The 93526-nt window shown below is 32.1% G+C and carries 83 protein-coding genes, 1 other RNA gene, 1 riboswitch and 3 other annotated features; of the genes, 75 read left to right on the top strand and 9 right to left on the bottom strand.

All coding sequences use genetic code 11. From position 1 onward, the window contains the following. Positions 1-194: 194 nt before the first annotated feature. Both rpsD and ACZ267_RS09670 read right to left on the bottom strand, forming a co-directional pair. Positions 195-797 (bottom strand): 30S ribosomal protein S4, encoded by a 603-nt coding sequence (gene rpsD, locus ACZ267_RS09675; RefSeq protein ID WP_002467124.1) that lies wholly within the window; start codon positions 795-797, stop codon positions 195-197. 228 nt (positions 798-1025) lie between these two features. Further along, positions 1026-1490, bottom strand: a complete 465-nt coding sequence (locus tag ACZ267_RS09670; protein ID WP_002467125.1) for a GAF domain-containing protein — start codon at positions 1488-1490, stop codon at positions 1026-1028. Between the two features lie 135 nt (positions 1491-1625). Between ACZ267_RS09670 and ezrA the strand changes: the two genes are divergently transcribed. The 7 genes from ezrA to ACZ267_RS09635 all read left to right on the top strand — a co-directional run bounded on the left by ezrA (position 1626) and on the right by ACZ267_RS09635 (position 9890). Then, positions 1626-3320: a septation ring formation regulator EzrA gene (ezrA, locus tag ACZ267_RS09665; protein ID WP_002467127.1), complete on the top strand. Its 1695-nt coding sequence runs from the start codon at positions 1626-1628 to the stop codon at positions 3318-3320. A 258-nt stretch (positions 3321-3578) separates the two neighbouring features. After that, a complete protein-coding gene (locus tag ACZ267_RS09660; protein WP_019235951.1) occupies positions 3579-4718 on the top strand; it encodes a cysteine desulfurase family protein in 1140 nt (379 codons plus the stop codon). Then, positions 4718-5941 (top strand): tRNA uracil 4-sulfurtransferase ThiI, encoded by a 1224-nt coding sequence (gene thiI, locus ACZ267_RS09655; RefSeq protein ID WP_079449147.1) that lies wholly within the window; start codon positions 4718-4720, stop codon positions 5939-5941. Before ACZ267_RS09660 ends, thiI begins: the two co-directional genes overlap by 1 nt. 25 nt (positions 5942-5966) lie before the next feature. Next, on the top strand, positions 5967-6743 hold the full coding sequence (locus ACZ267_RS09650; RefSeq protein ID WP_002466568.1) for a sulfite exporter TauE/SafE family protein: 777 nt from the start codon (positions 5967-5969) through the stop codon (positions 6741-6743). Between the two features lie 231 nt (positions 6744-6974). Further along, positions 6975-7469: a thiol peroxidase gene (gene tpx / locus ACZ267_RS09645; RefSeq protein WP_002466570.1), complete on the top strand. Its 495-nt coding sequence runs from the start codon at positions 6975-6977 to the stop codon at positions 7467-7469. A 147-nt stretch (positions 7470-7616) separates the two neighbouring features. Continuing rightward, positions 7617-8564: a class I SAM-dependent methyltransferase gene (locus ACZ267_RS09640; RefSeq protein WP_015364910.1), complete on the top strand. Its 948-nt coding sequence runs from the start codon at positions 7617-7619 to the stop codon at positions 8562-8564. 87 nt (positions 8565-8651) lie between these two features. Then, positions 8652-9890: an acetate kinase gene (locus ACZ267_RS09635; protein ID WP_002466572.1), complete on the top strand. Its 1239-nt coding sequence runs from the start codon at positions 8652-8654 to the stop codon at positions 9888-9890. A 202-nt stretch (positions 9891-10092) separates the two neighbouring features. On the opposite strand, the gene ACZ267_RS09630 is transcribed toward ACZ267_RS09635, so the two are convergent. Further along, positions 10093-10593 (bottom strand): universal stress protein, encoded by a 501-nt coding sequence (locus ACZ267_RS09630; protein WP_002452204.1) that lies wholly within the window; start codon positions 10591-10593, stop codon positions 10093-10095. A 153-nt stretch (positions 10594-10746) separates the two neighbouring features. Here ACZ267_RS09630 and ald point away from each other — a divergent pair, with 153 nt between their 5' ends. Next, a complete protein-coding gene (ald, locus tag ACZ267_RS09625) occupies positions 10747-11862 on the top strand; it encodes an alanine dehydrogenase (protein WP_002466569.1) in 1116 nt (371 codons plus the stop codon). 79 nt (positions 11863-11941) lie between these two features. On the opposite strand, the gene ACZ267_RS09620 is transcribed toward ald, so the two are convergent. Next, positions 11942-12997: a M24 family metallopeptidase gene (locus tag ACZ267_RS09620; protein ID WP_015364911.1), complete on the bottom strand. Its 1056-nt coding sequence runs from the start codon at positions 12995-12997 to the stop codon at positions 11942-11944. Positions 12998-13143: 146 nt separating this feature from the next. On the opposite strand from ACZ267_RS09620, the gene ACZ267_RS09615 reads away from it, so the two are divergent. After that, positions 13144-13833 (top strand): metal-dependent hydrolase, encoded by a 690-nt coding sequence (locus ACZ267_RS09615; RefSeq protein ID WP_002465955.1) that lies wholly within the window; start codon positions 13144-13146, stop codon positions 13831-13833. A gap of 149 nt (positions 13834-13982) precedes the next feature. Here ACZ267_RS09615 and ACZ267_RS09610 read toward each other — a convergent pair whose 3' ends face one another. Then, complete coding sequence (locus ACZ267_RS09610) at positions 13983-14396, bottom strand: universal stress protein (protein ID WP_002452208.1); 414 nt, start codon at positions 14394-14396, stop codon at positions 13983-13985. Positions 14397-14599: 203 nt separating this feature from the next. On the opposite strand from ACZ267_RS09610, the gene ACZ267_RS09605 reads away from it, so the two are divergent. The 8 genes from ACZ267_RS09605 to pyk all read left to right on the top strand — a co-directional run bounded on the left by ACZ267_RS09605 (position 14600) and on the right by pyk (position 26548). After that, positions 14600-15898 (top strand): DRTGG domain-containing protein, encoded by a 1299-nt coding sequence (locus tag ACZ267_RS09605; RefSeq protein WP_002465953.1) that lies wholly within the window; start codon positions 14600-14602, stop codon positions 15896-15898. A gap of 28 nt (positions 15899-15926) precedes the next feature. Beyond that, positions 15927-16868 carry a DHH family phosphoesterase gene (locus tag ACZ267_RS09600; RefSeq protein ID WP_015364912.1) on the top strand — a complete coding sequence of 314 codons (942 nt, stop codon included), beginning with the start codon at positions 15927-15929 and terminating at the stop codon, positions 16866-16868. Between the two features lie 27 nt (positions 16869-16895). Further along, positions 16896-20090 carry a DNA polymerase III subunit alpha gene (locus tag ACZ267_RS09595; RefSeq protein ID WP_015364913.1) on the top strand — a complete coding sequence of 1065 codons (3195 nt, stop codon included), beginning with the start codon at positions 16896-16898 and terminating at the stop codon, positions 20088-20090. Positions 20091-20416: 326 nt separating this feature from the next. Further along, complete coding sequence (gene ystJ / locus ACZ267_RS09590; RefSeq protein ID WP_079449033.1) at positions 20417-21646, top strand: NADP-dependent malic enzyme; 1230 nt, start codon at positions 20417-20419, stop codon at positions 21644-21646. 177 nt (positions 21647-21823) lie between these two features. Beyond that, entirely contained in the window at positions 21824-22681 is an 858-nt protein-coding gene (accD, locus tag ACZ267_RS09585; RefSeq protein WP_002465452.1) for an acetyl-CoA carboxylase, carboxyltransferase subunit beta, read from the top strand. After that, complete coding sequence (locus ACZ267_RS09580; RefSeq protein WP_002465450.1) at positions 22681-23625, top strand: acetyl-CoA carboxylase carboxyltransferase subunit alpha; 945 nt, start codon at positions 22681-22683, stop codon at positions 23623-23625. The genes accD and ACZ267_RS09580 overlap by 1 nt, the downstream gene beginning before the upstream one ends. A gap of 177 nt (positions 23626-23802) precedes the next feature. Then, positions 23803-24771, top strand: a complete 969-nt coding sequence (gene pfkA, locus ACZ267_RS09575; protein ID WP_002465451.1) for a 6-phosphofructokinase — start codon at positions 23803-23805, stop codon at positions 24769-24771. Positions 24772-24790: 19 nt separating this feature from the next. Further along, positions 24791-26548, top strand: coding sequence for a pyruvate kinase (gene pyk, locus ACZ267_RS09570; RefSeq protein WP_079449032.1), 1758 nt, complete (start codon positions 24791-24793; stop codon positions 26546-26548). A 272-nt stretch (positions 26549-26820) separates the two neighbouring features. On the opposite strand, the gene ACZ267_RS09565 is transcribed toward pyk, so the two are convergent. After that, positions 26821-28179 (bottom strand): amino acid permease, encoded by a 1359-nt coding sequence (locus ACZ267_RS09565; protein ID WP_015364915.1) that lies wholly within the window; start codon positions 28177-28179, stop codon positions 26821-26823. A gap of 348 nt (positions 28180-28527) precedes the next feature. Between ACZ267_RS09565 and ACZ267_RS09560 the strand changes: the two genes are divergently transcribed. The 28 genes from ACZ267_RS09560 to ACZ267_RS09425 all read left to right on the top strand — a co-directional run bounded on the left by ACZ267_RS09560 (position 28528) and on the right by ACZ267_RS09425 (position 60863). Next, on the top strand, positions 28528-29646 hold the full coding sequence (locus ACZ267_RS09560; RefSeq protein ID WP_002467394.1) for a citrate synthase: 1119 nt from the start codon (positions 28528-28530) through the stop codon (positions 29644-29646). 56 nt (positions 29647-29702) lie between these two features. Further along, positions 29703-30971, top strand: a complete 1269-nt coding sequence (gene icd, locus ACZ267_RS09555; protein WP_002452219.1) for an NADP-dependent isocitrate dehydrogenase — start codon at positions 29703-29705, stop codon at positions 30969-30971. Between the two features lie 261 nt (positions 30972-31232). Next, a complete protein-coding gene (locus ACZ267_RS09550) occupies positions 31233-31943 on the top strand; it encodes a response regulator transcription factor (protein ID WP_002467392.1) in 711 nt (236 codons plus the stop codon). After that, complete coding sequence (gene pnpS, locus ACZ267_RS09545) at positions 31943-33637, top strand: two-component system histidine kinase PnpS (RefSeq protein WP_015364916.1); 1695 nt, start codon at positions 31943-31945, stop codon at positions 33635-33637. Before ACZ267_RS09550 ends, pnpS begins: the two co-directional genes overlap by 1 nt. A gap of 153 nt (positions 33638-33790) precedes the next feature. Continuing rightward, positions 33791-36421, top strand: coding sequence for a DNA polymerase I (gene polA, locus ACZ267_RS09540; protein WP_079449031.1), 2631 nt, complete (start codon positions 33791-33793; stop codon positions 36419-36421). 14 nt (positions 36422-36435) lie between these two features. Then, positions 36436-37308: a bifunctional DNA-formamidopyrimidine glycosylase/DNA-(apurinic or apyrimidinic site) lyase gene (gene mutM / locus ACZ267_RS09535; protein WP_002466023.1), complete on the top strand. Its 873-nt coding sequence runs from the start codon at positions 36436-36438 to the stop codon at positions 37306-37308. A gap of 15 nt (positions 37309-37323) precedes the next feature. Continuing rightward, positions 37324-37926, top strand: coding sequence for a dephospho-CoA kinase (gene coaE, locus ACZ267_RS09530; protein WP_002466017.1), 603 nt, complete (start codon positions 37324-37326; stop codon positions 37924-37926). A 259-nt stretch (positions 37927-38185) separates the two neighbouring features. Then, entirely contained in the window at positions 38186-39211 is a 1026-nt protein-coding gene (gap, locus tag ACZ267_RS09525; protein ID WP_002466024.1) for a type I glyceraldehyde-3-phosphate dehydrogenase, read from the top strand. Positions 39212-39496: 285 nt separating this feature from the next. After that, on the top strand, positions 39497-39967 hold the full coding sequence (gene nrdR / locus ACZ267_RS09520) for a transcriptional regulator NrdR (RefSeq protein ID WP_002451763.1): 471 nt from the start codon (positions 39497-39499) through the stop codon (positions 39965-39967). After that, a complete protein-coding gene (locus ACZ267_RS09515; protein ID WP_002466027.1) occupies positions 39968-41350 on the top strand; it encodes a replication initiation and membrane attachment family protein in 1383 nt (460 codons plus the stop codon). Next, a complete protein-coding gene (gene dnaI / locus ACZ267_RS09510) occupies positions 41351-42271 on the top strand; it encodes a primosomal protein DnaI (protein WP_015364918.1) in 921 nt (306 codons plus the stop codon). Between the two features lie 367 nt (positions 42272-42638). Continuing rightward, on the top strand, positions 42639-44576 hold the full coding sequence (thrS, locus tag ACZ267_RS09505; RefSeq protein WP_019235947.1) for a threonine--tRNA ligase: 1938 nt from the start codon (positions 42639-42641) through the stop codon (positions 44574-44576). A gap of 50 nt (positions 44577-44626) precedes the next feature. Then, positions 44627-44800, top strand: a riboswitch (Lysine riboswitch). A 197-nt stretch (positions 44801-44997) separates the two neighbouring features. Then, the gene (locus tag ACZ267_RS09500; protein ID WP_002466018.1) at positions 44998-46494 is read left to right on the top strand and encodes an amino acid permease; all 1497 of its coding nucleotides are present in this window, start codon (positions 44998-45000) and stop codon (positions 46492-46494) included. 61 nt (positions 46495-46555) lie between these two features. Then, positions 46556-46679, top strand: a sequence feature (ribosomal protein L20 leader region). A gap of 27 nt (positions 46680-46706) precedes the next feature. Further along, positions 46707-47234 (top strand): translation initiation factor IF-3, encoded by a 528-nt coding sequence (gene infC, locus ACZ267_RS09495; RefSeq protein WP_002466019.1) that lies wholly within the window; start codon positions 46707-46709, stop codon positions 47232-47234. Positions 47235-47264: 30 nt separating this feature from the next. Further along, entirely contained in the window at positions 47265-47465 is a 201-nt protein-coding gene (gene rpmI, locus ACZ267_RS09490) for a 50S ribosomal protein L35 (protein ID WP_002451769.1), read from the top strand. A gap of 55 nt (positions 47466-47520) precedes the next feature. Beyond that, the gene (gene rplT / locus ACZ267_RS09485; RefSeq protein WP_002451770.1) at positions 47521-47877 is read left to right on the top strand and encodes a 50S ribosomal protein L20; all 357 of its coding nucleotides are present in this window, start codon (positions 47521-47523) and stop codon (positions 47875-47877) included. Positions 47878-48055: 178 nt separating this feature from the next. Beyond that, entirely contained in the window at positions 48056-48664 is a 609-nt protein-coding gene (locus ACZ267_RS09480) for an NUDIX domain-containing protein (protein ID WP_002467531.1), read from the top strand. Between the two features lie 19 nt (positions 48665-48683). After that, positions 48684-49604, top strand: a complete 921-nt coding sequence (locus ACZ267_RS09475) for a hypothetical protein (RefSeq protein ID WP_079449030.1) — start codon at positions 48684-48686, stop codon at positions 49602-49604. A gap of 172 nt (positions 49605-49776) precedes the next feature. Continuing rightward, the gene (gene tig / locus ACZ267_RS09470; RefSeq protein ID WP_015364922.1) at positions 49777-51081 is read left to right on the top strand and encodes a trigger factor; all 1305 of its coding nucleotides are present in this window, start codon (positions 49777-49779) and stop codon (positions 51079-51081) included. A gap of 231 nt (positions 51082-51312) precedes the next feature. Continuing rightward, positions 51313-52575, top strand: coding sequence for an ATP-dependent Clp protease ATP-binding subunit ClpX (gene clpX / locus ACZ267_RS09465; RefSeq protein WP_002451774.1), 1263 nt, complete (start codon positions 51313-51315; stop codon positions 52573-52575). 152 nt (positions 52576-52727) lie between these two features. After that, complete coding sequence (yihA, locus tag ACZ267_RS09460) at positions 52728-53315, top strand: ribosome biogenesis GTP-binding protein YihA/YsxC (RefSeq protein WP_002467202.1); 588 nt, start codon at positions 52728-52730, stop codon at positions 53313-53315. A gap of 191 nt (positions 53316-53506) precedes the next feature. Beyond that, positions 53507-54853: a glutamyl-tRNA reductase gene (gene hemA, locus ACZ267_RS09455; RefSeq protein ID WP_019235945.1), complete on the top strand. Its 1347-nt coding sequence runs from the start codon at positions 53507-53509 to the stop codon at positions 54851-54853. Positions 54854-54874: 21 nt separating this feature from the next. Further along, positions 54875-55687, top strand: coding sequence for a cytochrome C assembly family protein (locus tag ACZ267_RS09450; protein ID WP_019235944.1), 813 nt, complete (start codon positions 54875-54877; stop codon positions 55685-55687). 66 nt (positions 55688-55753) lie between these two features. Next, complete coding sequence (hemC, locus tag ACZ267_RS09445) at positions 55754-56680, top strand: hydroxymethylbilane synthase (RefSeq protein WP_015364925.1); 927 nt, start codon at positions 55754-55756, stop codon at positions 56678-56680. A gap of 21 nt (positions 56681-56701) precedes the next feature. Beyond that, entirely contained in the window at positions 56702-57370 is a 669-nt protein-coding gene (locus tag ACZ267_RS09440; protein WP_015364926.1) for a uroporphyrinogen-III synthase, read from the top strand. 1 nt (position 57371) lies between these two features. Next, on the top strand, positions 57372-58346 hold the full coding sequence (gene hemB / locus ACZ267_RS09435; protein ID WP_002467140.1) for a porphobilinogen synthase: 975 nt from the start codon (positions 57372-57374) through the stop codon (positions 58344-58346). Between the two features lie 31 nt (positions 58347-58377). After that, positions 58378-59664 (top strand): glutamate-1-semialdehyde 2,1-aminomutase, encoded by a 1287-nt coding sequence (gene hemL / locus ACZ267_RS09430; RefSeq protein WP_002467134.1) that lies wholly within the window; start codon positions 58378-58380, stop codon positions 59662-59664. Positions 59665-59798: 134 nt separating this feature from the next. Beyond that, entirely contained in the window at positions 59799-60863 is a 1065-nt protein-coding gene (locus ACZ267_RS09425) for an AbrB family transcriptional regulator (RefSeq protein WP_002467135.1), read from the top strand. A gap of 76 nt (positions 60864-60939) precedes the next feature. Here the strand turns inward: ACZ267_RS09425 and ACZ267_RS09420 are convergent, their stop codons facing one another. Next, on the bottom strand, positions 60940-61500 hold the full coding sequence (locus ACZ267_RS09420; protein ID WP_002467137.1) for a DNA-3-methyladenine glycosylase I: 561 nt from the start codon (positions 61498-61500) through the stop codon (positions 60940-60942). A 57-nt stretch (positions 61501-61557) separates the two neighbouring features. Continuing rightward, positions 61558-61808 (top strand) — a binding site (T-box leader). A gap of 44 nt (positions 61809-61852) precedes the next feature. Here ACZ267_RS09420 and ACZ267_RS09415 point away from each other — a divergent pair. The 5 genes from ACZ267_RS09415 (at position 61853) to ACZ267_RS09395 (ending at position 67658) form a co-directional block, all read left to right on the top strand. Next, positions 61853-64483: a valine--tRNA ligase gene (locus tag ACZ267_RS09415; protein ID WP_079449029.1), complete on the top strand. Its 2631-nt coding sequence runs from the start codon at positions 61853-61855 to the stop codon at positions 64481-64483. Between the two features lie 11 nt (positions 64484-64494). Continuing rightward, positions 64495-65760 (top strand): bifunctional folylpolyglutamate synthase/dihydrofolate synthase, encoded by a 1266-nt coding sequence (locus ACZ267_RS09410; protein ID WP_015364928.1) that lies wholly within the window; start codon positions 64495-64497, stop codon positions 65758-65760. Positions 65761-65869: 109 nt separating this feature from the next. Next, positions 65870-66628 (top strand): prepilin peptidase, encoded by a 759-nt coding sequence (locus ACZ267_RS09405; protein WP_463680314.1) that lies wholly within the window; start codon positions 65870-65872, stop codon positions 66626-66628. Continuing rightward, a complete protein-coding gene (gene radC / locus ACZ267_RS09400) occupies positions 66625-67308 on the top strand; it encodes a RadC family protein (RefSeq protein ID WP_002467425.1) in 684 nt (227 codons plus the stop codon). Before ACZ267_RS09405 ends, radC begins: the two co-directional genes overlap by 4 nt. A 68-nt stretch (positions 67309-67376) precedes the next feature. Continuing rightward, on the top strand, positions 67377-67658 hold the full coding sequence (locus tag ACZ267_RS09395; RefSeq protein ID WP_002467418.1) for a hypothetical protein: 282 nt from the start codon (positions 67377-67379) through the stop codon (positions 67656-67658). Between the two features lie 64 nt (positions 67659-67722). Here ACZ267_RS09395 and ACZ267_RS09390 read toward each other — a convergent pair whose 3' ends face one another. Further along, positions 67723-67902, bottom strand: coding sequence for a hypothetical protein (locus ACZ267_RS09390; RefSeq protein ID WP_002467420.1), 180 nt, complete (start codon positions 67900-67902; stop codon positions 67723-67725). Between the two features lie 161 nt (positions 67903-68063). Between ACZ267_RS09390 and ACZ267_RS09385 the strand changes: the two genes are divergently transcribed. The 24 genes from ACZ267_RS09385 (at position 68064) to ACZ267_RS09270 (ending at position 91669) form a co-directional block, all read left to right on the top strand. Further along, positions 68064-68543 carry a DUF4930 family protein gene (locus ACZ267_RS09385; RefSeq protein WP_002467424.1) on the top strand — a complete coding sequence of 160 codons (480 nt, stop codon included), beginning with the start codon at positions 68064-68066 and terminating at the stop codon, positions 68541-68543. 77 nt (positions 68544-68620) lie between these two features. Then, positions 68621-68770: a hypothetical protein gene (locus ACZ267_RS09380; protein WP_002467422.1), complete on the top strand. Its 150-nt coding sequence runs from the start codon at positions 68621-68623 to the stop codon at positions 68768-68770. Between the two features lie 235 nt (positions 68771-69005). Further along, positions 69006-69848, top strand: coding sequence for a rod shape-determining protein MreC (mreC, locus tag ACZ267_RS09375; protein WP_015364930.1), 843 nt, complete (start codon positions 69006-69008; stop codon positions 69846-69848). After that, a complete protein-coding gene (mreD, locus tag ACZ267_RS09370) occupies positions 69848-70369 on the top strand; it encodes a rod shape-determining protein MreD (RefSeq protein WP_002466557.1) in 522 nt (173 codons plus the stop codon). Before mreC ends, mreD begins: the two co-directional genes overlap by 1 nt. Before the next feature lie 33 nt (positions 70370-70402). Further along, positions 70403-70515: a sequence feature (ribosomal protein L21 leader region), on the top strand. A 12-nt stretch (positions 70516-70527) separates the two neighbouring features. Next, positions 70528-70836, top strand: a complete 309-nt coding sequence (gene rplU / locus ACZ267_RS09365; RefSeq protein WP_015364931.1) for a 50S ribosomal protein L21 — start codon at positions 70528-70530, stop codon at positions 70834-70836. A 2-nt stretch (positions 70837-70838) separates the two neighbouring features. Next, complete coding sequence (locus tag ACZ267_RS09360; RefSeq protein WP_002466559.1) at positions 70839-71159, top strand: ribosomal-processing cysteine protease Prp; 321 nt, start codon at positions 70839-70841, stop codon at positions 71157-71159. A gap of 11 nt (positions 71160-71170) precedes the next feature. After that, on the top strand, positions 71171-71455 hold the full coding sequence (gene rpmA, locus ACZ267_RS09355; protein WP_002451796.1) for a 50S ribosomal protein L27: 285 nt from the start codon (positions 71171-71173) through the stop codon (positions 71453-71455). Positions 71456-71656: 201 nt separating this feature from the next. Then, the gene (obgE, locus tag ACZ267_RS09350) at positions 71657-72949 is read left to right on the top strand and encodes a GTPase ObgE (protein ID WP_015364933.1); all 1293 of its coding nucleotides are present in this window, start codon (positions 71657-71659) and stop codon (positions 72947-72949) included. An 11-nt stretch (positions 72950-72960) separates the two neighbouring features. Beyond that, positions 72961-73416 carry an ACT domain-containing protein gene (locus ACZ267_RS09345; protein WP_002467506.1) on the top strand — a complete coding sequence of 152 codons (456 nt, stop codon included), beginning with the start codon at positions 72961-72963 and terminating at the stop codon, positions 73414-73416. Positions 73417-73432: 16 nt separating this feature from the next. Further along, positions 73433-74035, top strand: coding sequence for a Holliday junction branch migration protein RuvA (gene ruvA, locus ACZ267_RS09340; RefSeq protein ID WP_002467509.1), 603 nt, complete (start codon positions 73433-73435; stop codon positions 74033-74035). A gap of 33 nt (positions 74036-74068) precedes the next feature. Further along, positions 74069-75073, top strand: a complete 1005-nt coding sequence (gene ruvB / locus ACZ267_RS09335) for a Holliday junction branch migration DNA helicase RuvB (RefSeq protein WP_002467511.1) — start codon at positions 74069-74071, stop codon at positions 75071-75073. A 1-nt stretch (position 75074) separates the two neighbouring features. After that, positions 75075-76100, top strand: a complete 1026-nt coding sequence (queA, locus tag ACZ267_RS09330) for a tRNA preQ1(34) S-adenosylmethionine ribosyltransferase-isomerase QueA (RefSeq protein WP_015364934.1) — start codon at positions 75075-75077, stop codon at positions 76098-76100. 21 nt (positions 76101-76121) lie between these two features. Next, positions 76122-77261 carry a tRNA guanosine(34) transglycosylase Tgt gene (gene tgt / locus ACZ267_RS09325; protein WP_002451802.1) on the top strand — a complete coding sequence of 380 codons (1140 nt, stop codon included), beginning with the start codon at positions 76122-76124 and terminating at the stop codon, positions 77259-77261. Positions 77262-77276: 15 nt separating this feature from the next. Then, entirely contained in the window at positions 77277-77537 is a 261-nt protein-coding gene (gene yajC, locus ACZ267_RS09320; RefSeq protein ID WP_002451803.1) for a preprotein translocase subunit YajC, read from the top strand. 338 nt (positions 77538-77875) lie between these two features. Continuing rightward, positions 77876-80155: a protein translocase subunit SecDF gene (secDF, locus tag ACZ267_RS09315; RefSeq protein WP_019235939.1), complete on the top strand. Its 2280-nt coding sequence runs from the start codon at positions 77876-77878 to the stop codon at positions 80153-80155. A gap of 121 nt (positions 80156-80276) precedes the next feature. Then, the gene (gene recJ / locus ACZ267_RS09310) at positions 80277-82559 is read left to right on the top strand and encodes a single-stranded-DNA-specific exonuclease RecJ (RefSeq protein WP_015364936.1); all 2283 of its coding nucleotides are present in this window, start codon (positions 80277-80279) and stop codon (positions 82557-82559) included. Positions 82560-82573: 14 nt separating this feature from the next. Then, a complete protein-coding gene (locus ACZ267_RS09305; RefSeq protein ID WP_047210855.1) occupies positions 82574-83092 on the top strand; it encodes an adenine phosphoribosyltransferase in 519 nt (172 codons plus the stop codon). Between the two features lie 427 nt (positions 83093-83519). Next, on the top strand, positions 83520-85709 hold the full coding sequence (locus tag ACZ267_RS09300; protein ID WP_002467515.1) for a RelA/SpoT family protein: 2190 nt from the start codon (positions 83520-83522) through the stop codon (positions 85707-85709). Positions 85710-85731: 22 nt separating this feature from the next. Beyond that, the gene (gene dtd, locus ACZ267_RS09295) at positions 85732-86184 is read left to right on the top strand and encodes a D-aminoacyl-tRNA deacylase (RefSeq protein WP_002467513.1); all 453 of its coding nucleotides are present in this window, start codon (positions 85732-85734) and stop codon (positions 86182-86184) included. Next, positions 86181-87056: an N-acetylmuramoyl-L-alanine amidase gene (locus ACZ267_RS09290; protein WP_002467524.1), complete on the top strand. Its 876-nt coding sequence runs from the start codon at positions 86181-86183 to the stop codon at positions 87054-87056. Before dtd ends, ACZ267_RS09290 begins: the two co-directional genes overlap by 4 nt. Positions 87057-87437: 381 nt before the next feature. Then, positions 87438-88700 carry a histidine--tRNA ligase gene (gene hisS / locus ACZ267_RS09285; protein ID WP_002467521.1) on the top strand — a complete coding sequence of 421 codons (1263 nt, stop codon included), beginning with the start codon at positions 87438-87440 and terminating at the stop codon, positions 88698-88700. Between the two features lie 15 nt (positions 88701-88715). After that, complete coding sequence (gene aspS / locus ACZ267_RS09280) at positions 88716-90482, top strand: aspartate--tRNA ligase (protein ID WP_002467516.1); 1767 nt, start codon at positions 88716-88718, stop codon at positions 90480-90482. A 124-nt stretch (positions 90483-90606) separates the two neighbouring features. Then, a non-coding RNA gene (ssrS, locus tag ACZ267_RS09275) (6S RNA) lies at positions 90607-90797 on the top strand. 98 nt (positions 90798-90895) lie between these two features. Further along, a complete protein-coding gene (locus ACZ267_RS09270) occupies positions 90896-91669 on the top strand; it encodes a tRNA threonylcarbamoyladenosine dehydratase (protein WP_079449028.1) in 774 nt (257 codons plus the stop codon). Positions 91670-91737: 68 nt separating this feature from the next. Here the strand turns inward: ACZ267_RS09270 and ACZ267_RS09265 are convergent, their stop codons facing one another. Continuing rightward, on the bottom strand, positions 91738-93009 hold the full coding sequence (locus tag ACZ267_RS09265) for a replication-associated recombination protein A (RefSeq protein ID WP_002467523.1): 1272 nt from the start codon (positions 93007-93009) through the stop codon (positions 91738-91740). Positions 93010-93092: 83 nt separating this feature from the next. Here ACZ267_RS09265 and cymR point away from each other — a divergent pair, with 83 nt between their 5' ends. Continuing rightward, the gene (cymR, locus tag ACZ267_RS09260; protein WP_002467514.1) at positions 93093-93515 is read left to right on the top strand and encodes a cysteine metabolism transcriptional regulator CymR; all 423 of its coding nucleotides are present in this window, start codon (positions 93093-93095) and stop codon (positions 93513-93515) included. Positions 93516-93526: the final 11 nt, after the last annotated feature.

Genomic DNA, 93526 nt, shown 5'->3' with positions numbered 1-93526 from the left:
TTTATGCATGAACTTTAGTTCATGTATACCGCTAAAGCTTAATTTGAACACATGAGTCAATACGCATGTGTAAGTCATCTACGCCTATATATGAATGTAACTTGACGTATATATCTATGTCCCAGCCTGTAATTATTTATGGAAATAAAAAAACACCCAATCTCCAAAGAGAAAGGGTGAAGAATATAAACATATTATCTTGAGTAGTACTCAACGATTAATTGTTCATTGATTTCAGCTGGTAACTCGCTACGTTCAGGGAAACGAACGAAAGTTCCTTTTAAGCTGTCTGCATCAAAGTTTAAATATTCAGGAACAAAGTTGTTGATTTCAACAGACTCAGTAATGATATTTAATTTTTGAGATTTTTCACGAACAGCGATTTCTTGACCAGGTTTTAATGAATATGATGGAATGTCTACACGACGGCCATCAACTTCGATATGACCATGGTTAACTAATTGACGTGCTTGACGACGAGTACGTGCTAAACCTAATGAGTAAACTACTGCGTCTAAACGACTAGCAAGTAAAATCATGAAGTTTTCACCATGTACACCGTATTGTTTAGCAGCGATGTCAAATGTGTTACGGAATTGACGTTCTGTCATTCCATATAAGTAACGTAATTTTTGTTTTTCACGTAATTGTAAACCATATTCTGATAATTTTTTACGTTGGTTTGGACCATGTTGTCCTGGTGCGTAAGGACGTTTTTCTAATTCTTTACCTGTACCGCTTAAAGAAATACCTAAGCGACGAGATTTTTTCCAGTTTGAACCTCTGAATCGAGCCATAATAAGACTCCTCCTTTTTCTTTTTTGTTGTTATGAATAAACAAAAAAGAGTGTTATATGCTTATTAAGATATGTTGTTTTATGTGTCTTCACCTTATAGCGACAGTTACACGGCACGTCCGCATTGGGAACAACATAGAGCTCAATAATATACAACTGCTATTTTCGTTAATTCACACAAACTTCATTGTAACAGTTTATGCGTAAGAGTCAATACTTTTAATTAAACTATTTAATTTGGTTTTCTATGATTGAAACCACTTTTTCTAATTCTTTGCGGTCTTCATCATTAAATCTGCTTTTTATTGGCGCATCAATATCTAAAACACCAATAATTTTATTGTCCTTATGTATTGGAATGACAATTTCAGAATTACTATTTGCATCGCAGGCAATGTGTCCAGGAAATTGGTGGACATCTTTAACAACTTGTGTTTCATTATTAGAGACTGCTGTACCACAAACTCCCTTACCAATTTGGATATGTACACAAGCAGGATGACCTTGGAAAGGACCTAAAATCAGTTCGTTATTTTCAATTAAGTAAAAACCAACCCAATTAACTTGGTCTAAGTGATCATTGAGAAGTGCAGATGTATTACTCAATATCGCTATTAAATTTGATTCATCCTCTATTAAGCTAATGAGTTGTTTTTGTAGTAAGTCATAATTTGTGTTTTTGATGTCTGACATAATGTCTCCCCTTAACCGTTATTTTATATAAGTATAAGGTGTTTAAAATATTCTATCAATAAATACATTTTCTGATTTAATGAGAAGACAAATTACGTTATAATATAGAGTGATAACATAGGAGGAGAAGTATATATGGTGTTATATATCATTTTAGCAATAATAGTTATAATATTGATTGCTGTGGGTATCATGTTCTATTTGCGATCGAATAAACGACAGCTCGTTGAAAAAGCTGAAGAACGTAAATTAGATATTGAAAAATTACCTTTTGATCAAAATATTAAAAAATTATCTAGTTTAAACCTAAAAGGTGAAACTAAAACGAAGTACGATGCAATGAAGAAAGACAACTTAGAAAATACTAATCAATACTTAGCTCCTGTTGAGGAAAAAATTCACAATGCCGAAGAACTTTTAGATAAGTTTAACTTTTCAGGTGCTCAAGCGGAAATTGATGATGCACATGAATTAATGGATCAATATGAAGCAAGTTATAATAATCAAGTTTCACAAGTTGATGAAATAGTTGCATTACATAAAGATAACGAATCATTATATGAAAAATGCAAAGTAGATCACCGCGAAATGAAGCGAGATATTTTAGCTAATCGTCACCAATACGGTGAAGCTGCTGGTCCATTAGAATCAGAAATTGAAAACTTTGAACCAAAGTTATCTCAATATGAAGTTTTAAAAGCAGACGGCAATTATGTTCAGGCGCATAACCATATTTCAGCGTTACATGAAGAAATGCAACAATTAAAAGAATATATGGAAGAAATTCCAGAATTAATTCGTGAAGCTCAAAAAGAACTTCCTGGTCAATTCCAAGATTTAAAATATGGTTGTAGAGATTTAAAAGTTGAAGGCTATGATTTAGATCATGTTAAAGTGGATGGCACTGTTCAAAGCCTTAAAACAGAATTGAGTTTCGTAGAACCAATGATTAGTAGATTGGAATTAAATGAAGCGAACGACAAACTTGAATATATCAATGATAAGTTAGATGAAATGTATGACTTAATCGAGCATGAAGTTAAGGCAAAGAATGAAGTTGAAGAAACTAAAGATGTTATCACCGATGACTTATTCAAAGCCAAAGATATGAATTATACATTAAAAACAGAAATTGAATATGTTCGTGAGAATTACTATATTAATGAATCAGATGTTCAAAGCGTCAGACAATTTGAAAATGAAATTCAAAATCTAATCTCAGTATACGATGAAATTCTTAAAGAAATGTCTAAATCCGCTGTTAGATACAGTGAAGTACAAGATAATTTACAATATTTAGAAGATCATGTAAGTGTGATTAATGAAAAGCAAGATAAATTACAAAACCATTTAATCCAATTACGTGAAGATGAAGCGGAAGCTGAAGATAACTTACTACGCGTACAATCTAAAAAAGAAGAGGTTTATCGACGCTTATTGGCTTCAAACTTAACAAGTGTGCCAGAACGCTTCATTATTATGAAGAATGAAATCGATTATGAGGTGCGTGAAGTTGATGAACAATTTAGTCAAAGACCAATTCACGTCAAACAATTAAAAGATAAAGTTGCTAAAATCGTCATTCAAATGAATACATTTGAAGATGAGGCGAACGATGTATTAATTAATGCAGTTTATGCTGAAAAATTAATTCAATATGGTAACAGATATCGTAAAGATCACCAAAGTGTTGATAAAAGCTTAAATGAAGCAGAACGTTTATTTAAAAACAATCGTTATAAGCGTTCTATTGAAATTTCAGAACAAGCACTTGAAAGTGTAGAACCCGGAATTACGAAACATATTGAAGAGCAAGTAATTAAATCATAACGATTTGAATTGATATCAAGACATGGTTTCCATTTTATTGGAAGTCATGTCTTTTATTTTTACAAAAAAATAGTATAATGCATGAGTATGCTTATTTAGAAAAGCTTTTTATTAGTTAAATAACGATATAATTATAGTTGAACTGAACAAATAATTCCGCATTGCATTCTCAAAATGTAAATAAACGATATTAAGAATATTTGGAAAGTAGTATATAGAATTAGCAAAGTAAAAAATGTAGAAAGTGAAGTGTTATCAGTGATTTATTTAGATAATGCAGCGACAACCAAAGTAGATCCAAGTGTCTTGAATTCATTTGTAAAGGTAAATGAAACACTTTATTATAATCCTAATAGTCCTCATCAAGCAGGCTTACAAGCAGAAAGATTATTGCAACAAGCGAAAGAACAAATTAATCAAGCACTTAGATTAAAAAACGCTTATGATATTATTTTTACAAGTGGTGCTACAGAATCTAATAATATAGCGCTAAAAGGAATAGCTTATCGCAAAAAAGATACAGCCAATGAAATCATTACATCAGTATTAGAACATCCTTCGGTATTAGAAGTAGTAAGATATTTAGCTGAAAAAGAAGGTTTCGTATTAAAATACGTCAATGTTAAATCAAATGGTCAGATAGATATTGAACATTTGAAATCCATCATGAATGAACGGGTAGGACTTGTGACATGTATGTATGTCAATAATATTATGGGGCAAATTCAACCAATACAACAAATTGTCAATGTGCTAAAAGATTACCCTAAAGTGCATTTTCACGTAGATGCAGTTCAAGCTTTAGGTAAAATACCATTAGATTTAGAAGGTATTGATAGTTTAAGTTTAAGTGGTCATAAATTTAACGGTTTAAAAGGACAAGGACTTTTAATCACAAGAACAGCACATAATATCGAACCCATTATACATGGTGGAGGACAAGAATTTGGTGTGCGCAGTGGTACAGTTAATTTACCTATGGCAGTATCTATGGTAAAAGCTATTAATAATGCAGTGAAACAGACGGATGAATTGCATCAGAAGTTGACGTCTTACCAACAACAAATTAGAGAGATGGTTCAATCTTATCCTGGTGTTAAAATAAACTCACCTAAAGATGCTGCTCCACAAATCATCAATATAGGATTTCCTGGCGTCAAAGGTGAAGTGTTAGTCAATGCATTCTCTAAACAAGATATTATGGTATCAACTACGAGCGCGTGCTCTTCAAAAAGAGGTAAGCTCAATGAAGTATTACTTGCAATGGGTATTTCAGAAAAACAAATTGAAGGAAGTATTAGGATATCAATGGGGCAAATGACTACACAAAAAGATATCGATAGCTTTAAAGAAAAATTTGAAATGATATATGAAGAAGTGAAGGAGTTGTTGAAGTAATGAAATATGACCATTTAATAGTTATATATGGTGAGTTAACACTTAAAGGTTCTAACCGTAAAAAATTTGTGAACCAATTAAAAACCAATGTGACACGAGCTTTAAAGCCCTTAGATGGATTCCATATTAAAGGTAAAAGAGATCGTATGTACATTGAGTTATTCGAAGAAGCGGACATTGATGAAATCATTCATCGATTATCCAAAGTCTATGGTATCAAATCAATAAGTCCAGTATTGAAAACAGAAAAGAATGATCAAGCCATGGCTGATGTCGCTGTACAATTAGCACAATCATTTGATAAGGGTTCAACATTTAAGATTGATGTTAAGCGATCAGATAAGTCCTATCCTAAAGATACTTATGAGCTACAACGAGAAATCGGTGGAGCGGTATTAAAAAATGTGGAAGGATTAACTGTAGATGTGAGACAACCACAACATGAAATTCGTGTAGAAGTACGTCTAGATGCAATCTATATATATGTGGAAGTCATTCAAGGATCTGGAGGTCTACCAGTAGGTACAGGCGGTAAGACCTTATTAATGTTATCTGGCGGTATAGATTCACCAGTTGCAGGTATGGAAGTAATGAAACGCGGCGTGACAATTGAAGCGATACATTTCCATAGTCCTCCATTTACGAGTGAAAAAGCTAAAGAGAAGGTAATAGAATTAACACGTATTATGTCTGAACGTGTTGGTCCAATTAAATTGCACATTGTACCTTTTACAGATTTACAAAAACAAATCAATAAGTCAGTTCATCCAAGATATACGATGACATCAACTCGTCGATTAATGATGAGAGTAGCAGATCAATTAGTCCATAAAATTGGCGCTTTAGGTATCGTTAACGGTGAAAACCTTGGGCAAGTAGCAAGTCAAACACTAAATAGTATGTATGCGATTAATCATGTTACATCAACACCAGTGTTACGACCTTTATTAACACTTGATAAGGAAGATATTGTAAAGAAAGCTAAAGAAATTGGTACATTTGAAGTTTCTATTCAACCTTATGAAGATTGTTGTACTATTTTTACACCTAAAAACCCAGTAACTGAACCAGACTTTAATAAAGTGATGGAATACGAAAGTGTGTTTAACTTTGATAGTATGGTAGATGATGCAGTTGAAAATATAGAAACAATTGTAGTAGATAAAAATTATAAATCTGAAAAAGATAAATCAACAGATGCTTTAATGGAAGATTTATTCTAATAAATAATCGCAAAGGGGTCATGACATGGATTGGGATATATATGTCATATTGATTATTGTTTTGTTTGGATTTTTAGCATCATTTATAGATTCAGTCGTTGGTGGTGGAGGATTAATTTCTACTCCAGCACTACTAGCAATAGGTCTCCCACCTGCTGTTGCATTGGGAACAAATAAATTAGCAAGTTCATTTGGGACGCTGACAAGTACTATCAAGTTTATTAGATCAGGTAATGTTGATTTAAAAATAGTGTCAAAATTGTTTCCATTTGTCCTAATAGCATCTTCAGGTGGTGCTTATTTAGCAACAATCCTACCTGCACACCTTTTAAAACCATTAATTATAGTTGCGTTGTCATTAGTATTTATTTATACGTTAGTTAAAAAAGATTGGGGTTCAATAAGAACATTCACCACCTTCACACCAATGAAAGCCGTGATGTTTTTCACAGCATATCTTATTATCGGTTTCTATGATGGGTTTATAGGCGGTGGTACAGGATCATTTATGTTATTTGTATTACTCATGTTTGGTTTTGATTTTTTAAGTGCAGCAGGCAATGCTAAAGTGCTTAATTTTGCATCCAATGTAGGGGCTTTAATACTATTTATGATATTAGGACAAGTTGATTATTTTTATGGACTAATTATGGCAGTCAGCATGATTATTGGTTCATACGTTGGTGCACAATTTGCTATAAGCAAAGGTGTAGGGTATGTTAAATTGCTATTTATAACAGTCACTGCAGTATTGATATTGAAAAATGCATATGACTACTTATTACCTATTTTCATAAATTAATATAATTAAAATAAAAGCAAATCTTTAATGAAGTTGATGTACTTAGACACTAGAACAATCAATTCATACAAAGGTTTGCTTTTTTATTAACAAATTGTAAGTTATTAAGTCAAAAATCATTTATCAATATATATAATGAATTTTTAAGATATAAAAGTTTAAAATTGAATTTGGTCATATTGATGTCGTATGATATTAATGGATGAAAAATATAAATAGGAGGTCATATTTATGACTGAAATTACATTTAAAAATAACCCGGTAACATTATCAGGACAACAAGTGAATGAAGGAGATGTTGCCCCAAATTTCACAGTACTAGATAACGATTTAAATCAAAAATCTTTAGATGACTATGCTAATAAGAAAAAATTGATTAGTGTTGTTCCATCAATCGATACTGGTGTATGTGATCAACAAACACGTAAATTTAATGAAGAAGCATCACAAGAAGATGGTGTTGTATTAACAATTTCAGTTGACCTACCATTTGCACAAAAAAGATGGTGTGCATCTAATGGCTTAGATAATGTAGTGACATTAAGCGACCATAGAGATTTATCATTTGGTGAAAACTTTGGTGTAGTTATGGAAGGAATGCGATTATTAGCGCGCTCCGTTTTCGTACTAGATCAAGACAACAAAGTGGTATATAAAGAAATTGTAAGTGAAGGTACAAACTTCCCAGATTTCGAAAAAGCTTTAGAAGCATATCAAAATTTATAAATTGAGATTTACAACTATTTGTCTAAAGGTGGAAACTTTTAGAATATAGTGTGAGAAATAAGCATCCATTGTTTTAACAAGTGATAATATGACAGCAACTGATTTCACTATGAAAGCGATGGATGCTTTTTATAGAGAGGGATTTAAATGGCAGAAGAAAATACGATTATGGAAAGATTATTCCATCATTTAGATGAAAAAGCGAAGACTTTAAACCAAGAAAATGGGCAAAGTTTTATAGAAAATCTAGGACTAGCGATGGAAGATATCTATACTAATCAACGAGAAATGTTAGAACAAGCTACACTTCAAGATAGAAGAAAGGCATTCCAATTTGCATATTTAAGTTTAATGCAAGAGGAAAATATACAGGCTAATCATCAAATTACACCAGATTCAATCGGTTTGATTTTAGGATTTTTAGTACAACGATTTACACAAGATAAAGAAGAGTTGCATGTTGTTGATATTGCAAGTGGTGCAGGCCATTTAAGTGCTGCTGTTAAGGAAGTATTAACTGAGACGACTATTATGCATCATCTTATTGAAGTAGATCCAGTGCTTTCTAGAGTGAGCGTCCATCTTGCAAATTATTTGGAAATACCTTTTGATGTATATCCACAAGATGCAATTATGCCATTACCATTAGAAGAATCTGATATTGTCATTGGTGATTTACCGATTGGCTATTATCCAGTAGACGAACGTAGTAAAGAAATGAAATTAGGTTTCGAAGAGGGGCATAGTTACTCCCATTACTTACTAATTGAACAAGCTGTTAATGCATTAAAAGGGGCAGGATATGCATTTTTAGTTGTTCCTAGTGAGTTGTTCTCAGGAGAACATGTGAAACAGTTAGAAAAATTCATTACTACAGAAACAGAAATGCAAGCATTTTTAAATCTACCACCTACGTTATTTAAAAATGAAAAAGCACGAAAATCTATACTTATATTACAGAAGAAAAAAGCAGAAGTAACAAAACCAGTTGAAGTGTTCTTAGCGAATATACCTGATTTTAAAAATCCACAACAATTCCAAGGTTTTATTACTGAATTAAATCAATGGATGGACACAAATCATACAAAAAAATAATCTGTAACAGTATAGAATTCAAACTGTATTAATGATAAAATAAAATGTGAAAAATATAACTAAACAAATGATGGAGGACAAAATCTTATGTCAAAATTAATTTTGGCGATTAATGCTGGTAGTTCATCTTTGAAATTCCAGCTTATTAGAATGCCTGAAGAAAAAACAGTAACAAAAGGCGTAGTAGAAAGAATTGGTATGGACGATTCTATTTTTACAATTCTTGTTGAAGGGGAAAAATTAACTGAAGTCAGAGATATTAAAGATCATGAAGAAGCAGTTAACTTGATGTTAGAGAAATTTAAAGAACATCACATTATCGAAGATATCAATGAGATTCAAGGTACAGGTCACCGAGTAGTGCACGGTGGTGAAACATTCCCTAAATCAGTAGTTGTGACTGATGAAGTTGAACAGCAAATTGAGGCATTAAGTGAACTAGCACCATTGCATAACCCTGCCAATTTAATGGGTATTAGAGCATTTAGAAAGTTATTACCTGATATCCCACACGTTGCTGTTTTTGATACATCTTTCCACCAAACTATGCCTGAACAAGCATATTTATATAGCTTGCCATATCGTTATTATGAAGATTATGGTATCCGTAAATATGGTTTCCATGGCACTAGTCATAAATATGTATCACGACGTGCTGCAGAAATATTAGGTAAACCAATTGAAGATTTACGTATTATTTCATGTCATATTGGTAACGGTGCTTCAATCGCTGCTATTGATGGCGGAGAGTCAATTGATACGTCAATGGGATTCACACCATTAGCAGGTGTTACTATGGGTACACGTTCAGGTAACTTAGATCCAGCTTTAATTCCATATATTATGGAAAAAACTGGTAAAAATGCTGATGAAGTACTTAATATCTTAAATAAAGAATCTGGTTTATTAGGTATTACTGGTACTTCAAGTGACTTACGTGATTTAACGGAAGAAGCTAAACATGGTCGTCATAGAGCGCGTGTAGCACTTGATTTATTTGCTTCTAAAATTCATAAATACATCGGTTCATATGCCGCAAGAATGCACGGTGTAGATGTCATTGTATTTACAGCAGGAATAGGTGAAAACTCTCATATTATTCGTGGTAAAGTATTAGAAGGCTTAGAATTTATGGGCGTTTATTGGGATCCTAAGAAAAATGAAAACCTCCATGGTGAAGAAGGAGATATTAACTATCCACATTCACCTGTTAAAGTACTTGTAGTACCTACAGATGAAGAAGTAATGATATCTAGAGATGTTATTAAATATGGTGGTTTAGAAACTGAAGAAACATCTTCAGATGAAAACGTTGAATCAAAATAGAAATTGCATAAAAAGGAGCGACATTGTCGTTCCTTTTTTTAGTTTGAAGAGATAATCAGATTTCGTATAGTGAAAGAACAGATAATTTAAATTAAATATTACGAAAAATAGAAGCAAACTTAAACAACATATTAAAAGGCCAGTAAATGATCTCATTTACTGGCACAAAAATGATTATTTCAATCACTATTTTTATTATTAATTAATTTGAATATCTTTCACGTAATTGTGGTGTAGCAACTTGAGGTTGGAAATCATTTGGCATTTCTTCAGTTCTTACTACTAGTACGTCACATGGTGCGTGTCTAACGATGGCTTCAGAAACAGAGCCTACGATAAAACGCTCAACGGCATTAAGACCTGACGTACCACTCATAATTAAGTCTGCACCAACTTCAGGTGCGATTTTTTTAGGGATAATTGCTTTTGGTGAACCAAATTCTAAACGCGTTTCAACGTTTGTAACACCAGCATTTGTAGCAACTTCTTTATAACCATTTAATAACTCTTCAGAGAAGTGTTTTGATTTTTCAGTAAATTGAGCATCATATACCTCATAAGAAGAATAAGTTCTTGAATCAATGACATTCACAATTGTTAGTTTAGCATCGTTACGTTTTGCTACGCCAACTGCTTTATTAAATGCCCATTCTGCTTCGTGTGAACCGTCGACTGCGATTAAAATATTTTTGTAAGTAATCATCGTCAGTACCCCTTTCGTCTTTTCTTACTTATATATTACCACATTTTTCAGAAAATATTACTCTAAAAATTAACATTTTTGTGTATTTTTGTAGGCGCTTTCATTTGTGTTTTAGTAGGCTTTCGCGTTACTATAATGGAGGAGGTGTGTGGAATGAAAATAGGTATTCCTAAAGAGATAAAAAACAATGAAAACAGAGTAAGTCTATCACCAAGCGGTGTACATGCCTTGGTTGAACAAGGACACACTGTTTTAGTTGAAACTAATGCTGGAATGGGCTCATACTTTGAAGATATAGATTATAAAGAAGCAGGAGCTGACATTGTTTCAGAAGCGTCACAAGTCTGGGATGTTGATATGGTCGTTAAAGTTAAAGAACCATTAGAAGAAGAATATCAATATTTCAAAGAGGGGCTAATTTTATTCACTTATTTACATTTAGCAAATGAAGAAAAACTTACACAAGCACTTGTAGATAATAAAGTGATTGGTATTGCTTATGAAACAGTACAATTGCCAGATCGATCATTACCATTGTTAAGTCCGATGAGCGAGGTTGCAGGTAGAATGGCAACACAAATCGGTGCTGAATTTTTACAAAAATTTAATGGTGGAATGGGTATCTTACTTGGTGGTGTACCAGGTGTACCTAAAGGTAAAGTAACAATTATTGGTGGAGGCCAAGCAGGTACAAATGCAGCTAAAATTGCATTAGGTTTAGGTGCTGATGTAACTGTATTAGACGTCAATCCTAAACGTTTACAAGAGTTAGATGATCTATTTAATGGTAGAGTGCATACCATTATGTCTAACCCATTAAATATTGAAATGTATGTTAAAGATAGTGATTTAGTAATAGGGGCAGTATTAATTCCTGGCGCTAAAGCACCAAATCTTGTAACAGAAGATATGATTAAACAAATGAAAAATGGTTCTGTAATTGTAGATATCGCAATTGACCAAGGTGGTATTTTTGAAACAACAGATAAAATTTCAACACATGATGATCCAACATATATCAAACATGGCGTTGTTCATTATGCAGTTGCTAATATGCCTGGTGCAGTACCACGTACATCTACATTAGCATTGAATAATGCTACATTACCTTTTGCTCAGATATTAGCAAACAAAGGCTATAGAGAGGCATTTAAATCTAACCATGCTTTATCTTTAGGTTTAAATACGTATAAAGGTCATGTAACACATCAAGGTGTTGCAGAAGCATTCAATATGAAATACACAACTGTTGAAGATGCATTAAAATAATCCAAAATCTTCAAAATATAAATAACGCCCTCAAATGTATCCAACTCATTTGAGGGCGTTAATAATATTTAAGACAGAATTATTTTTCGTAATGCGTTAAGATTTCACAACCGCTATCTGTAACTAAGATATCATCTTCAATACGAACACCAGCAACACCAGGAACGTAAATACCAGGTTCAATGGTAATGACCATTCCCGCTTCTAAAACATTATCGTTAGTGCTAGAAACATCTTGGTATTCATGTTCTTCTAAGCCTAAACCATGACCAAGACGATGAGGGAAGTAGTCGCCATAGCCCGATTGATCAATAATATCTCTCGCGATTTTATCTATTTCTTTTAATTTAACACCTGGACGAATAGCATCAATTGCTGATTTTTCAGCATCAAGAACAATATTATATATATCTAATGCTTCTTTGCTAGGTGTACCATATTGTACTGTTCTAGTCATGTCACTACAATAGTGATTATAGATGACACCTAAATCGAAGAGAACTAGCTCATTATTTTGTAATTGACGATTACCTGGAACACCATGTGGTGAAGCAGCGTGATCGCCAAATAATACCATAGTGTCAAAGCTCATTTCATTCACACCATATTTCTTAATTTCATTTTCAATATGATTTACAACTTCACGTTCACTGATTCCTTCTTTTAAATAGTTCACACCGATTTCAATACATTTATCTGCTAAATGAGCAGCATGCTTAATTTTTTCAATTTCATCAATTGACTTGATATTTCTTAAATTTTTAATTGTTTGGTCGATATCACCATATTGTTCAACATGAAATGCTTGTGTTATTTCACGTTGGCGTTTAACTGTTAAATGCTCACTTTCGATAAGCATATGTTGAAATGATTGTTGGTATAAATCGAAAGGATTTTCAGTGTCTAAATAACCTATAATTTGACCGTCAAAAGGAGATGCTTTAACTTCTTCAACTTCCATTTTAGGACAGAATAACACTGTTTCACCACTAGCTTGAATTAATAATGCAAATAATCTTTCGTGTGGTTCGCTACGATAGCCAGTAAAGTAATAGATGTTTAGTGGTGTAGTAATCCAAGCAGCATCAGCATTTTCTTTTTGTAGATAATTAATAATTTCATTGATTTTTGTCATGAAGTTTTTCCTCCTTAAAATGATTAACTTAATTTTATGCTAAAAAACAACATATTTCAAAGTTTGAATCATTCCTTTACTTTCGTGTTATAAAACATAGTTGCTAGGGTATAATAAGCATATAAACGATTAGGAGGGCTAAGATAATGAAACTTTCATTTCATGGTCAATCAACAATTTATTTTGAAGGAAACGGTAAAAAAGTCATTGTAGATCCTTTTATTTCAGGAAATGATAAATGTGATTTAGATGAACAAAGATTAGATGTAGATTATATTATTTTAACTCATGGTCATGAAGACCACTTTGGCGATGTAGTAGAATTAGCTAATAGAAATCACGCTACAGTTATCGGTTGCGCAGAAATTGCTGGATATTTAAGCACTTATCATGGTGTAGAAAATGTAAGAGGTATGAACATTGGTGGTAAAGCTGAATTAGATTTCGGTAGCGTTAAATACGTACAAGCTTTCCATAGTTCAAGTTATACACATGAAAATGGTATTCCTGTATATTTAGGTATGCCAATGGGTGTTGTAATTGAAGCAGAAGGTAAAACTATTTACCATACAGGAGATACAGGTCTATTTAGTGATATGGAATTAATAGCTAAACGACATCCTGTAGATGTATGCTTTATCCCAATTGGTGATAATTTCACAATGGGCATAGATGATGCAGCTTATGCTATAAATGAATTCATTAAGCCTAGCATTTCAGTACCAGTTCATTACAATACTTTCCCATTAATTGAACAAGATCCAGAGCAATTTAAAGATGCAGTTAAAGTAGGGGAAGTTCAAATATTAGAGCCAGGACAAGAGGTTCAATTCTAGTCAATTTTGTCGGAGCAGGACGGAAATAAATTTTATTAAAATGTTATTTCCGTCCCGCTCTTATTTTTCAGTAAATAAAAAACACTAATTATCTAGTAAAGACGAGTAAGTCTTTATAGATAACTAGTGTAAATGAGTTAAGTAAGATATTATTTTACGATAAGCACAGGGATAGTTGCTCGTTTAGCAACTTTGTGACTTACGCTACCAAGAACGAATTTTTTCTTTTCTTCAGCTTTGCGGTTACTTAAAACCACGATTTCATATTTACCGCTATTTGCATGTTTGAGCAGTTCTTCTTTAGCATTACCACGAACAATAATTTGATCGTAATCAATACCATAGCTTTCTAATATGTTACGTGTTTTTTCTAAACGTTTACTACGTTCTTCGGTAATTTTGTCTAAATGAACACCAGCTTTGATAGATGCTTGAGCATCTTGTTCATTAATAGCATTTAAAATAGTGACTACCGCGTCATCTGCAGCAAGTTTAGATACTTCTTCTAAAGCTTTTTCATTTTTTAATTGAGTGTCTACACCTAGTAAAATCTTTTTATACATAAGTCCACCCCTCCTCAATTCCATTCTAATAAAAAAAGATGGATATTTCCATTTAAATTAAAAGGTTTTTTAATAAAATTACCATTTTACAAAAGTTGTAAATTTAATATTAGGGTTTTGAATATTTAGGAGTGTGCGTCAATGACTTTTTTTGATTAAAAAGTTATAATAGGCATAACATTGTTCTAAGAAGAGGTAACGTAATGACTAAACATGAACAAATTTTAAAACATATTGAATCATTAGCAATTGGTTCAAAAATTTCAGTTAGAAAAATCGCCAAAGATTTAGCTGTTTCTGAAGGTACAGCCTATAGAGCAATTAAGGATGCGGGGCAGATAGGATTAGTTACAACTATTGATAGAGTGGGGACCGTTAGGATTGAAAAACGAAATCGAGATGAAATAGATAATTTAACATTTAATGAAATTGCCAATATTGTTGAAGGCCAAATTATTGCCGGTAAGAATGGCGTCAATAAAACAGTCTCAAACTTTGCCATTGGTGCTATGGAATTAAGTGATATCTTAAGATATATTGGACCACAAACTTTATTAATTATAGGAAATAGAAGAAATGTACAACTCGAAGTATTGAAACGTGGTACAGCCATTTTAATTACAGGTGGATTTCAGCCAACAAAAGAAGTCATTCAGTATGCTGATGAGCATGACTTACCAGTATTATCATCTAGCTATGATACGTTCTTAGTTGCAAATATTATTAACCGCGCTATGTTCAATCAAAAAATCCGGAAAGAAATTTTAGTGGTAGAAGATATTGTGAAACCAATAAACGAACTTTCTGTATTATTAAACACGATGACTTTGGATGATTATAAACAAATCGCGAATGAAACAGGTCATACACGTTTTCCTGTTGTGAATAAAGATTACAAGTTAGTAGGTATAGTAACCAGTAGAGAAATTATTAATATGAGCGACAATGATATGATTGAAGATGTTATGACGAAACATCCAATTAGTGTTAAATTGTCAAACACAGTCGCGAGTTGTGCACATTTATTAATCTGGGAAGGTATTGAATTACTACCAGTTACTGATAATAATAAAAAAGCAGTCGGCGTTATCAATAGACAAGATGTATTGAAATCTATGCAATTATTAGGGAGACAACCACAAATTGGTGAAACGATTAATGATCAAATTGCCAAACATATAACTATTAATCATGATGGTATTCAAACTGATGTATCCCCATTATTAACTAATCATTATGGTACTTTAAGTAAAGCAGTATTTGTAGGAATCATTGAAGAAACTTTACGTCATGAGATGAGAAAATATAAAAAGGGTAATGTGATGATAGAAAGCTTAAATATCATTTACTTGAAAACAGTGCCGATTGAAACGGGTATTGATGTTAAATATGAAATGCTTGATGTAGGGAGATACTTTGCTAAATTAGAAGTGACGATGTACTGTCAGAATGAAAAAGTAGCGATTGCATCAGTTATATGTCAAATGTTTGAGGGATACTAATCAAAGATAAACTAGAGGAGTTAATAAAATGGAAACACTAATGAACGATATAATGAAAGAAATTGAATCAAATGAAACAATAATTATTCATCGACATGTAAGACCCGACCCAGATGCATATGGTTCACAATTAGGTTTGAAATATTATTTACAACTTAAATTTCCTGATAAACATATATTTGCAGTGGGTGAGGAAGAAGCGTCACTTAATTTTATAGGGACATTTGATCACGTAGAGGACAACACTTATAAAGAAGCGCTTGTAATCGTATGTGATACTGCGAATGCGCCACGTGTGGATGACCAAAGGTTTAAATTAGGAAAGAAAGTATTGAAGATTGACCATCACCCAGCAGTAGATCAATACGGTGATATTAATTTAGTTAATACAGATGCTTCTTCTACAAGTGAGATCATTTACGATATGATTTCTCATTTCAATGATGAAAGTATCATTAATGAAGATGTCGCACGTGTACTATATCTAGGTATTGTAGGAGATACTGGCCGCTTCTTATTCGGTAATACAACACAACATACAATGGAAGTTGCAGGAAAACTACTTGGTTTCCCATTTGATCATAATGCTGAGCTCAATAAAATGTCTGAAAAGGACCCTCGCTTAATGCCATTTCAAGGTTATGTACTACAAAATTTCGAATTGCATAGTGATGGCTACTGCCAAGTCAAAATTACTAAAGATGTATTAGAGCAATATAAAATTAAAGCAAATGAAGCATCTCAATTTGTAAATACAGTAGCAGATATTCAAGGACTTAAAATCTGGATGTTTGGTGTAGACGAAGGAGATCAAATTCGATGTCGTTTACGCTCTAAAGGGCAATATGTCATTAATGATATAGCAAATGATTTTGGTGGTGGCGGTCATCCTAATGCCTCAGGTGTCTCAGTATATAGTTGGGAAGAATTTGATGCATTAGCACACGCTTTACGTCAAAAGCTTAATTAAATAAAAAAAGAAAGGAGTCATACAAACATGGTTGCATATTTAAATATTCATACGTCATACGATTTATTAAATTCTAGCTTAAGAATATCGGATGTCGTTAAAAAAGCTAAGAACGAAGGCATTGAACACCTTGCAATCACAGATACTAATGTTTTGTATGGCTATCCTAAATTTTATGATGCGTGTTTAGAAGCGGGGATACACCCCGTTTTTGGTATGACCGTCTATTTAACTGATGGGTTGTATCAATTGGAGACTGTACTATTGGCACAAAATAATGATGGCTTAAAAGATTTATATCAATTATCATCAGCGATTAAAATGAAAGAAAAAGAAGATATTCCTATTGAGTGGTTGAAACGTTATGCAAATCATCTCGTCATCATATTTAAAAGTGCCGAAGAACATCATTTACAATTTATTGATGCTTTTAATGATAAAGAACATGTCTATCTTAACCAAGATTGTATTGCGATTAATCATAGATCGTTTGTTTGGTTGAATACCATGCGTTATTTAAATAATGAAGATGCCGATACGATTTCAGCACTTCAAGCCATTAAAGAAAATAGTAAATTAGATTTAGTAGCTGAACAAGAAGATTACCATGAACATGTATTTAATAAAAATGAACTTCGAAATTTGGAATGTAGTGACGAATTAATTGTTAATACTGACAAAATTGCACAAATGTGTACCGCAGAGTTAAATTATCATCAATCTTTATTACCTCAGTTCCAAACGCCTAATGGTGAAACTTCTAAAATATACTTATGGCAGAAACTTGAAGATCAGTTAAATCATTTAAATTTGAAACAACCAGAATATTGGAAAAGATTAAAACATGAGTATGACATTATCACAAATATGGGCTTTGAAGATTATTTCTTAATCGTAAGTGATTTAATTCATTATGCTAAAACACATGATGTGATGGTTGGACCAGGGCGTGGATCTTCAGCAGGCTCATTGGTAAGTTATCTACTTGGTATTACAACAATAGATCCTATAAGATTTAATTTACTTTTTGAACGTTTTTTAAATCCCGAACGAGTAACGATGCCTGATATTGATATTGATTTTGAAGATACACGACGTGAAAAAGTCATTCAATATGTTCAAGAAAAATATGGTCAATTACATGTTTCCGGAATTGTAACATTTGGTCATTTACTTGCAAGAGCTGTTGCACGAGACGTGGGACGTATTATGGGGTTTGATGAAATAACGCTAAATGAAATTTCTAAATTAATCCCACATAAATTAGGAATCACTTTAGAAGAAGCTTATCAAAATGATGAATTCAAACAATTTGTTCATCGTAATTATCGTCATGAACGATGGTTTGAAATATGTAAAAAGTTAGAAGGTCTACCAAGACATACGTCAACTCACGCAGCAGGGATTATTATTAATGATCATGCTTTGTATGAGTATGCACCTTTGACCTTAGGAGATACAGGATTACTAACACAATGGACAATGACTGAAGCTGAACGCATTGGTTTATTAAAAATTGACTTTTTAGGTTTAAGAAATCTATCCATCATTCATCAAATTATCAATCAAGTTAAAAAGGATTTGAATATCAACATTGAAATAGAACGTATACCTTTTGACGATCCAAAAGTTTTTGAATTATTGTCTCAAGGAGATACGACTGGTATTTTCCAATTAGAGTCAGATGGCGTACGCCGAGTATTGAAAAAGTTAAAACCTGAACATTTCGAAGATATCGTTGCTGTTACTTCGTTATATAGACCTGGACCTATGGAAGAAATTCCAACTTATATTACACGAAGACATGACCCATCAAAAGTTGAATATTTACACAAAGACTTAGCACCTATTTTGAAAAATACCTATGGCGTTATTATTTATCAAGAGCAAATTATGCAAATCGCTAGTCAATTTGCCAACTTTAGTTATGGTGAAGCAGATATTTTAAGACGTGCAATGAGTAAAAAGAATAGAGCCGTACTTGAAAGTGAAAGACAGCACTTTGTTGATGGTGCTAAACAAAATGGCTACGACGAATATATGAGTAAACAAATTTTTGATTTAATATTAAAATTTGCTGATTATGGTTTTCCTAGAGCACATGCAGTTAGTTATTCGAAAATCGCTTATATAATGAGTTATTTAAAAGTGCATTATCCTAATTATTTCTATGCCAATATATTAAGTAATGTAATTGGCAGTGAGAAAAAAACAGCTGCTATGATTGATGAGGCTAAACATCAGAGTATTACGATACTACCACCCAATATAAACGAAAGTCATTGGTTCTATAAAGCAACAAGCGATGGTATCTATTTATCACTAGGTGCTATTAAAGGTGCGGGATATCAAAGTGTGAAACTGATCGTAGACGAAAGATATCAAAATGGTGACTTTAAAGATTTCTTTGATTTTGCAAGACGATTACCTAAAAGAGTAAAAACCCGAAAATTATTAGAATCTTTAATTTTAGTGGGTGCCTTTGATATATTCGGTAAAAATCGAGCTACTTTATTACATTCAATTGACCAAGTCATTGATCAAGTAACCGATATAGAACAAGATGATATGTTATTCGATTTCTTCACACCAAAACAATCTTATGAAGAAAAAGAAGAATTACCAGATCAATTAATAAGTGAATATGAAAAAGAATACTTAGGATTTTATATCTCTAAGCACCCTGTAGAGAAAGAATTTAACAAGAAACAATATTTAACGATATACAAATTAAGTAATGCCAAAAACCATCAGCCTATTTTAGTGCAGTTTGATCAAATTAAACGAATTAGAACAAAGAATGGTCAAAATATGGCATTCGTAACCTTGAATGATGGTATTCATTTACTGGATGGCGTCATATTTCCAAATCAATTTAAAAAATATGAACTTGATATATCTGAGGAACAAATTTATGTCGTTCAAGGAAAATTCGATAAACGAAATGGAAAAACGCAGTTGATTATCAATGATATTTATACAGAGGAAGCATTTGAATCATTGAAATTGAACCAAACCAAACAAATTATTGTTAGAAAAGTTGATCAAGTTGAAGGGTTCTATCAATATTTAGATCAGGAAAATATAGATCAATCCATTGAGGTTTTATCATTCAATGATCAAACAAATGAAATGTCAAGATTAGGTTATATTAAGAAAAATTCAGCTTTTTTAACTGATTTAGTTAAGTTATTTAAACCAAGTGATATCCGTTTTGTATAACTTTTATCTAGAATTGAATTGTGATATAGTAAACTGATGATTTATATTTTAATCATCAGTTTATTTTTATAATTGTTTTTTGTTCTATTTGTTTGTAAATGTCATTATCTTATTCATTGATTAATGATAAAATATGAATGATCAGCAGAAAAAATAATTATAAAAGTAGTGACTGATAATTAAATCATTGCTAGTTTTAATTCACTCTAGAACCTGTAGGTAAGCAATTCATTATTATTAGAATGTGAAAACGTATTATAATAATAAACGAATGATAACTAGCATCATCTAATTCTTATAACTAAATAAATAGGGGTTGATTTTTGATGTCTTTAAGAGACGAAGCACTAGAAATGCATAAAGAAAACCAAGGTAAATTAGAAGTAACACCTAATGTTAAAGTTACTAATAAAGAAGAATTAAGTTTAGCCTATTCACCAGGTGTTGCTGAACCATGTAAAGAAATTCATGAAGATGAAAGAAAAGTATATGACTATACAATTAAAGGTAATACAGTAGCGGTAGTTACTGATGGAACAGCAGTATTAGGTTTAGGGAACATTGGCCCGGAAGCTAGTATTCCTGTTATGGAAGGTAAAGCTGTATTATTTAAAAGTTTTGCTGGTGTGAATGGTGTGCCTAATGCACTTGATACAACAGATACTGAGGAAATTATTAATACAGTTAAATTAATCCAACCCAATTACGGTGGTATAAACTTAGAGGATATCTCAGCACCACGTTGCTTTGAAATTGAAGAACGATTGAAAAAAGAAACAAATATTCCGGTTTTCCATGACGATCAACATGGAACAGCAATAGTCACAATGGCAGGATTAATCAATGCTCTTAGAATAGTTGATAAAGATTTATCAGATATCAAAGTAGTTCTAAATGGAGCAGGTGCAGCAGGAATAGCTATTGTGAAGCTATTATATTCTTATGGTGTTAGAAATATGGTTATGTGTGATTCAAGAGGTGCTATATTTGAAGGCAGAAGCTATGGCATGAATGATACGAAAGAATATGTCGCTAAATGGACAAACAAAGATAAAACTGAAGGCGAGCTTAGCGAAGTCATTAAAGATGCTGACGTATTTATAGGTGTATCTATAGCAGATTTACTTTCTAAAGAAATGGTAGAGAGTATGGCCAAAGATCCAATTATATTTGCAATGGCAAATCCTAATCCTGAAATCAATCCGAACGATGCTAAAGACGCTGGTGCCAAAGTTGTTGGAACTGGACGTTCAGATTATCCAAACCAAATTAATAATGTATTAGCTTTCCCAGGTATATTTAGAGGTGCATTGGATACTGAAGCAACCCATATTAATGAAGAAATGAAAAAAGCTGCAGTAGAAGCAATTGCAGACTTAATCGACAGTAAAGAATTAGAACTGAATTATTGCATTCCTGGACCATTTGACAAACGTGTTGCACCATCTGTAGCTCGCGAAGTTGCCAAAGCGGCGATGGAATCAGGAGTAGCTCGAATTGAAGTTAATCCACAAGATGTGTATGATAAAACAATGAAATTAACAGACTTAAAATAATATTGATAAATATATTCATATAGAATATTATATTTGGATGAAGTTTAAATATAACGACATTTATAACGTGTAGGTTACAAATGTCGTTATAGTACTTTATCACTATACATAATTATAAATGCTTCATGAGTATAAATTTAATCCTTATAAAGGTCAGAGGTTTTTGGAGGTTTTCCTATGTTTAAAGATTTTTTTAATCGAACAAAGAAAAAGAAATATCTAACAGTTCAAGATTCTAAACAAAATGATGTGCCAGCAGGAATCATGACTAAATGTCCTAAATGCAAAAAGATCATGTATACCAAAGAATTAGATGAGAACCTAAATGTATGCTTTAATTGTGACCATCATATTTCATTATCTGCGTACAAAAGAATCGAAGCGATTTCGGATGAAGGTACATTTAATGAATTTGATAAAGGCATGACATCTGCTAATCCTTTAGATTTTCCTGGATACATTGAAAAGATTGAAAAGGATCAGAAAAAGACAGATCTAAATGAAGCAGTTGTTACTGGAACTGCTAAATTAGAAGGAATTGAATACGGTGTAGCAGTAATGGATGCACGATTTAGAATGGGTAGTATGGGATCAGTTGTAGGTGAAAAAATTTGTCGAATTATTGATTATTGTACTGAACATCGTTTGCCGTTTATTTTATTCTCTGCTAGTGGTGGCGCTCGTATGCAAGAAGGTATTATTTCATTAATGCAAATGGGTAAAACGAGTGTGTCATTAAAAAAACATTCTGACGCAGGATTATTATATATTTCATATATCACGAATCCTACAACTGGTGGCGTGTCTGCAAGTTTTGCATCAGTTGGCGATATTAATTTAAGTGAACCCAAAGCATTAATTGGTTTTGCTGGACGACGTGTTATTGAACAAACCATTAATGAAAAATTACCTGAGGATTTCCAAACTTCAGAATTTTTATTAGAACATGGTCAACTCGATAAAGTGATACATCGTAAAGATATGAGAACAACACTTGCAAATATATTAAATCTACATCAAGAGGTGAAAAGCTAATGCTTGATTTTGAAAAGCCACTTTTTGAAATTAGAAAGAAAATTGATTCGTTGAAAGAATCTCAAGAAAAGAATGATGTTGATTTACAAGAAGAAATCGATATGCTTGAAGCTTCTTTAGAACGTGAAACAAAAAAGGTTTATACAAATTTAAAACCATGGGATAGGGTACAAATAGCTAGATTACAAGAAAGACCAACATCCTTAGACTATATTCCTATGATATTTGATTCTTTTATAGAATTACATGGAGATCGTAACTTTAGAGATGATCCAGCTATGATTGGCGGTATTGGTTATTTAAACGGTAAAGCAGTTACTGTTGTTGGCCAACAACGTGGTAAAGATACTAAAGACAATATATATCGCAATTTTGGTATGGCTCATCCAGAGGGATACCGAAAAGCATTAAGACTTATGAAACAGGCTGAAAAGTTTAATCGACCAATATTCACATTTATTGACACGAAAGGTGCATACCCTGGTAAAGCAGCTGAAGAAAGAGGTCAAAGTGAATCGATTGCCACTAATTTAATAGAAATGGCTTCTTTAAAAGTACCTGTCATTGCAGTCGTTATTGGTGAAGGTGGAAGTGGTGGTGCCCTTGGTATTGGTATTGCTAACAGAGTATTAATGCTTGAAAACAGTACATACTCTGTAATTTCTCCAGAAGGTGCAGCAGCATTACTATGGAAAGATAGTAATTTAGCTAAAATTGCTGCAGAAACAATGAAAATCACAGCACATGACTTACATGAATTAAATGTAATAGATGATGTGATTAATGAGCCACTTGGCGGTGCACATAAAGAAATAGAAGTTCAAGCACAATCTATTAAAGATGCGTTTGTTGCTCATTTAAATGAATTAGAACAACTTGATAAAGAACAATTAGCTGAAGATCGCTTTAATAAATTTAGAAATATTGGTTCTTTTATAGAATAAGAGGAATAGAGTAGTAGTCATTTTATAGACTATTGCTCTATTTTTATTATCGTTAAAATAAAAGTCATAATTAAAAACGTTTACATCAATATAAGTCCTTTCTTTTGATGGAAGTAGTAAAAAATTTGTGGTAATTTAGAGTTGAAGATAAATCTAGTTATAGAAAGGTATGTCGTCATGAAGAAAATTGCAGTTTTGACTAGCGGTGGAGATTCACCGGGGATGAATGCTGCCGTTAGAGCAGTTGTACGTACAGCAATTTACAATAATATTGAAGTTTATGGTGTATATCACGGTTATCAAGGATTAGTAGAAGATGATATTCATAAACTTGAATTAGGATCAGTTGGAGATACTATCCAACGTGGTGGGACATTCTTATTCTCAGCAAGATGTCCTGAATTTAAAGAAGAAGAAGTACGTAAAGTTGCTATTAACAATCTACGTAAAAGAGAAATTGAAGGCTTAGTAGTCATTGGCGGGGATGGCAGTTACCGTGGCGCTCAACGTATAAGTGAAGAGTGTAAAGAAATACAAACCATTGGTATTCCTGGTACAATTGATAATGATATTAACGGTACTGATTTTACGATTGGATTCGATACAGCACTTAATACGATCATTGATTCAGTCGATAAAATTCGTGATACAGCATCAAGTCATGCTAGAACATTTATCGTTGAAGTAATGGGTCGTGATTGTGGTGACTTAGCACTATGGGCAGGCTTATCTGTAGGAGCTGAAACGATTGTCGTACCAGAAGTTGATACAGATATTAAAGAAGTAGCTGAAAAAATTGAGCAAGGTATCAAACGTGGTAAAAAACATTCAATCGTTATGGTTGCTGAAGGATGTATGAGCGGTCAAGAATGTGCTGATGAATTAAGTAAATATATTAATATTGATACAAGAGTATCAGTATTAGGACACATTCAACGTGGAGGTAGCCCTTCAGGAGCTGACCGTGTTTTAGCATCTAGATTAGGTGGTCATGCCGTTGAATTATTAAAGAAAGGTGAAACTGCCAAAGGTGTTGGTATTAAACATAACCAATTAACAGCGACACCATTCGATGAAATATTTGGTCATTCAACTCATAAGTTTGATCAACAAATTTATCAACTAGCTAAAGAGTTATCTATATAAATTTCAGGAGGATTTTAAAATGAGAAAGACTAAAATTGTATGTACTATTGGGCCAGCTTCAGAATCAGAAGAAATGCTTGAAAAATTAATGAATGCTGGTATGAACGTGGCACGTTTGAACTTTTCACACGGAAGCCATGAAGAACATAAAGGTAGAATTGATACAATTCGTAAAGTTGCTAAACGTTTAAATAAAACAGTAGCTATCCTTTTAGATACAAAAGGACCAGAAATTCGTACACATAACATGAAAGATGGCATCATCGAATTAGAAAAAGGTAAAGAAGTTATTGTAAGCATGACAGAAGTTGAAGGTATTCCAGAGAAATTCTCTGTAACTTACGACAACTTAATTAACGATGTTCAAGTAGGTTCATATATTTTATTAGATGATGGTTTAGTTGAATTACAAGTTAAAGACATTGACCATGATAAAGGTGAAGTTAAATGTGACATCTTAAATAGTGGTGAATTAAAAAATAAAAAAGGTGTTAACTTACCAGGTGTAAAAGTAAACTTACCAGGTATTACTGACAAAGATGCAGACGACATTAGATTTGGTATCAAAGAAGATGTAGATTTCATCGCAGCAAGCTTCGTTCGTCGTCCAAGTGACGTTTTAGATATTCGTGAAATCTTAGAACAAGAAAAAGCAAATATTACTATTTTCCCTAAAATTGAAAACCAAGAAGGTATCGATAATATCGAAGAAATTCTTGAAGTTTCTGATGGTTTAATGGTAGCTCGTGGTGATATGGGTGTTGAAATTCCACCTGAAAAAGTACCAATGGTTCAAAAAGACTTAATTAGAAAATGTAATAAATTAGGTAAACCAGTTATCACAGCTACACAAATGCTTGATTCCATGCAACGTAATCCACGTGCAACTCGTGCAGAAGCGAGTGACGTGGCTAACGCAATCTATGATGGTACAGATGCAGTAATGTTATCTGGTGAAACAGCTGCTGGTTTATATCCAGAAGAAGCAGTTAAAACAATGAGAAACATTGCAGTATCTGCTGAAGCTGCTCAAGATTATAAAAAATTACTATCTGACAGAACTAAATTAGTTGAAACATCATTAGTGAATGCAATTGGTATCTCAGTGGCACATACAGCTTTAAACTTAAATGTTAAAGCGATTGTAGCAGCAACAGAAAGTGGTTCAACAGCGCGTACAATTTCTAAATACCGTCCACATTCAGATATTATTGCTGTAACACCAAGTGAAAAAACTGCACGTCAATGTGCTATTGTATGGGGTGTTTATCCAGTAGTTAAAGAAGGACGTAAAAATACTGATGCATTATTAAATAATGCAGTAGCAACTGCTGTTGAAACTGAAAGAGTTCAAAATGGTGATTTAATCATCATTACTGCAGGTGTACCAACAGGTGAAAAAGGTACAACAAATATGATGAAAATCCACTTAGTTGGAGACGAAATTGCTAAAGGTCAAGGTGTAGGTCGTGGTTCAGTAGTAGGTACTGCTGTTGTCGCTGATTCTGCAAGTGATTTAAAAGGCGTTGATCTAAGTGATAAAATTATCGTTACTAACTCAGTAGATGAAACATTAGTACCATACGTAGATCAAGCTATTGGTTTAATTACTGAAGAAAATGGTATTACATCTCCAAGTGCTATTGTTGGTTTAGAAAAAGGTATACCAACAGTAGTGGGTGTTGAAAATGCTACTAAAGAAATTAAAGACGATATGTTAGTTACTGTAGATGCAGCAAATGGTAAAGTATTCGAAGGATATGCTAACGTACTTTAATCATTAACACATTAATTAAATAGATTGATGATGAAATTAGAATCACCACTTCCAAATATAATTGTTTGGAAGTGGTGATTTTGCTATTTAACCAGTTTGTCATAAAATCAGTTCACTTTTCTAATATCTAAATGAGATAAATATGTATGGTGGGGCTATGGAAGAAAAATTTAGATTGTATGTAAGTGTGTGATATTAAATAAAAAAAGCCAGTAAATGATTTGATGATAAATCATTTACTGGCTAATTATTTACTTGTTTAAAGTTTAACGTTATTTAGATTCTGTACTTGCTTTTTTATATCTCCAATACATTAATCCTAATAATACAAACCATAAAGGTGTTAAATAAATTGCGCGTCTAGTTGTTTCATTAACAAATAGTAAACCGAATACTAAGATAAAGAATAATAAGATGACGTAGCCCATATATTTACCACCAGGTAATTTATATGTAGACGCCTTGTGTAATTCTGGATTTTTACTACTGTAATTAATATAAGCAATGATAATTAACGCCCATACGATTAGGAACAATACTGTAGATAATGTTGTTACATATGTGAACACCAATGTTGCATCTGGGAAAATGTAATTCAATAATGCTGCAATTAATAGTAATGCAGAAGATCCAATAATTGCTACATGTGGCACACCGTTTTTGTTTGTCTTGCTAAATGCAGGTGGTGCCTGTTTATTATCAGATAATCCGAACAACATTCTACTGTTTGAGAAAATACCACTATTACATGATGATGCTGCAGCAGTTAATACAACAAAGTTGATTAAACCAGCTGCAAATGGAATACCAATAAGTGTAAATAATTTAACAAATGGACTATTATCTGGGTCGACTTTATCCCAAGGAATGATTGACATGATCACTGCTAGGGCACCGACGTAAAAAATTAAAATTCGAATTGGTACGCTGTTAATTGCCTTAGGAATAGTTGACTCAGGATCCTTTGTTTCACCGGCAGTTACACCAATCATTTCGATACCAACGAACGAGAACACTGCCATTTGGAATGACATGAAGAAACCTGATGCACCTTTAGGGAATATACCGTGGTTATATAGATTAGTTAAACTTGCATGTCCAAATTGTGTTTTGTATGCAAATAAAATCATAATAGCACCAACGATTATTAACCCTATAATGGTTACAATTTTAACAATCGAGAACCAAAACTCTAATTCTCCAAATAACTTAGCACTTAACAAGTTAAATGACATTAAAATAAGTACACAGAATAATGCGCTAATCCAGTTAGGTATATGTGGGAACCAGAAACTAACATATTTAGCTACTGCGGTAACCTCTGCCATACCAGTTATTATCCAACATAACCAATATGTCCACCCAGTAACAAATCCTGCAAATGGACCTATATATGTATTAGTTACGTCCGCAAAAGATTTGAAATTTGTGTTTTGAATAATAATTTCGCCTAATCCACGCATAAACATGAATAGCATGAATCCAATAAAAATGTACGTGAGTAGTATTGAGGGACCCGTCATGGCAATCGTTTGTCCAGCGCCCAGGAATAATCCTGTCCCAATAGCGCCTCCAATGGCAATTAATTGCACATGGCGATTGCTCAATTCTCTTTGTAGATTATCAGCCATAAGACCTCTCCCTTACTTTTAGATAATTATATTATGCACTTAAATCGCTTTTTATACAATTTATTTATTAAAAAAGTGTTAAAATACACTTCGAGATAATTAGCAATTTATAATCAAGCATGATAACCAAATAAAAACTTTGTATTCAATTTAATTTTCAAAATAATTTAAAAGGCCAAAATGTTGGTTTCATGGTACTTAGAACATTTTTAACATTTAAGTTATATATGAATCAATACCAAACTTACATATATATAGTAATTTATTTTGTTTCACAAAAACTTAATAATTAGCTATAATACTAGTTGAAAGCCATTTCATAAAGAAATAGTAAAGGGGAAATTTATCATGGCAGAATTACAAAGAGGTTTGGAAGGGGTAATTGCAGCTGAAACTAAAATCAGCTCAATCATCGATAGTCAATTAACATACGCAGGATATGATATTGACGATCTTGCAGAAAATGCCCAATTTGAAGAAATCATCTTTTTATTATGGAACTATAGATTGCCAACTAAAGACGAATTACAAGAACTTAAATCAAAATTATATGAGTATATGACACTTAATCCTAGAGTGTATAAACATTTTGAAGAGTATGTAACTGACAAAGTACATCCAATGACTGCATTACGTACTTCAGTATCATACATTGCTCATTTTGATCCAGACGCTGAAGATGAAGCAGATGAAAAGAAATATGAAAGAGCAATTCGTATTCAAGCAAAAATCGCATCATTAGTAACAGCATTTTCACGTGTACGTGAAGGTAAAGAACCATTAAAACCAAATTCAGATTTAAGCTATGCTGGAAACTTCTTATACATGTTAAAAGGTGAATTACCTACTGATATTGAAGAAGAAGCATTTAACAAAGCATTAATCTTACATGCTGATCACGAATTAAATGCATCAGCATTCACAGCTCGTTGTGCAGTATCTTCTTTATCTGATATGTATTCAGGTATTGTAGCTGCTGTTGGTTCATTAAAAGGGCCTTTACATGGTGGTGCTAATGAACGCGTTATGGCTATGTTATCTGAAGTAGGTTCATTAGATAATGTAGATAACTATTTAGACGAAAAAATAGCAAATAAAGAGAAAATTATGGGCTTCGGTCACCGTGTATATAAAGAAGGCGACCCTCGTGCTAAATATTTACGAGAGATGAGTAGAAAAATTACTGAAGAAACTGGACAAAGTGAATTATATGAGATGTCATTAGCTATTGAAAAACGTATGAAAGAAGAAAAAGGATTAATTCCTAACGTTGATTTCTTTAGTGCGACTGTTTATCACAGTATGGATATTCCACATGATTTATTTACACCAATCTTCGCAGTAAGTCGTACATCTGGTTGGATTGCACACATTCTTGAACAATACAGAGATAATAGAATCATGCGTCCAAGAGCAAACTACATTGGTGAAACGAATCGTAAATATGTTCCTATTGAAGAAAGATAATCAAATCATCTATAGTATTAGGTGAATTTAAACAAATTACTTGGAGGTCAAATTTTATGACAGCAGAAAAAATTACTCAAACTAAAGATGGATTAAATGTACCAAACGAACCAATCATTCCTTTCATTATCGGTGACGGAATTGGACCAGATATTTGGAAAGCAGCAAGTCGTGTTATCGATGCTGCAGTTGAAAAAGCTTATAATGGTGAAAAACGTATCGAATGGAAAGAAGTTTTAGCTGGACAAAAAGCATATGACAATACTGGTGAATGGTTACCACAAGAAACTTTAGACACAATTAAAGAATATCTAATTGCTGTTAAAGGGCCATTAACTACACCAATTGGTGGCGGTATTCGTTCATTAAATGTAGCATTAAGACAAGAATTAGATTTATTCACTTGCTTACGTCCTGTACGTTGGTTCCAAGGTGTACCGTCACCAGTTAAACGTCCTCAAGACGTAGATATGGTTATTTTCCGTGAAAATACTGAAGATATCTATGCAGGTATTGAATTCAAAGAAGGTACGCCTGAAGTTAAAAAAGTGATAGATTTCTTACAAGATGAAATGGGAGCAACTAATATTCGATTCCCTGAAACTTCAGGTATTGGTATTAAACCAGTTTCTAAAGAAGGTACTGAAAGATTGGTTAGAGCTGCTATCCAATACGCAATCGATAACAATCGTAAAGCAGTAACTTTAGTTCACAAAGGTAACATTATGAAATTTACTGAAGGTTCATTTAAACAATGGGGTTACGATTTAGCTCATAATGAATTTGCTGATCAAGTATTCACTTGGCAACAATATGATGAAATTGTAGAAAAAGAAGGTAAAGATGCTGCGAATGAAGCTCAATCAAAAGCTGAACAAGAAGGTAAAATTATTGTTAAAGACTCAATCGCTGATATCTTCTTACAACAAATCTTAACTCGTCCATCTGAACATGAAGTTGTTGCTACAATGAATTTAAATGGTGACTATATTTCAGATGCGTTAGCTGCCCAAGTTGGAGGAATTGGTATTGCACCAGGTGCAAATATCAACTACGAAACAGGTCATGCTATCTTTGAAGCTACTCACGGAACAGCGCCTAAATATGCTGGTTTAAACAAAGTAAATCCATCTTCTGAACTATTAAGTTCAGTATTAATGTTAGAACATTTAGGATGGCAAGAAGCTGCTGATAAAATTACAGACTCTATTGAAGCAACAATTGCTTCTAAAATTGTTACTTATGACTTCGCTCGTCTAATGGATGGTGCGACTGAAGTATCAACTTCTGAGTTTGCTGACGAATTAATCAAAAACTTAAAATAATAGATGTTATTAAAGTAAACGGATTGGGAAACCAATCCGTTTTTTTATTAAGTTTTTGTAAATTCCTAGTGTTTTAATATCATTTTTTATAAAAAAATGATAGTTTAATTAATGAAATGACAATATTAATCCAATGTTACCTTAATATAAGTAGCATATTAAATGGATTGTTAAGTTTATGTAAATTTGATGTGTAGGTATGTTATTTGTATTTAAACATCAGTTATAATAAACATGTAATTTAAATGGGGGAGGCACATCATGTCACAAAAAGTATTAGTCGTTGACGATGAACAATCGATCGTTACGTTACTTAAATATAATTTAGAAACAGCTGGATACATAGTAGAAGTAGCCTATGACGGTGAAGAAGCACTACAAAAGGTTGAATCGTCTCAACCAGATTTAATTGTATTAGACGTCATGTTACCGAAAAAAGATGGTATTGAAGTTTGTAAAACAATTAGATCTGATAAAAATTTAGTACCTATTCTTATGCTAACTGCTAAAGATGATGAATTTGATAGAGTATTAGGTTTGGAACTGGGTGCTGATGACTATATGACTAAACCTTTCTCACCTAGAGAAGTCGTGGCAAGAGTTAAAGCAATATTAAGACGTTCACAATTTGTAAATGAAGTCGAGCATAATGAGACGGATGATGAGGATATTATTATTGATTCAATTCGCATTCGTCCTGAATTTTTCGAAGTATATAAAGATGATGAGTTATTAGAACTCACACCAAAGGAATTTGAATTATTACTTTATCTTATTGAACGACAAGGTCGTGTCATTACAAGAGAACATATGTTGAATTCTGTATGGAATTATGAGTTCGCTGGTGATTCTCGTATCGTTGATGTCCATATTAGTCATTTGAGAGACAAATTAGAAGAAAACCCTAAACAACCTAAATTGATTAAAACTGTAAGAGGATTAGGCTATAAATTGGAGCGTCCTAAAAGTTAATGTTGAAATTTCACCATCGTCTTTTAATATTAATTAGTACCATTACGATTATTAGTTTTATAGGTTTAGGTGCTATTGTCCACAACATGATTTATCAAACATTAACTCAAAATCAAACTAAAGAACTCGAAAAAGAAGCACGTAACTATGTTAGTTTATATAATGATAATAAAAAAAGTGAAATTAAAAATATTGCAAATAATCAAGAAAATATCATCGTTATCAAAAAAAATGATAAAGTGATATTTACGACAAATAAAAAAGAAAAAATAGATAAACGCATAGATAACGAAGCTAATCCTTCACAGTTAATTCATAAAAATACAAAACTTGGTTTGAAGTATACTTTCAAAAGTCAAATTGATGATAAAACTGTTTACATAAGTGGTATTAATGATGAAATATTAGACCTGCAAAAAGAAATGTGGAAGTATCTATCAATTGTAGGTGTGATTGTATTAATCACAGTTTATCTAGCTAGTAGAAGTATCAACCGTACATATATTCGACCTATAAATGAAGTGACATATGCTACGTCATTACTAGCAGATGGTTATTATCATGTTCGTGTACCTGAAAGTAATGTCAAAGAGACTAAGGCTTTGTTTGTAACAACCAATGAGCTTGCTAGACGTCTACAAAAATTAAATAACAGACAAAAAATTCAATCTAATAGATTGAAAACGACATTGGAAAATATACCTAGTTCAGTGCTAATGATTGATAAGCATGGTGAAATTGTCGTGGCAAACTCGGCATACTATGAAGTATTTAGTCCGGATCAAAGTGTGGAAAATAAAAGTTATATTGGTTTTATAAATGATAAAATCGAAAAATTAATCATGGAAAGTTTTAGAACTGAGAAAGTGATTTATGAACAGATTGAAGTAGATATTAATAATGTTCACACAAAATATTTTGATGTATCATGTGTACCAATTCTTTCTAAATCAAAGAAAAAGCTACAAGGTATGGTTGTTGTATTACATGATATTACTAATTTGCAAAAGTTAGAAAATCTACGTCGAGAATTTGTAGCAAATGTATCTCATGAACTTAAAACACCAATTACTTCAATTAAAGGATTCGCTGAAACGTTAATTGAAGGTGCGAAAAATGATGAAGATTCGCTTAATATGTTCTTGAATATCATCTTGAAAGAATCAAACAGAATTGAATCACTTGTGATGGATTTACTAGATTTATCCCATATTGAACAACAAAATGAAATTACAACGAGTTATATGAATTTATCAGAATTAGCTTATACAACGATAGATAATTTACAAAATCAAGCTCAGAATAAAAATATAACAATTGAATCTAATATTGAACAGGACGTTATTTTCAAAGCAAATGAAAATAAAATTGCTCAAGTTATTACGAATTTATTGTCAAATGCTATCAATTATTCAACCAATGATAATAAAGTCATAGTAAGTGTGTATCGTGAAGGTAAAAAAGTAAACTTAGAAATTCAAGACTTCGGTATAGGGATTAGTGCTGAGGAACAGAAACATATTTTCGAAAGATTTTATCGAGTTGATAAAGCACGAAGTAGAGATTCTGGAGGTACTGGGTTAGGATTATCAATCACTAAGCACATTGTTGAAGCACATAATGGAAGAATTAGTGTAGTTAGTCGCTTAAATGAAGGTTCGACCTTTAAAGTGACGTTTATTGATGAAGATTAAAAATATTAAGAACCACACCCTATTGATTGAATTCATATAGGTATGTGGTTCTTATTTTAGTTATATGAATTGTGAGGCAATGGTACTTTATGTTTAATGACCATACATTGTTTATGCTAAAATATATTTAAATATGTGCTGGAGGTTTATAACGTGAATAAATTAGTATTAATTGATGGTAATAGTTTAAGTTTTAGAGCATTCTATGCTTTGCCATTACTTTCAAATAAGGCAGGCATACATACAAATGCAGTATATGGCTTTGCGATGTTACTAGAAAAAATTCTTAAAGAAGAACAACCTAATCACTTTTTAGTGGCGTTTGATGCAGGTAAAACAACTTTCAGACATTCTAAATATAGTGAATATAAAGGTGGCAGACAAAAGACACCACCTGAATTAAGTGAACAATTTCCATATATTCGTCAATTATTAGATGCATATCACATAAAAAGATATGAATTAGAGAATTATGAAGCAGATGATATAATTGGTACTTTGAGTAGAGAAGCGGACAAAGCTGGGTTTGAAACTATCATTATTACAGGTGATAGAGATTTAACGCAACTCGCTACGGATCATGTCACAATTTACTATACTAAAAAAGGTGTAACAGATGTTGATCATTATACACCTGAATTTATCGCAGAAAAATATAATGGATTAACACCAAATCAAATTATTGATATGAAAGGGTTAATGGGTGATACTTCTGATAATATACCAGGTGTAGCTGGCGTAGGTGAAAAAACAGCGATTAAATTACTAAATCAATTCAATACTGTAGAAGGTGTCTATGACAATATAGAAAGTGTTTCAGGTAAAAAGCTTAAAGAAAAGCTTGAAAATAGTAAAGATGATGCTTTAATGAGTAAAGATTTAGCTACTATTAATGTTGAAAGTCCAATCGAAGTTAAATTAGAAGATACTAAAATGGATGAGCACTTAGATGAAACTGAAAAAATTGAGCTCTTTAAAAAATTAGAGTTTAATCAGCTATTAGCAGAAATAGATTCAGTAGAGGCAACACAAGAACAAAAAGATAAAACTTTTGAAGTTGAGTCGAATTTTGATCACATTAATTTTTCAGATTTAGATGAGGCAACCATTCATTTTGAACTAGAAGATAGTAATTATTTAAAAGACAATATATTAAAATTTGGACTTTATACTGGGGAACATCATGTTGTAATTAATGCAGATGAGATTAAGCAATTTTCAGATTTAGTCAATTGGTTAGAAAACCCCAATACAGCCAAAACTGTTTATGATGCTAAGAAAACTTATGTTGTTTCACATAGACTAGATATCGATATTCAAAACATCCAGTTTGATGTGATGTTGTCTAGTTATATCATCGATCCATCAAGAACGATTGACGATGTGAATTCAGTTGTTTCTTTATATGGACAACATTATGTGCAAGATAACGTGACTATTTATGGTAAGGGTAAAAAGCATCATGTACCAGAAGATGAGATCTTAAATAAGCATGTTGCATCAATAATTGAAGCGGTAAGTGAATCAAAAGCTGAAATGCAAAAACAGTTGAAAGAATATAACCAAGAATCATTATTAGCAGATTTAGAACTACCGTTAGCTGAAATATTAAGTGAGATGGAAGAGATTGGAATCTTTACTGATGTTAAAGATTTACAACAAATGGAGAAAGAGATACAAGAAAAGCTAGATGTTTTAATTAAAAATATTCACGAAGCTGCCGGTGAAGAATTTAACATCAATTCTCCAAAACAACTTGGCGTAGTGTTGTTTGAAACACTAGAATTACCTGTGATTAAAAAAACAAAAACGGGCTATTCTACTGCTGTCGATGTATTGGAACAGTTACAAGGCCAACACCCAATTATTGATTATATTCTAGAATATCGCCAATTATCAAAATTACAATCTACTTATGTAGAAGGATTACAAAAAGTGATTAGTGATGATCATCGTATTCACACACGTTTTAACCAAACATTAGCGCAAACTGGTCGCTTATCAAGTGTTGATCCAAATTTACAAAATATACCTATTCGTCTAGAAGAAGGTAGGAAAATTAGAAAAGCATTTAAGCCTACATCATTTGATAGTGTTATATTAAGTGCCGATTATTCTCAAATTGAATTACGGGTTTTAGCTCATATTACTCAAGATGAAAGTATGAAAGAAGCATTTATTAATGGGCATGACATTCATACTGCGACTGCAATGAAGGTTTTCGATGTGGAAGCGGATGAAGTTGATAGTTTAATGCGTAGACAAGCGAAAGCAGTTAACTTTGGAATTGTGTATGGCATTAGTGATTATGGGTTAAGCCAAAGTTTAGGAATTACACGTAAAAAGGCGAAAGCATTTATTGATGATTATTTAGATAGTTTTCCAGGAGTCAAACAGTATATGTCAGATATTGTGAAAGATGCTAAAGCACAAGGTTTTGTAGAAACATTATTACATCGTCGTAGATATATTCCAGATATTACTAGTCGTAATTTTAATTTAAGAAGTTTTGCAGAAAGAACGGCAATGAATACGCCAATTCAAGGTAGTGCGGCAGATATTATCAAATTAGCTATGGTGCAATTCAATAAGGAAGTACAACATACTGATTATCACGCGAAACTATTATTACAAGTTCACGATGAATTAATCTTTGAAGTTCCAAAAGATGAAGTAGCATCGTTTAGTAAGTTTGTAGAAGAAATTATGGAGTCTGCATTAAAATTAGATGTGCCACTAAAAGTTGACTCAAGTTACGGTGCGACGTGGTATGATGCAAAATAAAGGAAGGTTTGAATATGCCGGAATTACCAGAAGTAGAACATGTTAAAAGAGGAATTGAACCATTTGCCGTAAATACTACTATTAATAAAATAACTTTTTCTGAAAATGTAAAAAAAGGTAAAGAAGATGGACGAGAGACGATTATCAAAGGAATGACACTCGAAAGTTTTCGACGCTTAACAGAAGGCTATACAATTAACCAAATAGAGCGAAGAAGTAAATATATTGTATTTTATATTAATCGTGATGCAGAGCAACGTATTTTAATTAGTCATTTAGGTATGGCAGGTGGTTTCTTCGTTGTTAATCATTTAGAAGAGATTAATGTGCCTAATTATCGTAAACATTGGCAAGTTATTTTTGAATTAGATAATGGAAAAAAATTAATCTATTCAGATATTCGTCGCTTTGGGGAAATTAGAAATGTGAGTAGTTTTGATTCATATCCTTCATTTTTGAGCATAGCTCCGGAACCCTTTGACGAAGAAGCACTGCAACATTTTTTAGATTGTACGAATAAAAAGAATTATTCTAAAAAACCGATTAAACAAGTGATTTTAGATCATAAAGTTATATCTGGCTGTGGAAACATTTATGCATGTGAAGCGCTATTTAGAGCAGGTATTTTACCTAATAGACTAACACAAGAATTATCAAATCAAGAAAAAGAAATGGTGTTTTATCATGTTCGATCTGTATTAAATGAGGGTATTAAATACGGAGGAACTAGCATTTCCGATTATCGTCATGCTGATGGTAAAACAGGGGAAATGCAGTTACATCTGAATGTATATAAACAAAAATATTGCAAGGTATGTGGGCACTCAATTGAAACTCAAGTCATCGCATCTAGAAATAGTCACTATTGCCCGACTTGTCAGAAATAAAGGAAGCGTGAAAATATGTCAAAAGTAATAGGACTTACTGGTGGTATCGCATCAGGTAAATCAACTGTATCTGAATTGTTAACTGCATTTGGTTTTAAAGTAGTAGATGCTGATACAGCTGCAAGAGAAGCAGTTGCTAAAGGAACACCAGGTATAGAGAAAGTAAGAGAAGTTTTTGGCGATGAAGCTATTGATGAAAATGGTGAGATGGACAGAAAATATATGGGTGATTTAGTATTTAATTATCCAGGTGAACGTATTAAGTTAAATGAAATAGTCCATCCTATAGTTAGAGAAATAATGGAAGAAAAGAAGCAACAATTTTTAAAAGAAGGCCATAATGTTATTATGGATATTCCTCTTTTATATGAAAATGAATTGCAAGATACTGTTGATGAAGTATGGCTTGTTTACACATCAGAAAGTATTCAAATCGATCGTTTAATGGAAAGAAATGATTTAACTCAAGAGGAAGCAAAAGCAAGAGTATATAGCCAAATATCTATTGATAAGAAAAGTAGAATGGCAGATCATGTGATTGATAATCTTGGAGATAAACTAGAACTAAAGCAAAATTTAGAACGGTTGCTTAGTGAAAAAGGTTTTATCGAGAAATAATTCAAAAAGAGATTTTTATTAACCCTGAGACATTAATAAATGCCTTAGGGTTTTATTATGTGAATACTTACTTTAGAAATTTTCTGTTTTTTTAGTTTTGATAATCTTAAATTCATTGTTATTTAATAACTAATTCTTATTAAGTTTGATTAAAATTTGTATTTGTAAAGTTTTGGTAAACGCTTTCAAATGTAATTTATTATGTTATACTAATGCCATAAAGTATAACATATAAATTAATGGTCAAGGGGTGCTTTAAATGACAACGAATATAGCAATTAACGGTATGGGTAGAATAGGTAGAATGGTATTAAGAATTGCATTGAAAAATGAAAACTTAAGCGTAAAGGCAATTAATGCAAGTTACCCTCCAGAAACAATTGCACATCTTATCAATTATGATACAACTCATGGTAAGTACGATGAGAAGGTAGAAGCCATTGAAAATGGCATTCGTTATAAAAACCAAGATATCAAATTAGTTTCTGATAGAAATCCTGAAAACTTACCTTGGAAAGAACTTGATATAGATGTTGTCATCGAAGCAACTGGTAAATTCAATCATGGTGATAAAGCTATTGCACATATCAACGCAGGTGCAAAAAAAGTATTATTAACAGGTCCATCTAAAGGTGGCCATGTTCAAATGATTGTGAAAGGTGTCAATGATGATAAATTAGATGTTAATAAATTCGATATTTTCAGTAATGCATCATGTACAACTAACTGTATTGGCCCAGTTGCAAAAGTATTAAATGATGAATTTGGTATCGTGAACGGTCTGATGACTACAGTACACGCAATTACTAATGACCAAAAGAATATTGATAATCCGCATAAAGATTTGCGTAGAGCACGTTCATGTAATGAAAGTATTATTCCGACATCTACAGGCGCAGCTAAAGCATTAAAAGAAGTGCTACCTGAAGTAGAAGGTAAATTACATGGAATGGCATTAAGAGTACCAACTAAAAACGTTTCTCTTGTAGACTTAGTAGTAGATTTAGAACAAAATGTAACAGCTGATCAAATTAATGACGCTTTCAAAAATGCAAATTTAGATGGTGTATTGGATGTAGAAAGTGAACCACTTGTTTCAGTAGATTTTAATACAAATCCTAATTCTGCAGTAATTGATGCACAATCAACAATGGTTATGGGCGATAATAAAGTTAAAGTAATCGCTTGGTATGATAATGAATGGGGATATTCAAATAGAGTTGTTGAAGTAGCAGAGCAAATTGGTAAGTTGATAGAATCTCATAAAACAGTAGAAGCTGTGTAAAATTAATTTTTAAGAGACTGTCAGTCTAATCTTTAATATGAAGGTTAGATTGGCAGTTTTTTGTTCAAAATAAAATGTAGATGCCAAAGTTATCTAGAAATTAAATAGAAAAAAGTTGACTTTAACATCATTTTTGAAAATGTCACATTTTTTATTTAGGTTGTTATATTTAATGATATAAATTAGTTTACACTTTTAGACATATAATTTAAAAGGTGCTTTCTTTTGTAACGTGTGAATTTATAGTATAATTGAGCATAATCTAAATAGAAAAGGGTGACAATCATGAAATGCCCAAAATGTAATTCAACACATTCAAGAGTAGTAGATTCACGTCATGCAGAAGATGCGAACGCGATTCGTCGAAGAAGAGAATGTGAAAATTGTGGTACAAGGTTTACAACATTCGAACATATAGAAGTGAGTCCATTAATAGTAGTGAAAAAGGATGGAACTAGAGAACAATTTTTAAGAGAAAAAATCTTGAATGGATTAGTTAGATCATGTGAAAAACGTCCAGTGAGATATCAACAACTAGAGGATATAACTAATAAAGTGGAGTGGCAATTAAGAGATGAGGGGCATACTGAGATTTCATCTAGAGAAATTGGAGAACATGTAATGAACTTATTAATGCATGTAGATCAAGTTTCTTATGTTCGCTTTGCCTCTGTTTATAAAGAGTTTAAAGATATTGACCAACTGTTAGCTTCAATGCAAGGTATTCTGAATGATAATAAACGGAGTGATTTATAAATGGGGTTAAATTCCTTTGAATTAGGTTTAAGACCACAAGATAGTTTTGAAGTGATTCAAGATTTTTATTTAAATTCACAGCATCTTGAAATATTAAATCGACTGTTTACACCTTTAATTGGGCCTCAAGCAATTGGTTTATATCACTTTATGCATCAATTTTCAAATGATGTTGAGCAACCACTCACCCATTATGTCATTATGAATGAACTTAAAGAAAATTTAATCGACTTTAGAAATCAAATGGATTTATTAGAAGCCATTGGTTTGATGAAATCATTTGTAAAACATGATGAACAACAAACACATTTTATATATCAATTGATTCAACCTCCGTCACCATCTCAATTTTTCAATGATCCTATGTTATCTGTATTTTTATATAGTGAAGTTGATAAAAAAAGATATCAGGTTCTAAAGAAACATTTTGAACAAACTTTTAGAGATTTATCACAGTATCAGCAAACAACCAGAAAGTTTACAGATGTCTTTAAAGTACCCAATAGAATATTAGATATCGATACACAAAATATACCTAAAGCGAGTGAATATCAAGGATTGGATTTATCTAATGAATCTTTTGATTTTGATATGTTGAAACAGATGTTACATAACCATTTCATCTCAAATGAAATAGTGACAAAGGATGCTAAAAGTCTAATTGTTCAACTCGCAACTTTATATGGTTTAACGGCTGATGCGATGAAACATATTATATTGAATTCAATTACAAGTGCGCAGCAATTATCTTTTGAAGAGATGCGTAAACAGGCACGTTCTTATTATTTAATAGAACATGAAAATCAATTACCTAAGTTAGAATTGAATAAAAACATTAAACACAGTGACATTTCGACCCAAAATAATGAAATTCCTGATCCTGAAAATGACACGGAACAATGGCTTCAACTGTTAGAACAGACGAGTCCGATTGATATGTTAGCATCTTGGTCTGAATCAGAACCAACATTATCTCAAAAAAATATGATTGAAGAATTAATTCATAGAGAAAAAATGAACTTCGGTGTTATTAACATCTTATTACAATTTGTTATGCTTAAAGAAGATATGAAATTACCCAAATCTTATATTTTTGAAATTGCTTCAAATTGGAAAAAGAAAGGTATAACAACGGCTAAGCAAGCTTATGAATATGCCTTGAAAGTTAATCAACCTAAACCATCAAACGAGAATAAATCACAATCATATCAAGGCTATAATCGTAAAAGTAAATTGGTTTCTAGGGAGAAAACGCCTAAATGGTTAGAAGAAAGAGATAATCCAAACGCTACAGCACTTTCAAAAGATGAAAAAGACGATCAATTTGAAAAGGATAGACAAGCATTCTTAGAACAATTAAATAAAGATTGGGAGGAGGATTAGATGGAAAGCTTTAAGAATATTGTAGGTTCAAATAAAGATTTCGAAAAGAGAATTGCTAAAATACGTCAACAGGTTGTAAATGATCCTGATGTGAAGCAATTTTTAAATGAACACCAATCAGAACTAACCAATGCTATGATTGATGAAGACTTAAACGTCCTACAAGAATATAAAGACCAACAAAAGCACTATGATGGGCATAATTATAATGAGTGTCCTAACTTTGTTAAAGGTCATGTGCCAGAATTATATATTGAAAACGAACGCATTAAAATTCGCTATTTGCCATGTCCATGTAAAGTAAAATATGATGAAGAAAGACTTAATTCTCAATTGATTACATCACATCATATGCAGAGAGATACCTTAAATGCAAAAATTAAAGATATTTATACTACTGGACGAAATCGTTTGGATATTGCAATGCAAGTTAATGATATATGCAAAAAGTTAATTAATGGTGAAAATGTCAAAGGGCTTTATCTGTATGGACCTTTTGGTACTGGAAAGTCATTTATTTTAGGTGCTATAGCAAATCAACTTAAAGCTAAAAAAGTGCCATCTACAATAGTTTATCTTCCCGAATACATTCGTACACTAAAAGGTGGGTTTAAAGATGGTAGTTACGAAAGAAAACTACAAAGAATTAGAGAAGCCAACATATTAATGTTAGATGATATCGGTGCAGAAGAAGTAACGCCGTGGGTTAGAGATGAAGTTATTGGGCCTTTATTGCATTACAGAATGGTTCATGAATTACCCACTTTCTTTACTTCAAATTTAAGTTATGATGAATTAGAACATCATTTATCAATGACACGTGAAGGCGCAGAAAAAACAAAAGCGGCTAGAATTATTGAACGCATTAAAACATTATCCACACCTTATTTCTTGAAAGGTGAAAACTTTAGAAACAATTGATATTTTCATAAAATGTTGTATAATAGAATCAAATCTAAATCGTTGAAACTGTTGAAGACATGATAATTTAATCACTGTTACACAGAAAGCCGTTGATTGATGAGAATACGGTTAATATATTAAATTATTACTACTTTAATGCATGGTATTTGTAATGAATACTCGGCTCAAGACCGTTATCTTATGTAGAGAAGTCGTTAAATAACTTATTTTTAAATGAGTAAGGTTTTAACGCTTAACTAGGGTGGTACCACGACAATCTCGTCCCTGATTCAGGGGCGGGATTTTTTTATTTTCTCTACACTTTTACATTGATTTTTATTCAATAAGTCAACGATATGATTTTTATAATTTAGGAGGTAATAGTATGGATCAAATTAATATTCAATTTCCAGATGGTAATTCAAAGGCATTTGATAAAGGCACTACTACTGAAGATATAGCGCAATCAATTAGTCCAGGGCTACGTAAAAAGGCAGTTGCAGGTAAATTTAATGGACAAATGGTAGATTTAACACGACCGTTAGAAGAAGATGGTGAAATTGAAATCGTTACACCAGGTAGTGATGAAGCATTAGAAGTATTGCGTCATTCAACTGCACATTTGATGGCTCAAGCATTAAAACGTTTATACGGGGATGTTAAATTTGGTGTAGGTCCTGTCATCGAAGGCGGTTTCTACTATGATTTTGATACTGAAGAAAAAATTTCATCAGATGACTTTGAAAAAATTGAAAAAACAATGAAAAAAATTGTTGATGAGAATCATAAAATCGAAAGAAAAGTAGTTACTAGGGATGAAGCTAAAGCATTCTTCAAAGATGATCCATACAAATTAGAATTAATTGATGCAATACCTGAAGATGAAAATGTGACATTATATTCTCAAGGGGAATTTACTGATTTATGTAGAGGGGTTCATGTACCATCTACGTCTAAAATAAAAGAATTTAAATTATTATCAACAGCTGGCGCGTACTGGCGTGGAGATAGTAATAATAAAATGCTACAACGTATTTACGGTACTGCGTTCTTTGATAAAAAAGATTTAAAAGCACATTTAGAAATGTTGGAAGAACGTAAGGAACGTGATCATCGTAAAATCGGTAAAGATTTAGAATTATTTGCTAATAGTCAACTTGTTGGTGCAGGTTTACCACTATGGTTACCTAATGGTGCTACAATTCGTCGTGAAATTGAACGTTATATTGTGGATAAAGAAGTAAGTATGGGATATGACCACGTATATACACCAGTTTTAGCAAATGTTGATTTATATAAAACTTCAGGACATTGGGATCACTATCAAGAGGATATGTTCCCCCCAATGAAATTAGATGAGACAGAGGAAATGGTATTACGTCCAATGAACTGTCCACACCATATGATGGTTTATAATAATAAACCACATTCTTATAGAGAATTACCTATTCGTATTGCCGAATTAGGTACTATGCACAGATACGAAGCTAGTGGGGCTGTATCAGGACTACAACGTGTAAGAGGTATGACTTTAAATGACTCACATATCTTTGTTAGACCAGATCAAATTAAAGAAGAATTCAAACGTGTAGTTAACATGATTCAAGATGTATATAAAGACTTTGGATTCGAAGACTACCGTTTCAGATTAAGTTATAGAGACCCAGAAGATAAAGAAAAGTATTTTGATGATGATGAAATGTGGAATAAGGCTGAGAACATGATTAAAGAAGCGGCTGATGAATTAGGATTATCATACGAAGAAGCTATTGGTGAAGCGGCATTTTATGGGCCTAAATTGGATGTTCAAGTTAAAACAGCTATGGGTAAAGAAGAAACATTATCTACAGCACAACTAGATTTCTTATTACCAGAACGTTTTGAACTGACATATATTGGTCAGGATGGAGAACACCATAGACCAGTAGTGATACACCGTGGAGTTGTATCTACAATGGAACGATTTGTTGCATTCTTAACTGAAGAAACTAAAGGTGCATTCCCAACTTGGTTAGCACCGAAACAAGTAGAAATTATTCCAGTTAATTTAGATTTACATTACGACTATGCAAAATCAATACAAGATGAATTGAAATCTCAAGGCGTACGTGTTGAAATCGATGACCGTAATGAAAAAATGGGTTATAAAATCCGTGAAGCTCAAATGCAAAAAATTCCATACCAAATCGTGGTAGGAGATAAAGAAGTAGAAAACAATGAAGTAAATGTTCGTAAGTATGGTTCACAAGACCAAGAGACATTAGAAAAAGATGAATTCATCTGGAATTTAGTAGACGAAATCCGTTTGAAAAAGCATAGATAAACTTGAAATTTAAGCGCAGTTCATGTATATTACAAGTTAGTTAAATAAAAAGTTGAGTTAGAGGTTGCAATATTAAAGAGTCGCTTGTCAGAAGTCTTATGGGACGTATGTTGAACAAGTTAAAGGTAATATTGCCGAAACAAGTGATAACCATAATTATGATTTGTTGGGACAGTTCTCGAAAGAAACTGTACTGTCACAGAATGTGATGTGCTACCTTATATAGATAAAAGCAAAGTGGTTGCATATCTTAAAGGTATGTAGCCACTTTTTTGTTTTAAATTTATAAATAAAAGTAACATGATTAAGTGAGGTATCGTGTAGTCATATAAATGAAGATATAGAACTTAACGTGTTGTTTCTTTAATAAATAATAAAACAAAATCATAACTGCCTCTAAATACAAAGAAAGGAATCTTCTATGAGTAAAAACAAAAGTCAAAACGAAGGTATACAAAGAGGTTTAAAAGACCGTCATATATCTATGATAGCCATTGGTGGTTGTATTGGTACAGGTCTATTTATGACTTCGGGTGGAGCCATTCACAGTGCTGGAGCATTAGGTGCTTTGATTGCATATGCGATTATTGGAGCAATGGTATTCTTCTTAATGACATCACTTGGCGAGATGGCCACATATTTACCAGTTTCAGGATCATTTAGTACTTACGCCACACGATTTGTAGATCCATCACTTGGATTTGCATTAGGATGGAATTATTGGTTTAACTGGGTTATTACTGTAGCTGCAGATGTAACAATTGCCGCGCAAGTCATACAATATTGGTCCCCAATGCAAAGTGTGCCTGCTTGGGTCTGGAGTTGTATATTTTTAGTAATTATCTTTGCACTTAACTCATTGTCAGTTCGAGTATATGGTGAGAGTGAATATTGGTTTGCACTAATAAAAGTTGTTACTGTCATCATATTTATTGTGATAGGTTTATTAACTATTGTAGGTATTATGGGCGGTAAATTCGTTGGTTTTGAAACGTTTACTAAAGGAAGCGGCCCAATCCTTGGTGGCAACTTAGGAGGGAGCTTACTTTCAATATTAGGGGTATTCCTAGTTGCTGGTTTCTCATTCCAAGGTACTGAATTGATAGGGATAACAGCAGGGGAATCTGAAAATCCTGAAAGAGCCGTTCCAAAAGCTATTAAACAAGTATTCTGGAGAATATTATTATTTTATATATTAGCTATATTCATCATTGGTATGTTAATACCTTATGATAGTAGTGCACTTATGGGTGGAGAAAATAGTATCTCTACATCACCATTTACATTAGTATTCAAGAATGCTGGACTTGCATTTGCAGCATCATTTATGAATGCAGTTATTTTAACATCAGTATTATCTGCAGGTAATTCAGGAATGTATGCATCTACTAGAATGCTATATTCAATGAGTAAAGATAAACTAGCGTTTAATTCATTTTCAAAAACGAATAAAAATGGTGTGCCGCACATATCATTAATTGTAACTGGAATTATTGTTGTAGTGATTTTTGCAGTACAACATTTTAGTGGTGATGCATATGAATATATCGTAGCTGCTAGTGGTATGACAGGATTCATTGCTTGGGTCGGTATAGCTGTAAGTCATTATAGATTTAGACGTGCATTTGATAAACAAAATTATGATAAATCTAAACTAAAATATACGGCTAAATTATTCCCATTTGGCCCGATATTTGCTGGATTTTTATGTATTATCGTAATATTAGGTCAAGATGTCGATTTTATTAAAACAGGAGACTTTGATTTAAATAGATTTATTATTACTTATATGGGTATTCCAGTATTCTTAGCATTCTTTATTTATCATAAAGTAAGATATAAAACAAAGAAAATCCCATTAGAACAGGTAGATTTACGTCAAGATGTGTCAATGGAAGAAGTAAGACATCACGATTAATAAAAAAAGTAGTTGACGAATACATTTATTGTTGATATGATTAATAACGTTGAATACGAAACGAACCAAGTAGAAGCTCCCGCTTCTCACCTGTAGCGACGCAACAAGCAGTTGGCAGGTTAATCATGTTACACAATTAATGTGTGAAGAAGAGCGGGTAGTGATACTCGCTCTTCTTTTTTGCTTGGGACAATTTCGTAAAATTCTGGGAGGTGTCAACCATAGCAAAAGATCAGACTCAAATTAATGAGAAAATTCGTGCAAAAGAACTTCGTTTAGTAGGTCAAGATGGTGAACAAATAGGTGTTAAATCAAAACAAGAAGCGTTAGAAATGGCTGAACGTGTTGATTTAGATTTAGTAATCGTAGCACCAAATGCTAAACCACCTGTTGCAAGAATTATGGATTACGGTAAATTCAAATTCGAACAACAGAAAAAAGAAAAAGAAATGAAGAAGAAACAAAAAACAATTAACGTTAAAGAAATTCGTTTAAGTCCAACAATTGAGGAACATGATTTCCAAACAAAATTGAAAAACGGACGTAAATTCCTTTCTAAAGGCGATAAATGTAAAGTTTCAATTCGTTTCAGAGGTCGTGCCATTACTCACAAAGAAATTGGTCAACGCCAGTTAGAAAAATTTGCTGAAGAATGTAAAGACCTTGCAACAATCGAACAAAAGCCTAAAATGGAAGGCCGTCAAATGTTCCTTATGTTATCACCAATTAATGAAAAATAATTAATAATAATTTCTAGGAGGAAATGAATCATGCCTAAAATGAAAACTCACCGTGGAGCAGCGAAACGTGTTAAAAGAACTGGTTCAGGTCAATTAAAACGTTCAAGAGCTTTCACATCTCACTTATTTGCAAACAAAAACACTAAACAAAAACGTCAATTACGTAAAAGTAGATTAGTTTCTAAAAGCGATATGAAACGTGTAAAACAATTATTATCTTATAAAAAATAATACGACTAACGAATAAAGAATAATTACGTAGATAGTATCTAAGGAGGAATTTAATATGCCACGAGTAAAAGGTGGAACAGTAACAAGAGCACGTCGTAAAAAAACGATTAAATTAGCTAAAGGTTACTTCGGTTCAAAACATACATTATATAAAGTAGCAAAACAACAAGTAATGAAATCAGGTCAATACGCATTCCGTGACCGTCGTCAACGTAAACGTGATTTCCGTAAATTATGGATTACACGTATTAATGCAGCAGCACGTAAACATGATATCAGCTATTCACGTTTAATGAATGGATTGAAAAAAGCTGACATCGATATCAACCGTAAAATGTTATCTGAAATAGCTATTTCAGACGATAAAGCATTCGGTGAATTAGTATCAAAAGCTAAAGACGCTTTAAAATAAGCTTAACTCATAAAAGCTGAGACATTTATATGATGTCTCAGCTTTTATTTATATATCTTTCTATTTAAATATAAAATTGTTTAAGCATTGATATAAATTAAGAAGATACGTTAATCATCGCGAATCAAAAATAAGTTTGATAGAATAATATCATAAAGAAAATATAAAGGAGTTTAATATGTCTAAATTTGATGAGCAAATTATAGTAGTGCCAAGAACAACGCTTTTCGATAATGAAAAGAATGCATTCAATGGATTTTTATCAAAAAATGATGAAAAAGGTAATAATATTTTTAATTCATTAAGACAGTATGATGTGAAACGTAGAGGAGACATGGAAGAGGATCCAGGTTTTAAACAACTTATTTCATATTGTTTATTAGAAAATCAAAATGGTGAAATTCTTGTTTATGAACGTCTTTCTGGCGGCGGTGAAGAAAGATTGCACGGACAATCTTCGATTGGCGTCGGTGGACACATGAATGATGTAGTAGGGGCAGATTCAATTAATGAAGTACTGAGAGTAAATGCCCAAAGAGAATTAGAAGAAGAAGTAGGTTTGCCTACTGAAGATTCTCAAAATATGGAATACCTAGGTTTTATCAATGATGACAATAATGAAGTAGGTAAAGTTCATATGGGTGTAGTATTTAAAATAACAGTCAATTCAAATGATGTAGAAGCTAAAGAAACGGATACGCTAAGAATCAAATGGATTGAAAAGGGGAAAATAGAATCATACGATGACTTTGAGACATGGAGTGCATTAATTCTTCAAGATTTATAATAATTGAGGTGCAAATTAAATGTCAGATATCATCCCATTCCTATTATCTGAGAAAAAGCTAAAAGAAGATATTAGAAAAGCTGAATTAAAACAAGACTTTGACAAAATGTATGAATTATTTGAACAATATGAAAGCCAGTTTGAGTTAGATGAAGCACTCTCAATTAAAAAGTGCGATATGCTATATCAAATGGGAGCATTTTTGGAATTGAGAGAAGAAGCTATCATTTTGCTTAAACAAGGTTTAAACAAGTACGATGAGTTAATGATATTTTATGTTAAAAGTTTAAATGGCTTAGAACAGTACTATGAATCAGTAGAAGTGATTAATCAAATTATTGATGAAGTACGAGATCATAAAACCAGAATGGAATTATTCCCGTTAAAAGAATACGCACAATCTAAACTAGATTCAAATCGAGAACAATTGACTCATTCATTAGCTCAATTCAATCAATTAAATACAAGAGAACAAACGCATGTTCTACTTCAACTCATCGATAATGGGCATTATGATTTCAAAGAAACAATTCATTATTTATTAAGTCATGCTAATGTAGAAAATAACATTATAAGTTTGATGTTAGAATACTTAAGATTTGCACAGTCTGAAACTAGCGTCACAATTACCAAATATGGTACAACAGTTGACATTATTCCTAAAGATTTAAGTGGGCTAGAACACACGACTTTAAAATCGATTGTATTGCCAAAAGTGATTGAGAATCTTGAAAATGGCGCCATACATATTGTTGATGAAGCAAGCCATATCATGAATAATCATTCTATATTGCTATATCCCCTTAATATTGAAACGCTATTTCCAATAGAAGATTGGATTGTCGCGTATGATGTTTATTTTAAATCAATGTTAGGTATAGATGATAGTATTGCGAAACAAGAAATTTTATCATATATCTATCAATTAGATAAGCAATGATAACCCCAATTTCTTGCAAATAATGCATAAATCGTTTAACGTAAATTTTAATTGAAATTAGTAATAAATAATTTCGCAAACGTTGCAATTTCAATGTTTGTGTACACAAATGACCTATGCTATAATAGGGAAGTTGAAAAAATAAAATAGTTATTCATGGAGGTATTTATACATGACAGCAACTTGGGAAAAAAAGGAAGGTAACGAAGGATTATTAACTGTTACTGTTCCATCAGAAAAAGTAGATAAAGCATTAGATCAAGCATTTAAAAAAGTAGTTAAACAAATTAATGTACCTGGATTCCGTAAAGGTAAAGTGCCTCGTCCAATTTTTGAACAACGCTTTGGCGTTGAAGCATTATATCAAGATGCAGTAGACATTTTATTACCAGAAGCTTACGGTGAAGCTATTGATGAAACTGGTATTAATCCAGTTGCTCAACCAGAAGTTAACGTAACTCAAATTGAAAAAGGTAAAGATTTCATTTTTGAAGCTACTGTAACTGTTGAACCAGAAGTTAAATTAGGTGACTACAAAGGTTTAGAAATTGAAAAACAAGATTCTGAACTAACAGATGAAGAATTAGAAGAATCAATTAACCATAGTTTAGGCCACATGGCTGAAATGGTAGTCAAAAAAGAAGACGGCGCTGTTGAAAATGGCGACACAGTTAATATTGATTTCAGTGGTTCAGTTGATGGTGAAGAATTCGAAGGTGGACAAGCTGAAGGTTACGACTTAGAAGTTGGTTCAGGTTCATTCATCCCAGGTTTTGAAGAACAATTAGAAGGCATGAAAACTGGAGAAGAAAAAGACGTTGTTGTTACATTCCCAGAAGAGTATCATGCTGAAGAATTAGCTGGAAAAGAAGCTACTTTCAAAACAAAAGTAAATGAAATCAAATATAAAGATGTTCCAGAATTAAATGATGAAATTGCTAATGAGTTAGATGCAGAAGCTAATTCAGTTGATGAATATAAAGAAAACTTACGTAAACGTCTTGCTGAACAAAAAGCGACTGAAGCTGAAAACACTGAAAAAGAAGAAGCAATTAAAAAAGCAACAGACAATGCTACAATCGACATTCCTCAAGCAATGATCGATACTGAATTAGATCGTATGGTTCAAGAATTTGGTCAAAGAATCCAACAACAAGGGTTAGATTTACAAACATATTTCCAAATTTCTGGACAAGATGAGTCTCAATTAAGAGAACAAATGAAAGACGATGCAGAACAACGTGTTAAAACAAACTTAACATTAACTGCTATTGCTGATGCTGAAAATATCGAAGTTTCAGACGAAGATATTGATAAAGAACTTGAAAAAATGAGTGAACAATTCAACATTTCAGTTGAAGATATCAAAAACACATTAGGTAATACTGATATCGTTAAAAATGATGTTCGCATCCAAAAAGTTATCGATTTATTAAAAGACAATGCTAAATTAGTAGAAGGTAGCAAAGAAGACTAATACTATTCTATTAAGCGATATTCAATTTGATATTGTATTGTTTTAATAACATTGATAGGTAGGATGAATAAGATATATTATCTTGTGGGGTGGGGCCATGAGTTCAATCTGTTATAGTTTGAATTCAGTCCCACTCCTTCCTATTTTCAAGCAAATCAATTGAAATGTTATTATGTTGCATTATAGAATGCTATCTAGTATAGTCTTTATGGAATAGGGGTGTAAAAAAGAATGTTCAAATTCAATGAAGATGAAGAAAATTTAAAATGCTCTTTCTGTGGTAAAGATCAAGATCAAGTTAAGAAATTAGTTGCAGGAAGTGGCGTATATATTTGTAATGAGTGTATTGAATTATGCTCAGAAATCGTTGAAGAAGAGTTAGCACAAAATTCTTCAGAGGAATTAACTGAATTACCAACTCCTAAAGAAATTATGGATCATTTGAATGAATATGTTATCGGTCAAGAAAAAGCTAAAAAAGCTTTATCTGTAGCTGTTTATAATCACTATAAACGTATTCAACAATTAGGTCCTAATGAAGATGATGTAGAATTACAAAAAAGTAACATTGCATTAATCGGACCAACAGGTAGTGGTAAGACATTATTAGCACAAACATTAGCTAAAACATTAAATGTACCATTTGCAATCGCAGATGCTACAAGTTTAACAGAAGCTGGCTATGTTGGTGATGACGTAGAAAATATCTTATTACGTTTAATTCAAGCGGCAGATTTTGATATTGATAAAGCTGAAAAAGGTATTATTTATGTAGATGAAATTGATAAGATTGCAAGAAAATCTGAAAATACATCTATAACACGTGATGTTTCAGGTGAAGGTGTGCAACAAGCATTACTTAAAATATTAGAAGGTACTACTGCAAGTGTGCCTCCTCAAGGTGGACGTAAACATCCAAACCAAGAATTGATACAAATTGATACAACAAATATTTTATTCATCCTTGGTGGTGCCTTTGATGGAATTGATGAAGTTATCAAACGTCGTTTAGGTGAGAAAGTCATTGGTTTCGCTAGTAATGAAGCTGATAAATATGATGAAGAAGCGTTATTAGAGCAAATTAGACCAGAAGATTTACAATCTTACGGATTGATTCCTGAGTTTATTGGACGTGTACCAATTGTTGCTAATTTAGAAACTTTAGATGTAGATGCGCTTAAAAATATTTTAACGCAACCTAAAAATGCGCTAGTTAAACAATATACTAAAATGTTAGAACTCGATAACGTCGAGTTAGTATTTAGTGAGGAAGCATTGTCTGCTATTAGTGAAAAAGCTATTGCACGTAAGACAGGTGCTAGAGGACTTCGTTCTATTATTGAAGAAGCGCTAATTGATATAATGTATGATGTACCTTCATCAGAAGATGTAACTAAGGTAGTGATTACAGAACAAACGATCAATGATGAAGTCGAACCTGAATTATATGATTCAGAAGGTAATTTAATCAATGATAGTAAAACATCTGCATAATTTAATATTTATGGTACAGAGCCACATGTTATTGTGGCTCTTTTTTTATGTATTTATCATTCAACATTTGTATTTCTTAAAACTAGGATGACATAGAGATAAAAGTAATGGTAAAGTGTTAATGTGAGAAATAAGAAAAGTGAGGATCACCAATGAAAATTAATCCTAATAATATAGATTTAATTATAAGTGCTGTACAAGAAGCACAATATCCAGAAACAGATGTACCTGAAGTAGCATTAAGTGGTCGTTCAAATGTTGGTAAATCATCATTTATCAATAGTATGATTGGGCGAAAAAACATGGCTCGTACTTCACAACAACCGGGTAAAACACAGACGTTGAATTTCTTTAATATTGATGACCAATTAGTATTTGTAGATGTACCAGGTTATGGTTATGCTAAAGTAAGTAAAGTTCAACGAGAAAAGTTTGGAAAAATGATCGAAGAGTATTTAACAACACGTCAAAAATTACAATTGGTCATTCAACTCGTTGATTTGAGACATAATCCAACTGAAGATGATGTACTTATGTATAATTATTTAAAACATTTTGATATTCCAACTTTAATCATTTGTACCAAAGAAGATAAAATACCAAAAGGGAAAGTACAAAAGCATTTAAATAATATCAAAAACAAATTAGATTTAGAAGAAGGAGATACTATAGTTAGCTATTCTTCTATAAAAAATAATAAACAACAACAAATATGGGATTTGATAGAGTCTTATTTATAATCATTTTAATTATTCATAATAATTTTTCTGATATTCTAGACTAAATCTTCATATATAAATTCAAATTTAACAAATTTGACAAAAAATTGAAGTTAGATTAGAATCTTTCTAATTTATTTGAGCAATGAACTTAATAATCAATGCAAATGTGTTATACTAAGGTTATTGTAAGTATATGGAGGGCGTTATAAATGCATTTTATTGCAATAAGCATAAATCATCGAACTGCTAATGTAGCACTAAGAGAGCAAGTTGCTTTTAGAGATGATGCCTTACGATTAGCCCATGAAGATTTATATGAAACTAAAGCCATCTTAGAAAACGTCATCTTATCTACATGTAATCGTACCGAAGTATACGCCGTTGTTGATCAAATTCATACCGGACGTTATTACGTTCAAAGATTTTTAGCACGTAAATTTGGATTTGAAGTAGATGACATTAAAGACATGTCAGAAGTCAAAGTGGGGGACGAAGCTGTAGAACATCTATTGCGCGTCACTTCTGGTTTAGATTCCATTGTACTTGGAGAAACACAAATACTTGGGCAAATGCGCGACGCATTTTTCTTAGCTCAAGAAACGGGTACAACTGGTACTATCTTTAATCATTTATTTAAACAGGCAATTACTTTTGCTAAAAGAGCACATAGTGAAACAGATATTGCAGATAATGCAGTTAGTGTTTCATATGCTGCAGTTGAATTAGCTAAAAAGGTATTCGGAAAACTAAAATATAAACAAGCTGTCATTATTGGTGCAGGGGAAATGAGTGAATTATCACTCTTAAATCTGTTAGGGTCAGGTATTACAAATATAACAATTGTTAATAGAACAGTAGGTAAAGCTAAAGTATTAGCTGAAAAACATCAAGTTAAATTTGATTCACTAGATGCATTACCAGTTTTATTACAACAAGCTGATATTGTAATTAGTTCTACAAGTTCAGAGTCGTATATTATTACTAATGATTTAGTTGAATCTATAGCTAATCAACGAAAATTAGACGCTTTATTATTAGTTGATATTGCAGTTCCAAGAGATATTGAGCCTGGTATTGATGCAATCAACAATATATTTAATTACGATGTTGATGACTTGAAAGGTTTGGTTGATGCGAATTTAAGAGAGCGTCAATTAGCAGCACAAACAATTGCTGATCAAATACCTAGTGAAATAGATACTCATAATGATTGGGTAAATATGTTAGGTGTTGTACCAGTCATTAGAGCTTTACGTGAAAAAGCAATGAATATTCAATCTGAAACAATGGATAGTATTGATAGAAAATTACCAGATTTATCAGAGAGAGAAAGAAAGATTATTTCTAAACATACTAAAAGTATAATCAATCAAATGTTAAAAGACCCTATTAAGCAGGCTAAAGAATTAAGTAGTGATAAGAAAAGTAACGAAAAATTAGAGCTCTTTCAAAGCATTTTTGACATAGAAGCTGATAACCCTTATGAACAAGCGAGACAACACAAAGAAAATAAAGCTAAGGAAATTTCAGCACGTCGAATTTTTAGTTTTGAATAAGCATATTAATATGGTGATGATATGCAAGAAAACCTGTTTATTCGATTTCATGAAATAATATTAATCATTTATCTAATTAGCATTGTTTGCTATTTTCTAGATTTTGTGCGTAAAAGTCATCAAATTAGAGTTTTGGGTATATATACATTGGGGATTGTTTGGGTTTTACAAACAATCTCTTTATCTGTTTTTATTATACAAACGAAACACGCACCATTAGGATCGCTATTTGATGTATTTTTCTCACTGACATGGATTATTATATCTTTATCACTCATTTTGAATGTGATAAAAACTTTGAATTTTTCTGTGTTCTTTTTAAATTTAATTGGTTTTGTATTAATGGCAATGAACACATTTCAACCTGACCGTTATCATAGCCAAGTACAACAAGTGGCAGTTATTAATGAATTGTTACTTGTCCATATTGGTTTAGCAATTTTGAGCTATGCATTCTTTGCTTTAGCATTCGTAAATTGTTTACTTTATATCATTCAATATCGTAATTTAAAAGAGAAGAATTTTGATCAGAAATATTTTAGAATAGGTAGCGTAGCTACTTTAGAAGCTATTGTTTTTTTTACCACTTTGGCAGGATGGATTATACTAATTTTTAGTATTATTCTAGGTGCACAATGGGGTGTATTTTCAGTAGGTCAGCGCATATTTATTGATCCTAAGGTTATTTTTTCTACCGTCATTACGTTATTGTATGGTATTTATTTAATATTTAGAGTGAAAAAGATTATCAATCAAAAGAACCTAATATATTTTAATATTATTTTATTCTGTTTATGTATGTTCAACCTATTTTTCACTACCCATTTTTCGTAAAATGGCTTGTAAAATTATTTATAGGTTGGATAAGAGAACGAGTGTTTTTCTAGGAGGCAGCAGAACATGCGCAAGTTAGTAGTTGGATCAAGAAGAAGTAAACTAGCTTTAACTCAGAGCCAACAATTTATTGATAAATTGAAACAGGTACGTCCAGAATTGGATATTGAGATTAAAGAAATAGTTACGAAAGGCGATCGAATAGTAGATAAGCAATTATCTAAAGTCGGCGGAAAAGGTTTATTTGTTAAAGAAATTCAAAACGAATTGTTTGAAAAACAAATTGATATGGCTATTCATTCTTTAAAAGATGTACCTAGTGTGATACCTGAAGGACTAACATTGGGTTGTATTCCTGATAGAGAGGTTCCTTTTGATGCTTATATTTCCAAAAATCATACACCTTTAAGAGAATTACCTGAAGGCAGTATTATTGGAACAAGCTCTTTAAGAAGAGGGGCTCAAATTTTATCTAAGTATCCTCATTTAGAAATCAAATGGATACGAGGTAATATTGATACGAGATTACAAAAGCTTGAAACAGAAGACTATGATGCCATTATTTTAGCAGCAGCTGGTTTAAGACGAATGGGTTGGTCTGACGATATTGTAACAACCTATTTAGATAAAGATGTTTTACTTCCAGCTATTGGTCAAGGTGCACTTGGCATTGAGTGCAGAAGTGATGATAAAGAATTATTAGACCTATTGCAAGAAGTTCATAATAAAGATGTTGAAAAATGCGTTACTGCAGAAAGAACATTTTTAGCCGAAATGGATGGAAGTTGCCAAGTACCAATTGGTGGATATGCAACTATTAATAGCCAACAACAAATTGAATTTACTGGGCTAATTATGACACCTGACGGTACAGAACGATATGAACATACAGCTATTGGCGAATCTCCAACAGAATTAGGTAAAGAAGTGAGTCGTGTTCTAAAAGAACAAGGCGCTTATGAAATTATTAGAAAATTAAATGAAGAACAATAATCTTCGAGGTGACTTTTTAAAATGAAACCAGTTGTAGTTATGACACAAACAAGTGAAATTCAAAGTGATTTGGTTACAATTATTCACAAACCATTTATAGATATAAAACCACTTGAATTTGATTTGCGTTTGTTAAAAGATAACTATGACTGGCTTATTTTTTCGTCTAAAAATGCAGTTAAATATTTTTTGCCTTATCTATATTTGGTAAATTACAAAAAAATCGCAGTTGTTGGTGTAAAAACTGCTCAATATTGTCGTGAATTAAAAATCCCTGTAGATTTAATTCCACAGGATTACTCACAAGAAGGATTAATTAGTGAATTTCAAAAATATAATCAAAATATCCTCATACCTTCTAGTAAACAAGCACGTCCATTATTAAAAGAAACATTAGCTCGAAATAATGATGTTGTTAAAATTGATTTGTACGAGCCAGTACCACATTATCAACATATAAATGAAGTTAAATCATTAATTTTTAATCAAGAAATTGATGCTTTAACATTTTCAAGTTCATCTTCAGTACGTTATTATTTTAATGAAGACCCAATACCTAAGTTTGATCACTATTTTGCAATTGGCAAGCAAACGGCAAATACGATACATTCATATAATCAACCAGTCATTGTTGCAGATAAACAAACTTTAGAGGCATTGATAGATAAAGTAGTAGAAAGTAGGGACTAAAATGAAATTTGATAGACATAGAAGACTACGTTCTTCTCAAACAATGAGAGATATGGTTCGCGAAACACATGTAAGAAAAGAAGATTTAATTTACCCAATTTTTGTAGTTGAAAAAGATGATATTAAAACTGAAATTAAGTCATTACCAGGTGTATATCAAATCAGTTTAAATTTATTACACGAAGAAATAAAAGAAGCGTATGACCTAGGTATTAGAGCAATTATGTTCTTTGGTGTGCCAAACGATAAAGATGATGTTGGTTCTGGTGCATATGATCATAATGGCGTTGTACAAGAAGCAACACGTATTGCTAAAAAAATGTATAGTGACTTATTAATTGTTGCTGATACATGTCTATGTGAATATACAGATCACGGGCATTGCGGTGTCATTGACGATCACACACATGATGTAGACAATGATAAATCATTACCATTACTTGTTAAAACTGCAATTTCTCAAGTTGAGGCGGGTGCAGATATTATTGCACCAAGTAATATGATGGATGGATTTGTTGCTGAAATTAGACAAGGACTAGATGATGCTGGTTATCAAAATGTACCAATTATGAGTTATGGTATTAAATATGCATCAAGTTTCTTTGGACCATTCAGAGACGCTGCTGATTCAGCCCCTTCATTTGGCGACCGTAAAACATATCAAATGGATCCTGCTAATCGTTTAGAGGCATTGAGAGAACTTGAAAGTGACTTAAAAGAGGGATGTGACATGATGATTGTTAAACCTGCTTTAAGTTATTTAGATATAGTTAGAGATGTTAAAAATCATACTAATGTGCCTGTTGTTGCATACAATGTAAGTGGCGAATATAGTATGACTAAAGCCGCTGCCTTAAATGGATGGATCGATGAAGAAAAGATTGTTATGGAACAAATGGTTTCAATGAAACGTGCTGGAGCAGATATGATTATTACTTATTTTGCTAAAGATATTTGTCAATATCTAGATAAATAACAAAGAGATTAATTATGAGGAGGCAACATTTATGGGATATGAAAAATCAATAAAAGCAATGGAAATTGCTGAAGATTTAATGCCTGGCGGTGTAAATAGTCCAGTGCGTGCTTTTAAATCTGTGGATACACCTGCAATTTTTATGGATCATGCAGAAGGTTCGAAAATATATGATATTGACGGTAATGAATACATTGATTATGTTTTAAGTTGGGGACCGCTTATTTTAGGTCATAAAAATAAACAAGTTATCGAAAATCTTCACAAAGCAGTAGATAACGGCACTAGTTTTGGTGCTTCTACACTACAAGAAAATAAACTAGCTCAATTGGTTATTGATAGAGTACCTTCTATTGAGAAAGTTAGGATGGTATCTTCAGGTACGGAAGCTACATTAGATACATTAAGATTAGCGCGCGGTTATACTGGACGCAATAAAATTGTTAAATTTGAAGGTTGTTATCACGGTCATAGTGACTCATTATTAATTAAGGCTGGATCTGGAGTAGCAACATTAGGTTTACCCGATTCACCAGGTGTACCAGAAGGTATTGCAAAAAATACCATTACTGTACCATATAATGATTTAGATTCATTACGTCTAGCATTTGAAAAATATGGGGATGATATTGCTGGAGTTATAGTTGAACCAGTTGCTGGTAATATGGGTGTAGTTCCTCCCGTAGAAGGCTTTTTACAAGGATTAAGAGATATTACTAATGAATATGGTTCATTGCTAATATTTGATGAAGTTATGACTGGTTTTAGAGTTGGTTATAACTGTGCGCAGGGCTATTTTGGAGTGACACCAGATTTAACTTGTTTAGGTAAAGTTATAGGTGGAGGTTTACCTGTCGGAGCGTTTGGTGGTAAAAAAGAGATCATGGATCACATCGCACCAGTAGGAAATATTTATCAAGCAGGTACTTTATCAGGTAATCCATTAGCAATGACAAGTGGTTATGAAACACTAAGTCAATTAACACCTGAATCATATGACTATTTTAATGAACTAGGAGATTTACTTGAAAAAGGGCTTAAAGAAGTCTTTGCTAAGCATCAGGTACCTATAACAGTAAATAGAGCTGGATCAATGATAGGTTATTTCTTAAATGAAGGTCCTGTGACTAATTTTGAACAAGCCAATAAAAGTGATTTGAAATTATTTAGTGAGATGTATAGAGAAATGGCAAAAGAAGGTGTATTCCTGCCACCATCTCAATTTGAAGGGACTTTCTTATCAACAGCACATACTAAAGAAGATATTGAAAAAACAATACAAGCATTTGATAATTCATTAAGTCGTATTGTAAAATAAAAGGAAAATTAATTACATTTTTAGCCTGGGATATTATACCCAGGCTATTAATATATAATGAAATTATTTGAATGAGTATGTTTGAAATAACTGAGTTTTTACCATTTCACACATTTATAAAAGGTAGTGTGCGTATGAAGATAATAAATAGAAATAACCTAATTATATTAGCATTATCCATTATCATAAGTTTGCTATTAAAGATATCACATATATTATTACCTTTTATGTTTGGCCCCATTATAGCAGCTATTTTATGTATAAAAGTACTTAAATTAGATATTAAATGGCCGTTTTGGATTAGCCAAATTGGTCTGATTTGTTTAGGTGTTCAAATAGGAACTACATTTACTAGAACTGTTATAAAAGATATTCAAGCAAGTTGGTTAACAATTATTCTCGTTTCAGTTCTTTTGCTCGTGTTAGCACTTTTAATCGCATTATTATTTAAGAAAATAGCAGACGTAAATACCGAAACAGCCATTCTAAGTGTAATACCTGGTGCTTTAAGCCAAATGTTAGTTATGGCAGAGGAAGATAAAAATGCTAATATTTTAGTTGTGAGTTTAACACAAACATCTAGAATTATATTCGTTGTGATTTTAGTGCCATTAATTTCATATTTTTTCCAAAATAATCAAAGTAGTGGAGAAACTATAGTTAAAGCAAAACCTTTAACTGATGTTTTAAATATTTGGCAATTTATATTTATTGTATTGGCAATCGTTGTAGTTTATTGGATAATGGCTAAGATAAATTTTCCAACCAAACAATTATTGGCACCAATTGTGGTTCTAATCATCTGGAATATTACGACTGATGTGACATTTGCATTAGATAATTGGTTACTAGCAACAGCACAAGTGGTGTATATGATTCGAATAGGCCTACAAATAGCTCGTTTGCTTTCAGACTTGAAAGGTAGAATAGCCGTAGCGATTGCGTTTCAAAATATTATGCTTATATTAAGTGCTTTCATAATGGTTTGTATCTTACATTTCTTTACACATGATTCAATCAATGAGTTGTTTTTAGGTGCAGCGCCAGGAGGCATGAGCCAAATTGTATTAGTTGCAATTGAAACAGGAGCAGATGTGGCTATGATATCTAGTTATCATATATTTAGAATCTTCTTTATATTATTTTTAATCGCTCCATTAATTAATTATTTCTTGAAATATAGATCAAAGCGATCGTAAAAAAGTTTAATAGAATTAATAAAAAAGGCGTATATCAAAAGCTTATTTTGTAAGCTAAGATATACGTCTTTAAAGTTTAATCATGTTTAGGTTTTTGAGGACAATCTTGCAAATGTGAATCATATAATCCAGCTGCCTCTAAAAATGAAAATACTGTTACTGGACCTAGGAATTTAAAACCATACTTTTTTAAATCTTTGGACAATGCTTTAGCACGATCATCAACCGTAATACGATCTTCAGGCTTTACATATCCCATGTCGATGGGTTTACCATTCACATAAGACCATAAAAACGTACTAAAGCTACCGTAATCCTTCTCAATTTCTAAATAACCTTTCGCTTGTGCAATAATAGCTTCTAATTTCTTTCTATGATGAACAATATTGGGAAATGTCATTAAGTTGTCGACATCTTGATCGGTCATTGCCGCTACCTTTTTAGGATCGAATTGATAAAATGCCTCTTCATAAGCGGATTTCTTCTTTAGTATCGTAAGCCAAGATAGACCAGCATGTTGAGATTCTAATGCCAATAGTTTAAATAAATCTTTACTATCATACATAGGTTGACCCCAAACTTGATCATGATATTCTATATAAATTGGATCTTTGGTACCGAAGGCACAAGGGTTCATAAAATTCCTCCTAATAGATTGACTTATGTGAATTTCCATTATACTATAATTAAGTAAATGAATATAATATTTGGGAAGAGTATGTTTTAATTACTTTTTAGAGAGTGTATGGTTGGTGAAAATACATAGTAATTACTACTGAAGGTAGCCCACTTAGTCCTTTTGCTGAATGAACGAAGTAAAGAGTAGGCAGAAGCGTGTTTGAGCGTTAATCAAATTCTAGAGTGCTCGAAAGTAGAAGGTTGATTTATTTACAATCTAACTACTTTCTTGAATATAGGTGGTACCACGGAACATCCGTCCTATGTATATAGGATGGGTGTTTTTTATTTTTTTGAGGAGGATTTACTTTATGGAAATGAAACCGAAATATAATCCACGCGAAGTAGAAGCGGGAAGATATGATGAATGGGTAAAAAATGGTTATTTCAAACCATCAGAAGATAGTAATAAAGAAACATATACAATCGTTATTCCACCACCAAATGTAACAGGTAAATTACATTTAGGCCATGCTTGGGATACAACATTACAAGATATTATTACTCGTATGAAGCGTATGCAAGGTTATGATACTTTATATCTACCTGGTATGGATCATGCTGGTATTGCTACACAAGCTAAAGTAGAAGCTAAACTAAATGAACAAGGTATTTCACGTCATGATATTGGTCGTGAAAAATTCTTAGAACAAGCTTGGGATTGGAAAGAAGAATATGCAAGCTTCATCCGTAAACAATGGGCTAAATTAGGATTAGGATTAGATTATAGTAGAGAACGTTTTACTTTGGATGACGGTTTAAGTAAAGCTGTTAAAAAAGTGTTTGTTGACCTTTATAACAAAGGCATTATTTATAGAGGCGAACGTATCATCAACTGGGATCCTCAAGCTCGTACCGCTTTATCTGATATAGAAGTGATTCATGAAGATGTACAAGGTGCATTTTATCACTTTAAATACCCATATGCTGATGGGGATGGATATATTGAAATCGCTACAACACGTCCAGAAACGATGTTAGGTGATACAGCTATTGTTGTTAACCCGAATGACGAGAGATATAAAGACGTAATTGGCAAAAAGGTTATATTACCAATAGTTGGTAGAGAATTACCAATATTAGCTGATGAATACGTAGATATCGAATTTGGTTCTGGTGCTATGAAAGTAACGCCAGCTCATGACCCTAATGACTTTGAAATTGGTCAACGTCATCAATTAGAAAATATTATAGTAATGGATGAAAAAGGACACATGAATCATCATGCTGGTAAATATGAAGGCCTTGAGCGTTTTGAATGTCGTAAACAGTTAGTTGAAGACTTAAAAGAACAAGATTTAGTCATTAAGATTGAGGAACATATGCATTCTGTTGGTCACTCTGAACGTTCTGGTGCAGTAGTAGAACCATATTTATCTACACAATGGTTTGTTAAAATGAAACCTTTAGCCAAACGTGCTTTAGATAATCAAAAAACAGATGATCGTATTGATTTTTATCCACCTCGATTTGAAAATACATTTAATCGTTGGATGGAAGAAATTAGAGATTGGACTATTTCAAGACAGCTTTGGTGGGGCCATCAAATTCCTGCATGGTATCACAATGAAACTGGAGAAGTTTATGTAGGAGAAAATGCACCAGAAGATATTGAAAATTGGACTCAAGATGAAGATGTTTTAGATACTTGGTTTTCTAGTGCATTATGGCCATTCTCAACTTTAGGTTGGCCAGACGTTGAAGCAGAAGATTTTAAACGTTATTTCCCAACTAATGCATTAGTGACAGGTTATGACATTATTTTCTTCTGGGTTGCACGTATGATTTTCCAAGGGTTAGAGTTCACAGACCGTAGACCATTTAATGATGTATTGTTACATGGCTTAGTTAGAGCAGAAGACGGTAGAAAAATGAGTAAATCATTAGGCAATGGTGTAGATCCTATGGATGTTATTGATGAATATGGTGCAGATAGTTTAAGATACTTCCTTGCCACAGGTTCTGCACCAGGTCAAGATTTACGTTATTCAACTGAAAAGGTTGAATCAGTATGGAATTTCATTAATAAAATATGGAATGCCGCAAGATTTAGTTTAATGAATATTGGTGAAGACTTTAAAGTTGAAGATATTGATTTATCAGGAAATTTATCTTTAGCAGATAAATGGATATTAACGCGTCTAAATGAAACAATCGCTACAGTTACAGATTTAAGTGATAAATATGAGTTTGGTGAAGTAGGTCGAGCGTTATATAATTTCATTTGGGATGAATTCTGCGATTGGTATATTGAAATGAGTAAGATACCTATGAATGGCGAAGATGAAGATCAAAAACAAACGACACGTTCTGTATTAAGTTATGTGTTAGATCGCATTATGAGAATGCTACATCCATTTATGCCATTTGTTACAGAAAAAATTTGGCAAAGCTTACCTCATGATGGAGAAACAATTGTTCAAGCATCTTGGCCAACTGTAAATGAGGAACTCATGTTTGATGATAGTAAGCAAACGATGCAACAATTAGTTGAAATTATAAAATCAATAAGACAATCTCGATTAGAAGTAAATACACCACTATCTAAAGCTATTCCAATTATGATTCAGGCTAAAGATAATAATATTCAATCTACACTAACAGAAAATGCTGACTATATAGAAAGATTCTGTCATCCAAGTGAATTGACAATCAATGTTGATATCGACATCCCAGAGAAAGCAATGACGTCTGTTGTATTAGCGGGTAAAGTCATCTTACCTTTAGAAGGTTTAATTGATATGGATAAAGAGATTGCACGTTTAGAAAAAGAATTAGATAAACTACAAAGTGAATTATATCGCGTCGATAAAAAATTGGCCAATGAAAACTTTGTCAATAAAGCACCTGAAAAAATTATTAATGAAGAAAAAGAAAAGCAAAAGCATTACCAAGAAAAATATGATGGTGTAAAAGCAAGAATTGAACAATTAAAAGCATAGGAGTATGTATCATGAATTACCTAGATAGCTTGTATTGGATACATGAAAGAACTAAGTTTGGCATCAAACCAGGCGTTAAACGTGTGGAATGGATGCTTGAAAAACTAAATAACCCACAACAACGTATTAAAGGCATACACGTAGGCGGTACAAATGGAAAAGGATCGACAGTGGCATATTTAAGAGCAGCTTTGGTTGAAAATAACTATGAAGTTGGTACTTTTACATCTCCATTTATTGAAACTTTTAATGAACGTATTAGTTTAAATGGATATCCTATTTCAAATGATGAAATTGTTGAGTTAGTTACTCGTGTTAAACCAATAAGTGAAGCGTTAGAAGTTGAAACAGAGTTAGGCAATGCAACTGAATTTGAAATTATTACTACAATGATGTTTTTATACTTTGGTGAAGTACACCCAGTTGATTTTGTTATTGTTGAAGCGGGTTTAGGTATTAAAAACGATTCAACCAATGTATTTAATCCAATTATGTCTATTTTAACGAGCATAGGTTTAGATCATACTGACATCTTAGGCAACACTTATTTAGATATAGCCAAAGACAAGGGAGATATCATTAAACCTAATACACCAGTAATTTATTCTGTGAAAAATGAAGATGCATTAAAATATATTAGAGACTATGCAGTTGAACAAAATGCAACACCTATTGAGCTTGATAGAGAAATTATTGTAGTTTCTCAAGATGATGAATTTACTTATAGATATAAAGATTACGAACTTGAAACAATTATTTTAAATATGTTGGGTGAACATCAAAAAGAAAATGCATCATTAGCTATAACGGCATTAATTGAATTAAATGAATCAGGAATCATAGAACTTGATTTTAATAAAATGATTGATGGTATTGAATCAGTCAATTGGATCGGTAGAATTGAACAAGTTAAAGAACATCCATTAATGATTATTGATGGTGCGCATAATAATGAAAGTGTAGATGCTTTGATTGATACTATTAAACAATATTATGGTCGTGATCAAATTGATATTTTATTCTCAGCGATTAAAGGAAAACCAATTTGTGATATGTTAAACAAATTAGAAGACATTGCATCTCACTTTTATATCACCGATTTTGATTTTCCCAAAGCTTTATCAAAAGAAGAAATTGCTGAAAATATCAATAGAAATAATGTTGAGCTAATAGATGATTATGTAGAATTTTTAGAGAATTATGATGGAAAAGGTTTAATTATTACAGGTAGCTTATATTTTATAAGCGAAGTTAAATCTAAAACAAAATTTGATTAGAATATAATTTTTATATAAATAAAGCCAAGGTTTCTAAATTTTATAGAAATCTTGGCTTCTTTATTAATTTTGGATCGAGGTACAACCATTTTTATATAAAATTGATAATATGTTTTTGTTTTATTATTGTGATATAATCTTTTTGAAAGGAGTAGTCATGTTGATTTACACATATGTATCCTCAGTACTATTTAGCTTCTTATATCAGCTTTCAACTAATGATAATTTTAATAAAAGATACCTAATATTAAGGTCCCAATGTGATTTTTGTCAAAGTAAATTAAAATATTATGATTTAATTCCAATTATAAGCTTCCTTATTTTAAAAGGTAAGTCGAGATGTTGTAAGCAATCATTAAACTATAGTTACTTGATAGGTGAGTTACTTGCATTACTACCAATCTTGCTTGTCTATTACCAACTAATCAATATTAATCCTCAACTTTATTTAATTTCCTTTCTGTTTTTATTAGTTATGTCAATCAATGATATAGAAGATTATTCTATTAATTTATATTTTTTAATTATCTTCACAACTGTTTTATTATTTACGACTCAGATTTTCCTAAATACTTTTATCCTTACATTTATAATTAGTCACTTATTCTATATATTTATGAATCATTATATTGCCTATGGAGATATTCTTCTATTTAATATTCTATCTTTATTCTTATCAATGAACTTCATGTTTTACCTTATTCTTTTCACTTTTATGATAGGTGGTTTGATAACCATAATCATTAAAACCTTTTTTAATCACAACATTAAATATATCCCTCTTATTCCATTTATCTTTTTATCGTTTATTTTTGTTTCTAGTTTTTATCCTTATTTAATCGAACTATTTGGAGGTGTTCCTTTTTGAGAATCAAAGAAATGGCTAATTCAGAGAAACCGCGTGAGCGATTAGTAAATAATGGTGCTGCATCATTATCCAACTCAGAATTGTTAGCAATACTTATTAATACAGGTAGAAAGGGCTGCTCTAGTATTGAAATTGCAAATGAATTATTAAGTGGTATAAAATCGTTGAAAGAATTGAAAAAGTTCTCAATCAACGATTTAATCAAAGTCAAAGGTATTGGTTATCATAAAGCTATAACCTTAAAAGCTGCATTTGAGATAGGGGAGCGAATAAATAGTGTATCTCAACACGAAGTAATTAAAATTACTTGTCCTGCAGATGTTGCAGATTTAATGATGTCGAAGCTTAAAGATTTACAACAAGAACATTTTTATGTTCTTTTATTGAATTCCAAAAATATTGTTATTAAACAAAAATGTATTTTTGTAGGAACACTAAATAGTTCTATTATTCACCCTAGAGAAATTTTTAATGTTGCAATTAAAGAATCATGTAATTCAATGATAGTGGTTCATAATCACCCGTCTGGTGATGTTACACCTTCTGAAGAAGATATTAATACAACTATTAGATTAAGAGATTGTGGAATGATTTTAGGTATTAATGTATTGGACCATATTATTATTGGAGATAATCAGTTTACGAGTTTAGTAGAATGTGGTTACTTTGATAATGAATAGTTTAAATCTAGAATAAATAGAAATGGAATAGTATAATAGATAAAAAGAGACACCAGGAGGTCATTAAATTGACTATATTTCTTATTATTGGGGTACTTATTCCAATTGTTTTTATCATGCGATTAAATGCTAAAAATCAAAAAATGACAATAAAACTATTTTTATACACAATAGGATTGTCTATATTAGGTATTGTAGTGACAACTGTCATCGGAACGATAGTAGCTCATTCACATTCATCAATTGGTTTAGTTGTAATAGGTTCAATTATTGTAGGTGCTATTTGGGGTATTTTATTAGGTTTAAGTTACATTTGCTTTAGATTTTTATCTACTACATTTAAAAAGTGATTTTACTTAAAAAAGCTATGAGGAATTAATGCAATGTTGTGCATTGATTCTCATAGCTTTTAAATTATTGAATATATGCGATTAATTTATCATAGTTATCCATTAACCAAATAATGCCTTGATAAGCAAGATAAATACATAATAGTATTATACCTGCAGATATTAAAAAGCGGATGATTGATATACCTACTCTAAACAATAAAATAACAAGTAATACAATTAATATAATCGATAATAAACTCATTATGGAAAACCTCCTAACGACACGAAACTCATATTAATATTATACTCAAATTGATAGTTAAATACATCCGTCTATAGGTACATCTAGGATACTTCCTTAGACCTATATATTTTTTACTAATAATTTAATATAATGACTTAAATGGTAAAGGAGGATATATTATGAGGTTCATATTCAGTATAATAAAAAATATTATAGCAGTTATAGCTATTTTAATCATTATCTATATCGCGTTAAAGTATGCGCCTTTTTTAAGGGACCAAGAGTGGAATCCAATTAGTAATCCTCCAAATCAGACTGAGCAAAATATGGATAACCCAAATAATAATACAAAACAACCGCAACATGGTAAAAGATATTCAATAGAAGACAATGATATAATCAAGAACGTACCTACAAGTCAAATCAAAAATGTATTTAATATGATCAATAAAAAAGAATTTATGTCAGTATCAGGAATCGGAAGAATGGGATATAATGATGAATATTTAGCTGGTCAAAGAGGCGATGAATTTATTATTTATAAATTCGGTTCTGATTCAATTCGAGTATATAATAATGAGTTTGAAATGCAACAAGATTTACATGAGTTGGGACAAAATATTGAATTAAAAAATGAACAGGCATTTGAAAATAATTAGTTTCTCATGTTTGAAATCCTTTTTCAAATAAGTTAGCCTTTATATAGAGAGTAAAAAGATAAAGGTTGGTGTGGACAATGGTTGAAAAATCAAAAGAAAAGCGTGCCAACGAACAAGCTAAAGCTCAAAACCTATTTGCACGTTGGAGAAAAGAAGAGACGCTTTATAGCGAAGATGAGAAAAAAGAAAGAAAAAAACAAGAAAAACAACAAAAAGAGAATAAATAACGTGATACATTTAAGACTACTAACTTATGACAAGTTGGTAGTTTTTTAATTATTCTTCAAAATATTAGTGGATGATTCACACATTAAAATTGTTAAAATGCAGGTAGTTTTCTTCAATAGTGAGTGATTATAATATAAAATGATTTTATTAAGCGTTAGTGCTTTATTTCATTTCAGCAGTAATATAGAATAGTGAGGAAGAATAAATTTTAAAGTTTTATAAGAGGTGTTCTGGGTGCTTAAATTTTTCAAAAATAACAAACTCATTGTTGTTTTATGTGCAATTATTGTTTTTATTGCATTAATTGGTTTGTCTATTCGCTCTCAATCTCAATCACCTCCCGAGCAATATGTAGGAGATTCTGTTTCATTTGGTCAACGAGTGATGAGTTATCCTGTAAATTTTGTTACTGGAGCAATTGGTAATATTTTTAATATGGGTGAATCGAAAGAAACTAAAAACAAAGTCAAACAATTAGAAGCTAAAAATCAACGATTAGAGGCTGAAAACAAGAAGTATAAAAAGGAATTAGATATGAAAGATATATCTAAATATGATCCGATTTCTACTACTGTTATAGCAAGAAATCCAGACCAATGGATGAATACTATAGTCATTGATAAAGGTTCTAAAGCTGGTATCAAAAATAATATGGCTGTCATGACATCTGAAGGATTAATTGGAAGAACTACTAAAGTAAATCAATTTTCTTCACAAGTGGATTTAATTTCTACGAATACAAGAGCAGGTAAATTATCAGTTAATATACAGCATAAATCTAAAAATGTATTTGGATTAATAGATCATTATGATGCGAAAAATGAAGAATTAGTTATTAGCGATATCAATAATAAAGATAGTATTTCCAAAGGCGATAAAGTTGTAACGAGTGGTTTAGCAGATCAACTTCCAAGCAGTTTATACATAGGTGAAGTGACAAGTGTAGAGAATGATCAATATGGTTTAGCTAAGGAAGTAAGAGTGAAAACAGGTGCAGATTTATCAGATTTAAATCATGTATATGTTGCTAAGCGAGACGCTGCTTCACTTCCTAAAGATGAAAGCGGGGATAACTAATGCGAGGAATATATTATTTCTTGATTGGTATTCTACTTTTTTATATTGATACTATTATTGGTTTAGTCATTCCTATGCACTTCGGTAAAATTGATGTCATTTTTGTACCACACTTAACTTTAATGTATTTATTAATTTTAACCATTTATCGCAGTTTTGGTGTGGCTTTAATATTAGCAATATTTTTTGGTTTAATAACTGATTTATATTTTGGAAGTATTTATGGTCTGTACATGTTTGGTTATATATTAGCTGTAGTGGTTATGGATAGATTTTTTAAAATATTCTATAAGGATAAAGTCATGATATTTATTATTATTTTGGTAAGTACTCTCTTAATAGAAATATACGTGGCATTAATTTATGGATTAATTGGATTTATACAATTTAATCTGTTAGAGTTCTTATTACTTAGATTATTACCAACGTTTATCCTCAATATAATCCTATTAACAATTCTATATCCTATCATGTTAAAATTTTTGAGGAAAATACAAATCAAGATTGACAGTAGGATATAAGTAATGGTAAGATGCAGTAGTTGAGTAGTTTCAGGCTACATACAACCGCTCAAATATAGGTCAAAGTACAAATTGTATTTTAATTAATGATAATTTTAATTAAAATGCCGATATGTCACCTATATATGGCGTGACTTATAATATAGGAGGTGCAAAGTATGTTTGCTATTATTGAAACAGGTGGAAAACAAATCAAAGTAGAAGAAGGACAAGAAATTTACGTTGAAAAATTAGACGTAAACGAAGGTGATTCTTTCACATTTGATAAAGTATTATTTGTAGGTGGAGATTCAGTTAAAGTTGGTGCGCCAACAGTTGAAGGTGCTACTGTTACTGCAACTGTTAATAAAAACGGTCGTGGTAAAAAAATCACTGTATTCACATACAAACGTCGTAAGGACTCTAAACGTAAAAAAGGCCATCGTCAACCATATACAAAATTAACTATCGATAAAATTAACGTGTAATAATGATTACTGTTGATATTACAGTTAATGATGAAGGCAAAGTAACAGATGTCGTTATGGATGGTCATGCTAATCACGGTGAATATGGTCATGACATAGTCTGTGCTGGTGCCTCAGCCGTATTATTTGGTAGTGTTAATGCAATTATGGGATTGACGTCAGAAAAACCGGATATCGATTATAGTGATGACGGCGGTCATTTTCATATAAGAAGTGTTGATACAAATAACGATGAAGCTCAATTAATTCTTAAAGCAATGCTTGTATCTTTACAAACTATTGAAGAAGAATATAATGAAAATATCAGATTAAATTATAAGTGAGGTGTATCCCGATGTTAAAATTAAACTTACAGTTCTTCGCATCTAAAAAAGGGGTAAGTTCTACAAAAAACGGACGTGACTCTGAATCTAAACGTTTAGGTGCTAAACGTGCTGACGGTCAATACGTAACAGGTGGTTCAATTCTTTATCGCCAACGTGGTACTAAAATTTACCCTGGTGAAAATGTAGGTCGTGGTGGCGATGATACATTATTCGCTAAAATCGACGGCGTTGTTAAATTTGAACGCAAAGGTCGAGACAAAAAACAAGTTTCTGTATATGCAGTAGCTGAATAATTTTGTCTAGTTAACACCAGAAGTGAAGGCTTCTGGTGTTTTCTTTTGTTTAAAATCTTATTCTAAAGGAAACAAATTATCAGATTGAATCAAGTAGATACCTTAAGATTCAATTTAAGAATTAAAATTTTTCTACAAATGGACTTAATGATATAATTAAACAGATCATGAATACAAAAATGAGTAAAAGAGGTGAGATATATGTTTGTCGATCAAGTGAAAATATCTCTTAAAGCAGGAGATGGTGGTAATGGTATTACCGCATACAGAAGAGAAAAATATGTACCATTCGGTGGACCAGCTGGTGGCGATGGTGGTAAAGGTGCATCAGTAATATTTGAAGTAGATGAAGGTCTACGTACATTATTAGATTTTAGATATCAAACGCACTTTAAAGCTAAAAAAGGAGAAAATGGGCAAAGTAGTAACATGCATGGAAGAAATGCAGAAGACTTAGTATTAAAAGTACCACCCGGCACAATTGTTAAAAGTGTTGAAACTGAAGAAGTCCTTGCAGACTTAGTTGAAGATGGTCAACGCGCTATAGTAGCAAAAGGTGGTCGTGGAGGTCGTGGTAACTCACGTTTTGCGACACCTAGAAACCCTGCACCAGACTTCAGTGAAAATGGTGAGCCAGGTGAAGAAATCGATGTCACACTTGAATTAAAATTATTAGCGGATGTAGGTTTAGTAGGTTTTCCTAGTGTAGGTAAATCAACTTTATTATCAATCGTTTCTAAAGCTAAACCTAAAATTGGAGCGTATCATTTTACAACAATCAAACCAAATTTAGGAGTAGTTTCTACACCCGATAATAGAAGTTTTGTTATGGCTGACTTACCAGGTTTAATTGAAGGTGCATCAGACGGCGTAGGTTTAGGCCATCAATTTTTACGACATGTTGAACGTACAAAAGTAATTGTACATATGATTGATATGAGTGGTTCAGAAGGGCGTGATCCTATCGATGATTATCACGTCATTAATAAAGAATTAGTGGCATATAAGCAACGTTTAGAAGATCGACCACAAATTATAGTAGCAAATAAAATGGATATGCCAGATGCAGAAGAGAATTTAGAATTATTCAAGGAAGAAATCGGTGACGACCATATTATTATTCCGTTATCTGCAGTGTCAAGAGATAATATTGATCAATTATTATATACAATTGCTGATCAACTTGAAAAAGTAAAAGACATTGATTTCTCTGTTGAAGAAGATGAAAATGTTGGTGTTAACCGTGTTGTATACAAACACACACCATCTCAAGATACATTCACAATTACAAGAGATGATGATGGTGCATATGTTGTGAGTGGTAATGCAATCGAAAGAACATTCAAGATGACAGACTTTAATAGTGATCCAGCGGTACGTCGTTTCGCAAGACAAATGCGTTCAATGGGTATTGATGATGCCTTAAGAGCTAGAGGCTGTAGCAACGGAGATATCGTAAGAATTCTTGGTGGAGAATTCGAATTTATAGAATAGGAGTGTGAAAGATGGACAATAAAGAATATAAGAAGTTTTATCTTATACGTGAAGATGTTTTACCTGAATCTGTAATTAAAACATTAAAAATAAAAGATGCATTAAAAAATAATTCTGAGTTGTCCATCTATGAGGCCGTAAAACAATACGGCTTGTCAAGAAGCGCTTTTTATAAATATAGAGAAACTATATTTCCTGTAGATGAAAAATTATTAGACCATCGTGAATTCACTTTAATTCTATATGTCAATGATATTGTAGGTATGTTGGCTCAAGTATTAAATACAATTTCTCAATTACATTTATCTGTACTTACAATACATCAAAGTGTACCGATGAATGATAAAGCAACGATTACCTTATCGTTAAATGCTTCATCTTCTGATTTAATGATAGATGATGTAGTAATTGCCTTAAGAGAAATTGAACATGTGTCTAAAGTAGAGTTAATAAGCATGAGTATGTAAATGAGGATGTGCTAAAATGTACGCGTATATTAAAGGTAAGCTAACACAATTGTTTCCTACACACGTCGTGGTAGACGTTAATGGTGTTGGATACGAAATTCAGACACCTAATTCATATCGTTTTCAAAAATATTTGGATAAAGAAGTTCAAATATTTACATCATTAATTGTTAGAGAAGATGCACAACTACTTTATGGTTTTATTAATGAAGAAGAAAAAGATATGTTTTTAAGTTTAATTAAAGTTACGGGAATAGGACCAAAGTCAGCATTGGCTATACTTGCAACAAGTACACCAAATGAAGTAAAACAAGCCATTGAGAATGAAAACGATGCATATCTAACTAAATTCCCAGGTATCGGTAAGAAAACTGCACGACAAATAGTACTAGATTTAAAAGGCAAAGTTCAAATTACGGAAGAAAATACTGACACACTTTTAAATGTTATGAATGAATCAAATGCCAATGAATCTATGATTAAGGAAGCGATGTTAGCTTTAGAAGCATTAGGTTATTCAAAACGTGAGTTATCTAAAGTTGAAAAGGTTCTAAAACAATCCAATATGGAATCAGTGGATGAAGCTGTTAAAATCGGATTACAAACATTAGTGTCATAATAACCTAACATCAAAATGAAAGGGGGAGATATTATGGATGAAAGAATGGTCGATCAATCTGCACATAATGAAGAATCTGACTTCGAATTATCTTTACGACCTACTAAATTAAAGCAGTATATCGGTCAATCTTCTATTAAAAGTAATTTAGAAGTATTCATTAAAGCAGCTAAACTGAGAGAAGAACCTTTAGATCACGTTCTCTTATATGGTCCCCCAGGGTTAGGTAAAACAACATTATCTAATATTATAGCCAATGAAATGGACGTTAATATTAGAACAGTATCTGGACCTTCATTAGAACGTCCTGGAGATTTAGCAGCAATTTTATCTGGATTACAACCAGGAGATGTATTGTTCATTGATGAAATACATCGTTTAAGTAGTGTTGTTGAAGAAGTATTATATCCTGCGATGGAAGATTTTTTCTTAGATATTATTATAGGTAAAGGTGATGAAGCACGAAGTATTCGTATTGATTTACCACCTTTTACACTTGTTGGTGCTACAACACGAGCAGGCAGTTTAACTGGCCCTTTAAGAGATCGATTTGGCGTCCACTTACGATTGGAATATTATAATGAAGCAGATTTAAAAGAAATTATTATAAGAACTGCGGAAGTACTAGGAACTGGTATAGATGAAGAAAGTGCTATAGAATTAGCAAAACGTTCTAGAGGAACGCCACGTGTAGCGAATCGTTTATTAAAAAGAGTGAGAGACTTTCAACAAGTTAATGAAGATGATCAAATTTATATTGAAACTACGAAGCGCGCATTAAAACTATTACAAGTAGACGATTATGGTTTAGATTATATTGATCATAAGATGATGAATTGTATATTGAATCAATATAAAGGTGGTCCTGTTGGACTTGATACCATTGCCGTGTCAATTGGTGAAGAACGTGTAACTATTGAAGACGTTTATGAACCTTTCTTGATTCAAAAAGGTTTCTTAGAACGTACACCTCGAGGAAGAAAAGCGACACCGTTAGCGCATGAACATTTTGGCAATTCTAATGAAATGAGGGAGTAAGTTGAATATTGAAGATTTTGACTATGATTTACCTGAATCTCTAATCGCGCAAACACCTTTAAAAAATAGAGACCAAAGTAGATTGTTAGTATTAAATAGAAAAAATGGAAATATGGAACATCTACATTTTAAAGATGTTATTAATTATTTTAATCCTGGTGATACGTTAGTTTTAAACGATACTAGAGTAATGCCAGCAAGACTTTTTGGATTAAAAGAAGAAACTGGCGCTAAAGTTGAGATGCTTATGTTAACTCAAATTGAAGGTAATGACTGGGAAGTATTGTTAAAGCCGGCTAAACGTATTAAAGTTGGAAATCAATTGAACTTCGGTGATGGAAAAATAATCGCTGAATGTATTGAGGAGTTAGATCAAGGCGGTAGAATTATGCGCTTGCACTATGAGGGTATACTCCAAGAACGACTTGATGAACTAGGTGAGATGCCATTACCACCATATATTAAAGAAAGATTAGACGATCCTGATCGTTATCAAACTGTTTATGCTAAAGAAAGTGGATCTGCTGCAGCACCAACTGCAGGACTACATTTTACAGATGAACTTCTAGAGTCAATTAAAGCTAAAGGCGTGAATATCGCTTTTATTACATTACATGTTGGTCTTGGTACATTTAGACCAGTAAGTGTAGATAATATTGATGATCATGAGATGCATAGTGAATATTATCAAATGACGCAAGAAACTGCAGATTTATTAAATAAGACAAGAAAAAATGGTCATCGAATTATTTCAGTAGGTACGACATCAACCAGAACACTAGAGACAATACGCAGAGATCATTCGGAATTTGTTGAAAAAAGTGGTTGGACAGATATCTTTATCTATCCAGGTTTTGAATATAAAGCTATCGATGGCTTGATTACTAACTTCCATCTTCCTAAGTCAACGTTAGTAATGTTAGTGTCAGCGTTTAGTAGCAGAGAATATATTTTAAATGCATATCAAAAAGCTGTTGAAATGGAGTATAGATTCTTTAGTTTTGGAGATGCAATGTTAATTATATAAAAGAATGTGAGGATTATAAATATGCCTGCAGTAACATATGAACATATTAAAACTTGTAAACAATCAGGTGCACGTTTAGGAATTGTACATACACCACATGGTTCGTTTGAAACACCAATGTTTATGCCGGTTGGAACTAAAGCAACTGTTAAAACAATGAGTCCTGAAGAATTGCGTCAGATTGAGGCTAAGATCATTTTGGGAAATACATATCATTTGTGGTTGCAACCTGGAAATGATATTATCAAACACGCTGGGGGACTGCATAAATTCATGAATTGGAACGGACCCATTCTAACCGATTCTGGAGGATTTCAAGTATTTAGTTTAAGTAATCTACGTAAAATCTCAGAAGAAGGTGTCGAATTTAGACATCATACGAATGGTTCAAAATTATTTTTAAGTCCAGAGAAATCAATGGAAATACAAAATGATTTAGGTTCAGACATTATGATGGCATTTGATGAATGTCCACCTATGCCATCTGAATATAAGTATGTCAAAGATTCAATTGAGAGAACAACTCGTTGGGCAGAAAGATGTTTAAAAGCGCATGCCCGTCCTGAAGATCAAGCGTTGTTTGGCATTATTCAAGGTGGCGAATATAAAGATTTACGTGAACAAAGTGCGAAAGAGCTTGTTGAGTTAGATTTTCCTGGATATGCAATTGGTGGACTTTCAGTAGGAGAGCCTAAACCTGTAATGTACGAAATGGTTGAACATACTGAACAATTTATGCCGAAAGATAAACCTAGATATTTAATGGGTGTCGGATCTCCCGATGCATTAATCGAATGTAGTATCCGAGGCATGGATATGTTTGATTGTGTATTACCTACTCGTATTGCTAGAAATGGTACATGTATGACTTCTAATGGACGTTTAGTAATCAAAAATGCCAAGTTTGCGGATGATTTAAGACCATTAGATGAAAATTGTGATTGCTATACATGTAAAAATTATTCTAGAGCATACATTAGACACTTGATCAAAGCAGAAGAAACCTTTGGTATCCGTCTTACTACTATTCATAATTTACATTTTCTGCTAAAATTAATGGAAGATATTAGACAAGCCATTCGAGAAGATAGACTTTTAGACTTTAAAGCTGAATTCTTCGAACAGTATGGATTAAATGTAGATAACCCTAAAAACTTTTAAAGAGGAGAATGTAACATGCAATTTACATCATTGATATTACCGATCTTATTGTTGGTTCTAATGTATTTCTTCTTAATTAGACCACAACAAAAACGTGCCAAAGAGCATCGTGAAATGATTAGTCGTGTAGAAGCTGGTCAAAAAATCACTACAATTGGTGGTATTAAAGGTACAGTTAAAGCAGTTGATGAAACAACAGTAGTTGTTACTGTTAATGGTCACGGCACAGAAATGACTTTTGAAAAACCAGCTATTAAACAAGTAGACCCTTCATAGTAGTATGTTATTGAAGCCTGAGGCATTATTGTCTCAGGCTTCAATTATATTTACCTGTAGCTAAATAAACGTGACTAGATAACTTTAAGTTAAAATATATTCTTCTTTATCAAATTGAGAATTGTTTCCAGTAATTAAATAATGCTAGTGATGACTTAGTATCAGTATTTTTGTTATAGTTTTGTATTAATTTAATTGAAAAAGTTATCAATAATTTCACTATAAAGTGTAGTATGTTAATATAGATAGGTCATAGGAGTTATTCATTTGACTCCGACTTGCAAATATAAGGATTAATCGAGTATTCTAGTATCATAAGTAAATAATGAGGTGTTCATGTGAAGAAAAGTAGTAGATTGATTGCATTCTTACTACTGGTGATCCTTCTGTTCGCAGGTATGGGTCTTACATATAAGAATGTGATTAAGAATGTTAACTTAGGCCTTGATTTACAGGGTGGATTCGAAGTGCTTTATCAAGTTGATCCGTTACATAAAGGTGACAAAATTGATAAAAATGCGTTGCAATCTACAGCGCAAACACTAGAAAATCGTGTTAACGTTTTAGGTGTTTCTGAACCTAAAATCCAAGTTGAAGATCCAAATAGAATTAGGGTTCAACTTGCTGGTGTGAAAGATCAGAAAGAGGCAAGAAAGATTTTATCATCACAAGCTAATTTAACCATTCGTGATGCGGATGACAAAGTTAAATTAAGTGGTGCTGATATTAAACAAGGATCAGCGAAACAAGAATTTAAACAGAATACGAATGATCCTACAGTTACATTTAAAGTAAAAGATAAAAATAAATTTAAAAAAGTAACTGAAGAAATATCTAAAAAGCAAAATAATGTTATGGTCGTTTGGTTAGATTTCAAAAAAGGCGACAGCTATAAGAAAGAAGCCGACAAGAAAGATCCTAAGTTTGTATCTGCGGCAAATGTTGATCAACCAATCAATTCAGATAGCGTAGAAATTTCTGGTGGATTCCATGGTCAAGAAGGCGTTAAAAAAGCAAAACAAATTGCTGAATTATTAAACGCAGGTTCTTTACCAGTAGATCTTAAAGAAATTTATTCAAACTCAGTTGGTGCTGAATTTGGTCAAGATGCACTTGATAAAACAATCTTTGCATCAGTTTTAGGTGTAGCAGTAATCTATCTATTTATGTTAGGTTTCTACAGATTACCAGGACTTGTAGCCATCATTGCATTAACAACATATATATATCTAACACTTGTAGCCTTTAACTTTATTTCAGGTGTACTTACACTACCTGGTTTAGCTGCCTTAGTGTTAGGTGTAGGTATGGCAGTAGATGCCAATATTATTATGTATGAACGGATTAAAGATGAGTTGAGAATTGGTAGGACACTTAAACAGGCATATTCTAAAGCCAATAAAAGTTCTTTCTTAACTATCTTTGACTCTAACTTAACAACCGTGATTGCTGCTGCAGTACTGTTCTTCTTTGGTGAAAGTTCAGTAAAAGGTTTCGCAACAATGTTGTTATTAGGTATTTTAATGATATTTGTAACTGCAGTGTTCTTATCTAGATTACTATTATCATTATTAGTTTATTCCAATTTATTTAAGAAAAAATATTGGTTATTTGGTGTTAAAAAATCAGATAGACATGATATTAGTGAAGGTAAAGATGTCCATGACTTAAAAACATCATTTGAAAAATGGAATTTCGTTAAACTAGCTAAGCCGTTAATTTCATTAAGTATTTTGATTGTAGTAGTAGGACTAGTTATTCTTTACATTTTCAAATTGAATTTAGGTATAGATTTCTCTGCTGGTACGCGAGTAGACTTACAATCTAAAGAATCACTTTCTCAATCTAAAGTTGAAAAAGTAGTGAAAGATGTTGGATTAGAACCAGATCAAATTCAAATAAATGGTTCAGGTAATAAAAATGCTACTGTTCAGTTTAAACAAGATTTATCACAAGCTAAAGATAATCAATTAAGTGATAAAATGAAATCTGAATTTGGTAACTCACCACAAATTAATACAGTTTCACCATTAATTGGACAAGAATTAGCTAAAAACGCAATGCTTGCGTTAGTATATGCAGCGCTGGGTATTATTATCTATGTATCATTACGTTTCGAATGGAGAATGGGATTATCCTCTGTCTTAGCTTTATTACACGACGTATTCATTATAGTCGCTGTGTTCAGTTTACTTCGATTAGAAGTTGATTTAACGTTTATCGCTGCTATCTTAACTATTGTTGGTTATTCTATTAACGATACCATCGTTACATTTGACCGAGTTCGGGAAAACTTGCATAAGATAAAAGTGATTACATCAACTGAACAAATTGATGACATCGTTAACAGATCAATTAGACAAACAATGACACGTTCTATTAATACAGTTTTAACAGTTGTTGTCGTTGTTGTTGCAATTCTATTATTTGGGGCACCAACAATCTTCAACTTCTCATTAGCTTTATTAATCGGTTTAATTTCAGGCGTGTTCTCTTCAATCTTTATAGCCGTCCCATTATGGGGAATTATGAAGAAACGTCAATTGAAAAAATCATCTAATCACAAATTAGTTGTATTTAAAGAGAAAAAATCAAATGACGAAAAAATCGTAGTTTAATAACCTAAAGGTTGAGCATTGATGTTGTAATGTCTTTAAAAGATTTTGCAGCAAAGTGCTCAACCTTTTTATTTTTTTCGATTTTCGATATAATGGCATTTGGAAATGAGGAAGGTTACTTATGATTAAATCTAAATATAATTGGAATTTGAATAACCCAACTGAATATATATCTGATAGTATTGCACAACGTTTAAAATTATCTCCTATTATCAAAAAGATATTAGAAAGTAAAAATATTATTGAAGAAGAAGATATACAACGTACTTTAAATGGCGTAGATATTAATCATGATAGTTCTTTACTTAGCGACATTGATAAAGCAATAGAACGTATAAATCAGGCAATTGATAAAAACGAGCGTATATTAGTTTATGGCGATTATGATGCTGATGGTGTGACATCAACGACAATATTAGTACATACATTACAAAAATTAGGAGCCCAAGTTGGATGGTATATCCCGAACCGTTTTACAGAAGGTTATGGACCAAACGAATTGGCCTTTCAAAATGCATATGATGAAGGGGTTTCATTAATCATTACTGTGGATAATGGCATACAAGGGCATGCTGAAATTAAAATGGCTCAAGATTTAGGTGTAGATGTCATCGTCACTGATCACCACGAAATAGGCAGAACATTACCTGAAGCGTATGCAATCGTACACCCAATGCATCCAGAATTTGATTATCCTTTTAAATATTTGTGTGGTGCTGGTGTAGCCTATAAATTAGCACAAGCATTATTAGAAAATGTGCCTAATTATTTTAAAGCATATGCAGCTATAGGAACGATTGCAGATTTAGTATCTTTAACTGATGAAAATCGTTCGATTGTACAACATGGTTTAAAAGTTATGAATGATAGTTGTCCAGTACCCGTTAAAGCTTTACTAAATCAAGCTAGTTATAACGATGAAATTACCGAAGAAACAATAGGTTTTATTATAGGCCCTAGATTAAATGCAGTTGGACGCTTGGAAGATGCCTCTTTAGCTGCTGAATTATTAATGTCTGATAGCGAAGATGAAGCTGAATTTTTAGCAGAACAGGTTGAGCATTTCAACCAAGAGCGTAAAGATATCGTAGCTCAAATTACTGAAGAAGCATTGGCAATGGCTGAGAATTATGTTTCTCAAGGACATCAATTTCTACTATTAGCCAAAGAAGATTGGCATGAAGGCGTATTAGGGATTGTAGCTTCGAAAATAGTAGAGACATATAGTTTACCAACATTAATTTTAAATATTGATTATGAACAGAATCATGCCAAAGGTTCTGCTAGATCAATTGAACAAGTTTCTATGTTTGAAATTTTAAATGCACATCAAGATTTAATTAGTAAATTCGGTGGACACCATATGGCAGCTGGAATGACTATGGATATTGATAATGTAGAGGCATTACGAGATGGATTAAATGAATGGATGGCAAGACTAAGTGAAACGACCTCACTTGAACCTAGTAAAAAAATAGATGTGTTATTGGATGAATCCGATATTACGATCAAAAATATTAAAGACATTCAGAAATTAAGACCATTTGGCACAGATTTTAATTCACCATTATTTGAAATTCAAAATATGACTATTAATTCATTAAAGGCCATAGGTAAAGAACAAAATCATTTGAAGATGACGTTAGGTGATTCTACTTTACCAGCTTTATTTTGGCAAAATGGTGCATATGCAACACAATTAGATAACGGTCAAACGGTAAACTTAATAGGTAACTTGCAAATCAATGAATGGAATGGTAATCAAACGCCGCAGTTCATTGTTCAAGATATAGCTATGGATACAATGCAAATATTAGATTATCGAAGTAAAAGTAAGAACACAAATTTCTTAAATAATGATCAATCAACAGCTTTTGTCATTCATTCAAAAGTTCATAAATCAAATGACAATGAGTTCTACTATGGAGAAGTTATACCTGTTGAATATGATAAAATAGTATTTAGAGATTTACCGAATACACTTGATGAATTAAAAAGTACATTACAACAAACACAAATATCTCAAATTTATCTTGTATTTCAACATAAAATGTCTATTTATTTTGAAGGTATGCCAAGTATCAGTTTATTTAAACAATGTTATAAAGCATTAATTAATAAAAAGGAAACGAATTTAGCAACTGAAGGTATGATGTTGTGTGACTTTCTCAATATTAAAGCGAATTCATTAAAATTTATGCTAAAAGTATTTTTAGAATTAGGATTTATTAACGAAGATGATGGTATAATAACGATTGCGAGTCAACCAAGTAAACAAGATATTGAAACAAGTCAATTGTATCAGGCTAGATTGTCTAGAATAGAGGTCGAAAAGCTTTTATTATATGATGATTTCAATCATTTAAAATTATGGATTAAAACTCAATTGGGATATAGTAATTAGGAGGAAATAATAAGATGGATTTAAAACAATATGTTTCTGAGGTACAAGACTGGCCAAAACCAGGGGTTAGCTTTAAAGATATCACTACAATTATGGACAATGGTGAAGCATACGGCTATGCTACAGACCAAATTGTTGAATATGCAAGAGAAAAAGATGTTGACGTAGTTGTAGGACCAGAAGCACGAGGATTTATTATTGGTTGCCCAGTAGCTTATTCTATGGGCATAGGGTTCGCACCTGTACGTAAAGAAGGTAAATTACCTCGTGAAGTTATTAGATACGAATATAATTTAGAATATGGCACTAATGTTTTAACAATGCATAAAAATGCTATTAAACCTGGTCAACGTGTTTTAATTACGGACGATTTATTAGCGACAGGTGGGACAATTGAAGCGGCAATTAAACTCGTTGAAAAGTTAGGCGGTATCGTTGTAGGCATTGCTTTTATTATTGAATTGAAATATTTAAATGGAATTGAAAAGATAAAAGACTATGATGTGATGAGTTTAATTTCTTATGATGAATAATTTTCAAAACCAAATTAACTAATAAAAATAAGTCATGATGAGCTAGTTCTCAAAACTAATTAACAATAATGTTGTTAATACAGTTTAAATAGAGAACTAGTTTTTATTTACAAAAAAATAGTATTGATAGAGTTACAATCTAATTGTGATTCATTTATTTATTCCAAAAATTGTAGTATCATGTAACTAATATTTAATTTTAATTCATCAATGTTAGCTTATCAGAGACATTAAAATTTGATAAACTATATACAATTAAAATTGATTTCACATTGAAACATCTATCAATTTTGTAATAATACAGGGTGTATAAGCTAATAAAATGCTAATAAGTGTCTATAAACCTTCTAAAATAATGGGTGTAATACATAACGGAAGTAAATAAATTAAAACGTGTAATTATAATCAATGAGTGGGGTGTCATATATTGAACAACGAGTATCCTTATAGTGCTGACGAGGTACTTTACAAAGCAAAGTCCTATTTAAGTGAAAGTGAATATCAATATGTTTTAAAGAGTTATCATATTGCATATGAAGCTCACCAAGGACAATTTAGGAAGAATGGTTTGCCATATATCATGCATCCAATTCAAGTAGCTGGAATTCTAACTGAGATGCGTTTAGACGGACCCACAATCGTTGCAGGCTTTTTACATGATGTCATAGAAGATACAGCATATACATTTGATGATGTTAAAAATATGTTTAACGAGGAAGTAGCAAGAATCGTAGACGGTGTTACTAAACTTAAAAAAGTAAAATATCGTTCGAAAGAAGAACAACAAGCTGAAAATCATCGTAAATTATTTATAGCTATTGCTAAAGATGTCCGTGTTATTTTAGTTAAATTAGCTGACCGATTACATAATATGAGAACATTAAAAGCTATGCCAAGAGAGAAACAAATACGTATTTCTAAAGAAACGTTAGAAATATATGCACCTTTAGCACATAGACTTGGTATCAATACTATAAAATGGGAATTAGAAGACACGGCTTTAAGATATATTGATAGTGTGCAATATTTCCGTATTGTTAATTTGATGAAGAAAAAGAGAAGTGAACGTGAAGCTTATATTGACAATGCTATTGGCCAGATAGAAACTGAAATGGATAAAATGAATATTGTTGGCGAAATAAATGGTCGACCTAAACACATCTATAGTATTTATAGAAAAATGATGAAACAAAAAAAGCAGTTTGATCAAATATTTGATTTACTTGCTATCCGAATCATCGTTAATACAATCAATGATTGTTATGCGATATTAGGTTTGGTACATACATTATGGAAACCGATGCCAGGTCGTTTTAAAGACTATATTGCAATGCCGAAACAAAATATGTATCAATCTCTCCATACAACAGTTGTAGGTCCAAATGGGGATCCACTTGAAATTCAAATACGTACGTATGAAATGCATGAAATTGCAGAACATGGTGTAGCTGCGCACTGGGCTTATAAAGAAGGCAAAACTGTAAACGAAAAAACACAAGATTTCCAAAATAAATTAAATTGGTTAAAAGACTTAGCTGAAACAGATCATACGTCCTCAGATGCACAAGAATTTATGGAATCACTCAAATACGATTTACAAAGTGATAAAGTATATGCATTTACACCAGCGAGTGATGTCATAGAGTTACCGTATGGTGCTGTACCTATTGATTTTGCATATGCTATCCATAGTGAAGTAGGTAATAAAATGATAGGGGCTAAAGTCAACGGGAAAATAGTGCCTATTGACTATATATTACAAACCGGTGATATCATTGAAATAAGAACAAGTAAACATTCATACGGACCAAGTAGAGATTGGTTAAAAATCGTTAAATCATCTAGTGCGAAAAGTAAAATTAAAAGTTTCTTTAAAAAGCAAGATCGATCTTCAAATATTGAAAAAGGTAAATTTATGGTTGAAGCTGAAATTAAAGAGCAAGGTTTTAGAGTTGACGATATTCTTACCGAAAAAAATATCGATGTAGTGAATGAAAAATATCATTTTGCTAATGAAGATGATTTATATGCTGCTGTTGGTTTCGGTGGTGTTACGGCTATTCAAATCGTTAATAAGTTAACAGAGCGTCAAAGAATTTTGGATAAGCAAAAGGCTTTAAATGAAGCACAGGAAGTGACAAAATCAGTTCCAATCAAAGAAGATATTATTACTGATAGTGGTGTATACGTAGAAGGTTTAGAAAATGTACTGATTAAACTATCAAAATGTTGTAATCCTATACCTGGTGATGATATTGTAGGTTATATCACCAAAGGTCATGGTATAAAAGTACATAGAACCGATTGTCCTAATATAAAAAATGAGACAGAACGCTTAATATCGGTTGAATGGGTGAAATCTAAAGACTCAACACAACGTTATCAAGTCGATTTAGAAGTCACTGCATATGATCGTAATGGACTATTAAATGAAGTCCTACAAGCTGTAAATTCAACAGCAGGAAGTCTAATTAAAGTATCAGGTCGATCCGATATCGATAAAAATGCTGTCATTAATATTAGTGTCATGGTAAAAAATGTAAACGATGTATACCGTGTAGTTGAAAAAATCAAACAGTTAGGTGATGTATATACTGTTACAAGAGTTTGGAACTAGAACTTAAGAGGTGCAAAGAAAAATGAGAGTAGTTGTACAAAGAGTTTCAGAAGCTTCTGTTTCAAATAACAACATTCACAATGCTATTCAAAAAGGCTATTGTTTACTAGTAGGTGTCGGTAAAAATTCTACAGAAGCTGATGTACAAGCAGTAGCTAAAAAAATCGCGAATGCAAGATTATTTGAAGACGAAAATGACAAATTGAACTATAATATTCAACAAATTGAAGGAGAAATATTATCAATTTCTCAATTTACATTGTACGCCGATGTAAAAAAAGGTAATCGCCCTGGTTTTTCTGATTCAATGCCACCTGAGGCAGCAGATGAATTATATGAATCGTTTAACGAAGCACTTCGATCATATGGTTTGAATGTTAAAACAGGTGAATTTGGTACACATATGAATGTAGACATTCATAATGATGGTCCTGTAACAATCATTTATGAGAGTCAGGATGGCAAAATGATATGAATAAAGTAAATACATGGTTAACCAAACATGGTCTTATGAATCGACTTACATTGATCGTAGTTATTTGTTTCGTACTATTTCTCATATTATTATTTATGTTTTTAAATTATAATGATGAAGATAATGGTACAATCACGATAACAGAAAACGCAGAGTTGAGAACTGGACCTAATGCAGCTTATCCTGTTATTTATAAGATTGAAAAGGGAGATACTTTCGAGAAGATTGATAAATCTGGTAAGTGGATCGAAGTAAAGAATAAAGCTGGAGATGAAAAAGGTTGGGTTGCTGGTTGGCACACAAACTTAAATATCCATGCTGAGAATTCTAAGAAATCCGCTCCTTTAAAAGGTAAAACAATTGTACTTGATCCTGGTCACGGTGGACGTGATCAGGGTGCTTCAAGTAATACGTCCTCAAAGAGTTTAGAAAAAGTATATACATTAAAAACTGCTAAAGAGTTAAAGACTTTACTTGAAAAAGAAGGTGCTCATGTTAAAATGACGCGTTCTAATGATACATATGTGTCTTTGGATGATAGGAATATCAAAGGAGACGCTTTTATAAGCATACATAATGACTCACTAGATTCCCCAAATGCGAATGGTGTAACTGTGTATTGGTTACAAGATAATCAAGAAGCATTAGCACAAACGCTTAGCAGTAGCATCCAAAAGAAATCCCTCCTAACAAATAAAGAAGCCAGACAACAAAATTATCAAGTCTTGAGACAAACGAATATACCAGCAGTATTATTAGAACTTGGTTATATTAGTAATCCAACAGATGAAGGAATGGTACGAGACCAACTACATAGACAAGTTGTGGAGGAAGCTATCGTTGATGGCTTAAAACAATATTTCTCATCATAGAACTTGCAAATCAAATGAAAACTCGTTATCATTATAATTGAATTATAAATAGTAAACCGATTGTATTCTTGAAAGAATAAATGAAAGAGGTAGTATATTTTAATATACGTAGAAATGTAATCCATGAGGCTGAAAGATTACGCTGAGTAGTTTATTACTTTGAACACAAGAAGAGGTGCTTTATTCAAAAGTAAAGCCGGCTAACGTACGTTAAACGTTTTGAGTGGATTTGTGACGTTAATTATGTCCAAATCAATTAGGGTGGCAACACGGATTTTCGTCCCTTGTATAGTATTTAATGCTATGCAAGGGCTTTTTTATTCACATTTTTAAAATGAAAAAGAGATGAAAAGCCTTGAGTATTAGTAAAGGAGATAAAATATGATAAAAATTCCAAGAGGAACGCAAGATATATTACCAGAAGATTCAATCAAGTGGCGTTACATTGAAAATAAATTAGATCAATTAATGGAAATTTACAATTATCAAGAAATACGAACACCTATCTTTGAGAGTACTGAACTTTTTGCTAGAGGTGTTGGTGATTCTACAGATGTAGTTCAAAAGGAAATGTATACATTTAAGGATAAAGGCGATCGTAGTCTGACATTAAGACCAGAGGGTACTGCTAGTGTAGTTCGATCTTATATCGAACATAAAATGCAGGGAAATCCAAATCAACCAGTAAAGTTATATTATAATGGGCCAATGTTTAGATATGAACGTAAACAAAAAGGTAGATATCGTCAATTTAATCAATTTGGTGTTGAAGCTATTGGTTCTGAAAACCCAAGCATTGATGCTGAAATATTAGCGATGGTAATGCATATCTATCAATCATTTGGGCTAAAACACTTAAAATTAGTGATTAATAGTATTGGAGATAGTGATTCTCGTAAAGAATACAATAAAGCATTGGTTAAACACTTTGAACCAGTGATTGATAATTTCTGCCAAGATTGTCAGTCTAGACTACACACTAATCCGATGAGAATTTTAGATTGTAAAGTCGATAGAGACAAAGAAGCTGTCAAAAATGCACCACGTATTACGGACTTCTTAAACGAAGATTCTAAAGCATACTACGAACAAGTAAAACAACATTTAGATGATTTAGAAATTCCATATGTAGAAGATCCTAATCTTGTTCGTGGATTAGATTATTACACACATACTGCATTTGAATTAATGATGGATAATCCAAATTACGATGGTGCAATAACAACCTTGTGTGGTGGTGGTCGTTATAATGGTCTACTTGAACTGTTAGATGGACCTAGCCAAACAGGTATCGGTTTTGCATTAAGTATCGAAAGATTATTGTTAGCTTTAGAAGAAGAAGGTATTGAATTAGATATTAAAAATGACTTTGACCTATTTATCGTTACTATGGGAGAAAAAGCGGATCGTTATGCAGTTAAATTACTTAACGAATTACGTAAAAATGGCGTAAAAGCTGATAAAGATTATCTTAATAGAAAAATTAAAGGTCAAATGAAACAAGCAGATCGTCTAAATGCAAACTATACAATCGTAATTGGTGATCAAGAATTAGAAAACAATCAAATTGATATTAAAAATATGGAAACTGGTGAATCTGAATCAATTCAATTAGATCAAATAGTTGATTATTTTCACAAATAGAGAGGAAGTTTTGAAATGAGTAAAAGAACGACATACTGTGGTTTAGTCACAGAAGATTTATTAAATGAAAAAGTAACGTTAAAAGGTTGGGTACACAACAGACGTGACTTAGGCGGATTAATTTTCATCGATTTAAGAGATAGAGAAGGTATTGTACAAATTGTTTTTAATCCTGATTTTTCACAAGAAGCATTAAATATTGCTGAAACTGTAAGATCTGAATATATTGTTGAAGTTCAAGGTGTAGTAACTAAACGTGATGCTGAAACAGTTAATCCTAAAATTAAAACAGGGCAAGTAGAAGTGCAAGTTTCAAATATTGAAATTATCAATAAATCAGAAACACCACCATTTTCAATAAATGAAGAAAATACAAATGTAGATGAAAATATAAGATTAAAATATAGATATTTAGATTTACGTCGCCAAGAACTAGCACAAACATTCAAAATGAGACATCAAACAACACGTTCAATTCGACAATATTTAGATGACAATGGATTTTATGATATTGAAACGCCAGTATTAACTAAATCAACGCCAGAAGGTGCAAGAGACTATTTAGTACCTTCACGTGTTCATGATGGTGAATTTTATGCATTGCCACAATCACCACAATTATTTAAACAATTGCTAATGATTAGTGGATTTGATAAATACTATCAAATCGTTAAATGTTTCCGTGATGAAGACTTACGTGCTGATCGTCAACCAGAATTTACTCAAGTCGATATTGAAATGAGCTTTGTAGACCAAGAAGATGTTATGGCAATGGGTGAAGAAATGTTACGCAAAGTCGTTAAAGATGTAAAAGGTATCGATGTACCTGGTCCATTCCCACGAATGACTTATGCTGAAGCAATGAGTCGTTATGGTTCTGACAAACCTGATACACGTTTTGACATGGAATTGATTAACGTATCTCAATTAGGTCATGAAATGGACTTTAAAGTATTCAAAGATACAGTTGAAAATAATGGAGAAATTAAAGCAATCGTAGCTAAAGGTGCTGCAGATCAATATACACGTAAAGACATGGATGCGTTAACTGAATTTGTAAATATATATGGAGCTAAAGGTTTAGCATGGGTTAAGGTTACTGATGAAGGTTTAACTGGTCCAATTGCTCGCTTCTTTGAAGATAAAGATGCAGAACAATTAAAATCATTAACAGAGGCATCAGCTGGGGATTTAGTAATGTTTGTTGCTGATAAACCAGAAGTCGTAGCACAAAGTTTAGGCGCATTACGTATTAAACTAGCTAAAGAATTAGGCTTAATTGATGAATCTAAATTAAACTTCTTATGGGTAACAGATTGGCCATTATTAGAATATGATGATGAAAGTAAACGCTATGTAGCTGCACATCATCCATTCACATCACCTAAAAAAGAAGATATTGATAAATTAGATTCAGAGCCTGAAAATGCACAAGCGAATGCCTATGATATCGTATTAAATGGTTATGAATTAGGTGGGGGCTCAATCAGAATGCATAATGGTGAATTACAAGAAAAAATGTTTGAAGTACTAGGATTTACTAAAGAACAAGCACAAGAACAATTTGGTTTCTTATTAGATGCGTTCAAATATGGTGCACCACCACATGGCGGTATCGCATTAGGATTAGATAGATTAGTTATGTTATTAACTAATCGTACAAACTTAAGAGATACAATTGCATTCCCTAAAACTGCATCAGCTACTTGTTTGTTAACTGATGCGCCAGGTGAAGTTTCTGAAAAACAATTAGAAGAATTATCGTTAAGAATTAGACATTAATTAACTCGTAACTTTAATTTCTTGCGATTATGTCTAAATGTTGTCTGAATAAAAAGGAATTAAAATATACAAAGTTGTTTAATTCCTTTCTTTCGAAGTTTATGGTATTATAATGACATAAGATAGTCATCTGTGATGTTCGTATGTTTGCTTTTTATTTGGGCCTAACACTCTTTGATCAGGGAGCCCAATAGGTTTTCATGCAGCGCACACGCCTCAATAGGAGGACTTGCAAAACATGAAACAGGGCACCCACCTGTATATAGCAGGCCGAATGATCAAGCTATTTATAACTACGGCATCTACGGACTCTATCGGTACGCAAGACTTAGGTCTTGCGTATTTTTATTTTTAAATTAAAATAATACTTAAAATACATATTGATTTGGATTGTTTAGTTAAAGGAGATTAAAATGAAACATCAATTTTCTAGAAATGAGTTAGCAATCGGACAAGAGGGACTTGATTTATTAAAAAATAAAACTGTAGCTGTGTTAGGTGTCGGTGGCGTTGGATCTTTTGCTGCTGAAGCATTAGCTAGAACGAATATAGGTCATATCATTTTAATAGATAAAGACGATGTTGATATTACAAATGTTAACCGTCAAATCCATGCCTTAACTTCTACTATCGGACAAAGTAAAGTGACGTTAATGGAAGAAAGAATAAAACAAATTAATCCAGACTGTAAAGTAACGCCATTACATATGTTTTATACTGAAGAGACATACGAAGAGATATTTAATAACTATGATATTGATTATTTTATCGATGCGAGTGATACCATTATTTATAAAGTACATTTAATGAAAGAATGCTTAGAACGTGGTATCGATATGATTTCCAGTATGGGGGCAGCTAATAAAATAGATCCTACTCGATTCCAAATTGCTGATATCTCAAAAACGCATACTGATCCAATGACTAAGGTCATTCGTAATAGATTAAAACGTGTAGGTATTCGAAAAGGGGTTAAAGTTGTATTTTCAGATGAAAGTCCAATTGTAATTAGAGAAGATGTAAAAGAAACAGTAGGCGACAAAAATGCTATTAATAGAAAAGGACAAATGCCACCATCTTCCAATGCATATGTACCAAGTGTAGTTGGATTAATTTGTTCAAGTTATGTCATCAATGATATTCTAAAAGACATTCCGATTCGTCGTATTAAAGATAAAGGCCAATAATTAAGTTTTAAAAAAAAGATAGCTTGTCTATAATGTAATTGCTACATATAGGCAAGCTATCTTTTAATTTATTTAGACTTATTCAATAGATTCTCATAAATGGTTTTAAATTGTTGTTCACTTTTAGATGTCGTTTTAGGTTCATAATATATTCGATTTTTAAGTATATCAGGTAAATATTGTTGAACTACATGACCATTGTCATAATTGTGTGGATATTTATAACCAATAGCACGGCCTAATTCTTTAGCACCAGCATAGTGGCCATCTTTTAAATAGTCCGGTATTTGTCCTACTTTGCCTTGTCTTATGTCACTTAATGCTTTATCAATAGCTGAAATGCCTGAATTCGATTTAGGTGATAAGCATAATTCAATAACTGCTTGGCTTAATGGAATTCGTGCTTCAGGAAAACCTAATCTTTCAGCAGATTGAATTGCAGCTAAAGTACGTTGTCCTGCATTTGGTGAAGCTAAACCTACATCCTCATAACTAATTACGAGTAATCGTCTGACTATTGTTGGTAAATCACCAGCTTCTATCAATCTGGCTAGATAATGCAGTGCTGCATTGACATCACTGCCTCGAATAGACTTTTGAAAAGCACTCATGACATCATAATGCATATCTCCATCTTTATCACTAACGAATGCCCCTTTTTGCAAGCAATCTTTAGCATCTTGCAATGTAATGTGACGTTGCCCATCTTCTTCAGATGCACTTAAAACTGCAAGTTCTAAAGCATTTAAAGCACTTCTAACATCACCTTGACTCTGAGTTGAGAAATAAGTCATAGCATCATCATCAACTTTAGGTGAATATGCATTAAGACCTCGATCTTCGTCTTCTAAAGCACGATTAAGTGCTAATCTAATATCGTCATTATCCAAAGGAAACAATTCAAAAATTTGAGCTCTTGACCGAATAGCTGGGTTAATTGCATGATAAGGATTAGAAGTTGTTGCACCAATTAAGACAATTTTTCCATTTTCTAAATGGGGCAATAAAAAGTCTTGTTTCGCTTTATCTAATCGGTGAATTTCATCTAATAACAAAATCACTTGTCCAGACATTTTTGCTTCATCGACTACCATTTGCATATCTTTTTTTGTATTCGTTACAGCATTGAGTTGTCTAAATTTATATTGAGTACTACCTGCAATGGCTTTAGCAATACTTGTTTTACCTATACCAGGTGGCCCATAAAATATCATAGAAGAAAGTCTTTTAGTTTCTACCATTCTTCTAATAATACCTTTTGGACCAACCAAATGTTGTTGTGAAATGATTTCATCTATATTTATTGGTCTCATCCTAGACGCTAAAGGTTCAGTATTCACATTTGTCACACCTTTCTTATATTATCTTAACGTAAAAAATGATAGAATGGGAATATATAATTCGAATTAAGTGAGGTTATACAATGAAAATATCAACAAAAGGGAGATATGGCTTAACTTTAATGATTTCTCTTGCTAAAAGAGAAGGCCAGGGTTGCGTATCATTAAAAACAATAGCTGAAGAAAATAATTTAAGTGATTTATATTTAGAACAACTTGTTGGACCCTTAAGAAATGCTGGATTAATTCGAAGCGTTCGAGGCGCAAAAGGTGGGTACCAATTAAGATTACCTGCTGAAGAAATTACAGCTGGTGATATTATCAGATTATTAGAAGGACCCATTACCTTCGTAGAAAGTATCGAGTCAGAACCACCTGCTCAAAAACAATTATGGTTAAGAATGAGAGATGCAGTCAGAGACGTACTCGACAACACAACACTACAATACCTAGCAGAATACAAAGAAACAGACCAAAACCTAGACGGATACATGTTTTATATATAGGGACCCAGCAA

The sequence above is a fragment of the Staphylococcus sp. AC872 genome, assembly GCF_979255425.1.
This window is presented reverse-complemented; position numbering and strand designations above follow the sequence as displayed.

Coding starts and splice junctions, on each gene's coding strand:
- rpsD (WP_002467124.1), bottom strand. CDS start 797: ATGGCTCGATTCAGAGGTTCAAACTGGAAAAAATCTCGTCGCTTAGGT.
- ACZ267_RS09670 (WP_002467125.1), bottom strand. CDS start 1,490: ATGTCAGACATCAAAAACACAAATTATGACTTACTACAAAAACAACTC.
- ezrA (WP_002467127.1), top strand. CDS start 1,626: ATGGTGTTATATATCATTTTAGCAATAATAGTTATAATATTGATTGCT.
- thiI (WP_079449147.1), top strand. CDS start 4,718: ATGAAATATGACCATTTAATAGTTATATATGGTGAGTTAACACTTAAA.
- ACZ267_RS09650 (WP_002466568.1), top strand. CDS start 5,967: ATGGATTGGGATATATATGTCATATTGATTATTGTTTTGTTTGGATTT.
- tpx (WP_002466570.1), top strand. CDS start 6,975: ATGACTGAAATTACATTTAAAAATAACCCGGTAACATTATCAGGACAA.
- ACZ267_RS09640 (WP_015364910.1), top strand. CDS start 7,617: ATGGCAGAAGAAAATACGATTATGGAAAGATTATTCCATCATTTAGAT.
- ACZ267_RS09635 (WP_002466572.1), top strand. CDS start 8,652: ATGTCAAAATTAATTTTGGCGATTAATGCTGGTAGTTCATCTTTGAAA.
- ACZ267_RS09630 (WP_002452204.1), bottom strand. CDS start 10,593: ATGATTACTTACAAAAATATTTTAATCGCAGTCGACGGTTCACACGAA.
- ald (WP_002466569.1), top strand. CDS start 10,747: ATGAAAATAGGTATTCCTAAAGAGATAAAAAACAATGAAAACAGAGTA.
- ACZ267_RS09620 (WP_015364911.1), bottom strand. CDS start 12,997: ATGACAAAAATCAATGAAATTATTAATTATCTACAAAAAGAAAATGCT.
- ACZ267_RS09615 (WP_002465955.1), top strand. CDS start 13,144: ATGAAACTTTCATTTCATGGTCAATCAACAATTTATTTTGAAGGAAAC.
- ACZ267_RS09610 (WP_002452208.1), bottom strand. CDS start 14,396: ATGTATAAAAAGATTTTACTAGGTGTAGACACTCAATTAAAAAATGAA.
- ACZ267_RS09605 (WP_002465953.1), top strand. CDS start 14,600: ATGACTAAACATGAACAAATTTTAAAACATATTGAATCATTAGCAATT.
- ACZ267_RS09600 (WP_015364912.1), top strand. CDS start 15,927: ATGGAAACACTAATGAACGATATAATGAAAGAAATTGAATCAAATGAA.
- ACZ267_RS09595 (WP_015364913.1), top strand. CDS start 16,896: ATGGTTGCATATTTAAATATTCATACGTCATACGATTTATTAAATTCT.
- ystJ (WP_079449033.1), top strand. CDS start 20,417: ATGTCTTTAAGAGACGAAGCACTAGAAATGCATAAAGAAAACCAAGGT.
- accD (WP_002465452.1), top strand. CDS start 21,824: ATGTTTAAAGATTTTTTTAATCGAACAAAGAAAAAGAAATATCTAACA.
- ACZ267_RS09580 (WP_002465450.1), top strand. CDS start 22,681: ATGCTTGATTTTGAAAAGCCACTTTTTGAAATTAGAAAGAAAATTGAT.
- pfkA (WP_002465451.1), top strand. CDS start 23,803: ATGAAGAAAATTGCAGTTTTGACTAGCGGTGGAGATTCACCGGGGATG.
- pyk (WP_079449032.1), top strand. CDS start 24,791: ATGAGAAAGACTAAAATTGTATGTACTATTGGGCCAGCTTCAGAATCA.
- ACZ267_RS09565 (WP_015364915.1), bottom strand. CDS start 28,179: ATGGCTGATAATCTACAAAGAGAATTGAGCAATCGCCATGTGCAATTA.
- ACZ267_RS09560 (WP_002467394.1), top strand. CDS start 28,528: ATGGCAGAATTACAAAGAGGTTTGGAAGGGGTAATTGCAGCTGAAACT.
- icd (WP_002452219.1), top strand. CDS start 29,703: ATGACAGCAGAAAAAATTACTCAAACTAAAGATGGATTAAATGTACCA.
- ACZ267_RS09550 (WP_002467392.1), top strand. CDS start 31,233: ATGTCACAAAAAGTATTAGTCGTTGACGATGAACAATCGATCGTTACG.
- pnpS (WP_015364916.1), top strand. CDS start 31,943: ATGTTGAAATTTCACCATCGTCTTTTAATATTAATTAGTACCATTACG.
- mutM (WP_002466023.1), top strand. CDS start 36,436: ATGCCGGAATTACCAGAAGTAGAACATGTTAAAAGAGGAATTGAACCA.
- coaE (WP_002466017.1), top strand. CDS start 37,324: ATGTCAAAAGTAATAGGACTTACTGGTGGTATCGCATCAGGTAAATCA.
- gap (WP_002466024.1), top strand. CDS start 38,186: ATGACAACGAATATAGCAATTAACGGTATGGGTAGAATAGGTAGAATG.
- nrdR (WP_002451763.1), top strand. CDS start 39,497: ATGAAATGCCCAAAATGTAATTCAACACATTCAAGAGTAGTAGATTCA.
- ACZ267_RS09515 (WP_002466027.1), top strand. CDS start 39,968: ATGGGGTTAAATTCCTTTGAATTAGGTTTAAGACCACAAGATAGTTTT.
- dnaI (WP_015364918.1), top strand. CDS start 41,351: ATGGAAAGCTTTAAGAATATTGTAGGTTCAAATAAAGATTTCGAAAAG.
- thrS (WP_019235947.1), top strand. CDS start 42,639: ATGGATCAAATTAATATTCAATTTCCAGATGGTAATTCAAAGGCATTT.
- ACZ267_RS09500 (WP_002466018.1), top strand. CDS start 44,998: ATGAGTAAAAACAAAAGTCAAAACGAAGGTATACAAAGAGGTTTAAAA.
- rpmI (WP_002451769.1), top strand. CDS start 47,265: ATGCCTAAAATGAAAACTCACCGTGGAGCAGCGAAACGTGTTAAAAGA.
- rplT (WP_002451770.1), top strand. CDS start 47,521: ATGCCACGAGTAAAAGGTGGAACAGTAACAAGAGCACGTCGTAAAAAA.
- ACZ267_RS09480 (WP_002467531.1), top strand. CDS start 48,056: ATGTCTAAATTTGATGAGCAAATTATAGTAGTGCCAAGAACAACGCTT.
- ACZ267_RS09475 (WP_079449030.1), top strand. CDS start 48,684: ATGTCAGATATCATCCCATTCCTATTATCTGAGAAAAAGCTAAAAGAA.
- tig (WP_015364922.1), top strand. CDS start 49,777: ATGACAGCAACTTGGGAAAAAAAGGAAGGTAACGAAGGATTATTAACT.
- clpX (WP_002451774.1), top strand. CDS start 51,313: ATGTTCAAATTCAATGAAGATGAAGAAAATTTAAAATGCTCTTTCTGT.
- yihA (WP_002467202.1), top strand. CDS start 52,728: ATGAAAATTAATCCTAATAATATAGATTTAATTATAAGTGCTGTACAA.
- hemA (WP_019235945.1), top strand. CDS start 53,507: ATGCATTTTATTGCAATAAGCATAAATCATCGAACTGCTAATGTAGCA.
- ACZ267_RS09450 (WP_019235944.1), top strand. CDS start 54,875: ATGCAAGAAAACCTGTTTATTCGATTTCATGAAATAATATTAATCATT.
- hemC (WP_015364925.1), top strand. CDS start 55,754: ATGCGCAAGTTAGTAGTTGGATCAAGAAGAAGTAAACTAGCTTTAACT.
- ACZ267_RS09440 (WP_015364926.1), top strand. CDS start 56,702: ATGAAACCAGTTGTAGTTATGACACAAACAAGTGAAATTCAAAGTGAT.
- hemB (WP_002467140.1), top strand. CDS start 57,372: ATGAAATTTGATAGACATAGAAGACTACGTTCTTCTCAAACAATGAGA.
- hemL (WP_002467134.1), top strand. CDS start 58,378: ATGGGATATGAAAAATCAATAAAAGCAATGGAAATTGCTGAAGATTTA.
- ACZ267_RS09425 (WP_002467135.1), top strand. CDS start 59,799: ATGAAGATAATAAATAGAAATAACCTAATTATATTAGCATTATCCATT.
- ACZ267_RS09420 (WP_002467137.1), bottom strand. CDS start 61,500: ATGAACCCTTGTGCCTTCGGTACCAAAGATCCAATTTATATAGAATAT.
- ACZ267_RS09415 (WP_079449029.1), top strand. CDS start 61,853: ATGGAAATGAAACCGAAATATAATCCACGCGAAGTAGAAGCGGGAAGA.
- ACZ267_RS09410 (WP_015364928.1), top strand. CDS start 64,495: ATGAATTACCTAGATAGCTTGTATTGGATACATGAAAGAACTAAGTTT.
- ACZ267_RS09405 (WP_463680314.1), top strand. CDS start 65,870: ATGTTTTTGTTTTATTATTGTGATATAATCTTTTTGAAAGGAGTAGTC.
- ACZ267_RS09390 (WP_002467420.1), bottom strand. CDS start 67,902: ATGAGTTTATTATCGATTATATTAATTGTATTACTTGTTATTTTATTG.
- ACZ267_RS09385 (WP_002467424.1), top strand. CDS start 68,064: ATGAGGTTCATATTCAGTATAATAAAAAATATTATAGCAGTTATAGCT.
- ACZ267_RS09380 (WP_002467422.1), top strand. CDS start 68,621: ATGGTTGAAAAATCAAAAGAAAAGCGTGCCAACGAACAAGCTAAAGCT.
- mreD (WP_002466557.1), top strand. CDS start 69,848: ATGCGAGGAATATATTATTTCTTGATTGGTATTCTACTTTTTTATATT.
- rplU (WP_015364931.1), top strand. CDS start 70,528: ATGTTTGCTATTATTGAAACAGGTGGAAAACAAATCAAAGTAGAAGAA.
- ACZ267_RS09360 (WP_002466559.1), top strand. CDS start 70,839: ATGATTACTGTTGATATTACAGTTAATGATGAAGGCAAAGTAACAGAT.
- rpmA (WP_002451796.1), top strand. CDS start 71,171: ATGTTAAAATTAAACTTACAGTTCTTCGCATCTAAAAAAGGGGTAAGT.
- obgE (WP_015364933.1), top strand. CDS start 71,657: ATGTTTGTCGATCAAGTGAAAATATCTCTTAAAGCAGGAGATGGTGGT.
- ACZ267_RS09345 (WP_002467506.1), top strand. CDS start 72,961: ATGGACAATAAAGAATATAAGAAGTTTTATCTTATACGTGAAGATGTT.
- ruvA (WP_002467509.1), top strand. CDS start 73,433: ATGTACGCGTATATTAAAGGTAAGCTAACACAATTGTTTCCTACACAC.
- ruvB (WP_002467511.1), top strand. CDS start 74,069: ATGGATGAAAGAATGGTCGATCAATCTGCACATAATGAAGAATCTGAC.
- tgt (WP_002451802.1), top strand. CDS start 76,122: ATGCCTGCAGTAACATATGAACATATTAAAACTTGTAAACAATCAGGT.
- yajC (WP_002451803.1), top strand. CDS start 77,277: ATGCAATTTACATCATTGATATTACCGATCTTATTGTTGGTTCTAATG.
- recJ (WP_015364936.1), top strand. CDS start 80,277: ATGATTAAATCTAAATATAATTGGAATTTGAATAACCCAACTGAATAT.
- ACZ267_RS09305 (WP_047210855.1), top strand. CDS start 82,574: ATGGATTTAAAACAATATGTTTCTGAGGTACAAGACTGGCCAAAACCA.
- dtd (WP_002467513.1), top strand. CDS start 85,732: ATGAGAGTAGTTGTACAAAGAGTTTCAGAAGCTTCTGTTTCAAATAAC.
- ACZ267_RS09290 (WP_002467524.1), top strand. CDS start 86,181: ATGAATAAAGTAAATACATGGTTAACCAAACATGGTCTTATGAATCGA.
- hisS (WP_002467521.1), top strand. CDS start 87,438: ATGATAAAAATTCCAAGAGGAACGCAAGATATATTACCAGAAGATTCA.
- aspS (WP_002467516.1), top strand. CDS start 88,716: ATGAGTAAAAGAACGACATACTGTGGTTTAGTCACAGAAGATTTATTA.
- ACZ267_RS09270 (WP_079449028.1), top strand. CDS start 90,896: ATGAAACATCAATTTTCTAGAAATGAGTTAGCAATCGGACAAGAGGGA.
- cymR (WP_002467514.1), top strand. CDS start 93,093: ATGAAAATATCAACAAAAGGGAGATATGGCTTAACTTTAATGATTTCT.